The following is a 112,288-nucleotide window of genomic DNA, read 5'->3' on the forward strand; positions in this document are numbered from 1 at the left end:
CGCTGCGCCAGATCGAAGCCGGCGACGGGCTTCGAGGCGTCGGCGAGCGCCGCGACCTCTTCGAACCTATGACCCGAGCCCTTGAACAGCAGCTCCGATTTGGCCGTGTCGAACATCGCCGAGAAGAAGGGCGTCTTGATGTCGCGCAGCGCCGGATCGGCCAGGAACATCGCCGGTTGCGACGCGACGAGCATCCGCCGCGGCCAAGGAATCTCGATTTGCTTGGGCGGGGTCAAGGCGATGATCCCGAGCGCGCCCTTCTCCGCCAGATATCTGGTCCGCTCGGACCGCGCATTCGACTTGAGCGCGCCGGAGATGGTGGAGGGGCCGCCGGCGATGACGACGACGATCTTGCCCTTCACGTCGAGCCCGGCGAAATCGTCATGCTTGGCCTCGGGGATGCGCAAGCCATAACCCGCAAACACCAGAGGCGCGTCGATCGCCTCGCGTGCGGCGCCACCGCCCCCCGACACGATCATTGCATCGGGCACGCCGATCGGCACCGATCCGTCCGGTCCTTCCAGCGACGCCTTGGTCTCCGCGCCGAGGATCCTCTGCTCGGTGAAGGCGACGGGCTGGAGGAAGCCGTTGACGCCGGCGGGCTCGAGCCCCAGCGCCTTGAGCTTGCCGATCACATAATCGGCGGCGCGCAGATGATCGGGCGATCCGGTGATCCGGCCCTTCATGTCATCGGCGGCGAGCACCTGGACATGCGCCCACCATTGCTCGCCCCGCGTCGCGGACACGCCCGCGGTGGCAGCAAGCAAGGAAGCGGCAAGAGCGAGGGTGCGGCGCATGGGGTCTCCGGAAGATCGAGCGGCGCGAGGATGGCCGAGGGGGGCGGCCAAGGGAAGGCCCCCTTGCCGAGGAACATGCTTTTCCGCGTGACGATCGATCGGCGGACATGCCACGCTTGCCGGAGACGACCGCATTCCCGCCGGAGCAGCCTGTTCATGCCCGATTTCGACCTGAAGCGCCTGAAGGGGAAGAATCTGTTCGTCGGCACGCCGATGTACGACGGGACCTGCACCTCCGCCTTCGCCTTCGCGATCACGCAGCTGACCGCCTTGTGCGCGCAGCTCGACATCGGGCTGCGCTTCTACTTCCTGAGCCACGAGGCGCTCGTCACCAAGGCGCGCAACATCACGGTCGACGAATTCCTGCGCTCGGGCCATGACGCCTTGCTCTTCATCGATGCGGACATCGGCTTCGACGCGCGCGATGCGCTGCACATGCTCGCGCTGCAGATGCAGGATGCGGGCGAGCGGACCTACGACGTCGTCGCCGCGCCCTATCCGCTTAAGCGGCTGGATTGGGCGGTGGTGCGCACCGCCGCCAAGGCGGGCGCGGGCGACGCGGACGCCGCCTTGCTCGCGCGCACGTCGAGCCGGGTCGCGATCCATCCCGCGCACGATACGAGCTTTCCGATCGACCGGCCGGTGGAGGTGACGAAGGCGGGTACGGGCTTCATGATGATCCGGCGTGCCACGTTCGAACGCTATCGCGATGTCTATCCCACGCGCACCTACGGGCCGGGCAGCGTCGCCGCGGCGGGCGAAGGCGCAACCGAGATGCACGCATTTTTCGAGACCGAGATCGACACCAAGCAGGGCCATCTGCGCGACGAGATCAAGGCGTATCTCACGCGCTTTCCCGAGGCGACACCCGCCGAGATGCTGGCCTTCCTCGACAGCGACGAGGAAATGGGCAGCTATAGCGGATCGCACATCTCGGAGGATTATGCCTTCTGCCGCGAGGTGCGCGCGGCGGGAATGAAGGTGTGGCTCTGCCCGTGGATGGTCCTCACCCACACCGGCACGCATACCTTCACGAGCCGGCTCGCCGATCTCGGGGCGATCGGGGTGCTGTAGCAGACCGTTTTAATTTTCGCCGTTCGCACTGAGCTTGTCGAAGCCTGTCCTGAGCGCCTGCCTTGGCAGGCAGTCGAAGGGTGCTGTCCTTCTTTCGACGGCGGCAAAAAGGACGGTGCTTCGACAGGCTCAGCACGAACGGGTTGGGGAATGCCCCGGCCGAGCGCTCAATAGAGCGTCGTCAGCACCACGCCGATCGCGACCGCTGCGCCCGCGAGGATCTGCGTGGCCGAGAGCCGCTCGCGGAACAGCCGATGGCCGGCAAGCGCCGCGACCGGCGCCTCGATCACGCCGAGCGCGCGCACCGGGCCGGCGGGCGACAGAGCCAGCGCGACGAACCAGCCCGCCGATGCGCAGGCGCCGCAGAAGCCCGCGCCGAGCGACCGCCGCCAGCTCATGGCGACCGCCCGCAGCGCCCTGCGATCCCAGATCGCGAGGATCAGCGACAAGCCCACGGCCTGCATCGCTTGGACGATCGCGACACTGGCGAGCGCCGAGACCATCGGATGATGCGGCTCGAGCGCGAGCGTCGCCTGGCGGAAGGCGTTCAGTGAGAAGCCGAACAGCAGGCCCGACAGGATGCCGAAGGCCGCGCCCGAAATCGGCTGCGGGCCCGTCGCGCGGCGCGACGGCCAGGTCAGCACCGCGAGCCCCGCGGTCGTGATCGCGACGCCGACCCAGGCGATTCCGCTCATCGTGTCGTGATAGACGATCAGCCCGAGCAGGGCGGCAAGCGGCAGCGAGCTCTGCTGGAGCGCGGTGCCGACCGCGAAACCCGCGCGGTGCATCGCGACGAGCAGGGCGGCGGTCGCCAGCACCTGGCTGAGCGCGCCGGCGACGGCCGATACCCAGAAGTGCGCGCCGAACTGGAACGCGACGCCCGAAGACAGCAGGAGCGCGATGCCGACGAACAGGATCGAGAAAGGCAGGCCGAACAGGAAGCGGACGAGGGTAGCGCCCCACGGCCCGGTCTCGCTCATGATTCCGCGCTGGAGCGCATTGCGCCCGACCTGGAAGATGGAGGCCGCGATCGTCGCGGGGATCCAGAGCAATTGGAACATCGATGCGCCCGTCGTCACGTTGATCCGGGCAGCGAGCTCCGACCTTCCGTCGCGAGAGCCATTACCGACCCAGCGGTCGCTTTGCATCGCCAAAAAGCGCGGACGTGCCTCGAAAAAGGAGATGGACAGCGGGCGGCTTAAAATGCCCTTCTCCCGTGATGCCCGAGCCTCGCATCGCCGTGATCACGCCTTATTACCGCGAGCCGCTCGCGATGCTCGAGCGCTGCCACCGGAGCGTGATCGCGCAGGGCCTGCCCGTCGATCATCTCATGGTCGCCGACGGGCACGCGCTCGATGCGATCGACGGCTGGCCGGTCGGCCATGTGAAGCTGCCGCGATCGCATGGCGACAATGGCAATACGCCGCGCGGCCTGGGCGGGCTGCTCGCGGCGAGCGAAGGCCATGACTTCATCGCCTTTCTCGATGCGGACAATTGGTATCATGAGGGGCATCTGCGCTCGCTCGTCGCGCTGTGGGAACAGACGCGCAGCCCGGTCTGCGTTTCGCTGCGCACCTTCCACGATGCGACGGGTGCGCAGCTGCCGATTCGCGAGCCCGACGAGGAGGCGCTCCGCCATGTCGACACGAGCTGCCTGCTGATCCACCGCTCCGGCTTCGAAAGCCTCCCCGTCTGGCTCTCGATGCCCAAGATCCTGTCGCCGATCTGCGACCGCGTGTTCCTCGCCGGCCTGCTCCACCGCAAGCTCGCCATCTCGCTGACGGGCCAGCGCACGCTCGCCTTCCAGACGCAATATCGCCAGCATTTCCTCTCAGCCGGCTGGCCGGTGCCGGAAGGCGCGAAGGATGCAGGCGAACTCACCCCCGCGCTCGATTTTCTGGCGACGGGCGACGGCGTCACCCAGTGCGTGAGCGCGATGGGCTTCTGGCCGCTCAGCTACGTGACGATCTAGCGAAAATCGATGAGCGGCGTGCGCCGGACGGACCGCGCGCCGCGACATAAGACCGAAGTCTCTCTTGCGCGCGGACTCGCACTCGATACGAATGGGGCATGGGTCGGGAGGATCAGTGAGGGGGCTGTTGCTGGCAGCGGTGGCGGCCGCGACGATCGGCATGCCCGCGCATGGCGACAGCGTTCCCGAACGGACCCGGCTCGATCCCCCATCGCTTGCGCGCAACGTGCCGACGCTGGCGATGCTGCGTTCGAAGCTCGATGCCGAGGCGCGCAGCGGATCGGCGCGCGTCGGCCTCGCCGCGATCGACATCACGACCGGCGACATGGTCTCCGTTAATGGCGATCAGCATTTCCCGATGGCGAGCACGGTGAAGGTCGCGATCGCCGCTGCCTTCCTCCACGGCGTCCAGCAGGGGCGGCTGTCGCTCGGCGCCAGTTACGGGCTATCACCGGCACAGGCGCGCCTCGCCCGCGGCCTCGGCGACATGCGGCTCCACGGCCGCTCGCTTTCGGGCGCGGAGCTGCTCGATCTGATGCTCATCCGCAGCGACAATGCCGCCGCCGACACGCTTCTCGCCGCGATCGGCGGCACGCGCGCCTTGGGCGGCTGGCTGGAGAATGCGGGGATCAGCGGCCAGCGCGTCGATCGCTCGATCGCCGAGCTGCTGCGCGATCATGAGTCGAAGAAGCAGATCCGCGTCGGCAAGGGACGGCGGCGTCACTGGATCACCGTCTCGGTGCCGCGCGCCGCGCCGGTCGGCGACACGCGCGACAGCTCGACGCCCGAGGCGATGGTCGCGCTTCTCGCCAAGCTGCGCAACGGCGAGCTGCTCGATCGCGAGCGCACCGCTTATCTGTTCGGGGTGATGGCGCGCTGCCGGACGGGTCCGTACCGGATCCGGGGCCTGCTACCCGCGGGCACGCCCGTCGCGCACAAGACCGGGACGATGAACGGCATCACCGACGATGTCGGCGTCATCGGCCTGCCCAACGGCCACGAACTGGCGGTGGCGATCTTCGAGACGGGCGGTGGCGGCGCGCGCGCTCACGATCGCAAGATCGCGCAGCTCTCGCGCATCCTCTACGATCATTTCGGGGCGACGAGCTGACGCGCCCGGATCGTCAACCAGCCATGCTTTCGAACACGCCGTCACGGCGGACCAGCGCGTGGAAAAGCGCCGCGCCGATATGGCCGAGGATCAGTAGGAAGAAGGCGTAGGCGAGCAGCCCGTGCGCCGCCCGCAGCAGGCCATAGACGACGATGTCGTGCGGCAGGATCGGAAACAGCACGAAGCCCTTCCAGATCGTGACCGGATAGCCGCCCGCCGACTGCATCGCCCAGCCGATCAGCGGCATCGCGATCATCAGCGCGTAGAGCAGATAGTGTGAGCCCTTGGCGGCGGCGACCTGCAGCGGCGGGAGATCCGCCGGCAGCGGCGGCGGGCGGTGCATCAGGCGAACCGCCAGCCGGATCAGCGCGAGGATCAGGATGCCAAGGCCGATCGGCCGGTGCCAGGCGAGCAGCTCCGGATAGCGCGCGGTCGTCGTCGAGAGCATCCCCGCGCCGATCAGCAGCATCGCCAGGATGAGCGCCGCCATCAGCCAGTGGAGGATACGGGCGGGGAGAGCGAAACGGGGCGTCACAGTGTCTTCCCCTGCTGATAATCGAGCGTGATCGCGTCGGGCTTGGGCCCTTCGAGTGCGCGGCGCCGGAATGAAGCGGCATAGGCCGCGGAACGCGCGGGCAACAACGGATCGTCCGACGCGGCCACGCCCTTCGGCAGGATCAGCGGATCGTAATTGTAATCGCGGCAATTGCCGGCCGCCTCGGTCGTCGCGGCATCGAGGACGAGCGTGCCCGCGTCGATTTGCCTGTGCGGCCCCGTCCAGCGGATCGTGGCATTGTCGGTCCGGTCGCCCGGATTGGCCACGACGAGGATCATGCGCCAGCGGATCGGCCCCTGCTTCACCCGCGCGAGCAGTTCATCGAACAGGAAATCCTTGGGCCGCTTGTCCAGCGTCGCCTTGTCGAGCTCGGTAAACGGTGCCTCCGGCTCGAACTGCCAGCGGACCGCGCGGCTCGTGCCCGCCGCATCGAGGAAGCGGAAGGCGTTGATGCTATAATAGGGGCCGTTGGCGAAGCTCGACGGCAGCGGCGCGGTCTTCATGTAAGCGAGGAACGCGGCGGTCTCCGGGTGGCTCGCGACAAACGGTCCGATCTTCGCCGGATCGGGCTTGCCGGTCTTGGGATCGGGAATGCTCGCCTGCTGGAGCGCAACGAAATCGGCGGGGTTGGAGACGACGAAGATCGGCGTGTGATCGATCGCCATCCGCCATTCCTCACCCTGCGGCAGCGCGAAGCGCAGGCCGAGCGCGTGGAAGACCGGGCGGCCGTCCGCCGAGATCGGATCGCCGCCGCCCGTCGAGGCGCGGCCGATGACCGGATAGGAGCCGCGCTGGAACAGCGCCGCGCGCGACAGCACGGCTCCGGCGCCGTTCGCATCGAAATGTCCCGAGACGCACAGCCCCTTTGCATGCGCGCGCCGAAAGCCCGGATAGACCTTGCCATTGGCCGCCTGCAGCACATCGGCGACGGCCGCGCCGCTGATCCGCCCGCGACCGATCCAGCCGCCTACCCAAGCGAAGATCAGCGCCAGCGCCGCGAGCAAGGCAGCGATGAGCGCAAGGCGCGGCAAGATCCTGATCGGTACGGCCACTGCTCAATCTCCCGATCGGTTCGCGGCCGTCATAGCATGACAAGGTGACGGCGCGAGCCTCATCGCGCATCAACGAAAAGGGCGCCCGCATTGCTGCGGGCGCCCTCCTTTTTCCGGCTGATCCCAAGGGATCAGTAGGAATAGTACATGTCGAACTCGACCGGGCTCGGCGCCATTTCCCAACGGTACACGTCGGGCCACAGCAGCTCCATATAGGCCTCGATCTGGTCCTCGGTGAACACGCCGCCCTTGGTCAGGAAGGCGTGGTCGGCCTTGAGGCTGTCGAGCGCTTCGCGCAGCGAGCCCGCTACGGTCGGGATCTCGGCCAGTTCTTCCGGCGGCAGATCATAGAGGTTCTTGTCCATCGCCTCGCCGGGGTGGATCTTGTTCTCGATGCCGTCGAGACCGGCCATCAGCAACGCCGCATAGCAGAGATACGGATTGGCCATCGCGTCCGGGAAGCGGAACTCGACGCGCTTCGCCTTGGCGCCCGCACCATAAGGGATGCGGCACGAGGCCGAGCGGTTGCGGGCCGAATAAGCGAGCAGCACGGGCGCCTCATAGCCCGGCACCAGCCGCTTGTAGCTGTTGGTGGTCGGGTTGGTGAAGGCGTTGAGCGCCTTGGCGTGCTTGATGACGCCGCCGATGAAGTACAGGCACATGTCGCTGAGGCCCGCATAGCCGTTGCCGGCGAACAGCGGATTGCCCTTGTCCCAGATCGAGATGTGGGTGTGCATGCCCGAGCCGTTATCCTTGGCGATCGGCTTCGGCATGAAGGTCACCGTCTTGCCATAGGCATTGGCGACGTTCCACACGACATACTTGTAGATCTGCATGCGATCGGCGGTCTGGACGAGCGTGCCGAAGGTCAGGCCCAGCTCGTGCTGCGCGGCCGCGACTTCGTGGTGGTGCTTGTCGCAGGGCAGGCCCATTTCCAGCATCGTCGAGACCATCTCGCCGCGGATGTCCGTGGCGGGATCGACCGGCGCGACCGGGAAATAGCCGCCCTTGGCGCGCGGACGGTGTCCCAGATTGCCGCCTTCATATTCGCGGCCGGTGTTGGTCGGCAGCTCGATATCGTCGATCTTGTAGAAGGACTGGCTGTAGGTGTTATCGAACTGGACGTTGTCGAACATGAAGAATTCGGCTTCCGGCCCGACATAGACGGTGTCGCCCACGCCGAGCGTGGAGACATAGGCCTCGGCGCGCTTGGCGGTGGAGCGCGGATCGCGGCTGTACAGCTCGCCCGACGAAGGCTCGACGATGTCGCAGACCAGGATCAGCATCGGCGTGGCCGAAAACGGATCGACCCAGACAGCGTCCAGATCGGGCTTGAGGATCATGTCGCTCTCGTTGATGGCCTTCCAGCCCTCGATCGACGAGCCGTCGAACATGAAGCCGTCTTCGAGCTCGCCGTCGCCGACGACGCCGGCGACCATCGTCAGATGCTGCCACTTGCCCTTGGGATCGGTGAAGCGAAGATCGACCCACTCGATCTCCTTGTCCTTGATCATCTTGAGAACGTCGGACGCCTTGTTCGCCATGAGATAGCCCTTCCCGCTTTGGAATTCCGGTAAACCTGTCGCGGCCCGTTGGCCGCTTGTGCCTTCGCGCGATCGTATCAGATCGCGTCGGCATCCCTCTCCCCGGTTCTGATCCGCACGACCGTATCGATCGTGCTGACGAAGATCTTGCCGTCGCCGATGCGGCCCGTCTGCGCCGCATTCTGGATCGCCTCGACGACGCGATCGGCGAGGCTGTCCTCGACGACGATCTCGAGCTTCACCTTGGGGAGGAAATCGACGACATATTCGGCGCCCCGATAGAGCTCGGTATGGCCCTTCTGGCGGCCGAACCCCTTGGCTTCGAGGACGGTGATCCCCGAGACGCCCACGTCGTGCAGCGCTTCCTTGACCTCATCCAGCTTGAACGGCTTGATGATCGCTTCGACTTTCTTCACCCGTCCCTCCCCGGACGCGAGCATGCGCCGTCGGACGCAGCAAGAGCTTCAATAAGCGTGCCATTCGCGGACTGGCAAGCCGGGCGCGGCGGAAAGCGGCACATGCTCCGGGCGATGCTTACAGATCGTGCAATCCGGCGCAATATTGCCCACTTTTGCAGCAACATTCGCGGCCGTTTCCGCGCGGCTGTCAACCCGATGAACCGAACTGCGGACGACTCCGGCGCGGAGTCGAGCCGCACATACGATCTCAGGCGGCGGCCAGATCCAGCGCCGGCTCGGTCGTCTCGATCCAGCCGCCGCCGAGCACGCGATCGCCATCGTAAAACACGGCCGCCTGCCCAGGCGCGACGCCATATTCGGGCGCTGCGAAGCGGACTGAGGTGCCGTCGAAGGTCGCGGGCACGGGCTTGGCGAGCGAGCGGACCTTGGCGGTGATAAGCCGCAGGGGATCGGCCTCGCCGCCCAGCCAGTTGAGATCGGACACGGACGCCGCGGCGACGGCGAGTGCGCGACGCGGGCCGACGACGAGCCGCTTCGTCTCGGGCTCGATCCGGATCACGTAGAGCGGCTCGCTCTGCCCGCCAATCTCGATCCCGCGGCGCTGGCCGACGGTGAAGCGCGTGATGCCGGGATGACGCCCGAGCAGGCGTCCGGCGAGATCGACGATATCGCCCGGTGCGTCGGCTTCGGGACGCAGTTTGGCGACGAGCCCGGCATAATCGCCGTCGGGCACGAAGCAGATGTCCTGGCTGTCGGGCTTCAGCGCGACGCCCAAGCCCAGTTCGGCGGCGATCGCGCGGACCTCGGCCTTCTCGATGCCGCCGAGCGGGAAGCGCAAGAAATCGAGCTGGGCGGGCGTGGTCGCGAATAGGAAATAGCTCTGGTCGCGCGCGGGATCGATCGCGCGGTGCAACTCCGGCCCATCGCGCCCTTCGATGCGGCGGACATAATGGCCGGTGGCGAGGCAATCGGCGCCGAGCTCGCGCGCAAGTCCCAGCAGATCGGTGAACTTCACGCCCTGATTGCAGCGCACGCAGGGGATCGGCGTGCGCCCGGCCAGATAATCGTCGGCGAAGCGATCGATGACGCTTTCCCGAAAGCTTGTCTCGCGATCGATCACATAATGGGCGATGCCGAGCCGGTCGGCGACCGCACGCGCATCGGCGATGTCGCGGCCGGCGCAGCAGCTGCCCGCGCGGCCGACCGCGGCACCATGATCGTAGAGCTGCAGCGTCACGCCGATCGTCTCCGCGCCCGAGCGCGCCGCGAGCGCGGCCACAACCGAGCTGTCGACCCCGCCCGACATGGCAACGACGATCCGCGGGCGCCCCGCCTTTGCACCGAGCTGGAAATCGATCTGCATGATGGCCCGGCCCTTAGCGCAAGCGGCGAACGCAGGCCAGCAAGCCTAAAGGGACGCGCCGCGCCGCCGTAAAATGGGATGGACGGAAGGCGGGCATGATGAAGATTTCACTTGGGATGAAAGGCGCGACCGAAATCGCGCCCGATTACTCTATGCTCAGGGCCGCCCTCGTCGCCGCACAGGCATCGACTCCGACCGCGCGTGCCAATGGCCCGCGTCCGGTCCTGCCCGATCAGCACGCCGCGCTGCATGCGCTTTTCGCCAGCGATTCCGAGCTCGAGGCATCCGCCGAGGCGCTCGGCCATCGCTTCAATACCGACGCCCCCAAGCCGGAGGATGGCGCGTGATCAAACATGACCGTCTTCTTAACCGTGGCATTTCAAGCTTCGTTGAATCGCCGCCCCTAAACCCCGTTCCCAGGAAACGTCACCTGATCGGCGCGCTGTCGATCGGCAAGGTACAGGGACCGAAATGATAGAGAATCAGAAAATCCGGCCGGCGCAGGTCGTCGGGCCGCTGGGTGAAAAACTGACCCTCGACTCCCTCCCTCCGCCCGGCACGACCCGATGGGTCGTCCGCCGCAAGGCAGAGGTCGTCGCCGCCGTCGACGGCGGCATGCTCACCTTCGAGGAGGTGTGCGCACGCTACGATCTGACGATGGAGGAGTTCGCCAGCTGGAAGCGCGCGGTGGAGCGTTCGGGCATGCCCGGGCTGCGCGTCACGCGCATCCAGCATTACAAGTCGCTCTACGAACGGCAGCAGCGCTTCTGACGATGCGCGCGATTCGTAACACGGATCGCGCAAATCACGGTTTGCCAAGTCCCGGCGCGGAACCGTTTCGCCCCCAGTGCGTCTAACCTTCCAGCACCGCCCGCCACGACGGAGAGGCGCGGTGGCGGATGGAGGATTACATGGGACTTATTCTTTGGCTGATCATTGGCGGCGTCGTCGGCTGGCTCGCAAGCATTGTGATGCGCACCGACGCGCAGCAGGGCATTCTTCTTAATGTCGTCGTCGGCATTGTCGGCGCCTTCATCGGCGGTCTGATCTTCACCGGCGGCACGATCAACAATGCCGGCCTCAACCTCTACACCTTCCTGACCTCGCTGGTCGGCGCCATCATCCTGCTGGCGATCGTCAACCTGGTCCGTCGCGGCACGGTTCGCTAAGCGAACCCAAGCCCGAAGAAACGAGCCCGCTCCGGCCAAGCCGGGGCGGGCTTTTTCGTGCGCGCTAGCCCTGCGGCATCGGCCCGGCGACGAGCAGGGGATCGATCCGCGCGCCATACCAGGTCAGCCCCCAGTGGAGGTGCGGCCCCGTCGCCCGCCCGGTCTTGCCGACGAGCCCGATCACCTGCCCCTTGCGCACATGATCGCCCGTCTTCACGTCGATCCGCGACAGATGCATGATCGCGCTGATCAGCCCGAAGCCATGATCGATCATCACGAGATTGCCCTCCAGGCTGAACGGCGCTGCGGTCGCAAGGCCGACGACGCCGTCGGCCGGTGCCAATGCCGGCGTGCCGATCGGGCGGGCGATATCGATCCCGCCATGATAGGCGCCCGGGACCCCGCCCTTGTAGATACGCTGCGAGCCGAACAGCGTGCTGATCCGCCCGCTGGTCGGCCACATCATCGGCTGGCGCCATCCGTCGCTGTCCGCATTCAGCGTCTTGGCGGCGTTGATCTGGACGAGCTCGGCCGCGCGGATCTTCTGGTAGGCGGGGCTCGGGCTGGTCCCCATTGCCAGCGTCGACAGGTTTGAAATGTCCCATGCGCGCTTGCTAATGCTGAGCGGCGCCTGGAGCAGCCGCCCATCCTGCAGCCGCGCCTCGAGCAGCGCGCTCGGCCCGGCGTCGCGATTGATGCCGAGGATGAACCTGCCGTCAGGCGCGACGCGGACGGGCTTGCCGTCGAGCAGGAGCAATGCGGTGCCGGTCGGTGCGGTGCCGCGCAGCAGCGTGCCTTGCGTCATCTCGCCGGTCAGGCCGAACTGCGAGCCAGGGACGATGCGCGGCGGCGGCGGGGCGATCGGCTGGCCAGCCGATGGCGGAGGCGTGCCCGGCCCCGAGACGGTCGGCCGCCCCTCGCAACTGGCCAGCAGAAGGATCGTGGCGAGCGCGACGGCGCGCCTCAAGCGGCGTGCTCCGCGCGGGTCGAAAGCTCGCAGGTCGCATAAGGCTCCTGGCGGAGCACGCTCCAATAGCGCAGCTCCTCCAGCGAGACGCGCGCGCCCGATTGCGCGCAGACGACATGATCGCCCGCCGCCAGCACGCGGAAATTGTTGGCCATATAGTGCAAGCGGGCCGGCCGGCCCTGCGCCATCAGCATCGTCATGCACCTTCTTGTATGTTCCGCAGAGAGATAGGGCGGCTGTGGCCCGATCGGCAAGCACCCGGCGGCATTTGAACGCGGCGAAGACTCGCTTCGCCCCGGCCGAGCCGAACCACAGCGTCATCCTGAACTCGTTTCAGGATCCATGAACCGAGCTTTCCACCGGAGCTCCGGTTGAGATTGCGGGCCATGGATCCTGAGACAAGTTCAGAATGACGGGTTGGATGGGATCACAGCAAAGTAGGCTGCTCCGGCGGCTTGCGTGGCGCACGCGGCTTCGGCGCAGCGCCCTCCACCTGCACGTCGACGCGATCCTGGCCCGCGAAAACGAGCGTCACCGCGCCCGCAGCGCGCGCGGCGGTGCCCGTCGTCACGACCCCGCCCTTGCGATCCTCGACCCAGGCGTAGCCGCGCGAGAGGACCCGCTCGGGATTGAGCTGTTCGATCAGCCGCCACGTCTGCGCCAAGCGGCGGCGATCGGTCTCGATCCGCGCCGCGACGAGCGCGGGGCGCAGGCGCAGGCCGCTAAGTTTCTCGCGCGCCCGCACCAGCCGCGCCTCCAGCAAGGCGGGACGCAGCGCGCCCGCGGCATCGGCGAGTTCGCGCCGCGCCTCGGACACACGGCCGGACAGAGCGCGCGGCAGCCGCTCGCCGGTATCGTCGAGCCGCTGGCGCTGGGGAGCGAGCAGCCGCTCGGGCACGGGCAGGCGGCGCGCGACCACGGCAAGCCGCTCGGCGCCATGCTCTCGATAGCGCCGCGCGCAGCGGCCCGTGCGCAGCCAGAGTTGCTGGACGCTGTCCAGAAGGTCCGCCCGCACCGGCACCGCCATCTCGGCGGCGGCTGTCGGCGTCGGCGCGCGGACGTCGGCGGCGAAATCGCAGAGCGTCACGTCCGTCTCATGGCCAACCGCCGAGATGGTCGGGATCGGCGAATCGGCGACCGCGCGGACGACGATCTCCTCGTTGAACGCCCACAGATCCTCGATCGAGCCCCCGCCGCGCGCGACTATGATGAGGTCGGGCGGCTCGGGCAGAGCCGCGAAACCGCGCACGGCGGCGGCGACCTGCGCCGCAGCCCCCTCGCCTTGCACCGCGACCGGCCAGACGATCACATGGCTCGGGCAGCGATCCTCGAGCCGGTGAAGGATATCGCGGATCACCGCGCCGGTGGGCGAGGTGACGACGCCGATCTTGCGCGGCAAGAAGGGCAGCGCCCGCTTGCGTGCCTGATCGAACAGCCCCTCGGCGGCGAGCGCGCGGCGGCGCTGGTCGAGCAGCGCCATCAGCGCGCCCTGCCCCGCCAGCTCCATCCGCTCGATCACGATCTGGTAGCGCGATCGGCCAGGGAAGGTCGTGAGCCGGCCGGTGGCGATGACCTCGGCGCCGTCCTCGGGGCGGAAGGCGAGCGGCGTGCCCTTCCAGACGACCGCATCGAGGCAGGCGCGATCGTCCTTCAGGGTCAGATAGCAATGCCCGGAGCCGACGCGCTTGAAGCCCGATATCTCGCCGCGCACGCGGACATGGCCGAACGCATCCTCCACCGATCGCTTGAGCGCGCCCGACAGCTCCGAGACCGAGAGCGCGGGTGAATTGTCGCCCGGCGCTTCCTCGGCTAGCAGCCGGCCGTTCGCATCGGGGATCGTCGCCATGAAAGTCCTGCTCATCGGTTCGGGCGGCCGCGAACATGCGCTCGCCTGGAAGCTCGCGCAATCGCCGCGCCTGACCACGCTCTACGCCGCGCCGGGCAATCCGGGTATCGCCCAGCACGCCGAGATCGTCGATCTCGACCCTGCCCATATAGAGGCGATCGTCGCCTTTGCGCGCGACGAGAATGTCGGGCTGGTCGTGGTCGGGCCCGAACAGCCTTTGGTGGCGGGCCTCGCCGATCGGCTGCGCGCGGATGGCGTGCTCGTCTTCGGACCCGACAAGGCGGCGGCGCAGCTGGAAGGATCGAAGGGCTTCACCAAGGATCTGTGCGCGCGCGCCGGCATCCCGACCGCCGCTTATGCCCGCTACATCGATCTCGCCGAGGCACAGGCCGGCCTAGCGCGCTTCGGCCTGCCGGTCGTGATCAAGGCGGATGGGCTGGCTGCGGGGAAGGGCGTGGTCATCGCCGAGACGGACGCCGAGGCGCAGGCCACACTCGGCGACATGTTCGACGGCGCCTTCGGCGGCGCGGGCGCGGAAGTCGTGATCGAGGAATTTCTGAGCGGCGAGGAAGCGAGCTTTTTCGCGCTGACCGACGGCACCACCGCCGTTCCCTTCGGATCGGCGCAGGATCACAAGCGCGTCGGCGACGGCGATACCGGCCCCAATACGGGCGGCATGGGCGCCTACAGCCCCGCCCCGGTCCTCACCCCCGAGTTGCAGGCGCAGGCGATGCGCGAGATCATCCTCCCTACCGTGCGCGCGATGGCCGAGGCGGGAACGCCCTATTCGGGCGTGCTCTATGCCGGGCTGATGCTGACCGCCGACGGCCCCAAGCTGATCGAATATAATGCGCGCTTCGGCGATCCCGAGACGCAGGTGCTGATGCCGCGCTTCGAGGGCGATCTGATCGACCTGATGCTTGCGGTGGCCGAAGGGCGATTGCAGGAAATCCCCGTCCCCGAACTGTCCCCGCGCGTCGCGCTGACGGTGGTGATGGCCGCACGCGGCTATCCGGGTACGCCGGAGGCGGGCGGCAGCATCGCCGGAATCGAAGCGGCCGAGGCGGCGGGCGCGATCGTGTTCCAGGCGGGGACCAAGCGGATGAATGACGGGCTGGTCGCCAGCGGCGGACGCGTGCTGGCGGTGACCGGCACCGGTGAATCGGTCGCGGAGGCGCAAGCCGCGGCCTATGCCGCGATCGAGCACATCGCCTTTCCGAGCGGCTTCTGCCGCAGCGATATCGGCTGGCGCGAAGTGGCGCGCGAGGCCGCGGGGTCTGAAGCGATCTTGCGCGATCCGATGAACGGAGGCTAGGGGCAGCCCACCGCCTGCGGCCGCAATCAGAACAGGGATAATATGAGCCAGACGACGATCATCATCATCGCCGTGATCGCGGTGATCGCGCTTCTGGTTCTCGTCCTCCTGCGCAGCCGCAAACAGCATGTGACGTTCGACCGCAACGCCGCGCCGACGGTCGCCCCGCTCGCCAAGGTGGCTCCGCAGCCTGCCGCCCCGAAGCCCGCCCCTATCGAGGAGGGCCATGGCGTCGGCTCCGAGATCAGCGCCGCTGTCGAGGATGTCGTCGATCAGTTCATCGGCATCGACGCCCACCCCTCGGGCCAGCCGGTCCCGACCGGCGACGCGCTGACGACGCTGAAGGGCCTCGGCCCGAAGGCCGAGAGCCTGCTCCACACTTTGGGCGTGACGACGTTCGAGCAGATCGCCGCGTGGGACCAGGGCGACGTCGAGGCGATCGACGCGCAGATGGGTGCCTTCAAGGGCCGCATCGTCCGCGACAAATGGGTCGCGCAAGCACGCCTGCTCGCCAACGGCGATACCGCCGCGTTCGAGGAACAGTTCGGCAAACTGGGCTGATTGGCCGCCTCGTTCCTCCCTATGCGAAGCATGGGGAGGGGGACCGTGCCTGTCCGGAGCGTCGCCGAAGGGCGCAGCATGGTGGAGGGGTAGATCCCGAACGCTCCCCGCCGCTTTGCGGCGGCCCCTCTACCGCCTTCGGCGATCCCCCTCCCCATCTGCAATGGGGAGCAACGGTACTCCGCAACGGGGCGTCCGACACACTTTCTGAGCATGAAAAAGGCGGCCCGTCGCCGGACCGCCCTTCTGCGTTCTGCTACGAAACCAGCCCCAATTTTACTCGGGCAGGCCGTAATTCTTGGGCTTGCCGAAATCGACCGCGCCGCCCTGTGCGCCCATGCCGCCCTGGTGGCTGGCGTCGGCATCGTCGACGGCGCTTGCCATCGCCCGGCGGCGGCGGACTTCGGCGCGCTGCTCTTCGGTCAGCGTCGCATCGTCGATACCGTTTTCGGCGGGACCACCGGCGGCAGCACCAGCTTCGGAAGCGCGGTTCGCGAGAGTATCGTCGGCCATCGTCATTCTCCTTCGCCTCAAATAACGAAGCGCCGATGCCGCCGTTCCGCATGCCGGAACGAGAAAAGGGCGGCCCGTCGCCGGACCGCCCTTCCCTTTTGTCTTGCGACAAGATCGTGGGCGCAGGCGCGCCCGCGAAGCTTACTTGAGTTCGACGGTCGCGCCGGCGTCTTCGAGCTGCTTCTTGACCTTCTCGGCCTCGTCCTTGCTGACGCCTTCCTTGACGGCCTTCGGAGCGCTCTCGACGAGCGTCTTGGCTTCCGTCAGGCCGAGGCCGGTCAGGGCGCGGACTTCCTTGATGACGTTGATCTTCTTGCCACCGTCGCCGGTGAGGATCACGTCGAACTCGGTCTTCTCTTCAGCAGCCGGAGCAGCCGGGCCGCCAGCGGCGGGCGCAGCAGCGACGGCAGCGGCGGCGGAAACGCCCCACTTCTCTTCGAGCAGCTTCGAGAGCTCGGCCGCCTCGAGGACGGTCAGCGCGGACAGGTCTTCAACGATCTTTGCGAGGTCTGCCATGATATTCACTCCGGTTGATTGCCCGGGCGCCGGCGCTCGCCGGATCCCAGGTCAGGTCAGGTTTATGCTTCTTCCTTGGCCGCATAGGCCGCGAACACGCGCGCGAGCTGGCCCGCAGGTGCCTGGACGATCTGGACGACCTTGGTCGCGGGTGCCTGAATGAGGCCCACGATCTTGGCGCGCAGCTGATCAAGGCTGGGCAGTTCGGCAAGCGCCTTCACGCCTGCGACGTCGAGCACGGTATCGCCCATCGCGCCGCCCACGATTTCCAACTTGTCGTTGGTCCTCGCGAAATCGACGACGACCTTGGCGGCCGCGACCGGGTCCACCGACGTCGACAAAGCCGTCGGCCCCGTCAGCAGATCGCTGAGCGAGGTGTAGGGCGTGCCTTCGGCGGCAATGCGGGCAAGGCGGTTCTTGGTCACCTTGTAGCTGGCGCCCGCTGCCCGCATCTTGACGCGGAGTTGGGTGGACTGGGCCACCGTCATTCCGAGATTGCGCGTGACGACCACTACGGACGTCTCGCTCAAGACCTGGTTCAGCGATGCAACCTGCTCGGACTTTTGAGCACGATCCATTGCCATTCTCCATTCATTCGGCACGACATGCGCCGAACGTGATCGAACCGCCCCCGCCGAAGCCGGGACGGCATATGTCCGAAGGGGAATGGATGCCTGACCCGAGCGGGCAGAACCCGTCAGGCAGACCGGAGCAGCATCGCACGCGCCACCGGCAAAATCTCTTCCCCGTCTAGGCAGGACATTAAGAGGGGCATATTCCCCTCACCTGCTGTCTCGGACGGATGGCCGGCTGCCCCCAGAGAGGCGGCCGAACGCGAGCGCGCAATGGCGGCGCCGGCCTGTAAAGTCAAGCGGGGCGCGCGCCTGTGGCGGATATGTCACAAATCCGTAACTTGAGATCGGGCGAGCAACCATCGCCGCCACCGCCCCGTTTGGCGTGTCCCTGTTCGATCGGATCGGACAGACATGATGACCTAATTGAAGTTCAGGAGTTTCCGTAAATGAAGAAGTTCGTCCTCGCCGCTTTGTGCGCCGTCTCCCTTCCGGCGATCGCGCAGGCGCAGGAAACCGCACCGGATGGCAGCAAGGCCTTCGGGATCGAGCCCTATGTCGGCGTGCTCGGCGGCTATCACAGCTTCGATCGCGACAGCGAGTTCGGCTCCGCGCCGGGCCGCGTGAAGATGAACGGCGCGCTGATCAGCGGCATCGCCGGCGTCAACGTCCCGCTCGGCGCCTTCTTCGTCGGCGCCGAAGGCAACGCGACCAAGGGCTTCTCGGATATCGATTGGGAATATGGCGCCAAGGGCCGCGCAGGGTTCCGCGCAGGGCAGAGCGGCCTGCTCTACGTCTCGGCAGGCTACCAGTGGGTCAACGGCCGTCATGGCTTCAGCGACCAGAAGGATTGGGTGTATGGCGGCGGCATCGAAGTCGGCCCGAAGGACATCGGCCTCGGCGGGATCAGCCTGCCAGCGGGCGCGCGACTGCGCCTGCAGATCGATACCTATGATTTCGACAGCATCCGTCCGATGGCCGGCGTCGTCTTTCACTTCTAAGCCGAACTCGATCGCGCCTGCGCGACGGGAACAAGAAGGAGGGCCGGGGCAACCCGGTCCTCCTTTCTGCTTTCTGCGTCAGCGGCGGCGCATCATCAGCGCGTAGCTGAGCAAGGCGACGCCGAGCCCGACAAACCAGGCATAAGCATAAAGCCCGGTCCAGAACCCGCCGATCCCGCCGGCCACGCTGGGAAAGGCGGTCGCGACGAACCCCGGCAGATTGGGCGCAACGCCCAAAGCGAAGGCGATGAGCGCCGCAGGGTTCCAGCCACCTCGGTAACGATAAGCGCCGTCCTCGCGATAGAGCGCATCGACCTCGATCACGCCGCGGCGGACGATCCAGTAATCGGCGATTAGGATGCCCGCGATCGGCCCGAGCAGCGCGCCGTAACCCGTCAGCCAAACGAAGATGAAGCCGCCCGTCGTCGCGAGCAATTTCCACGGCATCATCAGGATGCCGGTCACGCTGCTGATCAGCGCGCCGGTACGATACGAGATGCGCGACGGCGCCAGCGACGAGAAATCATAGGCCGAGCAGACGAGGTTGGCGGCGATGTTGCAGCTGATCGTGTCGATGCTGATCACGATCAGCCCGAGCAGCACGAACGGGCCCGAGAGCGTTCCGGCAAGCTTCACCGGATCCCAGATCGCCTGCCCGTAGATGACGACGGTGGCCGAGGTGGTGATGACGCTGGCGAGCGCGATCAGCCCCATCGTCGGCGGCAGGCCCATCGCCTGTCCGATCATCTGATCGCGCTGGCTGCGCGCGAACCGCGTGAAATCGGGGATGTTCAGCGCCAGCGTCCCCCAGAAGCCGACCATTGCCGTCAACGTGGGCCAGAACGCCGTCCAGAATTGCCCTGCCTTGAACCCGCCCGGCGCGAAGGCGGAGGGCGACGCGAAGATCGGGCCGAGCCCGCCCGCGCGATCCACCGCCCACCAGACCAGTGCCGCGCACACCGCGATCTTGATCGGCGCGGTCCAGGTCTCCAGCCGGCGGATCGTCGTCAGCCCCTTGGCCACGAACAAAAGCTGGATCAGCCAAAAGACGAGGAAGCCTGCGAGCTGGCCGATGCCAATTCCTAGCCCGGGCAGGGGCGCGCCTGCGAGATCGCGGCGGAGCAGGATGCCGAGCAGGGTCAGCAGAGCCTCGCCGCCGATCCACGTCTGGATGCCATACCAGCCGCACGCAACCAGCGCGCGCGCGACCGCAGGCACGCGCGCGCCCCGCGTGCCGAACGAAGCGCGGACGAGCACGGCGAACGGAACGCCATAACGTGCCCCGGCATGCCCGATCAGCGTCAGCGGGACGAGCAGGATCAAATTGCCGAGCAGGACGGTGAGCGCAGCCTGCTTGGCCGACATGCCCTGTTCGATCAGACCCGAGGCCAGCATCCAGCTCGGCACCGCGACGACCATGCCGACCCAGAGCGCGGCGAAGTGACACCAGATCCAGGTCCGCTGTGCGGACGTGGTCGGCGCGAGATCGGGGTTCCACAGGCTGGGAGCAGGCTCCGCGCCTGCGTTCGGCGGGCTCAGAATTCCACCTCGAGTTCCTGCATCTCGACCGGCTCGGCCTTAGCGGCAGTGATCCATTCCTGCATCGGCGCCCAGGCCATGATCGTATCGCGATAGGCGGCCGCCGGCTCGCCGAGCGCGACGTCATATGTCGTGAATCGCGTTGCGACGGGGGCGAACATGGCGTCCGCGATCGTCGGCGTGGCGCCAAACAGGAACGGGCCGCCATAGCGCGCCAGGCAATCGCCCCAGATCTCCTCGATCCGATCGATATCGGGTCGCGCGCCGGCGAAGACCTTGAAGCTCTTGAACTGCGAATGGAGGTTCATCGGCAGCGCAGAGCGCAGATTGAAGAAGCCCGAATGGATCTCGCCGGTGATCGAGCGGCAATGCGCGCGGGCCTTCGGATCGGCGGGATACATGCCCGCCTCCGGAAACACCTCGTTGAGATAGCCGGCGATCGCGAGCGTGTCCCACACCTCGACCCCGTCATGCGTGAGCCGCGGCACGCGCACCGAAGGCGACAGCAGCAGCAGCTCAGCGCGCGAATCGGCATCGACAGGAACGACCTGTTCGGTCACCTCAAGCCCGGCGAGCTTGCACAACAGCCAGCCGCGCAGCGACCAGGACGAATAATTCTTGCTCGAAATCGTCAGCGTCGCGCTCATGGCCCACCCTCTTCCGTGCCGCCACGGTGTTCGTAATTGTGGCGCACTGCAGCAAAAATGCCTAGACCCATGCCCACGGTTTGGGGAACGTCCGCATCGATGCTGTACAAGACCTACCAGACCTTCACCGATTGCATGAAGCCCGTAAGGTTCGGCGCGCGGCTGAGCCTGCTGAACGAGGCGGCGACTAACACCTTGCCCGCGGGTCGCAGCGCGATGGCGATGGCGCACATGATCGCCGAGACCAAACTCACGCACCGCCGCCCGCCGTTCCACATCGACACGGTCGCTTCGGGCAACCGGCTGCTCGGAGTGCACGAGGAAGTCGTGCTGTCACTCCCGTTCGGCAATCTGCTGCGCTTCGTGCGCGAGGATTCACGCCCCAAGCCCAAGATGCTGATCATCGCCCCGCTCTCGGGCCATTTCGCGACCTTGCTGCGCGATACCGCCGCGACCCTGCTGTGCGATCACGATGTCTATATCACCGACTGGAAGAATGCGCGCGACGTGCCGCTGTCAGCTGGCCCGTTCGGCTTCGACGAGTATGTCGATTATGTGATCCGCTTCCTTGAGGAGATCGGCCCTGGCGCGAACCTGATCGCTGTGTGCCAGCCCTGCGTGCAGGCGCTCGTCGCGGTCGCGGTGATGGCCGAGCAGGATCATCCCTGCCAGCCGCGCTCGATGACGCTGATGGGCGGCCCGGTCGACACGCGCATCGCGCCGACCGCGGTCAACCGCCTCGCGACCTCGAAGCCGCTATCGTGGTTCAGCAAGCAGCTGATCAGCCGTGTGCCGCTCCGCTACAAAGGGCGCGGCCGCAAGGTCTATCCGGGCTTCATGCAGCTCGGCGCCTTCCTGTCGATGAACATGGGCCGCCACATGGCGCAACATCGCAAGCTCTATCAGCAGCTCGCCGATGGCGAGGACGGCACGGTCATCCGCCATTTCTACGACGAATATTTCGCGGTGCTGGACCTGACCGCCGAATTCTATCTGGAAACGGTCGATCGCGTGTTCCAGCGCGCGCTGCTGGCCAAGGGCGAGCTCGACTATCGCGGTACGCGCGTCCAGCCGGGCAGGATCCGCAAGACCGCCCTGCTGACGGTCGAAGGCGAGCGCGACGATATCTGCGCGGTCGGACAGACCGCGGCGGCCCACGATCTCTGCTCGTCGCTGCGCGCGCATCTGAAGCGGCATCATCTCCAGCCAGGCGTCGGCCATTACGGCCTGTTCTCGGGCCGCAAATGGGAGACGCAGGTCTATCCACAGGTGAAGAGCCTGGTGCTCGCGGTCAACTGAACCGGCCAGCGCGACTGATATCGGCTCACGCGCGGTCCGCGGCCTCGCCGAGCCCGGCCTCGATCATCGCGCCATAGACGATCGCCGCCGCGAACCGGTTCTGCTTGTCGGCGCCTTCCTCGAAATATTCCCCGCCAGCCGCCGCCATCTCGGCGGTCGGCTCGCGCAGGGCGGCGAGGACGGTCCGCGCCACAGGCACGAACGAATGCCAATCCGGCTCGCTCGCAGGCTGCTCCGCCGACGGCTCGTCCTGTGGCTCGGCCGAACCGCCGGCAAGGCCGCACAGGATGCGCGCGATCCGTTCGATCATCTCGGTCATGCTCAGATCCGTCTGAGCAGGCGGACCGCGACGGCGACGATCACCGCGCCGATCACCGAGGCGAGGATCGCGCCGATCAGCCCCCCGCCGAGCGTGAAGCCGAGGCGCGGAAACAGCCAGCCGGCGACGACCGACCCGAGGATCCCGATCAGCGCATCGAGAACGAAGCCGAAGCCGCCGCCCTGGACGAGCAGACCCGCGAGCCAGCCGATGATCGCCCCGACGACGATCCAGATGATGAAGGCGAGCAAGACGCTGTCGCTCCCCACGATCGTGTGCATTTTGGCGCTCCTGTGTCGTTCTCTGGCAGAAGGCCGGACATGCCAGATCGTTCCGCCGCCGTCGTGCATGCACAGATTGTTTGCTGCGATGCACAAAATACATTTGCATCCGCCTGACGTATGCGTCATCACGATCCTGCCTTTCAGGCATCCTCTCCTAGACTTCAGGGCTGGCCTTCGGGCCGGCCCTTTTTTTTGGCTCGAGACCGGTCTATCAGAGCGCCTGGCCGGCGAGAGGATGCCATCCGGCCTATGCGCGCCCCGCAACAGCCAAAGGCGCTGCGGGGCGCCGGCCTCCGCGCTGGAACGGCTGATCGAATCGCGAGCCGCGACGACGCGTCGGCTCCCCGCGACTTGCCCGAAACAAAAAGGGCCGGGGATCGCTCCCCGGCCCTTCCTGTTTGTCAGGATAGAAAGATCAGATCGCGATTTCCGCGACATCGACCTTGATGCCCGGGCCCATCGAGGAGCTGACGGCGATCTTCTTCAGATACTTGCCCTTGGCGCCCGTTGGCTTGGCCTTGACGACCGCATCGACCAGCGCATCGAAATTGGCGCGCAGATCTTCCGCCGGGAACGACGCCTTGCCGATGCCCGAGTGGATGATGCCAGCCTTCTCGACGCGGTATTCGACCTGGCCGCCCTTGGCGTCCTTGACCGCCTGCGCGACGTTCATCGTGACCGTGCCGAGCTTCGGGTTCGGCATCAGGCCCTTCGGACCCAGCACCTTACCAAGGCGGCCGACGAGGCCCATCATGTCCGGGGTGGCGATGCAGCGATCGAAATCGACCGTGCCGCCCTGGATCGTCTCGAGCAGGTCTTCCGCACCGACGATCTCCGCGCCGGCGGCCGTGGCTTCCTCAGCCTTGGCGCCACGTGCGAACACGGCGACGCGGACGTCCTTGCCCGTGCCCTTCGGCAGATTGACGACGCCGCGGACCATCTGATCGGCGTGGCGCGGATCGACGCCGAGATTGAGCGCAACCTCGATCGTCTCGTCGAACTTGGCGGTGGCGTTGGTGCGCGCGAGGGCGATCGCCTCGTTCACGCCATACAGCTTCTCGCGGTCGATGGTCTCGGCCAGTGCCTTGGCCTTCTTGGTCAGGTTCTTCGGCTTCAGCATCGATCAGCCCTCCACAACTTCGAGGCCCATCGCGCGGGCGGAGCCTTCGATGATCTTCGTCGCCGCATCGATATCGTTGGCGTTGAGATCCTTCATCTTCGCAGTCGCGATCTCGGACAGCTGCGAACGCTTGATCGTGCCCGCGGAGACCTTGCCCGGCTCCTTCGAGCCCGACTTGAGGCCGGCGGCCTGCTTGATCAGATACGTCGCCGGCGGCGTCTTCGTCTCGAACGAGAAAGAGCGATCGGCATAGACGGTGATCACGGTCGGCAGCGGCGTGCCGACGGCCTCGCCGGCCGTCTGCGCGTTGAACGCCTTGCAGAATTCCATGATGTTGACGCCGCGCTGACCGAGCGCGGGGCCGATCGGCGGGGACGGATTGGCCTTGCCGGCCGGCACCTGCAGCTTGATGTAACCGGTAATCTTCTTCGCCATGTTTACCTCCTATGGCTTAGCGGTGCTAACGGCGGACCGAAGCCTGCCTCCCGCAACGATGCTCCGGGGACGACCCGAAGTTGAGGAAGTTGAGGGATGCGGACACCCTCAACCAAACTTATTTGACGCGTTCGACCTGCTCGAATTCGAGCTCGACCGGAGTCGCGCGGCCGAAGATCGAGACCGAGACCTTGACGCGGCTGCGATCGAAATCGAGCTCCTCGACGAGGCCGTTGAAGGTCGCGAACGGGCCGTCCAGCACCTTGACCGAATCGCCGATGTCGAAATCGACCTTGATCTTCGTCTTGGCGGGGGCCGCGGCGGCCTCCTCCTTGGTGTTCAGGATGCGCGCGGCCTCGGCGTCCGAGATCGGCTGCGGCTTGCCCGAGGAACCGAGGAAGCCCGTGACCTTCGGCGTGTTCTTGACGAGGTGATAGACGTCGTCGTTCATCGCGAGCTTCGCGAGGACATAGCCCGGGAAGAATTTGCGATCCGACGTCACCTTCTTGCCGCGACGAACCTCGGTGACCTTCTCGGTCGGGACTTCGACGGCTTCGACGAGCGTCTCGAGACCGAGCCGGGTCGCGTCGGTGAGGATCTGATCCTTCACCTTGTTTTCGAAGCCCGAATAAGCGTGGATGATATACCAGCGCGACATTGTTCTATGCGAGCCCTTAACCCTGGACGAGCGACAGCAGGAACTTCACGATCCGGCTGAAACCCCAATCGACAGCGAAGAAGAAGACACCGAGCGTGAGCGTCAGCACGACGACCATGACAGCGGTCATCACCGTTTCGCGGCGGCTCGGCCAATAGACCTTGGCGGTCTCGGCCTTCACCTGGCTGATGAATTCGGTGGGACTGACCTTCGCCACGGCGTGCTTCTTCCTTGTTTTCCGAAAATGAACATGGGACCGCCGCCCGGTCCTCATCGGAGCCGGCGCGATCCATCCACGCTTTCGGATTGGGCGGGCAGATACCCCTAAGCGCGGTTCGACGCAAGCGGGTGGCCTACCGTCCCGGACTCCGCCTCCTGTCATGCTGAACTTGTTTCAGCATCCAGGAACCGACATCGCCGTCGCGCGCGCGTCGCGGACAGGTCATGGATCCTGAAACAAGTTCAGGATGACGGCATCTGCCGATCGCCATGAAGAATGGCAGGAGTGGAGGGACTCGAACCCACGGCCCTCGGTTTTGGAGACCGATGCTCTACCAACTGAGCTACACTCCTCCGCAGAGGCGTGGGCCGCATAGCGGGGGGGGCGATGGGGTGCAAGCCCGCAGACCGCGGCGCTCGTCATCCCGCTCACTCCCCCTCCGTTCGCGTTCTCGACGGGCGCTTCTCGACTTCGCTCGAACTGCGCTCGAACCGAACGGGTTCAGGCGGTGGCGCCCGCAATGGCGTCCAAAGTCGCGATCGCTTCGGCCGGCAGGACGAGATCGGCCGCTGCCAGGTTTTCGCGCAGGTGCGCGGCCGACGAGGTGCCGGGGATGAGCAATATGTTCGGCGCGCGCTGGAGCAGCCAGGCCAGCGCAACCTGCATCGGCGTCGCGCCGAGCCCGGCGGCGACATCGGACAGAGCCGTCGATTGCAGCGGGGTGAAGCCGCCGAGCGGGAAGAAGGGCACGTAGGCGGTGCCCGAGGCGGCGAGCCTGTCGAGCAGTGCCTCGTCCTCGCGATGCGCGAGATTGTAGAGATTCTGCACGCAGACGATCTCGGCGATGCCGCGCCCCTCCTCGACCTGCGCCGGCGTGACGTTGCTGAGGCCGATATGGCGAACGAGGCCCTGCCGCTGCAGTTCGGCGAGCGCGGTCAGCAGCGCCTCGAGCGAGCCCTCGGCCGGCTCGTGGATGCCGAACATGAGGCGCAGGTTGACCACGTCCAGCACGTCGAGGCCGAGATTGCGCAGATTGTCGTGAACCGCGCTCGTCAGCTCGTCGGCCGAGAAAGCCGGGTTCCACGAAGCATCGTCGCCGCGCATCGCGCCGATCTTGGTGACGATGACGAGATCGTCGCGATAGGGATGCAGCGCCTCGCGGATGATCTGGTTGGTGACGTGCGGCCCGTAGAAATCGCTCGTGTCGATATGATCGACGCCGGCCTCGATCGCCGCGCGCAGCACCGCGACCGCGGCGCCGCGATCCTTCGGCGGACCGAACACGCCCGGGCCGGCGAGCTGCATCGCGCCATAGCCGAGGCGCTTCACATTGCGGCCGCCGAGCGTGAAGGTGCCGGCTTTGCTGATGTCCGTCATGGCAAGTCTCCTGAATGTCGACAGCGCATATGGACAGGGCGACCCTGCGCGATAACAGGATCCAATCGGCACGGGCCGTGCGAAAGGGCGAACAATGGCGGCGGATCTGAGCGAACTGGCGGCCTTCGTCGCGGTGGCGCGCGCGGGCGGCTTTCGCGAGGGCGCGCGGGCCACCGGCGGCAGTGCCTCTGGGCTGAGCGAGGCGGTGCGCCGGCTGGAGACGCGACTTGGCGTGCGCCTGCTCAACCGGACGACGCGCAGCGTCGCCCCGACCGAGGCGGGGGCGATGCTGCTGGAGCGGCTCGGCCCCGCGCTCGGCGAGGTCGAATCCGCGCTCGACGTGGTCAACGGCTTTCGCGATCGGCCGATGGGCACGCTCCGGCTCAACGTGCCGGTGAGCGTTTCGCGCCTCGTCCTCTCGCGCATCGTCCCGCCCTTCCTCGCGGCCTTTGCCGATATCCGCCTGGAGGTGACCGCCGAGGACGGTTTCGTCGACATCCTCGCGGCCGGCTGCGACGCGGGCATCCGCTATGACGAGCGGCTGGAGCAGGACATGATCGCGATCCCGATCGGCCCGCGCAGGCAGCGCTTCGCCACCGCCGCCGCGCCCGCTTACCTCGATCGACGCGGGCGCCCCAAACATCCGCGCGATCTGCTCGGCCACGCCTGCCTGGCCGGTCGCCATTCAAGCGGAGGCATGACGATCTGGGAGTATGAGCGCGCCAGCGAGATCGTAAAGATCGATCCGACCGGGCCGCTCGTCGTCCGCATCGGCGCGGCGGTGGATCTCGCGGTCGAGGCGGCGCTGGCGGGCACGGGCGTGATCATGCTGTTCGAGGATTGGCTGCGGCCCTATCTCGACCGCGGCGACCTGGAGCCGGTGCTGGAGGACTGGTGGCAGGGCTTTTCGGGGCCATTCCTTTATTATCCGGGCCGCCGCCATCTGCCCGCCCCACTGCGCGCCTTCGTCGATTTCGTCCGCGCACAGGGGACGTGGGACTGATGGACGCGCCACCCGCCCCGCCCGCACGGCCCGAGCCGTACGAATGCTGCGGGCGCGGCTGCTGCCCGTGCATCTTTGATTATTATAACGACGCGCTCGCGCGCTGGCGGGTGGCGATGCGCGCGCGGGCTGGAGCCGCCCGCCATTCCGGATGCCACGCCGTGGCGGAACTGCTGACGGCCCCCTGCGAAGCCTATGCCTGCGCGATCAGCACCTCGGCGATCTGGACCGCGTTGAGCGCCGCGCCCTTGCGCAGATTGTCGCCGACGACAAACAAGGCCAGCCCGTGCGGCACGGTCGGATCGGGGCGGACGCGGCCGACGAAGACCGGATCCTGCCCCGTCGCCGCGAGCGGATTGGGCACTTCGGTGACGACGACGCCGGGCGCCGCCGCCAGCAAGGCGAGCGCGGCATTGACCGAGACCGCGCGATCGAACTCGGCATTGATCGACAGCGAATGGCCGGTGAAGACGGGGACGCGCACGCACGTGCCCGAGACGGGGAGCTCGGGCAGTTCCAGGATCTTGCGTGTCTCGTCGCGCAGCTTCAATTCCTCTTCGGTATAGCCGTCCTCGCCGAGGACATAATTGAGCGGCACGACATTATAGGCCGCGGGCACCGCCCACTTGCGCACCGGCCCGAGATCGACCGCGCCGCCGTCCGCGGCGAGATCGGCACAGGCCCCGACGCCCGCAACGATCTGGTCGCGCAATATCTCTACGCCTTCGAGTCCGCCGCCCGACACCGCCTGATAGGTGCTGACGACGAGCCGCTTGAGCCCGGCCGCCTGATGGAGCGGCTTCAGCACGGGCATCGCCGCCATCGTCGTGCAGTTCGGATTGGCGACGATGCCCTTGGGGATCGAGCGGAGCGCATGCGGGTTTACTTCCGCCACGACGAGCGGCACGTCCGGATCGCTGCGCCAGGCCGAGCTGTTGTCGATCACGATCGCGCCCGCCGCCGCCACCTTCGGCGCGAGCGCCTTCGACGTCGCGCCCCCCGCCGAAAAGAAGACGATGTCGAGGCCCGAGAAATCGGCGGTCGCGGCATCCTCGACCACGACGTCCTGCCCGGCGACGGGGACGACCTTGCCCGCCGAGCGCGCGGAGGCGAACAGGCGCAGCGCGGCGTAAGGCAGGCCGCGCTCGACGAGCAGCTTGATCATCATCGTGCCGACGAGGCCGGTCGCGCCGACGACGCCCACGTTGGGGCGGCCATTCTGGAAGTTGGTCATCGAAATGCGTCTCCTGTTTTGCGGAGGCGCGGGGATCTGATCTGGCCTGTGGCCGCCCCGCGCTCGGCGGGGCTCTGTCCGGGATCGCTTAGCCGTGAAGCCCAAGCGCAGCCCGAACCGCCCCGCACATGCGGGTCGGCTTCGTGCTAATCGCTTTGATCAGGACCGTGGACATCGCCGGCGCGGTTAGCGGGCCGGCGCGGATTCGTAAAGACCCGCAGGATCGTGGCGCGGCGTGCGCGGCTGCGCTATGTTACGGGCATGGCCGCGCTCGATCCCGACCTGCTGCTGCGTGCTTACTCGGTCGGCGTCTTTCCGATGTCGAACAGCCGCGAGGCCGACGACGTCTTTTGGGTCGAGCCGAAGAAGCGCGGCGTGCTGCCGCTCGACGGTTTCCATCTGTCGCGCAGCCTCGCCAAGACGCTTCGCTCGGGACGCTTCACGACCACCGCTGACCGCGCGTTCGGAGACGTTGTGCGGCTGTGCGCGGAGCCGACGCCGCTCCGCCCCGACACCTGGATCAATCCGCAGATCGAGTCCGCTTATGGCGAGCTCCACCGGCGCGGCTATGCGCATTCGATCGAAACCTGGGAGGGCGATCCGGCCAATGGCCGGCTCGTCGGCGGTCTTTATGGCGTGCGGCTCGGCGCGGCCTTTTTCGGCGAGAGCATGTTCAGCCGGGCGACCGACGCCTCGAAGGTCGCGCTCGCGCATCTCGTCGCGCGATTGAGGGTCGGCGGCTTCCTGCTGCTCGACTGCCAGTTCCAGACCGATCATCTCGCCTCGCTGGGTGCGATCGAGATCGGGCGCGGCGATTATGTCGCGCTGTTGGACACTGCGCTTGGCCTGGGCTCGGCCGTCTCGGCATCGGGCTTCGTCGCGGCCGGATCGGCCGACTTCCTCGCACTCGACCGCGGCGCGCCAGACGTCGACCCGGCGACGACGGTGTTCGGCCCGGTCTCGGCATGCCGCATCGTGCAGCTCTTGGGCCAGACGTCCCAATAGGAATTTTCGACGACGTTGAGCGACGGGCTCTCCTTGTAGAGCCAACCCGAGAAGATCCGCCGCCATTGGCCGTCCGCGCCGTGCAGATCGGCCTGGAGGAAGGCGCCGGTCAGCTGTTCGGGCTCCCAATCGGCGGTCTGGTCGCAGGCGCGCAGCCGTACGATCAGCGGGCCGATGCGCTTCACCTCGCCGGGGCGCATCGTCAGATCGCGCGACACGCCGTCGCGCTTGTTGAGCACGCCGATCACGGCGACGCGCTCGGCCATCGGCGTGTCGGTCTTCGAGAGTGGGGGCGCCGCCGGCCTGGAAGCAGCCTTCGCGGCAGGGGCGCTCTCGTTGGCAAGCGCGGCATCGGGCACGAGCGGCGCGGTCTCATTCTCGTTCGCAGGCGACTGGATCGCGACCGCCGCGCCGAGCCCGAGGGCGCCGACGAGGATCGCCGCCAGCGCGAGCGCGCCGGGCCGGCGCCACCTCACGGCTTCGGGCTCGCGGCCCCCTGCTCGCTCCCCGCGGGCGCGCTGGGTTTGTTGATGAACTGGCCGATCAGCGCCATCAGATCCATCGCGCCCTGCGTATCGGTGATCGTGTCGCCATTCTTGAGCGCGGTCTCCGAGCCGCCCGGCGTCAGCGCGACGAAGGTGCTGCCGAGCAGGCCTTCGGAGGTGACCGAGGCGCTGCTGTCCGCGGGCAGCTTGATCGCCGGATCCAGCGCGAGCGTGACCGCGACCTGGAAGCTCTGCGGATCCAGCTTCTGCGCGGCGACGCTGCCGATCTTGAGCCCCGCGACGCGAACATCGGTGCCGACATTCACGCCCGCGGCGTTCGGGAACAGCGCGGTGACCTTGTAGCCATCGGTATGCTGACCGCCGCCCGTATGATTCCAGGCGAAGAGGACGAAGAAGACGGCGAGGATGACGACGAACAGGCCGACGATCGCTTCACCCGCATTTTCGCGGAACAGGCCCTTCATGGGTTGCCCGGGCTCCACGCTTCATAGTCGCCGGTGGCAGCCGCCCGATTGCCGCCGCGCTCCAGCGCGCCGGCCGGGCGATAGGCGCCGAGCGTGCCGGTCATATTGGGCAGCGATTCCTTTTCCCAGACGCGCGCCGGCGGCAGCGCCTCGGGAACGAGATCGGTCGTGTGATGAAGCCAGCCATGCCATTCGGGCGGCACGCGGCTCGCATCGTTCGCGCCCTCGTAGATGACCCAGCGGCGGCTTTTGCCGTCGGTGATCTTCTTGGTTTCGAAATAGGCGTTGCCGAGCGCATCGGTGCCGACCGAGCGACCATTGCGGCGGCTGTACAGAAGGGTGCCGATCGTGGCGCCCTCCCACCAGGTGAAGATCTTCATCAGCGCGGACATGGGCGCCGCGTTAGCCGCTTACCGGGCGCGAGCGCAACCGGGCGCGACACGGTTCGGCGCGGCGATGCGCGATTATTGCCAGCGGACGAGATCGCCCGCGGCTATTCCCTGCTTGCGGGCCGCCCCGCCGTTCAGTTCCAGCACCGCCGCGACCGGCTCGGCACATTCGATGAGGTCGAGCGAGAGCGGCTGCGCATTCTCCGCGATCCGGATGATTCGCCCGTCGGGCCCGATGAAGACGAGGTCCAGCGGCAGCCAGGTATTCTTCATCCAGAAGCTGACAGCTCGCGGCGGGCTCATCGGGAAGATCATGCCGTGATCGGCCGGCATCGTCTTGCGGAACATCAGCCCGATTTCCTGCTGCTCCGACGTTCGCGCGACCTCGACCTGGAAACGCAGGGCCTTGCCGTGGCTGGTGATGACCAGCGGCACGGCCTTCAGCGACTGGGCGACATTCGTCGACTGGGCGGAAAGGGATGCGGCCGGTGCTGCCACCAGCAGGAGCGCAGCGGCCGCCGCGCGGAAGGGCAGGATCACGCGGCTTCGACCGCGACGGCGAGCGGACCCTTGCGCCCTTCGGCGATGCGCGCACGCAGCGGCGCATCGGGCTCGAGTTCGGCGAGGCCCGCGCGGCGGACCGTTTCCATATGGACGAAGATGTCCTGCGTCGTGCCGGGGCGGAGGACGAAGCCATAGCCCTTGATCTGATTGAACCATTTGACGACGACGGGCTCGAACGGGCCGGCGATCGCGAGCAGCGCAATCGGATCGACGCGATCGGCATTCTTCTTGGCGATCAGATCGGCATCGGGACCGATCGCGGTCGACAGATCGATCTTGAGGATCCGCCGCGCCTGCAGCCCGCGCTGGCGTTCGACCGCCTCGCAGACGATGCGCGCGCCTTCGGGCAACGTCCGGCGATCATGTTCGCGCAGGACGGAGAAATGGATCAGGATATCGCCTTCGCCGTCGTCGCCGATCATGAAGCCGAAACCGCGCGTTCCATCGAACCATTTGACGGAACCGCTGACGCAAACCGCCGCCGGCTCCGGCGCCGTAAAGGTCGGCCGAGCCTCGTCCAGTTCCTCTCCTGTCGCGAGTACGCGCCCCGCCTCGTCGTCGCTCATTGGAATTTCAAGCATTCCTTAGTCGGCCAGAAGATGGCCTACAAAGTGTTAGCTTAGCACTCGGCCCGAAAAAGGAAAGTCTCTCGCCTAAAAAGCCCGAAAACGGCGATCAGGGCCACTCGACTGGAAGCTCGTCGGGCGCGCTGGAGACGATGCGCCGGGCCAGCGCCGGATCGTGACCGGCACGCACCAGCGTCGCGATGGCGCGCTCGCGACCGGGGCGATCGGGCGGAACGGAAGCGAAAGGCCCTAGGCGCCGGCGTCGCGCCAGCGCCAGTGCCGCCTCCAGCGCGCCTTCCCGCGCGGTCGCGAGCGCCTCATCGCCGTCTTCCGCCTCGATTCCCGCCGCGCGAAACGCGAGGCCGATCCGGCGCGCACCATAGCCCCGCCGCTCCAGCGCCGCGCCGCGCTGCACGGCGAATGCGCGATCATCGACATAGCCGAGCGTCGAAATCCGCTCGACGAGCCCCTCGATATCGGCCGCGACGGGCCCCTGCCACTCGGCTTCGCGGAGCTTGCGAAGCAGATAATCCCGCAGTTTTGCGCGCGTGGTCGCATATTTGCCGACATAGCGGAGCGCGAGTGATTCCAGCCGCCCCGCGTCCATCGTGCGGGGGCCACGCCCCTCTTTGTGTGTCGCCGACTGTCTCACCCGCCACGTTTGTGCCACAAGGCGGTCGAAATTAGAACGCGCCGCCGCTTATAGGTTAAAGTTTGGTGATACCGGGCTCCATGGCCCGGCGCGATTTTGGAGCTGCCACAAAAGTGAGTTCGGGCGAGACCTTAATGCGAGCCGACGGGGTACAAGACGCCGCGATTCTCCGCAGCACCCCCAGCGATGATGGCCCTCCGCGTCGCTATGCCGATTTCCCGACATTGGGCGCCGCGCTCGATTATGCGGCCGAAGGCGCGCGCGGACTGAACTTTCACGATCCGCGCGGCACTCTGGTGCGCGCTTATCCCTTTGCCGAGCTGCGCGCCGACGCGATCGCGAGCGCGTACGGATTGATCGCGGCGGGCATCAAGCCCGGCGATCGCATTGCCCTGCTCGCCGAGACGGGCACCGAGTTCGCAGCCGCCTTCTTCGGCGCCATCTACGCCGGTGCCTGGCCGGTGCCGCTGCCGTTGCCCACCTCGTTCGGCGGGCGTGAAGCCTATATCGATCAGCTCGCCGTCCAGCTGGCGAGCTCCGATCCGGTGCTGCTGCTCTATCCGGGCGAGCTCGAGACGATGGCCGAGGCCGCCGCCGCAGCGAAGGCGGTGCCTGCGCGCTCCTACGCGGCGCAGGCCGCCCTCCCCGCACCCGCGATCGCCTTGCCCGAGGCCTCGGGCGACGACATCGCCTATCTTCAATATTCGAGCGGATCGACGCGCTTCCCGCATGGCGTCGCGATCACGCACACTGCGCTCATGTCCAACCTCGCCGCGCATTCGATCGGCATGGAAGTGCGCGACGGCGATCGCTGCGTCTCGTGGCTGCCCTGGTATCACGACATGGGGCTCGTCGGCTGCCTGCTCTCGCCCGTCGCCAACCAGGTCTCGGCCGATTATCTGAAGACCGAGGATTTCGCGCGCCGCCCGCTCGCCTGGCTCGATCTGATCAGCCGCAATCCAGGCACGACGCTCTCTTATTCGCCGACCTTCGGCTACGACATCTGCGCGCGGCGCATGTCGAGCCAGATGAAGGGATCGGGCCGCTTCGATCTGTCGCGCTGGCGGCTCGCGGGCAACGGCGCCGACATGATCCGGCCCGACGTGATGCAGGCGTTCGTCGATGCCTTCGTCGAGGCCGGCTTCGACGCCAAGGCCTTCACCCCTTCCTACGGACTCGCCGAGGCGACGCTTGCCGTCTCGATCATGCCGCCGGGCGAGGGCATCGTGATCGAACTGGTCGAGGAGACCGAGTTGTCGGGCAGCGACGAGGGGCTCGATCGCCCGCGCCGCTACCGATCCATCGTCAATTGCGGCAAGCCCGCGCGCGAAATGGAGATCCAGATCCGCGACGAGGATGGCGGCACCCTGCCCGAGCGCGCGATCGGCAAGGTCTGGTGCCGCGGCCCATCGGTGATGGTCGGCTATTTCCGCGATCAGGAGGCGACCGATGCCTGTCTCGTCGATGGTTGGCTCGACACGGGCGACATGGGCTATCTGAGCGACGGCTACATCTACATTGTCGGCCGCGCCAAGGACATGATCATCATCAACGGCAAGAATCACTGGCCGCAGGATATCGAGTGGGCGGTCGAGCAATTGCCCGGCTTCAAGGCGGGCGACATCGCCGCGTTCGCGATCACGACCCCGGGCGGCGAGGAAACCCCCGCCGTGCTGGTACAGTGCCGGACGAGCGATCCCGAGGAACGCTCGCGCCTGCGCGACGAGATCCGCGAGCGCGTCCGCGCGATCACCGGGATGAATTGCGTCGTCGAGCTCGTGCCCCCGAAAACGCTACCGCGCACCTCTTCGGGCAAGCTCAGCCGCGCGAAAGCGCGCAACCTGTATCTGTCGGGCGAGATCCAGCCTTACGATCTGGCGGCCTGACCGCCGCCCCGCAGGCCGGGATCATAGGCCAGCAGCCAGGTTTCCGCCGCGCTGTGCGAGCAGAAGAAGACAACCCGATCCGCCGGCGCCACGTCGCGCCCGCGCGCTTTAAAGAGGTTGTTGCGGACGACGATCGCAACGCGATCGCCGGGCTCGTATAGCCGCTCGGCATGGGCGTTGATCCGCGCCTGAACTGGCGGGAGCTGCAGTTCGGCCGCGACCGCATCGATCAGGACGCGGATCGGCCGCCGCGCAGCGCGCTGGGCGGCAACGAGCGTCCCGAGCTTCGCGTAATAAGCCTCCACCTCGGCAATCGACCAGTGGCCGATGCCGGTCGCGCGGAGGATGCCAAGATCATCGATGTCGACGTCGAGCATCATACCGCCCTGTCCGGCCCGCGCCGGCGCGATCGTGACTGTCTCATCTGCTCCAACGGCCCTCGGGTTCGTCAATCTGCTTACCATCATCGCATGCTGCCGCCGAGCGGGGAGATAGAAACAAGCCGTTTCCGATCCGATAATGCGGCTATTGTGTCGCGCGACACGCTATTGCTTGCGCGTTATTCGCAGTAATCCGGGATCGCACGAAGCCAAGGCGAACGGGCCTGGCGTAGACGCGGCGCGCGACATCCTAGCATCCGATGATGTGCGCGGATCGACCGCCCGTCGCGGGACGCGCGTTTGACAGCGGCTCGGAGCTCCCCATACGTGACGGCGACTTTCGATCGGGAATGGGGAAGCACAGATGAAACGGCACGTCCTGGCAGCAATCGGCACGCTCGCGGTCGCCGGCCCCGCGCTTGCCCAAGCCCCCGCCCCGGCGGCCACACCCGGCCAGACCGCGTTCCGCACACTCTACAAGGAGTTCGTCGAGACCGACACGTCGGTCTCGACCGGCAGCTGCACCGCGCTCGCAGGCAAGATCGCCGGGCATCTGAAGGCAGCGGGCTTCGCCGATGCGCAGATCACCCTCTTCACCGATCCGCAATTTCCGCTCGACGGCGGGCTCGTCGCGGTGCTGCCGGGCAGCGACCCGAAGGCCAAGCCGATGCTGCTGCTCGGCCATCTCGACGTGGTCAATGCCAAGCGCGAGGATTGGACGCGCGATCCATACGCCTTCATCGAGGAAAATGGCTATTTCTATGGCCGCGGCACCTCCGACATGAAGGTGATCGACGCGATCTGGGTCGATACGCTGATGCGTTTCAGGACGGAGGGCTACAAGCCGAAGCGCTCGATCAAGCTCGCGTTGACCTGTGGCGAGGAATCGGGCGCGCGGCTGAACGGCGCCGAGTGGCTCTCCAAGAACAAGGCCGATCTGATCGCCGCCGAGTTCGCGATCAACGAGGGCGGCGGCGGCGACACGGACGGCAAGGGCAAGCTCGTCACCCAATCGATGCAGGTCGGCGAGAAATCGAACCGGAGCTACGAACTGACCGCCACCAATCCGGGCGGGCACAGCTCGATCCCGATCGACGACAATGCGATCTACGAATTGTCCGACGCGCTGGAGAAGGTCCGCGCGCTGAAATTCCCGATCCGCTTCAACGCGACGACCAAGGCCTTCTTCGCAAAAGCGGGCGCGGCGCGCGGCGACGATCTCGGCAAGGCGATGATCCGGCTCTCGGCCGATCCGTCCGACAAGGCGGCCGAGGCGACGGTCATTGCCGATCGCACCTTCAATTCGATGCTGCGCACGACCTGCGTCGCGACGATGCTCACCGGCGGCCATGCGGTGAACGCGCTGCCGCAGCGCGCGACCGCGACGATCAACTGCCGGATCGCGCCCGGCGAGGATGGCGACACGACCAAGGCGGCGCTGGAGAAGGCGATCGCCGATCCGAAGATCGCGGTGACGATGGTCGGCCGTCTCCGCCCCGTCGCGGTCACCCCGCCTTTGACCCCGCAGATCATGGGCCCGGCCGAAAAGCTCGTCGCGCGCTATTTCCCGGGCGTGCCGCTGATTCCGACCATGTCGACCGGCGCGACCGACGCGACCTATCTGGCCCCCGTCGGCATCCCGACCTACGGTGTGCCCGGCCCGTGGGGCGACCCCGACGGCAACGGCGCGCACGGCCTGAACGAGCGCCACGCGGTCAAGTCCGCTTATGTCGCGCGCGACTTCCTCTATGATCTGGTCAAGGCCTACGCCGACGGGCGGTAGGCGCCGACAAGCGGTTCGTCCGCGCCTCCCCGACGGAGCGTAGCTGAACCGCCGCGCGGCTCAGGCCATGCCAGGAGCATGACCGTCCTGCTGCGCGAGGTGGTGCGCCCACGCGGGCGCTCCGCCGAGGCTGACCGACCCGCAAACGGCAATCACAGCCCTATCGGGACGTGGGCCGAAGGAGCGACGTGGCAGGAACGGTCCGACCGCCTGATGTCCACTCACCTCGCCGCCCTTCGCGATGCGTCAAGGCGTGCCGGCAAACCCGAGGCTTGGATCTACAGGGCCCCCGGGGCCCCGACAGCGGCGCAGCCGCAGCGCACGGCCGTCCTTAACGCCTGCCTGATCGAGGACGAAGCACGTCCCATTAGACCAAAGTCGAAGCGTTTCGAGATTTCGCCGATTGACCATGTCCGATTATGGCAATAATCGGCCACTTCTTCGCAAGAAGATAGACTATAGATCCGTCGAGTTCTGGCACCTAAGGCAATGTTTTGCATCTATCGGACGATCTATCGTGGTGAATAGATGATAGAAATGGATCTGCAGCGGAACCAAAGATGGATATGGCGCGCTCTATAGTGTCGCTTGCTGACGGGTTCTTGCTACAGATTTAGTGTCGCCATTAAGCTGGCCATCGAGGATATGCGACATGCAGCAGACACAGGCCAGTGCCGAGCCCTGCCCGGTCGAAAGCGCCCCGTCCGCCGCCGGCCGGCACTTTCAGGGCAAGGTGCTGCTCGTCGACGACCAGGAGGTCGTCCGCAAAGTCACGGCCGAGATGTTGAGCGACATCGGCCTTGATGTCGTGGAGGCATCGTCCGCCGAGGCGGCCCTGCTTCTGATGGAAGATGGTATCCGTCCGGACCTGGTCGTCACCGACCACTATATGCCGGGCATGTCCGGCGCGGATCTCGTTCGGACACTCCGATCAAGAAGCAGTGTTCTGCCGGTTCTGATCATGTCCGGCTGTCCGGATGCGGACTTCGGACTGCCCGGAATTCCTACCCTAACGAAGCCGTTCCGCAGTGCGGAACTGACGTCGAGGGTCTGCGCGCTGATGCCTCCAGTTTCGCCATCGTCCGGGATCTGTTGAGACAGCGGGCTTCTGCCCTGCTTGGCCCGGCCTTCGCGATCAAAACTCGCCCGGCGATTCGATAAACGCAGCCGCCTGGCTAAGCTAGGGTCGCCGCCGCCTCACGGCTTCAGCGTCCGCCCCAGAAATTCCACCGACGCCTCGTCCGCACGCAGCCAGCTATCGTAGCGGAGGAAGCCGTGGATCTCGTTCGGCAGGATCAGGGTCTCGAACGGCGTGCCCTGCGCGCGCAGGCGGCGGGCGAGATCGACGGTCTGATCGAAGCGGACGTTGCGATCGTCGTCTCCGGCGATCAGCAGCACGGGTGAGGTCCAGCCCTTGAGCGCGCTTTCGGGCGAGCTTTCGAACGCCGACTTCATCGCCGCATCATAATCGCCCTGCTCGTAGCGCTCGGGCCGCGTGATCAGGCCGGGATAGAGCGACCAATCGTGGACGCCGTGGAAATCGACACCCGCCTTGAAGATCGCGCTGTCGTGCGCGAGCGCGTGCGCGGTCAGCAGCCCGCCATAGCTGCCGCCCCAGATGCCGATCCGCGCCGGATCGACCGACGACTGCGCGGCGAGGAAGCGCGCGCCGGCCTGCACGTCCTGATATTCCGAATTGCCGGCGATGCCGCCCTTCGCCGGATGCTGGAAGGCGCGGCCATAGCCGATGCCGAGCCGGTAATTGACCGACAGCACGACATAGCCGTGCGCGGCATAATATTGGTTCATCGCATAAGCGTGCGCGTAATAGTCCATATAAGACGGTCCGAGCAGCATCTGCCGCGGCGGGCCGCCATGGACGAAGATCAGCCCCGGCTTGCGCGCCGCCTGCCCCTTCGCGACGAAGAGCTGGCCGTGGATCAAAGTGCCGTCGGCGGCGGTGAACGAGACAGGCAGGGGCACGACCATGCCCGGAGGTGCATAAGCCGGTCCCGGCTCGCCCAGCGGCTTGGGCGTGCCGCCCCCGGCGAGCATCACGCGCATCGGCCCGGTCGGCGACGCGCCGACATAAGCGACCTTGCCGCCGCCAAGCGCCGCGCCTGTGAATTCGACGCCCTCGCCCTTCGTCAGCGCCACCGGCGCGCCGCCGTCGAGGCCAACGCGATACAAATGTCGCCGGTCGATATCGCCGGGCGTGGCGCCCGTATTGGCGTCGTAGATGAGCGCCGTCCGGTCGGGCGCCAGCGCGACATGCTCGACCATGTAGGCGCCGGGGGTGAGCAGCCTGGGCGTGCCTCCCGCGCCGGCCGACAGCGCATAGAGATGCGGCCATCCGTCCATCTCCGCGCGGAAGACGATCCGGTCGCCCGCCGCCCAGCGCACGAACATTCCGTCCGGCACCTGCGGATAGGAGCCCTCGATTGTCCTGGGGCTTGCCCAGAGCTGCCGCGCGCGGCCGTCGGCGACGCTTGCGACCCAGATCGAGAAGGGATTGGGCGTCTCGGTCAGCGGCGAGGCGAGCAGGTCCGCTTCGCCCTCGCGCCGGACGAAGGCGATGCGTGTGCCGTCGGGCGACCAGGCGAAATCGCCGTCATAAGCGGTTGCCGGGGCCAGCCAGCGGATCGGCACGTCCGGCCCTGCATAGATGCCGATGAAACTGTGATCGCCGCGGTGCGAGACGAAGGCGAGCTTCGATCCGTCGGGCGACCAGGCGAGATCGCCGATCTTGCCGCGATCGTAGAACAGCTTCTCCGGCTTGGCGCCGGGCGTCAGAGTGACCGTCCACGCCTGATGATCCTTGACGAAAGCGAGCCGACCCGTCGCGGACAGAGCCGGCTCGGCACCTTCGGCGACCTGGACCGGGGCCGAGCCCTCGACCGAGACCCAGATCTCCTGCGTCGGCTGCGCGACGGCAGAGGCCGGATTGGGCGGGGGCAGATTGGCGGCCCAGTCATTATGCTCGCCGCCGCCGCGCACCCACGCGAGGATGCGGCCGTCGGGCGAGAAAGCGAGCTCGGCCAGTTCCATGCCGTCGTCGAGGCCTGAGCCGGCCAGCCGCGTCGCCGTGAGATCCGCGCCTCTGGCCTGCCAGACCGAGCGCTTGCCTTCGCGCATTTCGATCCAGGCGAGCGCGCCGCCCCGCTCGGGAGCGACCAAATCGGTCAGGAAGGGATAGGCCAGGAAGGCCTTGAGATCGGGCGCAGGCGCGGCGCGCCCGGCCGTGAGCGCGAGACCGAGGCATCCGATCATCGCCAGCCGCAGTGTCGCCCGCATCACGCGCTCCCGATCAAGTGTCGGGGCAGCCTATGGGCGGCGCGCGACGCTGACAATCGCGCGCTCTACGGCAGGTGGAAATTCACGCGCAGGCCGAGCATGTCGAGCCCGGGATTCTGCTTGCCGAAGATCTGGGCATGGCTGAGGTGGGTCAGGCTCGCCTCGACCGAGATGCGCGGCAGAACCTGCCAGCCGATCGCGAATTCGGGTTCGAACAGGACGCGGCTGCCGAGATCGGTGCGATCGTTGCCGCGAATGCGGCGGCTCGGGCCGTCATGGACGGCGATGCCGACGCCGGGGCGGACATAGATCAGGCCGCCGAACTTCCAGGCTAGGCCCGCCGCGGCGAAGCTGGTGTTGCCGGCGGTGTTGACCGAGGCCAGCACATAAGGCGCGGGGCCGCCGAGCGGACCGAGCCCGAACAAGGCATTGCCGCGATAGCCCGCTTCGAGATCGGTGCCGCCCTCGTGCAGCTTCTTGGCGAAGATGTTGACGTCATGCTGGTAGACGCCGCCGAACAGATCGGCCGCCTGCGCCGGCGCGGTCGCCCCGAAAAGCGCGATCATCAGCGCAGTTCCGCGTCTCTTCATCCATCATCCCCCTTTAGATTCAATTGCATGTAGAGGATGTCGAGCCAGCGGTCGAACTTGTAGCCGACGCGACGCAGGACGCCGGCATGTTCGAAACCGAACGCTTCGTGCAGCGCGATCGAGGGCGTGTTGGCGGCATCGCCGATCACCGCAATCATCTCGCGAAAGCCGCTGTCGCGCGCATGATCGATCAGCGCCGTGAGCAGGGCGCGGCCGGCCCCCGTGCCGACATGATCCTCGTGCACGTAGATCGAATCCTCGCAGGTGAAGCGATAGGCATGGCGCGTGTGGAAGCGCGAATAATACGCATAGCCGATCACCGCCCCGTCGCGCTCGGCGACGAACCAGGGCCAGCCGCGCGACGTGACGGTGGAGAAGCGTAGCCGCATCTCCTCGGCATCGGGGGGATCGACCTCGAAACTGGCGGTCCCGCGCAGGACGTGCCCGCCATAGATGGCGGCCAGCGCATCGGCATCGGCTGCCCGGGCCAGACGGACGATCACGGTTTGTGACACAGTTTTCGCTCCTTTTGGCGGCTTTTCCGCCATTTCGTCATCATAGTGTCACGCCACCTTATCCTGCTCTTAAGGCCGGGCCGATAGCCAGACCGCGATGTCGATCGACCTTCTTCCCCGAACCGAGCCTTCCGTCGAGGAGATCGACCTGTCGTCCCTCTGCGAGCCGGGGGGCGCCGATCTCAAGGTCGCGACGGATGCGCCGCTCAGCGCGGCGATCGAACGGTTCCGCGCTCGCCCCCAGTTGCGGCTGGTCGCAATCGTCGACGCCGCCGACCGCCCGATCGGTGCGATCCTGGAGCAGGACATCCGCGCGATCCTCTACAATCCGTTCGGCCACTCTTTGCTGATGAACCCAGGCTTTGCGCGAACAGCGGGGAGCCGGCGGCGCGATTGTCCGACGGCGGAGGCCGGAACGTCGCTGGGCGACCTGCTCGATCTCTATGCGCGCAGCGGCGGCGGCGAGGGCATGATCCTGACCGAGCAGGGACGCTTTCGCGGTCTGCTCGCCAATCATACGCTGTTGCGACTGGCAGGCGAGCGGGAGGCACGCCTGTCGGCGGCGGACGCGGCCCGTTGGCAACGCGAGGCACGCGCGAGCGCCCGCTTCCTCGGTGACGTCGATCTGATTGCCGACGACCTTTACGATGCCGCCGCCGCGATCGACGCCGCGGCCGATGCGACCGGCGCGCGGGTCGCGACCTTCCAACGGCAGTCCGCGACCGTAACCTCCGCCTGCCAGCGAACGGTCGACGACATGGCGGGGCTGGCGGACCATGGCGCGCGCCTGGCGACGACGATCCAGCAGCTGCGCGATGCCGCCGCCACCGCGCGGACCCGCGCAGGCGAGGCGATCGCCTTGACCGAAGCGGGCAGCCGGCGCGGCGAGGCGCTGGCGGTGGCCGCGCAATCGATCGACGAGAATCTGGCGCGGATCCGATCGATCGCCGTCCAGGCGCATCTGCTTTCGGTGAACGCGGCGATCGAGGCGGCGCGACTGGGCGAGCGCGGCAGCGGCTTCAGCGTCGTCGCGCGCGAGCTGCGCCAGTTCGCCGGGCGGACGCGCGATGCGGTCGGCACGATCGGCGACCAGATGAGCCAGATCCGCGAGATTGCCGGCGACATCGCGACGAGCCAGGCGGCGGTGGAGCAGATTGCGCGCCTCATCGACGGCGTCTCCTTTTCGGTGGAGCAGGCGGTGGCGGCGGAGGCGGACTCGGCGCGCCTGCTCGCCGACAATGTCGATCGCGCGCAGCAGGCAAGCGTCGCGGTGCAGACCGGCGCCGCCGAAACCGAGCGGCTCGTTTCGACCGCGGCCGGCCAGACCGAAGGGCTGCGTGCGCGCGCCGACGATCTGGGACAGGATGCGCGGCGTCTGCGCGAGCGAGTCGACGCTTTCCTGGCGGAGCTCGGCGCGGTCCGCTGAACGGCGGCGATGGAACTTATCTCATCCGGCGCAAACGGGGCTTTCCAAACGCCGCCGAGCGACTATATGCGAGCAATCCAACATCCCTGGCGACGTTCCTCATCCCTGGTGGTGAGTCGCGCGCCGCCCGTCCCGCCCCGGGACACGGCCCAGTTAGCGGTGGGCTGCGACGAATGGGGGCGATACGGGATCAGACGCTGCCAGTGTGGTTCCGACGGTCCGGACCCGCACTTTTTTGCGTGGCGTCCTGCCACGTTCGGCCGCGAACCCGCAGCGAGGCGGGCGATATTTGGTCCTACGCGAGGATATTGAATGGCGACCCAGGCAGTTACGGCCCGCACCCACACGTTGATGAGTGCCGCCAAGAAGCGCATTCGCAAGGTCTTCGGTAACATCCACGAAGTGGTGGAAATGCCGAACCTGATCGAGGTGCAGCGCGAAAGCTACGAGCAGTTCCTGCGCTCCGATGCCTCGATCGGCTACGTCTCCGGCCTCGAGAAGACGCTCCGCTCGGTGTTCCCGATCCGCGATTTCGCCGGCACCGCCGAGCTGGATTTCGTGACGTACGAGCTGGAACAGCCCAAGTACGACATCGAAGAGTGCCGCCAGCGTGGCATCACCTTCGCGGCGCCGATGCGCGTGACGCTCCGCCTGATCGTGTTCGAGGTGGATCCGGACACGGAGACCCGCTCGGTCCTCGATATCAAGGAGCAGGACGTCTACATGGGCGACATGCCCCTGATGACGGGCAACGGCACCTTCGTGATCAACGGCACCGAGCGCGTGATCGTCAGCCAGATGCACCGTTCGCCGGGCGTCCTGTTCGATCATGACCGCGGCAAGACGCACGCATCGGGCAAGTATCTCTTCGCCGCGCGCGTGATCCCGTATCGCGGCTCGTGGCTCGATTTTGAGTTCGACGCCAAGGACATCGTCAACGTCCGCATCGATCGCAAGCGCAAGCTGCCGGTCACGACATTGCTGTATGCGCTCGGCCTCAACGGCGAGCAGATCCTCAACGAATTCTACAAGACGCAGACCTATGTCCGTGGCGACGGCGGCTGGAAGGTGCCCTTCCTCGTCGAGAATTGGCGCGGCCAGAAGCCGAACTTCGACGTCGTCAACGGCGACACCGGCGAAGTCGTGTTCCCCGCCGGCACGAAGATCTCCCCGCGCGCGGCCAACAAGGCCGGCAAGGACGGGCTCAACAGCCTGCTGATCCCGACCGAGGAAATCTACGGCCGCTATTCGGCGTACGACCTGATCGATGAGGCCACCGGCCGCATCTATATCGAGGCCGGCGACGAAGTGACGCCCGAGAATCTCGAGAAGCTCGACGCGGCCGGCTTCGAGCATGTCGATCTCCTCGACATCGATCACATCTCGACGGGCGCCTGGATGCGCAACACGCTCGCGGCCGACAAGGTCGAGGAGCGCGATCATGCGCTTTCCGAAATCTATCGCGTCATGCGCCCCGGCGAGCCGCCGACGAAGGAGACCGCCGAGTCCCTGTTCGCCGGCCTGTTCTTCGATCCCGAGCGCTACGATCTCTCGGCCGTCGGCCGCGTGAAGCTCAACATGCGCCTCGACCTCGACGTCGAGGACACGGTGACGACGCTGCGTACCGAGGATATTCTCGAGGTCGTCAAGACGCTCGTGAACCTGAAGGATGGCAAGGGCGAGATCGACGACATCGACAATCTCGGCAATCGCCGCGTGCGTTCGGTCGGCGAGCTGCTCGAGAACCAGTATCGCGTCGGCCTGCTCCGCATGGAGCGCGCCGTGAAGGAGCGGATGAGCTCGGTCGACGTGTCGACGGTGATGCCGAACGACCTGATCAACGCGAAGCCGGCGGTGGCCGCGGTCCGCGAATTCTTCGGCTCCTCGCAGCTGTCGCAGTTCATGGATCAGACCAACCCGCTCTCCGAAGTGACGCACAAGCGTCGCGTCTCGGCGCTCGGGCCGGGCGGCCTCACGCGCGAGCGTGCGGGCTTCGAAGTCCGCGACGTTCACCCGACGCATTATGGCCGCATCTGCCCGATCGAGACGCCGGAAGGCCCGAACATCGGTCTGATCAACAGCCTCGCGTCGTTCAGCCGCGTCAACAAGTATGGCTTCATCGAGACGCCGTACCGCAAGGTCATCGACCACAAGGTCACCGACGAGGTCGTGTACCTCTCGGCGATGGAAGAGGCCAAGCACACGATCGCGCAGGCCAATGCCGATATCGCCGCCGACCACACGTTCACCGAGGATCTGATCTCGGCACGTGAGGCGGGCGAGTTCCTGATGGCGCCGCGCGATCACATCACGCTGATGGACGTGTCGCCGAAGCAGCTCGTCTCGGTCGCGGCCTCGCTCATCCCGTTCCTCGAGAACGATGACGCGAACCGCGCGCTGATGGGCTCGAACATGCAGCGTCAGGCCGTCCCGCTTGTCCGCGCCGAGGCTCCGTTCGTGGGCACCGGCATGGAAGAGACTGTCGCGCGGGACTCGGGCGCTGCGATCGCCGCCAAGCGTCCGGGTATCGTCGATCAGGTCGATGCCGGCCGTATCGTCATCCGCGCATCGGGCGATGTCGATGCCGGCAAGTCGGGCGTCGATATCTACACGCTGATGAAGTTCCAGCGCTCTAACCAGTCGACCTGCATCAACCAGCGTCCGCTGGTGAAGGTGGGCGACGTGGTGAAGGAAGGCGACATCCTCGCCGACGGTCCTTCCACCGAGTTCGGCGAGCTGGCGCTGGGTCGCAACACCCTCGTCGCGTTCATGCCGTGGAATGGCTACAATTACGAGGATTCGATCCTCATCTCCGAGCGGATCGTGAAGGACGACGTGTTCACGTCGATCCACATCGACGAGTTCGAGGTGATGGCCCGCGATACCAAGCTCGGGCCGGAGGACATCACCCGCGACATCCCGAACGTCGGCGAAGAAGCGCTGCACAACCTCGACGAGGCGGGCATCGTGTATATCGGCGCCGAAGTGGAGCCGGGCGACATCCTGGCGGGCAAGATCACGCCGAAGGGCGAGAGCCCGATGACGCCGGAGGAGAAGCTCCTCCGCGCCATCTTCGGCGAGAAGGCCTCCGACGTGCGCGACACGTCGCTGCGTCTGCCGCCGGGCGTGTCCGGCACGGTCGTCGACGTTCGCGTCTTCAACCGCCACGGCATCGACAAGGACGAGCGTGCGCTCGCCATCGAGCGCGAAGAAATCGATCGTCTCACCAAGGATCGCGAGGACGAACGCGCCATCCTCAACCGCGCCAGCTGGTCGCGGCTGAAGGAGATGCTCGTCGGCCAGACGATCGCTTCGGGCCCGAAGGGCACGAAGAAGGGCGCCGTCATTGACGACGCGCTGCTGGAAGAGGTCGAGCGTCGCGAATGGTGGAAGTTCGCCGTTGCCGACGATGCGCGCCAGAGCGATCTGGAAGCGGTCAAGACGCAATATGACGATGCCGTCGCCGCGATCGTCCGCAAGTTCGACGATCGCGTCGAGAAGCTGCAGCGCGGCGACGAGCTGCCGCCGGGCGTGCTCAAGATGGTCAAGGTCTTCGTCGCGGTGAAGCGCAAGCTGCAGCCGGGCGACAAGATGGCCGGCCGTCACGGCAACAAGGGCGTCATCTCGCGCATTCTGCCGGTCGAGGACATGCCGTTCCTCGCCGACGGCACGCACGTCGACATCGTTCTCAACCCGCTGGGCGTGCCGTCGCGCATGAACGTCGGCCAGATCTTCGAGACGCATCTGGGCTGGGCCGCACGCGGCCTGGGCCAGAAGGTCACGGCGGCTCTGGAAGATTGGCGCGATGCCAATCCGAACCCGCAGCCGGGTCCGGCGCCGCAGGCGGTCGTGGACAGCCTCAAGTATGTCTATGGCGAGCAGTATCACGCCGAGATCGACACGCTGAGCCAGGATCAGGTCATCGAGATGGCCGGCCTGCTCAAGAACGGCGTGCCGATGGCGACGCCGGTCTTCGACGGCGCGCGCGAGGCGGATGTCTCCGACATGCTGACGCTCGCCGGGCTCGACACGTCGGGCCAGAGCGATCTGTATGACGGGCGGACGGGCGACAAGTTCGATCGTCAGGTGACCGTGGGCTACATCTACATGCTGAAGCTCCACCATCTCGTGGACGACAAGATCCACGCGCGTTCGATCGGGCCGTACAGCCTCGTCACCCAGCAGCCGCTGGGCGGCAAGGCCCAGTTCGGCGGGCAGCGCTTCGGCGAGATGGAGGTGTGGGCGCTCCAGGCGTACGGCGCCGCCTACACGCTGCAGGAAATGCTCACGGTGAAGTCTGATGACGTCGTCGGCCGCACCAAGGTCTATGAGGCGATCGTCAAGGGTGACGACACGTTCGAGGCCGGCATTCCCGAGAGCTTCAACGTGCTCGTCAAGGAAATGCGCTCGCTCGGCCTGAACGTCGACCTGAACTCGGTCGAGGACAAGGACGACGACGGCGTCGCGCTGGCTGCAGAGTAAATACTGACCCTCCCCTCCCTGCGCCGGGTTTCCATCAAGTAGTACTTTGATGGGGTCCGAGAAGGGAGGGGATCGAGGGGTGGGTGCCTCCAGGCGACGCGCAACGCCTGAAGAAGCCCACCCACCCCCGGCCCCTCCCTTGCAGGGAGGGGAGTTGGATGAGGGATTGAAACATGAACGAACTGACCAATTTCGCGAACCCGGTCGCCAAGCCCGAGACGTTCGACCAGATCAAGATCGGCATCGCCTCCCCGGACCGGATCCGTTCGTGGTCCTTCGGTGAGATCAAGAAGCCCGAGACCATCAACTATCGCACGTTCAAGCCCGAGCGTGACGGCCTGTTCTGCGCGCGCATCTTCGGTCCGATCAAGGATTACGAGTGCCTGTGCGGCAAGTACAAGCGCATGAAGTACAAGGGCATCGTCTGCGAGAAGTGCGGCGTCGAGGTCACCGTCTCGAAGGTCCGCCGCGAGCGCATGGGCCATATCGAGCTCGCCGCCCCGGTCGCGCACATCTGGTTCCTGAAGTCGCTGCCGTCGCGCATCGGCCTGCTGCTCGACATGCAGCTCAAGCAGCTCGAGCGCGTGCTGTATTTCGAGGCCTATATCGTCACCGAGCCCGGCCTGACGCCGCTCGAGAAGTTCCAGACTCTCACCGAGGACGAACTGCTCGACGCGCAGGATGAATATGGCGAGGACGCCTTCTCCGCCTCGATCGGCGCCGAAGCCGTCAAGACCATGCTCATGGATCTCGATCTCGAAGGCGAGAAGGAGGTCCTGCTCAAGGAGCTGGCCGAGACCAAGTCCGAGCTGAAGCCCAAGAAGATCATCAAGCGGCTGAAGGTTGTCGAGAGCTTCATCGATTCGGGCAATCGCCCGGAGTGGATGATCCTCGACGTCGTGCCGGTCATCCCGCCCGAGCTGCGTCCGCTGGTGCCGCTGGACGGCGGCCGCTTCGCGACCTCGGATCTGAACGATCTGTATCGCCGCGTGATCAACCGCAACAACCGCCTCAAGCGCCTGATGGAGCTCCGCGCGCCGGACATCATCGTGCGCAACGAGAAGCGCATGCTGCAGGAAGCCGTCGACGCGCTGTTCGACAATGGCCGCCGCGGTCGCACGATCACCGGCGCCAACAAGCGTCCGCTCAAGTCGCTGTCCGACATGCTCAAGGGCAAGCAGGGCCGCTTCCGCCAGAACCTACTCGGCAAGCGCGTCGACTATTCGGGTCGTTCGGTCATCGTGACCGGTCCGGAGCTCAAGCTGCACCAGTGCGGCCTGCCGAAGAAGATGGCGCTCGAGCTGTTCAAGCCGTTCATCTACGCGCGCCTCGACGCCAAGGGCCTCAGCATGACGCTGAAGCAGGCGAAGAAGTGGGTCGAGAAGGAGCGCAAGGAAGTCTGGGACATCCTGGATGAGGTCATCCGCGAGCATCCCGTCCTCCTGAACCGCGCGCCGACGCTTCACCGCCTGGGCATCCAGGCGTTCGAGCCCGTCCTGATCGAGGGCAAGGCGATCCAGCTGCACCCGCTCGTCTGCTCGGCGTTCAACGCCGACTTCGACGGCGATCAGATGGCCGTCCACGTTCCGCTGAGCCTCGAGGCCCAGCTGGAAGCGCGCGTGCTGATGATGTCGACCAACAACATCCTGTCGCCTGCCAACGGCAAGCCGATCATCGTGCCGTCGCAGGACATGGTGCTCGGTCTCTATTATCTGTCGATGATGAAGGAAGGCGAGCCCGGCGAGGGCATGCTGATTTCCGACATGAGCGAGGTCCATCAGGCGATCAACGCCAAGGCCGTGACGCTTCACACGAAGATCACGACCCGCGTCCCGCAGACGGACGAGGACGGCAAGCAGTATATGAAGCGCGTCGAGACGACGCCGGGCCGTATGCTGCTCGCCGAGACGCTGCCGAAGAGCCACAAGGTGCCCTTCGAGACCGTCAATCGCCTGCTGACCAAGAAGGAGATCGGCGACGTCATCGACATCGTCTATCGCCACACCGGCCAGAAGGAGACGGTGCTGTTCGCGGACGGCATCATGACGCTGGGCTTCCGCCACGCTTTCCAGGCCGGCATCTCGTTCGGCAAGGACGACATGGTGATCCCGGCGGCGAAGATCCCGCTCGTCGACGAGACCAAGCTGCTCGTGAAGGATTACGAGCAGCAGTATCAGGACGGCCTGATCACGCAGCAGGAAAAGTACAACAAGGTGATCGATGCCTGGTCGCGTTGCGGCGACCGCGTGGCGGGCGAGATGATGAAGGAGATCCAGGCGGTCAAGAAGCTGCCGAACGGTCGCGAAGCCGACATCAACTCGATCTACATGATGGCGCACTCCGGTGCCCGTGGCAGCCAGGCGCAGATCAAGCAGCTCGCCGGCATGCGCGGACTGATGGCCAAGCCTTCGGGCGAGATCATCGAGACGCCGATCATCTCGAACTTCAAGGAAGGCTTGACCGTCCTTGAGTACTTCAACTCGACCCACGGCGCCCGCAAGGGTCTCGCGGATACGGCGTTGAAGACGGCGAACTCGGGGTATCTCACCCGTCGTCTGGTCGACGTGTCGCAGGATTGCGTCATCGTCGAGATCGATTGCGGCACCGAGCGTGCCCTGGAGATGCGCGCCATCGTCCAGGGTGGCGCGACGATCGCATCGCTCGGCGAGCGCATCCTCGGCCGTACGACTGCCGAGGATATCCTCGACAGCAAGACCGGCGAAGTCGTCGCCCCCGAGGGCACGTTGCTCGACGAGGCGCTGATCCTGAAGATCGAGGCGGTCTCCCCGCAGGCGGTCAAGATCCGTTCGCCGCTGGTCTGCGAGAGCAAGGGCGGCGTGTGCGCGGCCTGCTACGGGCGCGATCTCGCCCGCGGCACGCCCGTGAACATCGGCGAAGCGGTCGGCGTCATCGCGGCGCAGTCGATCGGCGAGCCGGGCACCCAGCTGACGATGCGGACCTTCCACATCGGCGGCGCGGCGCAGCTGAACGAGCAATCGAACCTCGAGGCGGTGGCCGACGGCAAGCTGGAGCTTCGCGGTCTGCCGACGATCACCAACTCGCGCGGCCAGCGGATCAGCATGGCGCGTAACGGCGAGATCGGCATCGTCGACATGGATGGCCGCGAGCGGGCGACGCATCGCCTGCCTTACGGCGCGCAGATCATGTTCGAGGACGGCCATATCGTCACCAAGGGCGATCGCATCGCACAGTGGGATCCGGCCTACATGCCGGTCATCACCGAGAAGAAGGGCACGGTCCGCTATCAGGATCTCATCGAGAACCGCACGGTTCGCGAGGAATCCGACGAGACGACCGGCCTGACCCAGCGCGTCGTGATCGAGGATAGCGGCCGCGCCAAGAAGGACGATCTGCGGCCTCGCCTTACCCTGCTCGACGAGAATTCGGGCGAGGCGGGCATCAGCCGCCTGATCGTCGGCGCCGTCATTGCGGTGGACGACGGCCAGTCGGTCGAGGCCGGCGAAGTGCTGGCACGTGTTCCTCGCGAAGCCGCGAAGACGCGTGACATCACCGGCGGTCTGCCGCGCGTCGCCGAGCTCTTCGAGGCGCGCAAGCCGAAGGAGAATGCGATCATCGCCAAGATTTCCGGCCGGGTCGAATTCGGCAAGGATTACAAGGCGAAGCGCAAGATCCTGATCCGTCCGGAGGATGGCTCGGAGCCGATCGAGTATCTGATCCCGAAATCGAAGACGATCGACGCGCAGGAAGGCGACTACGTGAAGCGTGGCGACAACCTGATCGGCGGTTCGCCCGATCCGCACGATATTCTCGAGGTGCTCGGGATCGAGCCGCTCGCCGAATATCTCGTGTCGGAAATCCAGGAAGTCTATCGACTGCAGGGCGTGAAGATCAACGACAAGCACATCGAAACGATCGTTCGTCAGATGCTGCAGAAGGTCGAGATCACCGCGGCCGGCGACACGACCCTGCTCCCCGGCGAGCAGGTCGATCGCGAGGAGATGGACGAGATCAACGCCAAGGCAGCCCTCACCGGCGGCCTCCCGGCGGAGGGCAAGCCCATCCTGCTCGGCATCACCAAGGCTTCGCTGCAGACGCGCAGCTTCATCTCGGCCGCGTCCTTCCAGGAAACGACCCGAGTGCTGACCGAGGCTTCGGTGCAGGGCAAGATCGATACGCTGACCGGCCTCAAGGAGAATGTCATCGTCGGCCGCCTGATCCCGGCGGGTACCGGCGCCGGCATGAACCGTCTGCGCGTCACCGCCTCGTCGCGCGATGCGGCGCTGCGGGCGCAGCAGAAGAGCTGGCAGGCCTCGCTCATCGCGCCGAAGACCGCGGCCGAAGAGCATGCCGCCGAGCTCAAGCAGCCGGTGCAGGCCGATACGGGCAGCGATCCGCTGGCCGAGGTGGTAGCGGAGACGCACGGCACCGATGCCGATGCGGGCGATTATCTGAACAGCTGATCCCGCTCTTCAGCCGATAGAAAGCGCCGTCGTTCCGAAAGGAGCGGCGGCGTTTTCGTTTGTGTCCCGCCTGCCGCGATCCGGCCGCAATGAAGCGACAGACTGTGCCGATGAAACGCCTCCTGCCCGCTCTCGCCCTCCTCGCCCTCCTCGCCCTCACCGGCTGCGTCCGCACCGTCGGCTCGATCGTCACCGCGCCCGTCCGGGTCGCCGGCTGGGGTGTCGACAAGGCGACGACGAGCCAGAGCGAGGCGGATCGCAATTACGGCCGCAAGATGCGCAAGGAAGAGGAAAAGCGCGGCCGCGAGGAGCGCAAGCGCCAGAAGGAAGCCGAGAAGCAGCGCCGCGATTCGGAGCACTGAGCGCGCGCCGCAACGTTTTCGTGCCTATTCGCCGGGCGCGCTTTCATCGCTCGCTAACGCTTTTCGCGATGAACCGCGGATAAACGCGCGACTCCCCCGCTTCGCCGCACTGCAGCTTACAGCGCGGAAAAGTTCCCCTACCGGAAAATTCACCAGCGGGATCGGGGGATCTAGCATCTTGTTCAAGTCCATACGCGCGGCCGCAGCCGCATTGGTTCTCATTGCAAGCGTCGCGGCCCCCACGGCCGCCAACGCCCAGACCTATTGGCAGTGCGCCCCGTTCGCCCGCGTCTTCTCGGGCATCCAGCTGTTCGGCGCGGCCGCGAGCTGGTGGCACCAGGCGATCGGCAAATATGCCTCGGGCGGCGCGCCCAAGGCGGGTTCGGTCCTCGTGTTCAAGGCGATCGGCGCGATGCGCTCGGGCCATGTCGCGACCGTCACCAAGATCGTCTCGGATCGCATCATCAAGGTGACGCACGCCAATTGGGGTGGTGCGAAGGGCCGCGTCGAGAATGACGTGACCGTCGTCGATGCCTCGCCCAATGGCGACTGGAGCCAGGTGAAGGTCTGGTATTCCCCGATCCACGATATCGGCCAGCGCGCTTATCCGACCTACGGCTTCATCTATGGCGGCGCGAAGGCGGTTGCCGCCGAAGCGGTTGCCGCCGGCCACGCGATCGAGGCGCGGACCGCAAATACGGGCGCTTAAGCCCAGGCATTCTGATCCGTTGGTGCTGAGCTTGTCGAAGGCTCTCCTGAGCGACTGCCGCAGGCAGGCAGTCGAAGGGCACCGTCCTTCCTTTGTGGGCGGATGAAGAAAAGAACGGTCCTTCGACAAGCTCAGGACAAACGGGAGCCTGCAACCCGCGTTGCGCGGACTGCGGCCCTTCGTTAGGGCCGCCCGATGGAAGTCACAGACCTTCGCGTCGCCCTGTTCTCGGGAAATTACAATTATGTTCGGGACGGCGCTAACCAGGCGCTGAACCGCCTCGTCGGCTATCTGATGCGGCAGGGCGCCAAGGTGCGCATCTACAGCCCCAAGGTCGCGCGCCCGGCCTTCGCCTCGACCGGCCGTGTCGTCAACGTGCCCTCGCTCCCTCTGCCCGGCCGCGGCGAATATCGCGCGCCGCTCGGCATTCCCGGCAAGGTCCGCCGCGACCTGCGCGAATTCGGTGCGAACATCTTCCACGTCTCGAGCCCCGAAATCCTCGGCCACCGCGCGGTCACGCTCGCGCGCAACTGGGGCAAGCCGGTCGTGGCTTCGGTCCACACCCGCTTCGAGACTTATCCGCGCTATTACGGCTTCGCTTTCCTCGAGCCCGCGGTCGAGGCCTATCTGCGCCGCTTCTATCGCCGCTGCGACGCGATCTTCGCGCCTTCGGAATCGATGGCGCAGGTGCTGCGCGAACAGCGGATGAGCTACGATGTCGGCATCTGGACGCGCGGCGTCGACAACGAGCTGTTCACGCCTGCGCGCCGCGACATGGAATGGCGCCGCAGCATCGGCCTGGCCGATGACGAGCCCGCAATCGCCTTCGTCGGCCGGCTGGTGATGGAGAAGGGTCTCGACGTCTTCGCCGAGACGATCGACCTGATGGCGCAACGCGGCACGCAGGGGCGCATCGTCGTCGTCGGCGAGGGGCCGGCGCGCGAATGGTTCGAGAAGCGCCTGCCGGGCAATGCGATCTTCACCGGCTTCCAGCGGCGCGAGGACCTCGGCCGAGCGATCGCCTCGTGCGACATGCTGTTCAACCCCTCGGTCACCGAGACGTTCGGCAACGTCACGCTGGAGGCGATGGCGAGCGGCCTGCCGGTGGTCGCGGCGAACGCGACGGGCAGCGAGAGCCTCGTCGAGGACGGCGTGACCGGACGGTTGATCCGCCCCGGTGCCAACGAGGCGTTCGCGCAGGCGCTGCGCCTCTATTGCGAAGACAAGGGCGCGCGCGATGCCGCGGGCCGCGCCGGGCTTGCGGCCAGCGAGCGCTTCGCCTGGGACCGCGTCAATCAGGAGCTGGTCGACGGCTATCTGCGCGTCATCCGCCTGCGCGAAGCCGGCGGACTGCCGCGCAGCAAGGCGCGCTGACCGGCCGCTCGCCGGTCCGCTGTTCATTGCAAGCGGTTGTTGCGGCCCGGGTCGCGCCACGCGATAGTGCCGCATGATCCTTGTCGTGGAAGGCATCAGCGCCAGCGGGAAGAGCAGCTGGTGCGCGGAGCACGCGCCCGACCATATGATCGCCGAAAACGGACGTCTGCACGCCGTACCGGACCGAGCCAGCGACCCGGCCGGTGCGGCGCGCTTTTGGGCCGAGCGCAACGCGGATCGCTGGCAGGCGGCGTTGGCGATGGAAGGCGGGCAATCCTATGCGGTGTGCGACACCGATCCGCTGAAGCTTCATTACATCTGGAGCCTGTGGCAGATTGGCGAAGCGGCCGAACGCGACTGGTGGCTCGGTCTGGCGGCGACCCGCCAGACCGTCGCAGAGGGCCGGATCGGCTTCGCCGATGGCTATCTCGTCGGCACGATCGAGCCCGAGGCCGCCCGGAACCGCGCTCTCGCCGATCCGACCCGGCGCCGGCGAAACTTCGAACTGCATGTACGTCTCCAGCCCGCCTTGCTGGCTTGGTATGCCGCGCTCGACGCGATACTGCCCGGTCGCGTCCGGATCGACTTCCCATCCGAAATGCCAAGCATAGCGGACCAAGGCGGCCGATATGACCTGGCCGCGTTCGATGCGATGATCGAGGCACTGCCGAAACCGCCGATCCGCCCGTCTAGATAGCGAACAGCCGACCGGGCAGACAGGTTCGCGCTTTCGCGGACAGGGCGATGTGGCGTAAGGAATCGCGGATGCCCGCCAAGGCCGCCCCTTCCCGTCCGTTCGCGCGCCGCAAAGCGAGCCTGTTTCCGCCCGTGATCGGCTGCGACGAGGTCGGGCGCGGCGCGCTGTGCGGGCCGGTCGTCGTCTGTGCGGTGTGGTTCGAGCCGGAGGCCTTGCCCAAGGGGCTGCTCGCGCGGCTCGACGACAGCAAGAAGATCGAGCGCGACGAGCGCGAGGCGCTGTATCCGCTGATCGCGCGGGTCTCGCGCCTCTCGTTCGCGGCGCGGTCGGCGCGCTATATCGACGTCTACAATATCCGGAACGCGACCTTGCAGGCGATGACGCAGGCGGTGGGCCGGCTCGCGCTCGACGCGCCGGTGCGGATCGACGGGATCGACGTGCCGCGCGGAATACACGGCGATGCGCTCGCGGTGATCAAGGGCGACGCCAAGGTACCGCAGATCGCGGCGGCCTCGATCATGGCCAAGGTGCTGCGCGACCGGCTGATGGCGCGGCTCGCGCAGCGCCACGTCCATTATCGGTGGGAGCAGAATAGCGGCTACGGGACGAAGGCGCATCGCGACGCGATCATGACGCACGGCCATACGCCGCATCATCGCCGCTCGTTCGGCGATCTCTTCTCGATATTGTCAGGAGGGGCTGAGTGCCTCGTCGCGGAGGCCGCGCCAGATGCGCAGGGCCTGCACCGTCTCGAACGCGTCGTGGACGCGGACGAGCTGAACGCCCTGGGCGGCGCCAAGTAACGCGACCGCGACCGAGCCGCCGAGCCGCGCCTCGGCGGGCGCCTCGTTCGACAAGGCGCCGATGAAGCGCTTGCGGCTCGCGCCGAGCACGATAGCGCAGCCGAGGCCGTGGAACAGCGACAGGCCGTTCAAGATGGCGAGGTTGTGGCGGACCGTCTTGCCGAAGCCGATCCCGGGATCGACGAGGATGCGCGCGCGATCGACGCCGGCGGCGACCGCCGCCTCGATCCGCTCCTCGAGCCAGTCATAGACCTCGATCAGCACGTCGCCGTAGCGCGGATCGGCCCGCATCGTCTGCGGATCGCCCTGATGGTGCATCAGCACGACCGGGGCGCCGCGCGCCGCGACCAAGGCGGCGGCCTCGCCATCATACGTCAGCGCCGAGACGTCGTTGACGAGGCCGGCGCCGGCATCGAGCGCGGCGGCCATCACCGCCGCCTTGCGCGTATCGATCGACACCGCCGCGCCCGCGCCGGCGAGCAGGTGGATGACGGGCGCGACGCGCGCGATCTCGTCCTGCTCCCAGACGGTGGCCGCACCCGGGCGGGTCGATTCGCCGCCGACATCGAGCAGCGCCGCGCCGGCCTCCAGCATCCGCATTCCCGCCGTCACGGCGGCGGCGGGATCCGCGTGGAGGCCGCCATCGGAGAAACTGTCGGGCGTGAGGTTGAGGATCGCCATCACCTGCGGCTGATCGAGGCGGATCGTGCGCGCACCCATCTGGAGCGGCGGACGCGGCGCGGTCAGGCGGGCGAGGGAGGAGCGGCCCTGCGTCGCCAGATCGCCTGGCAGCGAGGCGAGAAAATCGTCCAGCGCCTCGATCGGCACGAGCGTCTGGGCGATGCGTCGCCCCGCCTCCACCTCGATGATCTCGATCGCCGCGAAGAAGCACAGCCCGCCGGCGAGCCGCAGCACCTTGCCGTCATGCCCGAACGGCGCATCGACGAAGCTCGTCGGCCGCAGATAGAGACGGGACTGCGCCACCGCGCCGATCAGTGCAGCTTGGCGATCGGAAGCCCGTCTAGCTTGGCGCGGTCCTTCACCGATTCCTCGCTGCGAGTGAGCGCCTTGGCGATGGCCTTCAGGGGCATGCCCTTCTTGGCGAGCGTGTGGAGTTTCTGGATCTCGTCGGGCTTCCAGGGCTGACGATGTCGTTCGAAGCGTTCGGCCATCGGGGGCTCCTACAGGCTGGCGCGGTCGGCGTCATGCCTCTCCGGCAATGCCGCTCTTATTGGCCGCCGCGCGGCGTGCTGAGCTTGGGCAATTCCGCGCGCACGAGCACGCCGTCGCCATTGCGATCGAGGATCTTGAAGCGCGCGGCGGCGGCGACCTCGAACTCGAGCTTGGTGACGCCGCGATCCATGTTCGCATCGGCGGCGATGACGGGCTCGGGCGTGATGATCCAGCTGTAGCGGCCCGCGCCGAGCCGCGTCGGATAAGGCGGGTCGGTGAGCTTGCCGTCCGAATCGACCTTGATCTTCGAGACGTCGCCATAGGTGGAGGTGACCATCACTTCGGGAGCGATGTCGGTCTCGTAATGGAGCAGCTCCTCGGGGCCGATGACGCCATCATGATCGGTGTCGATCGTCGCGAAGAAGCGCGCCGCATCCGCCTGGAATTCGGCTTTCGTGACGCGGCGATCATTGTCCTTGTCGGCCTGCACGAACCAATGTTCGGCGCCAGACAGCTTGTCCTCCGAGCGGAACGGCTCGCCCATCGGGCTCAGGAAGACGGTCGGGCCGTCGATCGGATCGACCGGCTTCGACTGGCCGCTGACCGTGATCTCGGGCGTCCCCTCGCCCGGCGGCGCGGCGGCGGGCGGGGTCGCGGCGGGCGCGGGTGGCTGTTGAGCCACCGCGGGTGCGCAGCAGAAGGTCAAGACAAGCGAGGCGGCAAGCGCGGGGAGACGGGCCATGCGGGCTCCATAACGACGGATCGGGCGACGCACCGCTTTTATTGTCGCGCCGCCCGGACATTGCGACGAATGGGGCGACGAACCGAGCGACGACCGGGCGACGAATCCTCAGAGCGCGGCAGCAGCGGCGAGGTGACGCTGGCGCAGCGCATCGATCGGCAGCAACTTGCCCGCTTCCTCGACATGCCAGAAGGTCCAGCCGTTGCACGACGGCGCCCCCTGCAGGGTCGCGCCCAATTTGTGGATCGAGCCCGCCGTGCCGTCGGCGCAGACGAGGCCGCCATCGGCCATCACCTCGGCATGCCAGCGGCCTTTGGCGTCGCGCAGCCGGCAGCCGGGCGCGATCAATCCGGATTCGACGAGCAGGCCGAAGGCGACGCGCTTCTCGCCCTTTCGTTCGGGCACGACGAGCATCGCGCTTTCGTCGAGCGGCAGCGTCGCGTCGATCCGCGCGCGGGCGGCATCGACATAGGTCGTCTCGCGATCGATCCCGATCCAGCGGCGGCGCAGGCGCCGCGCGACCGCGCCGGTCGTGCCCGTGCCGAAGAAGGGATCGAGGACGATGTCGCCGGGGCGGCTGGCGGCGAGCAGGACGCGATAGAGCAGAGCCTCGGGCTTCTGCGTCGGATGCGTCTTGTGCCCGTCCTCGTCCTTCAGCCGCTCGGCGCCCGAGCAGATCGGCAGCTCCCAGTCGGAGCGCATCTGGACGTCGTCGTTGAGAGTCTTCATCGCGCGGTAATTGAACGTGTAGCGCGCCTTGGGGCCCTTCGACGCCCAGATCATCGTCTCATGCGCGTTGGTGAAGCGCGTACCCTTGAAATTGGGCATCGGGTTCGACTTGCGCCAGACGATGTCGTTGAGGATCCAGAAATCGGCATCCTGGAGCGCAGTGCCGACGCGGAAGATGTTGTGATAGCTGCCGATCACCCAGATCGAGCCATCATCCTTCAGGATGCGGCGCGCCTCTTTCAGCCAGCGATGCGTGAAGCGATCATAAGCGGCGAGGCTGTCGAACTTGTCCCACGCATCGTCGACCGCGTCGACCTGGCTGCCGTCGGGGCGGAACAAATCGCCGCCGAGCTGAAGATTATAGGGCGGATCGGCGAAGATCATGTCGATGCACTTGTCGGGCAGCTTCGCCATTTCGGCGATGCAATCCCCGATCAGGATCGTGTCGAGCGGCAGCAGCGCCAGCTGCGGACGCGCGAGACCTGCTTCCCTGATCGGACGTATCGCCCCCACGTTTTCGCCTTTTCCCGCCCGTTCCGGCGCGCAAATGAATCCAGCGGGACTCTCCGGTCAAGAGTCCGCGTGCGAAAGGCACCGGTCTGCCCGGCTCCTCCGCCCGGACGATCGCAAAGTTATCCACAGGATGTGGCGATCGTTGGCAGGGACGGACTCAAATTGTGGTGGTGTTGCCGAAAAGACTCGCTGTGCGCAGGATCGCCGCGCCGCGCGAGCCCTTGAGATGAAGGGTCCGCACGGCTAAACCGGCGCGGCAACAGGACGGGGACAGCATATGGCCGATGGCGCACCAATGGATCAGAAGGCGCATGAAGCGACCTATTCGCGCTTCATCGGGCTTGCCAAGACGGGCACCGTGATCTGCGCGCTCATCGCCGCGCTGGTCGTCTTCCTGATCTCCCGCTGATTTCGTGACGATAAAGATCGCCGTCCTCAAAGAGACGGCGACCGGAGAGGCGCGCGTCGGCGCGACACCTGAAACGGTCAAAAAGTTCGTCGGCCTGGGGGCCGATGTCGCGGTCGAGAGCGGCGCGGGTCTGGGCGCTTCCGTCGCCGATGCCGATTATGCGGCGGCGGGCGCCACGATCGGCGATCGCGCGGCAGTGCTGGCGGGCGCGGAGATCGTGCTCGGCATCCAGGGTCCGGACCCCGCTGCGCTGACGGGCGCCAAGCCCGGTGCGTGGATCGTGGCCGGGCTCAACCCGTTCGGGGATCGCGCGCGGATCGAGGCTTATGCCGCCGCGGGCTATGAGGCGCTGGCGATGGAATTCATGCCGCGCATCACGCGCGCGCAATCGATGGACATCCTCTCCTCGCAATCCAATCTCGCCGGCTACAAATCGGTGCTGATGGCGGCCGCCGAATATGGCCGCGCCTTTCCGATGATGATGACCGCGGCGGGCACCGTCTCGGCCGCGCGCGCCTTCGTCATGGGCGTCGGCGTCGCCGGGCTGCAGGCGATCGCGACAGCGCGGCGGCTTGGCGCGCAGGTTTCCGCGACCGACGTGCGATCCGCCACGAAGGAGCAGATCCAGTCGCTCGGCGCGAAGCCGATCTTCGTGGAGAATGTGCAGGGCATCGAGGGCGAAGGCGCGGGCGGCTATGCGACCGAGATGAGCCCCGAATATCAGGCGGCGCAGGCGGAGCTGATCTCGGCGCACATCGCCAAGCAGGACATCGTCATCACCACCGCTCTGATCCCGGGTCGGCCCGCGCCGCGCCTGATCTCGGACGCGCAGATCGCCTCGATGCGTGCGGGTTCGGTGATCGTCGATCTCGCGGCCGAGAGCGGCGGCAATGTCGAGGGTGCGGTCTCGGGCGAGACGGTGGTGAAGCATGGCGTGAAGATCATCGGCGCCAAGAATGTCGCGGGCACGATGGCGGCGGATTCGTCGGCGCTCTTTTCGCGCAACCTGTTCAACTTCCTGTCGGCTTTCTGGGACAAGGAGGCGGGCAAGCCGGTGCTGGACGAGGAGATCGGCGACGCGATCCGGCTGACCAGGGACGGCAAGATCGTGAACCCGAGATTGCTTTCATGATCCTCCGCACGGGGAAGGGCACTGCCTTTCATCCTCCCCTGACCCTCCACCATGTTTCGCATGGTCCCCCTCCCCATGCTTCGCATGGAGAGGAACTTAGCGTCGGAGCCGCCTGATGGACTTCATCTCGATCCTGTCGATCTTCGTGATGGCCTGTTTCGTCGGCTATTATGTCGTCTGGTCGGTAACGCCGGCCTTGCACACGCCGCTAATGGCGGTGACCAACGCGATCTCGTCGGTGATCATCGTCGGCGCGTTGGTGGCAAGCGCGGCGGGGGCGCTGGGTGGTTCGGCGACGTCGAAGTGGCTCGGGCTGGTCGCGGTGGCGCTGGCCAGCGTGAACATCTTCGGCGGCTTCGCGGTCACCGCGCGGATGCTGGCAATGTACAAGAAGAAGGACCGGCCGGCGGCCAAGTGAGCCGGCACGGGAGGATGCCGGGACGCCACGCGCGCAAGCGAGCGGACCGGCCAGGGGGAATTGAGCAATGCATGAAGCCGTAGCCGTCAATCCGTGGGCGATGCTGCCCTATCTGGTCTCGGGCATCTGCTTCATCCTCGCGCTGCGCGGACTCTCCAGCCCCGCCTCCAGCCGCAACGGCAACCGCTTCGGCATGGCCGGCATGGCGCTGGCGATCGTCACGACATTGATCACGCATGCGCCGGGCAGCAGCCAGCGCGTCTGCCCGATCGCGGCGGATTGCTGGACGGTCTTCACGGTCGACTGGATCAGCGCGATCGAGATTGCCGGCGCGATCATCATCGGCGGCGGCATCGGCATCGTCACGGCCCGGCGGATCGCGATGACGGCGATGCCGCAACTCGTCGCCGCCTTCCACAGCCTCGTCGGCCTCGCCGCGGTGCTCGTCGCGATCGCGGCCTATCTCAACCCGCAGGCGTTCGGCATCCTCCAGCCCGACGGGCGCGACATCTTCCAGAGCAGCCGGATCGAGATGGGACTGGGCATCGCGATCGGCGCGATCACCTTCTCGGGCTCGGTCATCGCCTTTCTGAAGCTCAACGGCACGATGGGCGGCAAGCCCATCATGCTGCCCGGCCGCCACATCATCAATCTGGCGACGATCGCAGCGATCCTGATCCTCGTCGGCCTGTTCCATCTCGATACGCCGGGCCTGTTCTGGGCCATCGCGATCCTGTCCTTCGCGATCGGCTTCCTGCTGATCATCCCGATCGGCGGCGCGGACATGCCCGTCGTCGTCTCGATGCTGAACAGCTATTCGGGCTGGGCGGCGGCGGCGATGGGCTTCACGCTCCACAATAGCGCGATGATCATCACCGGCGCGCTCGTCGGATCGTCGGGCGCGATCCTCAGCTACATCATGTGCCGGGCGATGAACCGCAGCTTCATCAGCGTGATCGCGGGCGGCTTCGGCGGCGACAGCGGCGGGGCGGCCGGCGGCGAGGCGAAGGAACAGCGCCCGTGGAAGCGCGGGTCCGCCGAGGATGCGGCGTTCCTGATGAGCCAGGCCGAGCAGGTCATCATCGTCCCCGGCTACGGCATGGCCGTCGCGCAGGCGCAGCATGCGCTGCGCGAGATGGGCGACGTGCTGAAGGCGCAGGGCGTGACCGTCAAATACGCGATCCACCCCGTCGCGGGGCGCATGCCGGGGCACATGAACGTGCTGCTCGCCGAGGCCAATGTGCCCTATGACGAGGTGTTCGAACTGGAGGACATCAATTCGGAATTCGCGCAGACCGACGTCGCCTTCATCATCGGCGCCAACGATGTCGTGAACCCCGCCGCCAAGACCGACAAGAGCTCGCCCATTTACGGCATGCCCGTGTTCGACGTGAACAAGGCCAAGACCGTGCTGTTCATAAAGCGATCGATGGGCGGCGTCGGCTATGCGGGCGTCGACAACGACGTCTTCTACCAGGACAATACGATGATGCTGCTCGCCGACGCCAAGAAGATGGTCGAGGAGATCGTGAAAGCGATGGCGCACTAGCCGTCGCGCACTCACGTTCCACCGCAGACGCATCGACAGGATCGCGCCTGCGCTCCTAAGCGTTGACCCATTGCAAACGACATTCGACGGAGAGCCGCGCAGTGGCCGACAGCAAAGCCGATAAAGACAAGACGCCCGAGGCGGCCAAAACGCCCGCCACGCCGAACGTCGGCATGTGGATCGGCGCCGGCGTGGGCGCGGGGATCGGATCGGCCGCGCTTGCCGCCGCCCTTCTCTATGCGACGCGCAACCGCAAGAAGAAGAGCCAAGCGAAGGACTGACGCTCAGGCGTCGGTCACGAGCAACCGATCGATCTCGCGTTCGACGAGCGCGCTGAAGCTCGCGGCCGTGGCGGTCACATCGATGCCGGGCGCTGCCAATTGGCGCTGCGGCAGCCCGACGATCAGCACCATGATGACGTCGACGAGCCGCGCTCGCGCCGTTTCGCACGACCTCGCGGGCGCAATGGCGGCGATCGCGCGCGCGAGATTCGCGCTGATCCGCTCGTCGGCCCGCTGCAACAGGCAGGCGATCCGCGCATTGCGCGCCGACTCGACGAGGATCTGCGAGAGCAGCCGCCCTTGCGCCGGATCGCAATCGCGGCGGATGAAATCGCCGAGCCAGTGTCGCACGGCCGCGGGATCGCGACTCGCGATCGCCTCGTCGAGCGCCGGCTCGTCGAGGAACTCCATCAGATCGGCGCGGACGATATCGGCGACGATCGCCTCCTTGCCGTCGAAGTCGCGATAGATCTGGCCGACCTTGATCCGGGCCGCATCCGAAATCTGCGCCATCCGCGTATTCTGAAAACCCTGGGCGGCGAAAAGCACGCGCGCAGCATCGGAAACCTGCTTCCGACGCGCGCCGATTCTCGGCGATTTCGCGGCGCAACAAGCCGGCTCGGAACTTTCCACGATGCCAATCGTCCTGACGAAGCTTGACCGCAGTGCAACATTTAGGTTAGCCACGGCTGGTGTGAATTCTTATTCACATACCCCTTTGCGGATCAACCGGAAAATTTCATGCAGCTTCGAAGCGCCAGCCTCCTCCTGCTTCTCGCGCTTGGAGCGTGCGGCAAGAAGGAGACGCCACCGCCGCCTCCACCGCCGGAGGTGGGCGTCATCACGCTTACGACGGGCAGCGCGACGCTGACGTCCGATCTGCCCGGCCGGATCGCTGCGTTCGAAACCTCCGAAGTCCGCCCGCAGGTGAGCGGCCTCATCGAATCGCGCCTGTTCAAGGAGGGCCAGGAAGTCCGCCAGGGGCAGCCGCTCTACCAGATCGATGCCGCGCCCTATCGCGCGCAGGTCGCCAACGCCCGCGCCGCGCTCGCGCGCGCGCAGGCCGCGATCGCCTCCAGCCAGGCCTTGTCGCGCCGTTACGGCCAGCTCGTCGCGATCAACGCGATCGCCAAGCAGGATTATGAGAACGCGCAGACGACCGCCGCGCAGGCGCGGGCCGATGTCGGCGCTCAGCGCGCCGCGCTGCAGACCGCCGAGATCGATCTGCGCCGCACGCACATCAACGCGCCGATCTCGGGCCGGATCGGGCGGGCGACGTTCACGCCCGGCGCGCTCGTCACCTCGGGCCAGGCCGACGCGTTGACCACGATCCAGCGGATCGACACGGTCTATGTCGATCTCACCCAATCCTCGGCCGACCTGCTCAAGATGCGCCAGCAGATCCTGCAGGGAACCGTCGCCGGCGGCGGCGCGACCGCGCGCGTGCGCCTGAAGCTGGAGGATGGCAGCGCCTATCCGATCGAGGGGACGCTGCAATTCGCCGACGTCACCGTCGATCCCACCACCGGATCGCAGACGATCCGCGCCACCTTCCGCAATCCGCAGCGCCTGCTGCTGCCCGGCATGTATGTCCGCGCCGAGATCGTCGACGGCGTGACGCGCAATATCCTGCTCGTGCCGCAGCGCGCCGTTTCGCGCGACGAGAAGGGCAATCCGACCGTGATGGTCGTCGGCGCCGGCAACAAGGTGGAAAGCCGCCAGATCACGACCAGCCGGACGGCCGGCGCGGACTGGATCGTCAGCGACGGGCTGAAGCCCGGCGACAAGGTGATCGTCGAAGGCGGCATGATGCTGCGTCCCGGCGCGCAGGTGACGCCCAAGCCCTATACCGGCAAGCCGGAAGCAGGCGGTGCCGCCGCCCCCGCCCAGCCCGCAGCCTCGAAGTAATCGGCCGCCCCAATGTCACGCTTCTTCATCAATCGGCCGATCTTTGCGATCGTGATCGCGATCGTGCTGATGCTGGTCGGCACGATCGCCATCACCCAGCTGCCGATCTCGCAATATCCGGCGATCGCGCCGCCGCAGATCGCGATCAACGCGACCTATCCGGGCGCCGATGCGCAGACGCTGGAGAACACGACCACGCAGGTCATCGAGCAGCAGCTGAAGGGCATCGACAACCTTCGCTATTTCTCGTCGAACTCGAGCTCGGCCGGCACCGTCACGATCACGCTGACCTTCGAGCAGGGCACCAACGCCGACATCGCGCAGGTCCAGGTCCAGAACAAGCTGCAGGCGGCGACCCCGCTGCTGCCGCAAGAAGTGCAGCAGCAGGGCATCCGCGTCGTCAAGGCGACGCAGAACTTCCTGATCTTCATCGGCCTCTATTCCGATAATCCCAAGCTGCATGATGCGGACGATCTGAGCGATCTCGTCGTCTCGAAGATCCAGGATCCGGTCAGCCGCATCAGCGGCGTCGGCGACACGCAGGTGTTCGGCAGCCAATATGCGATGCGCATCTGGGTCGACCCCCTGAAGCTGCAGACCTACAGCCTGACGATGACCGACGTCTCCGCGGCGGTGACCGCGCAGAACGCACAGGTCTCGGCCGGACAGCTCGGACAGGCGCCCGCGCCCGCCTCGCAGATGCTGAACGCGACCGTGACCGTCTCGTCGCGCCTGCAGACGGCCGAGGAGTTCGGCGCGGTTCGGCTCAAGACCAATCCCGACGGCTCGGTCGTGCGGATCCGCGACGTGGCGCGCGTCCATATCGGCGCGGAGACGTTCGGCTTCGAAGGCAAGTGGAACGGGTTGCCCGCCTCGGGCATCGCGATCAAGCCGGCCGCCGGCGCCAACGCCCTCAATACGGTCGAGCTCGTCAAGACGCGCGTCAACGAGATCGCCAAGCAATTCCCGTCCGACGTCCACGTCATCTACCCGTACGACACGACGCCGTTCGTGCGGCTGTCGATCAAGCAGGTCGTGGAGACGTTGGTCGAGGCGGTCGTGCTCGTGTTCCTCGTCATGTTCCTGTTCCTGCAGAACTGGCGCGCGACGCTCATTCCGACGATCGCGGTGCCTGTCGTGCTGCTCGGCACCTTCGCGATCCTCGAGGTCGCCGGCTATTCGATCAACGTCCTGACCCTGTTCGGCATGGTGCTGGCGATCGGCCTGCTCGTCGACGATGCGATCGTCGTCGTCGAGAATGTCGAGCGGCTGATCGTGACCGAGCATCTGAGCCCGCGCGACGCGGCGATCAAATCGATGGACGAGATCACCGGCGCGCTCGTGGGCATCGCGCTCGTCCTGTCGGCCGTGTTCCTGCCGATGGCTTTCTTCGGTGGATCGACCGGCGTCATCTATCGCCAGTTCTCAATCACGATCGTCTCGGCGATGGCGCTGTCGGTGATGGTCGCCTTGATCCTGACGCCCGCGCTCGCGTCGCTGATCCTGAAACCGCACGATCCGGACAAGAAGGAGAGCAAGGGTCTGCTCGCCCGCTTCTTCAACGGCTTCAATTATTATTTCGATCGCGGCCAGCAGAAGTACGAAAACGGCGTCCGCTCGACCGCGTCGCGCTGGGCCCGTTCGCTGATCGCTTATACGCTGATCGTCATCGGCATGGCATTCCTGTTCACCCGCCTGCCGACGGGCTTCCTGCCCGACGAGGATCAGGGCGTCGCGATCGCGCTCGCCCAGCTTCCCGCCGGCGCGACCAAGGCGCGCACCGATGCGGCGCTCGCCCATGCGCGCGACCATTTCCTGAAGACCGAATCCGCCGCCATCCAGGGCGTCTATACGATCAGCGGCTTCTCCTTCTCGGGCCAGGGCCAGAATGCGGGCATCATCTTCATCCCGCTCAAGAATTGGGAAGAGCGCAAGGGCGCGCAGAACCGCGCGCAGGCGATCGTCGGCCGCGCGATGGGCACGTTCTCGCAATGGCATGACGGGCTGATCTTCGCGCTGATCCCGCCTGCCGTGCAGGAATTGGGCAACGCGACCGGCTTCGATCTCCAGCTCGTCGACGAGGCCGGCATCGGCCATGAGAAGCTGCTCGCGGCGCGCAACCAGCTGCTGGGCATGGCGTCGCAGGATCCCCGCGTCGCCGGTGTTCGTCCCAACGATCTGGAGGATGCGCCGCAGCTCAAGATCGATGTCGATCAGGACAAGGCGGCCGCGCTCGGCCTCTCGATCGCCGACGTGAACAGCACGATCTCGACCGCGTGGGGCGGCAGCTACATCAACGACTTCATCGATCGCGGCCGCGTGAAGCGCGTCTACGTCCAGGCCGACGCGCCCTATCGCATGAAGCCCGAGGATCTCGCCAACTTCTACGTGCGCGGCACGAATGGCCAGATGGCGCCCTATTCGGCCTTCTCGACGGTCAGCTGGTCGAACGCGCCGGTCGCGCTGACCCGTTATAACGGCCAGCCCTCGATGGAATTGCTCGGCACCCCCGCCCCCGGCGGCAGTTCGGGCGTGGCGCTGAAGGCGATGGAAGAGATGCAGGCCAAGCTGCCTGCGGGAACCGGCCTCGAATGGACCGGCCTGTCCTATGAAGAACAGCTCTCCGGCGGCCAGGCGCCCTCGCTCTACGCCCTGTCCCTCGTGGTCGTGTTCCTCTGCCTCGCGGCGCTCTACGAGAGCTGGTCGGTGCCGATCGCGGTGATGCTGGTCGTGCCGCTCGGCGTGGTCGGCGCGCTGTTCGCGGCGTGGATCACGGGGCTCAACAACGACATCTATCTGCAGGTCGGCCTGATCACGACGATCGGCGTCTCGGCGAAGAACGCGATCCTGATCATCGAATTCGCCGAGGAACGGGTGCGCGAAGGCATGAATGCGTTCGATGCGGCGGTGGCGGCGGCCAAGCTTCGTCTGCGGCCGATCCTGATGACCAGTCTCGCCTTCATCTTCGGCGTGTTCCCGCTCGCGATCGCCACGGGCGCGGGCGCGGGCGGGCAGAACGCCATCGGCCGCGCGGTCGTCGGCGGCATGCTCTCGGCGACGGTCCTCGCCATCTTCTTCGTGCCGATGTTCTTCGTCGTCGTCAGCCGCCTGTTCGGCCACGGCCAAGGGAAGACCAAGCCCGATCAGGGGCACCAGCCCGCGGAGCAGGAGGCATGATGATGCGCACCCGCTCGCTCGCTTTCCTGCCGCTGATCGCGCTCGCCGGCTGCGACATGGCGCCCAAGCATGTGCGCCCGGCCGGCGACGTGCCGACGACGCTGCCGCAGGGCGGCGTCTACAGGCCGGCGTCCCCTGCCGCGGCCGACCCGACCACCATCGCCTGGCGCGATTTCTTCACCGACGACAGCCTGCGCCAGGTGATCGCGCTCGGCCTGGAGAATAATCGCGACCTGCGCATCGCCGCGGGCAACGTGCTCCAGGCGCGCGCGCAATATCGCGTGCAGCGCGCCGATCTGCTGCCGACGTTGAACGGCACCGCATCCGCGACCTTCACGAACAGCCCGCTCGGCCTTTCGGGCACGGGGACGGGAACCGGTACGGGCACGGGAACCGGGACCGGCACGGGGACGGGCGTGAGCACCGGTGCTGCCGGGGGTGCGACCACCAGCACGGATACGATCAAGATCTACCAGGCCAATATCGGGCTGTCCGCGTTCGAGATCGATCTGTTCGGCCGCGTCCGCAATCTGACGAAGGCGGCGCTCGAGCAATATCTCGCGACCGAGGAAGGTCAGCGCTCGACCCGGATCACGCTGATCGGCGAGATCGCGACGGCCTATGTGACGCTCGCGGCCGATCAGGAACGGCTGGCCGTCGCGCACGAGACGCTGAAGAGCTTCGAGGAGTCGCTGCGACTGACCCGCGCGCAATTCCGGATCGGCATCGCCTCCGAACTGGAAGCGCGGCAGTCCGAGACCAATTACGAAGGCGCCAAGAACGACGCCGCCGCGCTCGACGCGCAGATCGCGCAGGACCAGAATGCGCTGAACCTGCTCGTCGGCACGACGGTGCCCGCCGAATTGCTGCCCCGCGAGCTCGGCGACAAGGCGCTGACGATCAGGGATCTGCCGGCGGGGCTGAGTTCGGAAGTGCTCCAGCGCCGGCCCGACGTGCTACAGGCCGAGCACCAGCTGATGGCGCAGAATGCCAATATCGGCGCGGCGCGCGCCGCCTTCTTCCCGCAGATCTCGTTGACCGCGACGTTCGGCACGATCAGCACGGCACTGTCCGGCCTGTTCGCGAGCGGATCGGACGCGTGGACGGTCGCGCCATCGGCGGTGCTGCCGATCTTCGACTTCGGCCGCAACCAGAACAATCTGCGCTACGCCAAGGCCAGCCGCGACGTCGCGGTCGCCACCTATGAGCGGACGTTGCAGACCGCATTCCGCGAAGTCGCGGACGCTTTGGCGCAGCGCAGCACGATCGATGCGCAGATCGGCGCGCGCGAACGGCGGGCCAATGCGGCGGCCGTCGCCGCTCGACTCGCCGATGCGCGCTATCGCGCCGGGGTTGATTCCTTCCTGACCTCGCTGGACGCGCAGCGCACGTCCTATGCCGCAAATCTGGATCTCACTCAGACGCGACTGACCCGCGCGACTAATTTGGTGACGCTCTACCGGACGCTCGGCGGTGGATTGAACTAACTGCTTGCAGAAGGGCGCGACTCGGATACCTTCTCCGTGAATGGAGAGGCACATGTCGATAACCTTCGATTCTGCTACCGAAAGTCCGCAAGACACCGCCGACAAGAGTGTCGTTATCCTGCAAAGCCTCATCTGTCTTCTTCGCGAGCGCAACATATTGTCGCGCGCCGACATCGAAGAACTTTGCGAGAAGGTGCAGGCCCGCGCGGAGCGGCGGGAAGCGGCCGATCCGCTGCCCTGTTGCGACAAGGAAGCCAGCCAGGCCGCGACGATCGTCTCCAGCCTGTCCGACTATCTGGGCCGGCGCTACGGCGGAAAGCATCGCCACCGTTCCCTGTAAGGCCAAGTGAGGCCCGGCCCGCGGCTCTCCTATTCGACCCACTGCGCGCGCGTATAGCCTTGCGCCCATAGCAACGCCGACAGATCACCGACTTCGATGCGCGCTCCTGCGGCGGCCGCGGTCTTGGGTTTGGCACGAAAAGCGACGCCGAGACCCGCCGCCTGAATCATCGGAATATCGTTGGCGCCATCTCCGACCGCCAGCACCTCGGCGGTATTGATCCCCAACGCTTCCGCCTCGGCCAGCAGCGTCCGGCGCTTGGTCTCCGCCCCCACGATCGGCCGCGCGACCCGCCCGGCGAGCTTTCCGTCGGCAATCTCCAGCACGTTGGAGAGCGCGCGATCGAAGCCGATCTCCGCCGCGACGCGATCCGCGAACACGGTGAAGCCGCCCGAGACGAGCACGCACCGCGCCCCGTTGGCGCGCATCGTTCGGATCAGGGGAATGGCGCCCGGCATCAGCCGCACGCGCTCCTCGTAACAGCGATCGATCATCTCGGCGCCCAGCCCCGCCAACAGGGCGACGCGCGCGTCGAGCGCCGCCTCGAAATCCAGCTCGCCGCGCATCGCCCGTTCGGTGACCTCGGCGATCTCGGCCTTGATCCCCGCATAATCGGCGAGCTCGTCGATGCACTCGATCGTGATCATCGTCGAATCCATGTCGGCGACGAGCAGTTTCTTGGCACGACCGGCGGCGGGCTGGACGACCACGTCGGCGCCCCCAATCAGGCCTTCGAGCACGGCGCGCGCGGCGCCGGCATCGATGCGCGCGACGGGCAGATCGACCGCGAAGCCCTCGTCCAGCCAGCGCGGCTCGCCGGCGACGCCGCCCGCGCCGCCGATCGCCAGCGCTGCCTTGTCCAGATCCTGGAGGCCCAGCCTGCCTTCCGGTGCTATCAACGTCGCGATGAGCAAGCCCGACCCTTCCGATCTTCCGCGGGTGGCGCTCATCGCAGGACCGACGGCGAGCGGCAAGTCGGCGATCGCGCTCGATTTGGCCGAGGCGGAGCAAGGCACGATCATCAATGCCGATGCGAGCCAGGTCTATCGCGACCTGCGCATCCTGACGGCGCGGCCGAGCGAAGAGGACGAAGCCCGCGCGCCGCACCTGCTGTACGGTTATCGCGACGGGGCTCATGCCTGCTCGGCAGCGGACTGGGCGGCGGACGCGCGCGCGGCGATCGATGCGGTGCTGGCCGAAGGCCGCCTGCCGATCCTCGTCGGCGGCACCGGCCTCTATCTGCGCACGCTACTCGACGGGATCGCGCCGATCCCCGCGGTCGATCCCGCGATCCGCGATGCGGTGCGCGCGATGGATGCCGCCACCGCCCATTTTTGCCTGTCGCGCGAGGATCCGGCGGCCGCGGCACGGCTCGGCCCGGCCGATACCGCGCGCAACCAGCGCGCGCTGGAGGTGATCCGCAGCACCGGTCGATCGATCCTGTCGTGGCGGGCCGAACGCGAGGGCGGGATCGGCGCCACCATTCGCGCGGAGGTCCGGATCGTCGATCCGCCCACGGCCGATCTGTATGCTCGCTGCGATGCACGGGTCGAATCGATGGTCCTCGGCGGCGCGCTGGACGAGGTCGCGGGCTTGATGGCGCGGCGCCTGCCCGCCGACCTGCCCGTCATGCGCGCGATCGGCGTTGCACCCTTTGTCGCTTATCTGGGGGGGCTGCAGATGCTCGACGAGGCGAAAGCCGCGGTTGCGCAGGCGACGCGGCAATATGCCAAACGCCAGCGAACCTGGTTTCGAAATCAACGACTTGTTAACCAAGCATTCGACGTCGCCGCGTCGTGACGATCCGTTAACGGATTCGGGGTAAGCCGAAACGGCGCTAAAAAGCCGATTGCAAACAGGTGTAACGGGCTCGCCGCGATCGTTGCGGACCCGAAGCAACCGGCGTAGCTAACGCATCGTAAATAGCCACGGCAGGATTGCCGACCGGAGACATCGACCATGCGTGCCCGTTTCGCTCTCGCTGCCCTCGCCTGCTCGGCCGGACTGACGATCGCCATGCCGGCGTCTGCCGCCACCTTCACGTCCGCCCAATATGCGCAGGCCGTGGCCGGCGCGCAGAAGATGCAGGAGCTGAACCTCGTCGTCTTCGGCAACGCCGCCTCGACCTCGGAGATCGAAGGCAAGGCGTTCGTCGGCGGCAACCTGTCGCTCGGCGGCAATGTCGGCGCGGGTGCCGATGCCAATCATCAAGGCTACAAGGTGAATGCGGACGTGGCGACGCTGACCGTCGGCGGCACGGCCAGCGGCGGCATCCACGTCAAGAACGGGATCGGCGTCCCGACCGTGACCGCCAATGTCGGCGTCAATTCCAGCGACACCTATTTCGACGGAACCACGGGCACGCTGAATGCGGGCGGCACGATCAGCGGGCTCAACAATACCGGCACGGGCAATGCCAATGTCGCGGGCCTCAAGACCTCGATCGACAATCAGACGTCGACGCTGATGAGCAACATGTCGACGCTGTCGCAGATCCTGGCGAGCTATACCGCGAACACCACGTTCAATGCGTCCGACCAGAACAATCTGAACTTCTCGACCGCATCGAGCGCGAGCCTGCTCGTCGCCAGCATCGACGGTTCGAAGCTGGCCAGCGGCACCCTGTTCCTGCCGACGCTCGCCGCCGGCCAGATCCTCGTCGTCAACGTCAGCGGCAACGGGCTGACGATGGGCGCCAATCCGGGCGGCGCGGGCAATGCCGACAACCAGAATGTCATCTGGAACTTCACCGGCACCGGCACGATGACCTTCAACAACTGGAACGGATCGATCCTCGCGACCGGCGCGACCGTGAAGAATAACAGTCAGTTGAACGGAACGGTCGTCGCCAGCGTGTTCGACGGCCATGGCGAGGTGCATCTCGGCACATTCTCGGGATCGCTGCAGACGCTGGTACCCGCGGCTTTCTCGGTCTCCGCCGTGCCGGAGACGGCGACGTGGATGATGATGATCCTCGGCTTCGGCGCGGTCGGCGCCGCGCTCCGCGGACAACGCCGCCGCGCGGGACAGCTTCCGACGCGTTGACGCCGTCCAATTTGGCACCTGAACGGCCGCTCTCCCGCCCGGAGAGCGGCCTTTTTATTATGTCCAAAGCGTCCGTTACGCATCAAAATATCTTGATCAAGGCAAGCAGAGTAATTTTATTGCCGGTCAGGGTTTGACAGCGCAACTTTCGCCGCCTAGTGGCACCTCTCCTCCTGCCACACGGATTCGGAAAGCCATGACGAGCGAGCGCAGCGGCGCGGACATATTGATCGAAACGCTGACCGAGCTCGGCGTCGAGGTCGTGTTCGGTTATCCGGGCGGCGCCGTCCTCCCGATCTACGATGCGCTCTTCAAGCAGGACAAGATCCGCCACATCCTCGTCCGCCAGGAAGGCGGCGCGGCGCATGCGGCCGAGGGCTATGCGCGCTCGAGCGGCAAGATCGGCGTCGTGCTCGTCACCTCGGGCCCTGGCGCCACCAATGCCGTCACCGGCATCACCGATGCGCTGATGGATTCGATCCCGATGCTCGTGATCACGGGCCAGGTCGGCACGTCGCTGATCGGATCGGACGCATTCCAGGAATGCGACACGGTCGGCATCACGCGCCACTGCACCAAGCACAATTATCTGGTGAAGGACCCGGCCGAGCTGGAAGGCACGATCCGCGAGGCCTTCCACATCGCAACCTCGGGACGCCCGGGCCCGGTGCTGATCGATCTGCCCAAGGACGTGCAGGTCGCGCAGGCCAGATCGAAGCCGATGCCGGTCCATCCCGGCTATCGTCCGCAGACCGAGCCCGATCCGAAGCTGATCGAGACGGCGGTGGAGATGCTGGCGGCGGCCGAGCGGCCGGTCTTCTATACGGGCGGCGGCATCATCAATTCGGGCCCGGCGGCAAGCGCGGCGCTGCGCGAACTGCAGGCGCTGACCGGCGCGCCCGTCACCTCGACGCTGATGGGCCTCGGCGCTTATCCCGCGTCCGGCGATGCGTGGCTCGGCATGCTCGGCATGCACGGCACGTACGAAGCCAATTGGGCGATGAACCAGGCCGATCTGATCGTGAACCTCGGCGCGCGCTTCGACGATCGCGTGACCGGCCGGCTCGATGCGTTCGCGCCGAACGCGCGCAAGATCCACATCGATATCGATCGCTCGTCGATCAACAAGATCATCCGCGCCGAGCTCGGTATCGTCGCCGACGTTGGCCGCGCGATGGAGGCGATGATCGCGCTGTGGAAGCAGCGCGGCCATAAGGCGCAGGATCTCGACAATTGGTTCGGCCGAATCAACGGCTGGCGCGCGCTCAAGAGCCTCGATTTCCCGAATTCGACGACCGAGATCATGCCGCAGCATGCGATCCGCCGCCTGTGGGAGGCGACCAAGCATCGCGATCCAATCATCACGACCGAGGTCGGCCAACACCAGATGTGGTCGGCGCAGCATTTCCACTTCGAACAGCCCAACAAGTGGCTGACGAGCGGCGGTCTCGGCACGATGGGCTATGGCCTGCCCGCCGCGATCGGCGCGCAGATCGCCAATCCGGATGCGCTGGTCATCGACATTGCCGGCGAAGCCTCGATCCAGATGAACATCCAGGAGCTGGGCACGGCGACGCAGTATAATCTGCCGGTCAAGATCTTCATCCTGAACAACGAATATATGGGGATGGTCCGCCAGTGGCAGGACCTGACCTATGCCGGGCGCTATTCGCATAGCTATTCGGACGCGCTGCCCGATTTCGTCAAGCTGGCCGAGGCCTATGGCTGGAAGGGAATGCGGATCGAGGATCCGGCGGCCTTGGACGGCGGCATCGCCGAGATGCTGGCCTATCCGGGGCCGGTGATGGTCGATTGCCGCGTCGCCAAGCTCGCCAACTGCCTGCCGATGATCCCGAGTGGCGCCGCCCACACCGACATGATCCTCCAGGCCAACGAGGTCTCGGGCGAGATGGACGACGAGGCGAAGGCGCTCGTTTGATCTAAAACAAGAACTAGGTTCCGCTCATCCTGAGGAGCCATTGAGCGAAGTCGAAATGGCGTCTCGAAGGATCCTTCGAGACGGGACTTCGCCAAGCTCAGTCCCTCCTCAGAATGAGCGGTTAGGACATATCAACATCATGCACTTGAAGCCCGAATCCGCCGAGCGCCACACGCTCTCCGTCACCGTCGCCAACGAGCCGGGCATCCTCGCGCGCATCGCCGGGCTGTTCGCCGGGCGCGGCTACAATATCGAGAGCCTGACTGTTGCCGACGTAACCGAGGACGAGGCGATCAGCCGCATCACCGTCGTCACCAAGGCCGCGCCGACGACGATCGAACAGATCATCTCGCAGCTCGATCGGCTGCCCTCGGTGATCCGCGTGCTGGACCTGACCGCGATGGGCCCGCACGTCGAGCGCGAGCTGGCTCTGGTGAAGGTCGCGGGCTCGGGCGATCACCGGATCGAGGCGCTGCGCCTCGCCGAAGTCTATCGCGCGCGCGTCGTCGATGCGACGATCTCGTCCTTCGTGTTCGAGGTGACGGGCGGGACCGAAAAGATCGATAAATTCCTGGAGTTGATGCGGGAGGTCGGCCTCGTCGAGGTCGCCCGGACCGGAATTGCCGCCATCGCGCGGGGCCGGGACGCGATTTAGGTAGGGACATTGCTCATCTCCGTTCGCTTCGAGCGGAGATCGAGCCTGTCGAGATCGCAGTCGAGAAGTCTGGTCCCGCGACGAGGGCCTTCTCGACAGTCGCTTCTCGACAAGCTCGAAGCTGCTCGAAGCGAACGGCTTCTACGAGGAAGACGAAAATGCGCGTTTATTACGATACCGATGCCGATATCGGCCTGATCAAGACCAAGAAGGTCGCGATCGTCGGCTATGGCAGCCAGGGCCATGCCCATGCCCAGAACCTCAAGGATTCGGGCGTACCCGAAGTCGCCATCGCGCTGCGCCCCGGTTCGCCGACCGCCGCCAAGGCCGAGGCCGCCGGCTTCAAGGTGCTGACCAATGCCGAGGCCGCTCAGTGGGCCGACATCGTCATGATCCTTGCGCCCGACGAGCTGCAGGCGGCGATCTATGCGGACGATCTGAAGGACAATCTGAAGCCGGGCAGCGCGCTCGCCTTCGCGCACGGCCTCAACGTGCATTTCGGGCTGATCGAGCCGCGCGCCGACATCGACGTGTTCATGATCGCGCCGAAGGGTCCGGGCCATACGGTGCGCTCCGAATATCAGCGCGGCGGCGGCGTGCCCTGCCTGATCGCGATCGCGCAGGACGCGTCCGGCAATGCGCATGACGTCGCTTTGTCCTACGCCTCGGCGATCGGCGGCGGGCGCTCGGGCGTGATCGAGACGACCTTCAAGGAAGAGTGCGAGACCGATCTGTTCGGCGAGCAGGCCGTGCTCTGCGGCGGCATCACCCACCTGATCCAGGCGGGCTTCGAGACGCTGACCGAGGCCGGCTACGCACCGGAAATGGCCTATTTCGAGTGCCTGCACGAGACCAAGCTGATCGTCGATCTGCTGTATGAGGGCGGCATCGCCAACATGCGCTATTCGATCTCGAACACCGCCGAATATGGCGACATCCACACCGGCCCGCGCATCATCACGAGCGAGACCAAGGCCGAGATGAAGCGCGTGCTGGAAGATATCCAGTCGGGCCGCTTCGTCAGCCGCTTCGTGCTCGACAATCGCGCCGGCCAGCCCGAGCTGAAGGCGGCGCGCAAGCAGGCCGCAGCCCACCCGATCGAGAAGGTCGGCAGCGAGCTGCGCGCGATGATGCCGTGGATCGCCAAGAACAAGCTGGTCGACAAGGCCAAGAACTGAGGCCGTCTCCCCGGGGGCTCAGGCTCCCGGGGATCTGACGACGACGAGAGTCCGGTTCTTCGGACGACGCAGGATCGCGCTCGCCGTTAACCCCCTTTCGCCCTTCTCAGCGCTTAACAGTTTGTTTACAGGCTCCCCTTCGGTCGGATGTATCGGCTGTTGTTGCGAGGCTTGTGATATGCGGATCGTCTTCTCGTCGTTGTTGGCAGCTTGTCTTCTCGGTGGTCTCGCGACGCCGGCCAGCGCGGTTACCACGATCGGCGGCATCACCTTCTCGGACACCGCCTTCGCCGACGCGATCAGCGCGACGCGTCCCGGCATGACTGCGGTCGGCGGCACGCTGAGCCAGGTGCTGACCGACAAGGATCCAGGCACGTTCGCGCGCGGCGAGGCGGGCGACCGGGTCACCTTCTCGTTCCTCGACAATGTCGCGGTGAACGGTGCGGGAAATGACATCGCCTTGTTCGAGCTCGGCGCGCCCGACAGCTTCGACATCACGATCAACGGCACGACCCTGACCTTCGGATCGGTCTTCACCGGCTTCACGGCGGGCGGCTTCAACCTCAACGTCGCGGTCTTTGACCTGAGCGCGTTCGGGCTGATGACGGGCGAGACGATCGACGCGCTGACGATGGGCTTCCCGATGATCGTCGGCACGCGCGCGACGCCCTCGTTGGTCGCCGCGATTCACTCCTCGGCGGTGCCTGAGCCGGCAAGCTGGGCGCTGATGCTGATCGGCTTCGGCGCGATCGGTGCGGCCCTGCGCCGGCGCTGCCCGGCCGTACAGGTACGCTTCGCGGCCTGATCCAGGGTCGGGGAGGCGCGCCTGCCCCCGGGGAGCTGCGACGCTTCGACCCGGTAGCAACGCGTGCTCGGCCTCTCCCGTCGGAGAGGCGATGTCGCTTTCTAGCGGGCGGCGACCAGCGACTTGCGGACGGTGTTGAGCAGGAAGATCAGGCTGAACATATTTCGTATCCCGAATAGTTTCGCTGCGGTGCAGCATGGCCGGCTTCTCGCGGAGCGGCGCCAAACGGTCAAATGCTCACAATCATGCGGCACATGCATAAAGCGCATGCAAAGGTTGAGGCTTCTTAATGTTTCGGCCGTCGCGACAGGGATCAACAGCTTTAGGGATCCCTTGTGCACCGCACAAAGCGGTGTCTGGCCGGCCTAAGCGAATAGGATTCGGCTTCCTACCACGGTGCGGAACACCTGATCGGGCATCTCGGCGATGGCGGGCGCGAGGAAAGCCTCGCCGGTGCAATGGCCGGGCAGGATGTAATCGGGCTTGAGCGCGCGCATCAGCGCCAGCGTGTCCAACGTCTGCGCCTGCGTCTGGGGCGGCACGAGATGGAAGCCGCCGACGATCGCATGGACGCGATCCACGCCGGAGACCGCCTGCGCCGCGCGCACCGTGTTGATGATGCCGCGATGGCTGCACGAGGCGATCACCACCAGCCCCTTGCCCCTCATGTGGAAGGCCGTGCCCAGTTCGTGGACGGCATCGTCGACGAAGACATCCGCGTCGCGGCGATCGGGATCGAGATCGGCGCGGCGGCAGCCATCACCGGGGAGCATCGCGGTCGGCACCTTCGGGCGTTCGGGCGAGACGAACGGTATGCGTCCGGTCGTGCAGGCGACGCCGCCGACGGTGGCGGACGCGGGCGATATGCGAACATCGATGCCCGCCGCGTTCAGGTCACGCCGATCGAGCCGCCCGAAGCTCGGCCCATCGGCTGCGGTGCCACGGATCCGCGCGCAGAAAGCCTCCTCGCCGCCGACATAGAGCGGCGTGCCGCGCTTCACCCGGCCGAGCAGCGCCGGCAGGCCGCCGAAATGATCGTAATGGCCGTGCGAGAGGACCATCGCCTCGATCGTCGCGGGATCGACGCCGAGGATCGCCATGTTGCCGGCCAGCCCCTCGGGCGTGTAGCCGAAATCGATGAGCAGGCGGTGCGCCGGCGCGGTGCCCGCGGTTGCCTCTGCGAGGACCGAATAGCCCCACTCGCCGCGCAAGGTCAGTTGGTAGGAGGACGCCGCGCGCTCGGGCGGCAGGATCCGGAGGCCAGGCCGTTCGACGGTCTGCGCGAAGCTGGAGACATTGCTGTCGGCCAATATCGTCAGCTGCAGACGATCGATCTGCGGGACAGCGGGCGGAGCCCCCGCGACGCGCCAGGGCAAAGCCGCCGCCAGCCCCGCACCGATCATCGTCCGCCGTGTCAGCATCGCCCGCCCCCCTTGTCCGAGCGGCGTCCTCAGCGCCGCAGCCGCTCGATCGCCTGCGCCAGCGCCACGTAGAGCTTGCCCATGTCGGACGAGAGCAGGGTCACGCCCATCGCCGCGCCTTCGCGCACCGCCAGCACGCGGCGGAGCATTGCCTCGAAATCGTGGACGTAGCGATTGACCTGCGCGCGGAATTCGCCGTCGTCATTGTAGCGGGCGATGATCGCCTTCGCGTCTCCGCTCTCGATGAGGCGCACCGCGCGGCGCGTGAAGACGCCGCGGTCGCCCTTCAGATAGGCGCCCCATTCGGCGTCGGTCGGCTCGTTCGAGAAGATTTTGGCGACATCGATCGCGGTCGAGTTGAGCGCCTCGATCAGCAGGCTGACCTGGCGCGCGAAGCCCTGCTCGTCGGTGGCCGAGGCCGCAGCCTGATGCTCGGCGATGCGCGCCTCGACCGCGCGCGTCGTCTCGGTCAGCGTTACGAGCTGGCGGGTCAGGCGCTCGGAGGATGCCGTCGCGGCCTCGGTCGCCTTGGCGGACGCCGCCTCGACCTTGCCGATCTCGGCTTGGCCGACGCCGTCGAGCGCCTTGGCCATCGCCTCGGCGCTCGCGCTCGCCAGTTGCTGCGCCGCCTCGGGGATCGCGCCCGCGAGCGTCTCGCGCGCATGCGTCGCCGCCTGTGCGGCCGTCTCGCGTACGCGCAGCAGCGCATCGACGAGCTTGACCGAGGCGCCTTCGGTGAGCGCGGCGATCTCGCGATCGGTGCGCGCGACGAGGCCCTCGAACGACGCGACCTGATCGCGCATCGCGGCGAGCTTCTCGTCCGCCTGCGCGGCGAGGCGGGCCATGCGCTCGTCGCTGAACACATCGAGCGCGGCGATCTGGTCGCGGACCGACGCGATCTTCTCGTCCGCCCGATGCGCGAATGTCGCGATCCGATCGTCGCCCGCCTCGGCCATCGCCGCGATCCCGTCGCGCAAGCCGGCGACCTTCGCGTCGGCCTGCGTGGCGAACCGCTGGAGCCGCTCGCCGCCGATATCGATCAACGCGCTGCTCTCGGCGAGCTTGCCCTGCAGATCCTCGGCGGTGCGGACGAGATCGTCGGCGCGGGGGCGCGCCGCCTGCAGCATCGTGATCGCGTCATCGGCCTGCGCACGCAGGCGGGCGAGCGTCTCGGGCAGTTCGCGGTCGAGCGTCTCGTTCGCGGACGACGCCTGCTGGCGCAGCGCGATGATATGGCCGAGCGCGGTCTCGGCATTGTCGCCGCTGCGGCCGAGCAGGCTGCCGATCTTCTCGCCATGATCGGCGAGCATCGCCAGCGTCTCGGCGAGATCGGCGACCTGCTCCGCGCCCTTGTCGCCCAATTGCTCGAAGCGTCCCTCGACGCTGCCCAGCGCCTGATCGAGATGACCGAGCAGCCCGCGCGCGGCGGCCTCGTGCTGCGCGATGCGGTGGCTCGTCTCTTCGATGCGCGCGCCCAATTGATCGAGCCGCAGCGCCAACGCGCGCGCCGATTCATCGCCCGAACGGCCGAGCATGTCGCGCGCCTGCGCGACGATCGCCGACAAGGCATTGCCCTGTTCGGAGACGCCGCGCCGCACCTGATCGAGCGCACCGGCGGCATTGGCGAGCGCGCTGTCGGCGGCGTCGCCTAGCTTGCTCGCGGCTTCGAGGATGCGGCGGTCGGCGGCGGCGGCGCTGCCCTCGATCCGTTCCAGCTCGATCGCGAGGCGGCGCGCGGCGGCGACGCTCGACTGATCGGCGGTGCGCGCCTGAAGCTCGATCGCGGTGAGGTTGGCGAGCAGGGCATCGCTGCGCGCCTCGGCATCCTGGCCGATCGCGCGCAGATGATCGCCGAGCGTGCCGGCCTGCGTCGCCAGAGTCGGCAGATCGCTCATCATCACGCCGAGATCGGTGCGCGCTGTGGCGGTCGCGTCGTCGAGCCGGGCAGCGACATCGGCGACGACGGCGGCGTCCCCGCGCAGGGCCTCGCCCGCGCGACCGAGCCGTTCGCTCGTCTCCTCGCCCATCCGGACGAGGTCCGCGCCATGCTTGGCGAGCCCCTGGCGCGCGGTTACGATCCGGCGATCGACGAGCGTCAGCAATTCGGCAAGGCGCAGGGATTCGATGCGCAGCTCGCGCGCCGAGCGGGCGTAGCGCGTCGCCTCGGCACGGCCGGTGCGCAGCATCACGAGCGCGAGCAAGGCGATCAATGTGAGCGGACCCGAGCCGACGCCGATCCAGGCGGCGGCGCGCGACGCGCCGAGACCGCCCGTGGGCAGGGTTGCGGCGACCATCATCACGAGTACCGCGATCCACGCCGCGGCGAGCAGGAGCATCGCGCCGACGAGCACGGCTTCCTTCCAGCGGCGCGGGCGCTCGGGCTCGATCGCGGCCTCGCCCAGCCAATCGCTGTCGCCCAGCGGAAGTGCTGCCTGCACCTCCTCCGTTTCCTCGATCGGCGTCTGCCGCCAGCTCGCCCCGCCTGCCATGCGATCATCCTATCAGCTTCGTGGCCACGGGGAAGCGTTACCGCGACTTTGCGTGTCGCGCGGATCGCCCCTACACACGATCGCGAATGAAGGGGGTACACGCATGACGCTGGCTGCGCTCGTCGCAGCCTTCGATGTCGAGGCAGGCGCCCCGCGCGCCGCGCTGCCGCTTGCCGGCGTGACGCTGGTAGAACATCAGATCCGTCGCCTGGCCTCGGCCGGCGCCGAGCGCCCGATCCTGCTAGTCGAGCAGATGGCACCCGCGCTCGCCGCGCCGCTCGCGCGGCTCCGCGCGGACGGGATCGCGGTGAAGGTCGCGACCAGCATCGCCGCCGCTGCCGATCTGCTCGCCGCCGAACCGCGCGTACTGATCCTGGCGGATGCCTGCCTGCCCGATCGCGCGCTGATCGAGCGGATCGCGATCGCGGGCGTGCCGAGCATCGCGGTCGTCCTCGACCTGCCAGAGCATGCCGCGTTCGAGCGGATCGATGCGGAGCATCGCTGGGCGGGGATCGCCCTGCTCGACGGGCGGCGCATCGCCGAGGTCGCGCAGATGGTGGGCGACTGGGATCCGATTTCGACGATGCTGCGCAGCGCCGTTCAGGAGACCGCGGCGCGGATCGAGGTCGGGCGCGACGTGCCCGTGCTCGCCGGATCGAGCGAGGCGCTGCATGCGGCCGAGGCGCGGCTCGTCGCCGCCTCGCGCGAGGCGGCGCGCGGGTGGAGCGACCGTTTCCTCGAGGCGCCGATCGCGGAGGCGCTGCTGCCGCAATTGTTCGCGCGAAGCATCCAGCCGTCGCTGCCCGCATTGCTGTCCGCCGTGCTCGCGATCGGTGGCGGGCTGGCAGCGACCGGCGGCTACCGCTGGCTTGCGCTGGTGCCCCTGCTGCTCGCCGGACCGCTGGCGCGGATGGGGCAAAGGCTGTCGCTGATCCAGGCGCGACGCGTGCCGGGCGCGTCGTGGCTGGCCACGGCGCGGCTGGCCGGGCGCGGGCTCGCGGGGCTCGGGCTCGGCTGGTGGCTGATGCGCGGCGACGGCCAATGGGGCTGGCTGCTCACGGCCGGGCTGCTGGTGGGGCTGATGGCGGCTCTGTTCGCTGCGCGGGGCATCGTCGCGTGGCTGGGCGATGGTGAGGATCCGGAATGGCTGGCGACGCCCGCCGCTCTGGGCTGGGCGCTGCTGCCGTTCGGGCTAGCCGGACTTTGGGGCTGGGGCCTGGGCGCGATCACCGCCTATGCGGGCGCGAGCTTCGGCTGGACCCTGGTGCGCGCGTTGCGGCTGGCGCGGTAGCGCAGTCACATTTTCGTCGCGATTCGGGCCTTTGCTGGCGCGCGAAGGCATCTCCGATGATCGGTGCGACCGTCTTTCTGATCCTGCAGGCGACCGTCTACGGACCCGCGCTCCCGGTGAAGACCGTGGCACCGGCCGCGCCGACCGAGGCGGCGACTGAATGCCCGCCGTCCGAAACCGGCGAGATCGTCGTCTGCAAGCGCCGGCGGGCGACGCCCAACCAGCGGCTGCAGGATCGGACCGCCGACGCCGAGCCGGATCAGCGCTTGAACCTCAAGCTCAGCGACAAGCTCGGCGTCAAAGGCGGCGGGCCGGTCGGGAGAAACGGTCAGTCCGTGGGGGTCGGCGTCCGGCTGGGTTTCTGAAGGCGCTGCTTCCGCAGTGCCCCTCCACCAGCCTGCGGCTGGTCCCCCTCCCCACCCGCGGTGGGGAGGATGAGTCAGGTCAGACGCGGATGAGCGAGACGTCCACGATCGGCTTCTTGCCGGTCCACTCGGTCGCCTTGCGGCGGACCGCGAGGCGGACGGCTTCGCGCAGCTTGGATTCGTCCTTGCCGCCGGCCGAGAGCGCCTTGCCCGCGGCCTCGCTCGCCTCGGCGATGAAGTCGACGCGATCCTCCTCGATCGGCACGCCCTGGAAGGTGATGGCGGGCTTGCCCTTGAGCCGGCCCGACTGATCGATCGCCGCGGCGACCGCGATCACGCCGTTGACCGAGACCTTGCGGCGCTCGTTCATCGTCGTGCCGTCGGCGGGCAGGATCACGTCGCCGTCGAGGATCAGGCGGCCCGACCGCTCGGTGCCGATCTTCTTCGGGCCATCGGGCGCGAGGCGGATCATGTCGCCGTTCATCTGCACGATCGACTTGGGCACGCCGAGGCTGTCGGCGAAGCGCGCCTGCTCGGCCATGTGGCGCATCTCGCCATGGACAGGGAGCACGATCTCGGGACGGATCCAGCGATACATGAGCTCCAGCTCGGGGCGGCCGGGATGGCCCGAGACGTGGACATGCGCCTGGCGATCGGTGACCATCTCGATGCCCTTGCTGGCGAGCATGTTCTGGATACGGGCGATCTGCATCTCGTTGCCGGGGATCTGCTTCGACGAGAAGATCACCGTATCGCCCTTCGAGAGCTTCAGCTGGTGACTGTCGAAGGCGATCCGAGCGAGCGCGGCGCGCGCCTCGCCCTGGCCGCCGGTGGCGACGATCATCACGTCGCGCGGGGGCAGTCGCATCGCGGTGTCGAAATCGATGATCGGCGGGAAATCCTGCAGGTAGCCGACGCTCTTGGCGACCTTGAGGATCCGATCGAGCGAGCGGCCCGCGACGCACAGCTGGCGGTCCGTATCGATCGCGACCTGGCCGAGCGTCTGCAGCCGCGCTGCATTCGAGGCGAAGGTGGTGACGAGCACGCGGCCCGTCGCCTCACGGACGACCGCATCGAGCCCCTCGCGCACCGCGGCCTCCGAGCCGCTGGCGGCATCGTTGAACACGTTGGTGCTATCGCAGACGAGAGCGAGCACGCCCTCGTCGCCGATCGCGGTCAGCTCCTCGGCGGTGGCGGGGGTGCCGAGCAAGGGCTCCTCGTCCAGCTTCCAGTCGCCGGTGTGGAAGATGTTGCCGTAGGGCGTCTCGATCAGCAGCGCATTGCCCTCGGGGATCGAATGGGCAAGCGGGACGTAAGTGAAGCGGAACGGTCCGAGATCGAAGGCGGAATCGCGGGGCACGACATTGAGCTTCACCTGCTTGGTGATGCCCTCTTCCTCCAGCTTGCCGCGGATGAGGCCCGCGGTGAACGGCGTCGCATAGAGCGGAACGCCCAGATCGGCGGCGAGATAGGGGATCGCACCGATATGATCCTCATGCCCGTGCGTCAGCACGATGCCGATCAGATCCTTGCGATTGCGTTCGATGAAATCGAGATCGGGCAGGATCAGATCGATGCCCGGATAGCCCGGATCGGCGAAGGTCAGGCCGAGATCGACCATCACCCATTTGCCCTGGGTGCCGTAAAGATTGACGTTCATCCCGATCTCCCCCGAGCCGCCAAGCGCGAGGAAGAGCAGTTCGTTGCCGGGTTTCGTCATGGGATTCCGATGGATCGTGCGGGCGCATGCCAGACGCGCCTAAGGGGTGCGGCGATCGCCGCTTGTGTCCCGTGTCCATGTAGAGGCTTCGCCCTCCGTCGCAACCCCGCGCAACACTTGTTTTCCTTCCCTATGCGTCAGCGCACTGCCCTTTTGGAGATCGCGCCATGAAAGAACGGCGCTGCGCTCCGGATCGAGATGGCGTCGCGCCCGGACCGCCAAAATTTGCCGAATCTTGCCATTTCGGGAACCAATTAATTCTAAGCTGGTTTACCATCGTGGCTCGTTGTTGCGCCGGACTAGCACTCCGTAGAATCTCCTTGCCCGGTTGTGTGACCAATAGTTCTGCTTGACGTTTAGGTTAAGCAATCTGCGAAGCGGGAATTCGCTGTTCGCAGGCGCAGCATGACTTGCCCCGCCACAGAAGCGAACACGTGAAATCAGAAGATTTTCACGAATCCCGAAAATCTCTACTTGCGCGGCAAACTATGCCCCGCTAGGCGCATCTCACCTCGGGAGCCGCGGCGCCAAGAGGAAGCGAGAATCGGCATTCCATGAGGACGCCGCCGCTAGGAGAGGATGCCGCTTAGACACGAGGAGTAGCCCGGCTGCGGCCGCGCCGGGCTACTGACCTCCCCCGCTTTCGCTGACAGGCTGCACAAGCTACAGGCGCGCGATGATCGCCAAGCCCGCCCGTCCGCTCCCCAAGAGCTTCCACGTCAAATCGTTCGGCTGCCAGATGAACGCCTATGACGGCGCGCGCATGGGCGAATTGCTGGAATCGCAGGGCATGGTCGCGGCCGAGGCGGACGATGCGGATCTCGTCCTGCTCAACACCTGCCATATCCGCGAGCGCGCGGCCGAGAAGGTCTATTCGGACATCGGCCGGCTCGCCAAGCGCGGCAGGGAGGCCGGGCGCGACAAGCCGATGATCGCGGTCGCCGGCTGCGTCGCGCAGGCCGAGGGCGCCGAAATCTCGCGCCGCGCGCCTGCGGTGGACGTGGTCGTCGGCCCGCAGGCCTATCACCGCCTGCCCGAACTGATCGCGCGCGCGGCGACCGGTGGCGAGGCGCTCGATACCGACATGCCCGCAGTCTCCAAATTCGATGCCTTGCCCAAGCGGCGCCGACAGGGACCGAGCGCGTTCCTGACCGTGCAGGAAGGCTGCGACAAATTCTGCACCTATTGCGTCGTGCCCTATACGCGCGGCGCCGAGATTTCGCGGCCCTGGGGCCAGATCATCGACGAGGCGAAGGCGCTGGTGGATGCCGGCGCGCGCGAGATCACCCTGCTCGGCCAGAACGTCAACGCCTGGGCGCATGACGGGCGGGGTCTGCACGACGTGATCGAGGAGCTGGCGAAGATGCCCGCGCTCGCGCGGATCCGCTACATGACGAGCCATCCCAACGACATGGCCGACGGGCTGATCGCCGCGCATCGCGACATCGAGAAACTGATGCCGTTCCTGCACCTGCCCGTGCAATCGGGCAGCGACCGCATCCTGAAGGCGATGAACCGCAGCCATAATGCGGCAAGCTATCTGCGCCTGATCGATCGCGTCCGCGCGGCGCGGCCCGATATCGGCGTGTCGGGCGATTTCATCGTCGGCTTCCCCGGCGAGAGCGACGCGGATTTCGAAGAGACCCTGTCGCTGGTCCGCGCGATCGGGCACGCCTTCGCCTTCTCGTTCAAATATTCGCCGCGCCCGGGCACGCCGGCCGCTTCGATGGCCGAGCAGGTGCCGGCGGCTTTGATGGACGAGCGGCTCCAGCGACTGCAGGCGCTGATCGCCGAGCAGCAATATGCGTTCAACCGCGCGACGCTGGGCAAGAGCTGCGCCGTGCTGATCGAGCGCGACGGCAAGCTCCCCGGCCAGAAGCTGGGCAAATCGCCCTGGCTGCAATCGGTGCTGCTCGACGGCGGCGCGATCGGCGATCTGGTCGAGGTGGAGATCATACAGGCCGGGCCGAACAGCCTGCAGGGCAGCGCGAAGATACTGGCGGCGGCATAACGCATATCTTCCCCACGGAACGTGGGGAGGGGACCGTCCGCACGACGGTGGAAGGGAAAAATCCTGCCCTCAAGTCCAGACCCCTCCACCATGCTGCGCCCTTCGACGCCGCCTGCGGCGTCGCTCAGGACAGGCATGGCCCCCTCCCCAGCTGCGAGAGGGAGGATGAGTCCTCGCCTTGACTCCGCACGCTCCGAGCTAGAACATAAAGGGAACATGCATGCGCGAGTCGCCTTCCCTTCCGCCCGCTCCGGGCCTGCAATTGTCCGCCTCGCCGCTGACGGCGGAGCCTTGTGTCCGCTTCGCTCTGGGTTCTCCGCCGCTGGATGCGATGCTGGGTGGCGGGCTCCAGCGCGGCCAGCTCCACGAAGTGCATGCAGCCTCGGACGAGGATCTGGCGAGCATGGCCGGCTTCGCCCTGATGCTGGCGCTGCGTGCCGGCGGGCGGACCGGTCATATCGTTTGGCTGGCGGAGGCGAAACGCGGCGATGGCCTGCTGCACGGCCCGGGCGTGGTGGAGCTGGGGGCGGATCCGGCGCGCTTGCTGTTCGTGACGGTGCGCGACGAGAAGAGCTTGCTGAAGGCCGCGGCCGACGTGGTGCGTTCGCCCGCAGCCGGCACGGCAGTGATCGCGCCGGGGCCGCGCCCGCGCCATTTGGATCTCACCGCGACGCGGCGGCTGATGCTGTTCGCCGAGCGATCGGGCGTCACGGTGCTGCTGCTGCGCGGGCTGGGCGAGGAGATGCCCTCGGCGGCGGCGACGCGCTGGCGAGTCGCCGCCGCACCCTCGACGCCGCTGGAAGCGGACGCGCCCGGTGCGCCGGCCTTCGCGGTGGATCTCGTCAAACGGCGCGGCGGCGTGCCTTCGCCCGGCTGGCGGCTGGAATGGGATCGTGACGCCGCCAGCTTCCGGCCCGCGCCGCTATCTAGCACTGTGGCTGCCGATGATGGCGAGCGACGCGTGGCGGTCGCGTAACGTCCCATTCCTCCCCGGCACGGGGAGGGATACCATCCGTAGGATGGTGGAGGGGTATCCCGGCCCGCACGGCAACGCGCCCTCTCAACCGCAACACCCCTCCACCACCGGCTGCGGCGGCAGTCTCCCTCCCCCTGCGGGGAAGGAATTGACGGTCTTCACCGAGAAACAGGCCAATGCCGTCCGCCTGACCGCGCTGAGCCGCGAAGCCTTGGCGGCCGGGCTCACCACGGGCCTCACGCTCGCCGATGCCCGCGCGCGCCTGCCCGGCCTCGTCGCGATCGAACGCGACCATACCGCCGAGGCGCGCCTGCTAGCGCGCGCGGTCGAGGCGTGCCGCGCCTACAGCCCGGTGGTGGCGCCCGCGCCGTCCGACGGCATCGTCCTCGACATTGCCGGCTGCACGCATGCCTATGGCAGCGAGGACGGGCTCGTCGCCGATCTCGCGCGTCGCTTGCGCCGGCAAGGCCTCACGCTGCGCCTCGGCCTCGGCGACACGCCCGAGGCGGCGCGCGCCCGCGCCCGGTTCGGCGCTGGTCCGGAAGCGGACCTGCTCGCGCTCCCGGTCGAGGCGCTGGAGGCCTCGCCCGAAATCACGCTTGCGCTGCGTCGCGCGGGGCTCAAGCGGATCATGGATCTCGCCTGCCGCCCGCGGCGGATGCTGGCCGCGCGCTTCGGCGATCTCGCGCTGCGGCTCGGCCGGCTGCTGGGCGAGGAGGATCGCCGGATCACGCCCGAGCGGCTGATCGATCCCGTCTTCGGCTTGCGCCGCTTCGCCGAGCCGATCGGCCGCGTCGAGGACGGGCTCGCCTGCCTGGCGGACCTGCTGGCCGAGGCCGGCGCGACCCTGCTGGAGCGGCACGAGGGCGGGCGCCGCTTCGTCGCGCGCTTCTTCCGCAGCGACGGCGCGGTCCCCGGGCTGGTCGTGGAGACGGGGCGGCCGGTGCGCGATCCGGGAATCGTCATGCGCCTGTTCCGCGAGCGGCTGGAGGCGCTTGCCGACCCGATCGATCCGGGCTTCGGTTTCGATTGCATCCGCCTCGACGTGCCCGTGACCGAGCCGCTCGCCCCCGCACAGGATGGGCTGGGCGGCGAAGATCGGGCGGCAGCCCCGCTCGCCGAACTCGTCGATCGGCTCGTCGCGCGGCTGGGTGCCGACCGGATCGCGCGCGTCGCGCCGCTCGACAGCCACATTCCCGAATGCGCGGTGGCGATCGTCCCGGCTGCGACCGAACCGCACTGGCCCGCCCCTTTCCCCGACGACCCGCCGCTTCGGCCGTTGCGCCTGCTCGATCCGCCGCAACCGATCGAGGTGACCTATGGCTTGCCCGAAGGCCCGCCGCGCCGCTTCGTCTGGCAGCGGCGCGCGCACGAGGTCGCGCGCTGGGAGGGCCCCGAACGGATCGCCGCCGAATGGTGGCGGCGGCGGATCGGCGCGGAGACGTGGCTGCGCCGCGACGCGGACGACCATCCGCTGCCGCTGCCGCTCTGCGCGAGCGGGCGGACGCGCGATTATTATCGCGTCGAGGACAAGGCCGGGCACCGCTTCTGGCTGTTCCGCCACGGTCTGGCCGGCGGCGAGACGGAGATGCCCGCCTGGTATGTCCACGGGCTGTTCGCGTGATGCGATGGCCGAGACACATCCCGCTCCCCCGCCTTTCGTCGAACTCGTCTCGGCCAGCCACTTCTCCTTCCTCCACGGCGCTAGCCCTGGCGGCGATCTCGTGGGGACTGCCCTCGATCTCGGCTATCCCGGCCTCGGCCTCGCCGACCGCAACACGGTCGCCGGCGTCGTCCGCGCCTGGAAAGCGCTGAAGGACGCGCGGGACGACGCGAAGAAAGCGGGCCTGTCGCTCCAGCCCTTCAGGCTCGCCACCGGCGCGCGGCTCGTCTTTGCCGACGGCACGCCGGACATCGTCGCTTACCCCGAGCATCGGCGCGGCTGGGGGCGGCTTACCCGCCTGCTCTCGACCGGCAATCTCCGCTCGGACAAGGGCGATTGCCTGCTCACAATCGAGGATCTGCTCGCTTATTCGGAGGGGCTGCTGCTGATCGTGCTGCCCGAGAGCAGCCGGCGCGAGGGCGAAGGCGTGGCGCGCAAAGTGCCGACGATCCTGCCGGAAGACAATGATTCACGCGGAGACGCGGAGACGCGGAGAGAAGCAGAGGAAAGGGACGAAGCTTGCTTCGTCCGTTCCGCGCCTCCGCGCCTCCGCGTGAATCCGAATTCCGTTTCCCGCTTTCACGAGAGTGACGATGAAACGCCCAGCAACGTCATCCCTTTCCCCCTGCGCCAGGAGACGGGTCCAGCAAGCCGAAAAGCGCTGTCTCGCACGCTGAAAACGCTCCGCGCCGCCTGCCCCGGCCGCGTCTGGCTCGCTTTGCCCGCCACCGGCTCGGGCACCGACACGCGCCGCCGCGCGCGCCTGCTCGGGATCGCGCGCGCGGCGCAGGTGCCCCCGCTCGCCACCACCGATGCGCTCTACGCGACGCGCGAGAATCGGCCGCTGCAGGACATCCTCACCTGCATCCGCCTCGGCACCACGATCACCGAGGCAGGTCGCCGGCTCGAAGCCAATGCCGAGCGTCACCTCAAATCCGCGGCCGACATGGCCGATCTCTACCGCGACTGTCCGCAGGCGATCGACCAGACGACGCGCCTGCTCGATCGCGTCGGCTTCGATCTCGGCGACCTCAAATATGAATATCCGCACGAGCCGGTGCCCGAAGGCTGGGAGCCGCAGAAGTGGCTCCAGCATCTCGTCGTCGCCGCCGCGCGCAGGCACTGGCCGCAGGGCGTGCCCATCGGGGTGCTCAGGATGCTGGCCGACGAGTTCCGGCTGATCCGCAAGATGGGCTATGCCTATTACTTCCTGACCGTCCACGACATCGTCAGGTTCGCGCGCGAGCAGGATCCGCCGATCCTGTGCCAGGGGCGCGGCTCCGCCGCCAATTCGATGGTCTGCTTCCTGCTCGACGTGACCTCGGTCGATCCCGCCAAGCACCAGTTGCTCTTCTCGCGCTTCATGTCGCCCGACCGCAACGAGCCGCCCGATATCGACGTCGATTTCGAGCACGAACGGCGCGAGGAGGTGATGCAATATATCTACCGCCGCTACGGCCGCGAGCGCGCCGGCATCGTCGCGACCGTCATCCATTATCGCTCGCGATCGGCGGTGCGCGAGGTCGGCAAGGCGCTGGGGCTGACCGACGACGTGACCTCGCGCCTCGTGAGCACCGTGTGGGGCAGCTACTCGACCAAGATGGAGGATAGCCGCTTCCACGAGACCGGCTTCGATCTCGACAATCCGGAGATCGCGCGGCTCAACCATTTCGTCGGGCTGCTGCTGGATGCGCCCTTCCCGCGCCACCTCTCCCAGCATGTCGGCGGCTACGTCCTGTCGCAGGGCCGGCTCGACGAGATCGTGCCCGTCCATCACGCGGCGATGGCGGACCGCACCTTCATCGAATGGGACAAGGACGATATCGATGCGCTGAAGCTGATGAAGGTCGATATCCTCGCGCTCGGCATGCTGACCTGCATCCGCAAGGCCTTTGATCTGATCCGCGATCATGATGGCACGGATTACGACCTGAAATCGGTGCCCGAGGACCAGAGCGACGTTTACGACATGCTCTGCAAGGGCGACAGCATCGGCATCTTCCAGGTCGAGAGCCGCGCGCAGATGAACATGCTGCCCCGGCTGCGTCCGCGCGAACTCTACGATCTCGTCGTCCAGGTCGCGATCGTGCGTCCCGGGCCGATCCAGGGCAATATGGTCCACCCCTATCTGCGCCGGCGTCAGGGGCTCGAGCGGGTCGATTTTCCCTCGCCCGCCCCGCCCCATCCGCGCGACGAGCTCAGGTCCCTGCTCGGCAAGACGCTGGGCGTGCCGCTGTTCCAGGAACAGGCGATGAAGCTCGCGATCGTCGCCGCCGAATTCTCGCCCTCCGAGGCGAACCAGCTGCGCCGCGCGATGGCGACGTTCCGCAATGTCGGCACGATGCCGCTGTTCGAGGAGAAGATGGTCGGCGGCATGACGCGGCGCGGCTATTCCGAGGAATTCGCGCGGCGCTGCTTCGGCCAGATCCAGGGTTTCGGCAGCTACGGCTTCCCCGAAAGTCACGCGCAGAGCTTCGCGATCCTCGTTTACGCCTCGGCCTTTCTCAAGCGCCGCCACCCGGCCGCCTTCTGTGCGGCTCTGCTCAATTCGCAGCCGATGGGCTTCTACGCGCCCGCCCAGATCGTCCGCGATGCGCGCGAGCATGATGTGGAGGTACGCCCGATCGACGTGACCGCGAGCGGGTGGGACAATCGGCTGGAAGTCGGGCCGAACGGCCCCGCGGTGCGGCTGGGCTTTCGCCAGATCGAGGGGTTCAAGGAGGCCTGGGGCAAGGCGATCGAGGCCTCGCTCATCCTCCCCATCGCAGATGGGGAGGGGGACCATGCGAAACATGGTGGAGGGGAAACGTCCACCGCTCGCTATTTCCCCTCCACCGCCTTCGGCGGTCCCCCTCCCCATGCACGGCATGGGGAGGAACTGGAGCGCCTCGCCCGCCTCGTCCCGCCCCGTGCGCTGCGCCTGCTCGCCGATGCGGATGCGTTCCGCGCACTCGATCTCGGCCGGCGCGATGCCTTGTGGGAGGTGCGCCGCACGCCGCAGGATGCGCTGCCGCTGTTCGCCGCCGCCGATGCGCGCGAGCTGGCGGCCGAGGCCGATGCCGCGCTACCCGCCATGCCGCTGTCCGAAGAGGTCGCCGCGGATTATCAGATGACACGGATGTCGCTGAAGGCGCATCCGATGAGCTTCCTGCGCGCGCTGTTCCGGGGCGAGGGCATCCTGAGCGCGGCCGAGCTTTCCGCGCTGCCCGACGGCCGCCCGGCGCGGATGGCGGGGGTCGTCCTCGTCCGCCAGCGCCCGGGCGAGGGCAAGGCGATCTTCGTGACGCTGGAGGACGAGACCGGCGTGACCAACGTGCTGCTGTGGGCGGCCGATTTCGAGAAATATCGCGCGGCGGTGATGGCCTCCCGGCTTATGGAAGTGCGCGGCATCGTCCAGAAGAGCGAGGAAGGCGTCGTCCATCTGATGACCGTCCAGGTCGTCGATCGCACCGCTGAGCTCTCGCGCCTGTCCGCCGATCACCAGACCCGCCAGCCTTTGAGCCGCGCCGACGAATTCGCTCACCCCCAGCATCCGCGTACCAAAGGCCCTCGCGGGGGCCATCCGCGCGACGTGCGCGTGCTGCCCCCGTCGCGCGACTTCCATTGAAAACGCGGTCTAAATTGCCGATATTTCCGTGTCGTGATGAAACATTAACCAAAATCGGCTATGGCGAGGCATGGGTACCAGCGTCGAAATCGAGCGCCTCGCGACGCTTGCCAGTCTCGAAATTCTCGACACGCCGCCCGAGCGCGAATTCGACGAGATCGTGACCCTGGCGCGTCAGCTGCTCGGCGCGGACACCGCGCTGATCTCGCTGATCGACGACCATCGCCAGTGGTTCAAGGCGCGGGATGGCCTCGACGCGCGAGAGACGCCGCGCGAACATGCCTTCTGCGCGCACGCCATCGCCCAGGACGATATTTTCCTGGTGCCCGATGCGACCTGCGACGATCGTTTCGCCGACAATCCGCTCGTCACCGGCGGACCCAATATCCGCTTCTATGCCGGCATGCCGATCAGCGCCAAGCACCCGACCGACGATCAGCGCCTGCCGATCGGAACGCTCTGCATCCTCGGCCCGGAGCCGCGCCGGCTGGGCAAGGCCGAGCAGCGCACGCTGCGCGCCCTCGCCAGGATCACCGAAGCCCTCATCGACGCGCGCACCACCGCGATCGGCGCGACCCGCCTCACGATCGAATATCAGGCGACGCTCGAGCGGCTCGATCGTTCGGATCGCGTGTTCCGCCAGGCCGAACGCATCGCCAATATCGGCAGCTGGCGGCTGAGCCTGATCGACGATTCGGTCATCTGGTCCGACCAGACCTATGCGATTCACGGCCTGTCCTCGTCCGAACACCCTTCGCTCACGGACGCGATGAATTTCTACCCGCCCGAATCCCGGGCCAAGCTGGACGCGGCGATCGCCGACACGATCGCCAGCCACGACTCGTTCGACGTCGAGACCGACTTCGTCACCGCGCGGGACGAGCAGCGCCGCGTGCGTGTCATGGGCGAACTGGAGCTGAAGGAAGGGACACCCGTCGCCCTCGTCGGCGTGTTTCAAGACATCACCGAGCGTCATCTCATGGAGCGAGCGCTGCGCGACATCGCCGAGACGGACGAGCTCACGCGGATCGCCAGCCGCAGCCGTTTCACCGCCTTCATCGATGCCCGCATCGCCGAAGCGCAGGGCACCGGATCGCCGCTCGCCCTGCTGTTGATCGATCTCGATCACTTCAAGGAGGTCAATGATCGCTGCGGCCATGCCGCGGGCGACGATCTGCTCCGGCTGATGGCCAAGCGCCTGCGTGCGCCCTATCTCGAGACCAGCTTCGCCGCTCGGCTGGGCGGCGACGAATTCGTCATGGTCGTGACCTGCCCGCGCGTCCTCGCCGATCTCCCCGCCCTGCTGCGCCGGATGCTCGCCGATCTGCGTCATACGGTCAGCCGCGGCGGCCTGGCGATCCGCGTCTCGGCGACGATCGGCGCGGCGTGGCTGAGCGAAGGCGTCACGACGCGCGGCGAGCTGCTCCAGCACGCCGACGAGGCGCTGTACGCGGCCAAGGAGCGCCAGCGCGGCGCGGCGATGATCGCGGGCCAAGACGAGCTGATCCACCCGCCCCGCCGCAGCCAGCCTCCCCGGACGGGCACGACCGGCTGATCGCCGACGCGCACGATGCTTGCGCGATGCCGCCCCAGCCCATAAGGGGCCAGCACAGTCGGGGAGTGGCGCAGCCTGGTAGCGCATCTGGTTTGGGACCAGAGGGTCGCAGGTTCGAATCCTGTCTCCCCGACCATCATCGTCTTTTCGATTTTTTCGAACCTTCCGGCCGATCTTATCCGGCTGTCTTAGTAAGCGCGCGGCTGGCATTAGCTTTCACGTCCACTAAGGAGCGCGGCGATGGCGAAGGTTCTGGTCCTCTATTATTCCTCTTACGGTCACATCGAAACGATGGCCGGGGCGATCGCCGACGGCGCGCGCTCGGCGGGTGCGACGGTCGATATCAAGCGCGTTCCCGAGACCGTGCCGGAAGACGCCGCAAAGGGCGCGCACTTCAAGCTGGAGCAGTCCGCGCCGATCGCCACCGTCGCCGATCTCGAACATTATGATGCGATCGTCATCGGCGCGCCGACCCGCTTCGGGCGGATGCCGAGCCAGATGGCGGCGTTCCTCGACCAGGCCGGCGGGCTGTGGGCGCGCGGCGCGCTCAACGGCAAGGTCGGCGCCGCCTTCACCTCGACCGCGACCCAGCATGGCGGGCAGGAAGTGACGCTCTTTTCGATCATCACCAACCTGATGCATTTCGGCCTGACGATCGTCGGCCTGCCCTACAGCCATCAGGGCCAGATGACGCTGGACGAGATCGTCGGCGGATCGCCGTACGGCGCGACGACGATCGCGGGCGGCGACGGATCGCGCCAGCCGAGCGCGCTGGATCTGGAAGGCGCGCGCCACCAGGGCCAGAAGGTCGCCGAGGTCGCAACCAAGCTGTTCGGCTGAGCCGCCCCCGCGCGCGGAAGTTGACAAAGTTGACACTACGTCACCCCCCGTACCGGGTCTTCCGGGGGGTGACGGACCCCGCGCCGGCCCGTCCAGACCAGACGTAAGCGCGTGCAAATCCGCGGCGCAGACCGGCAGTGGCGGCGGTGATCGACGGGATGGCGTTCATGGCGTCCGGCTCCGAATCGTGGGCGGACAGACCAAGTCTTACAACAAATCCTACATTGCAAAGCGCGATCGAGCGCCCCGGTTGATCCCGATCGGGCATCCGCCGCGATGCCGCTGCGCCACGCTCCGTCTCGGCCCGGCGCCAATAGCCAAAGGTCGAATTAGGCCCGCTTCGGTACGAACGGTAACCGATCGATAATCACCTAAGCACATCTCGGCCCGAATGAAGGCGCAAGGACTGGAAGCGCGGATGCAGGGCCATATCGAATATCGAAACGACGGTGCGGCGGGCATCGTCCGGATCAAGGGATCCGGTCTCTGGTCGGTCGCGATGATCGAAGAGCATTTCGGCGAACTCAAAGCGATGCTGAGCGCGCTGCGGGAGCAAGGCAAGGCCGTCCGCGTGCTCGTCGATATGAGCGGGGCCGCTGTCCAGCCCCCCGAGGTCGCCGCGGTCATCCGAACCGCGACGCAGGACATTTACGAACCGGGCGACCGGATCGCGATGATCGTCGGCTCGACGCTCGCGAAGATGCAGATGCGCCGCCTCGTCGACAATGACGTGATGAAGCTGTTCGTCTCGGCGCAGGCATCCGAAAACTGGCTTCGCGCCTATGAGCCTGTCGATCGTGCAGAACGGCAGGCGTCGATGGGCGGCCGCCGTTAGGATCGGCGAGGCGCCAACCGCTGCGGCCGATTTCGCGTTCGGCGGAGGCCGCCCGCTTTCGTGGAGCCGCCACTATTACTGAGGGCTCGGGCGCTCCCCACCCCCGCGACGCGCCGTCTCGATAAGGATCGTCGCATAGAGATCGGCCAGGACTTCCTTCTGGCCTTCGCGCGCGAAGATCGCGCCGATCCCGAACAGGAAATCGAAATCCTCCTCGGCCATGTCCGCCCCGTTCGCGGCGAGGAATTCCGCGAGGGTCCGGGCGGTCCCGACCGATCCGATAATGTCGTCGGACAGGTTACGGCCGACCTGATTCATTTTGACGACGAGGCAATCCGACGAAGGATACTCTGACATAGGTCAACTTTCCGCAACGATCCCAGCGCCCTTCCCAGCACCAGGATCGGCCGTCGTGCTTAATTAAACTCTAACGGCGGGGTGGGCCGACCGAGAAGTTTCGCGCTTTTTAGCCGTATCGAGGCTGTGGGCGAAATGGCCGGCGCGCGTTCTGCCGCACCATTTTGACGGCCCGCTTGCCCGCCTCCGCGGTTCCCCATAGACGCCCGACGCGTCCTCCTGCTCGCAGGCAGGAGGCGCGGGCGGAGAGCATGTCGAATGGAAGCGCCGGTCTTCTATGATCCCAGCGGCAAGCGCAGGCGCTGGGCGCTGCGCCTGCTCTGGGCATTCATCGTCATCGTCGCGCTCGCCGCGATCGGCTTCGCGGTCACGATCCTCAACGTTCCCTCGCCCGATCCGCTGAAGCTGGGCATCGAGCGCCAGCAGCCGCGCTCGCTCAACGCGCAGGTCGCGCGTATCCGGCGCAGCGTCGACAAGCGCGTGCGCGGTGTCCAGAACTGGCTGCCCGGCGCGCCGAAGCCGGGTACGGTGCCGCGCGGGCGGCAGACCGTCGTCGGCTTCTACGTGCCGTGGGACGATGCGAGCCGCGCGAGCCTGTCGGCGCATATCGGCGAGATGGACTGGCTCGTACCGGTGCTGGCCAACGTGACCGGCCCCAACCACGATTTCGCCTACAAGCCCGATCTCCGCCTGCGCGCGGTCCTCCAGACCAGCCAGCACCGGCCGATCATCCTGCCGCTCGTGCAGAACGTGTCCGACGAGCAATGGGACGGCGCGGGCATGGCCGCCCTGCTCCACGATCCGGCGCAGCGCGCGCGCTTCCTGGATCGGGTGGCGGCGATGATGCGCGCCGAAAATGCGGGCGGGGTGTGCTTCGACATCGAGGAACTGCCCGAACGCGCGCAGGCCGATTATCGGACCTTGCTCGACGAGGCGAACAAGCGTTTCGGGGCGCTGCTCGTGACCGCCGCCGTGCCGGTGGACGACGACAGCTGGAACCTGAAGGCTTACGCCAAGGTCGCTGACAAGCTCTTCCTGATGGCCTATGACCAGCACGTACCCGGCGGCCCGGCCGGGCCGGTCGCCGCGCAGCCCTGGTTCGTCGAGCGGATCCGACGCAACATCGCGGCGATCGGCCCCGACAAGGCGATCGTCGCGATCGGCAGTTATGCTTATGACTGGCCCGACGGCGGCACCAACGCCGATACGATGACCGACGAGCGCGCCTGGCTGATCGCGCACGACAACAATGTCGTGACGCACTTCGATGCCGCGAGCGGCAACGCGACCTTCGATTATCACGACGATGACGGCACGCTGCGCCACGTGTGGATGCTGGACGCGGCGAGCGGCTGGAACCAGATGCTCGCCACCAAGATGGCGGGCGCGTTCGGCGTGGCGTTGTGGCGGCTTGGCGGCGAGGACCCGGGCATATGGGACGCGTTCGCGGCGCTGCGCCGCGGCAATCGTCCGCCGGGCTTCGGCCAGGTCGTTTCGATCGGCAATACCGACGTGCAGGGCAATGGCGAGGTGCTGCGCATCGCCGCCGTGCCGACGCCCGGCTTCCGAACGGCCACAGCCGACGACAAGGGCCTGATCCGCGACGAACATTACAGCGCCTACCCCACACCTTATGTCGTCGCTCGGACCGGCTACAAATCCAAGCAGATCGCGCTGACCTTCGACGACGGGCCGGATGCGGTGTGGACGCCGCAGATCCTGGACATCCTCGAGGCCAAGAAGGTGCCCGCGACCTTCTTCGTCGTCGGCGAGAATGCGCTCGCCCACCCCTTCCTGCTCGACCGGATCCTCGCCGGCGGCTCCGAGATCGGCAACCACACCTACACGCATCCCAATCTCGCGCTCGTCAGCCAGCGCGGCACGCGGATCGAACTCAACACGACGCAGCGGCTGCTGGAGGCCTATACCGGGCGATCGATGCGGCTGTTCCGCGCGCCCTATTTCGGCGACGCCGAGCCGACCACGGTCGACGAACTGGGGCCCGCCCTGCTCGCGCAGAAGCAGGGCTATGCGATCGTCGGCCTCCACGCCGACAGCGAGGACTGGACCCGCCCCGGCGTGCAGGCGATCATCGACAATACGATCGAGGCGGTCGAGAGCGGCGAGGACGAGGCCAAGAACGGCGATCCCAACAAATCCGCCAACGTCGTGCTGCTCCACGATTCGGGCGGCGACCGCGCGCAGACCGTGGCGGCGCTGCCCGCGATCATCGATGGGCTGCGCGCGCGCGGCTACACGCTCGTCCCCGTCTCGCAGCTCGCCGGGCTCACGCGCGCGCAGGTCAATCCGACGATTTCGGGCAGCGACCTGATCGCGGTGCGCTTCGATGTCGCGATCTTCCTCGTGCTGGCCGGGCTCAACGCGACGCTCAAATTCCTGTTCTTCGTCGCGATCTTCGTCGGCACGTTTCGCGCGATCCTGCTCGCCTTCCTCGCGGTGCGCTCCAATGCGAAGGCCAATCGGCCGGTGCCGCCCGAGATCGATCCCGAGCGCTTCGTCTCCGTGCTGATCCCCGCCTTCAACGAGGCGCGCGTGATCGAGGCATCGGTGCGGCGCGTGCTGGAGAGCGAGCAGATCGGGCTGGAGGTGATCGTCATCGACGACGGATCGACCGACGGCACGAGCGCGATCGTGGAGGCGGCTTTCGCCGGCGATCCGCGGGTGCGGCTGCTGACGCTGGCCAATGGCGGCAAGGCGCGCGCGCTCAATCGCGGCCTGGAGCTGGCGACCGGCGAGATCATCGTCGCGCTGGACGCGGACACGCAGTTCGAGCCGCTGACGATGGCGCGGCTGTCGCGCTGGTTCGCGGATCCGGCGCTCGGCGCGGTCGCGGGCAATGCCAAGGTCGGCAACCGGATCAACATCGTCACGCGCTGGCAGGCGGTGGAATATGTGACCGCGCAAAATCTGGAGCGGCGCGCGCTGTCCCGATTCGACGCGATCACGGTGGTGCCGGGCGCGGTCGGCGCGTGGCGCAGGTCCGCGCTCGACAGCGTCGGCGGATATCCGCACGACACGCTCGCCGAGGATCAGGATCTGACGATCGCCATCCAGCGCCACGGCTGGCACGTCCGCTACGATATCGATGCGGTCGCCTGGACCGAGGCACCCGAAAGCTTCGGCGCGCTCGCCAAGCAGCGTTTCCGCTGGGCGTTCGGCACGCTGCAATGTCTGTGGAAGCATCGCCGCATCCTGGTCGAGCGCAAGCCGGCCGGCCTCGCGCTCGTCGGCATCCCCCAGGCGTGGCTGTTCCAGATCGGCTTCGCCTTGATCTCGCCGCTGATCGATCTCGCGCTCGGTATCTCGATCGTGTCCACCTTCCTGCGCGTGCAGCAACATGGCTGGGCGCAGACGCAATCGGACGTGCTGCGCATGGGCGTCTACTGGATCGGCTTCACCGCGATCGACGCGATCTGCGGCTGGATCGCCTATCGGCTGGAAGGGCGCGAGAAGCGCTTCCCGCTGTTCCTGCTGCTCGCCCAGCGCTTCGTCTATCGCCAGATCATGTATTCGGTGGTGGTGCGCGCGGTGGCGGCGGCGATCCGGGGCCCGTGGGTCGGCTGGGGCAAGCTCGAACGATCGGGCCGGGTGACCTCATCGAGTTGAGGCGACGGAAATCCGCCGCGCGATCATGGTTAAATCGCCGGTAACCGCCAGTTTTTACCCGCCGGTAAGGCTCCGCGCGCCATATGGTCTCGACCACAAGGAGGGTCGAGTAATGGCGCAGCGCAAATACAAGACGGAATGGACCGAGCAGCAGGGCAACGCGCCCGTGGCCGCCGCGCGCGATGGCGCGATGTCCGTCCAGTCGCCCGCGCGCCTGCTCCAGCAGATGCTCGACGAGCGCAACGCGCAGCTGCTCGAGCCGCAGGTCGATCGCTGGTCGCAGCGCCGCGCGGTGGCCTTCATGGCGGCGAGCGCCAGCGCCTTGTGGCTCGCCATCCTGGCGGCGGGCACGCAGATCGCGAAGTTCGTCGCCTGAGGCGCGCCGTCACCCGGCGAAAGCCGGGGTGACGATCATTTCAGACCGACCGACCCCGGATCGACCGTATCGGCGGCGATCCTTTCCATGAGGATGCCTTTCGCCGCGAGCCCCGCGGCGAATGTCTTCGCGTCGCCGACCACGGCGAGGCTCGCGGCGGCGGGATCCAGATGGGCAGCCGCCGCAGCCCTGAGCGCGGCGGGCGTCACCGCCTCGATCCGGCCGGCATAGAGACCCATTTCGGCAAGCGGGACATCTTCCGCGATCAGCCCGGCCGCCGCGCCCGCGAGCCCGTCGGTCGTCTCGATCCCCTCGCCGAAACCGCCGATGAGCGTCGCCTTGCGCGCGGCGAGCTCGGCCTGCGGCACCTCCTCGCGGCCGAGCCGAGTCATCTCGTCGCGCATCAGACCGATCACCTCGGGCACCGACGCATTCTTGGTCTGGGTGCTCGCCGCGAACGGACCCGGCATGCGTCCGGCGGCGAGCCGGCTGCCCGCGCCATAAGCGAGCCCGCGCCGGATGCGGACCTCGAGATTGAGCCGCGACGAATAGCCCCCGCCCAGCACCGCATTGGCGACGAGCAACGGATAATAAGCGCGATCGGTGCGCGTCAGCGTCGGCCGGACCAAAGTCACCGCCGCCTGCGGCACGCCCGGCATGTCGAGAAGAATCGCGCGCGGCTTGGGCAGAGCCGCCGACGCGAGCGATGCGGCGGGCATGGTCGGCGCGGTCCAGTCGCCGAACAGGCTCTGCGCGAGCGCACGCCCGGCAGCGGGCGTCACGTCGCCTGCGAGCACGAGCGTGGCGGAGGCTGGCGACCAGATCGCGCGATAGCCCGCGGTCATGTCGGCGCGGGTGAGCGCGGCGAGCGTCTTCGGCGTTCCCGCCTCGGGCTTGCCGTAAGGCGCCGCGCCGAAGGCGGCGCGCGTCGCGACGAGGCTGGCGAGCGTCGCCGGGCGCTTCATCGCGACCGTGAGATCGTCAAGCGCCTCGCTGCGCGCGCGATCCAGCTCATCGGCGGCGAAGACCGGGTTGCGCGCGGCATCGGCGAGGATCGCCATCGCCGGCTGGAGCCGATCGCTGCGCGCGGTCATCGATACGGTGGCGGCATCGCGCGACGCATCGGCCGAGATCGAGGCGCCGAGCGACTCGATCGCATCGGCGAATTGCGTCGCACTGCGCGTCGGCGTGCCCTTGGTCATCAGATCGGCGACGAGCTCGGCGCGGCCGAGCCTGGCCTCCGGATCCTCGGCCGAGCCGTGCGGCGAGACGAGCAAGGCGGTGACGATCGGCAGATCGTGCCGCTCGAGCACGACGATGCGCAGGCCGTTGGCCAGCTTCTGCTCGCTCGCGACGGGGACCGCGGGCGACACTGCAGCACCCGGCGCAGGGGGTGCTGCGCGCTCGGTGGCGCCGAGCGCGGTGACGATCGGCACGTTTGCGGGCGTCGCGAGCGGCGCGGTCACGACACCGGACGCAAGCGCGATCGGATCGCGGTCCGTCGCCCCTTTGGCCGGAGCGCCGTAACGGATCGCGACCGCGCGATCGTCGGGCAGCAGGCGCCGCGCGACGCGCTGGACGTCGGCCGCGGTCACGGCCTGGATCGCGGCGAGCCGGCGATCGGCCGCATTCGGATCGCCCTCGATGATCACGCCTTCGGCAACGAGCGAGGCGCGCCCCTCGGCGGTCTCGCGCTCGCGCAGCGCCGAGGTGACGACGAGGTTCTTGACCCGATCGAGCTCCGCGGCGCTCACCGGCCGATCGCGCAGCAGGGCGATCTCGCGCCGCAGCCCTGCCTCGACCATATCCGCATTCTTGCCGCCGGCGACGATCGCATAAGCGGTGAAGAGCCCCGGCCCCTTCTTGAAATCGGTCTCGACATCGGCCTCGCTCGCGACGCGATCGCGATAGACGAGCGATTGGTACAGACGCGAGCTTTCGCCGCCCGAGAGCAGCCCGTCGATCATGTTCGCCGCGGCATGATCGGCATCGCTGCTCGGCGGAAGCAGCCAGGACAAGGTGACCGCCGGCAGGGGCGTGTTCGCCGCGGTCACCGTGAAGCGCGCGGGCGCGGTGCGGGCGGGTTCGGCGACGGCGACGCGCGGGATCGGCCGATCGGGCCGCTTGATGACGCCGAGATAGCGATCGACCCACTGGTTCAGCTTGGCCGGATCGAAATTGCCCGAGACGACGAGCACGGCATTGTCGGGCCGATAATAAGTCGCGTGGAAGGCGCGGACATCCTCGACGCTCGCCGAATCGAGATCGGCGATGCTGCCGATGCCGGGCCGCGCATAAGGATGGACGCGATAATTGGCGGTCGGCAGATCGTGGCCGAACAGCTGGCCATAAGGCCGCGCGAGCCCGCTGCGCAGCTCCTCCTCGACGACGAGGCGCTCGGCAGCGAAGGTCGGCTGGTCGATGACGAGCCCGCCGAGCCGCTCGCCCTCGGCCCAGATCAGCCGCTCCAGATGGTTGGCGGGCGCGGTCTCGTGATATTCGGTATAATCGTCGTCGGTGGAGGCATTGTTGGCGCCGCCGACATCCTCGGTCAGCCGATCGAGCATCTCCGACGGCATATTGCGCGTCGCCTTGAACATCAGATGCTCGAAGAGATGCGCGAAGCCGGAGCGGCCGCGCGGATCGTCCTTGGATCCGACATCGTACCAGATCTGCACCGAGACGGTCGTCCCCGTCTTGTCGGGCATCGCATAGACGCGCAGCCCGTTGGGAAGCGTGCGCGCGGTGAAGGCGAGCGGCGGCACCGCGACCGGGGCGGCGGTGACGGGGCTCATCGCCGTGGCGGCGAGGAGGACGGCGGGCAGGAGAAAGAAGCGCATGGGGATTCGTCTAGCAGATCGCGATGAACCGCACCGGGCCAGGATCACCGCAACCCCGGAACCGCGCACGTCCGTCGCGCCCCGTCCGCGATCCGGTAGAGCCGCGCGAAGCCGCCGTCCGCGACAGGCGCGATCCGGCCGCCGAACGTGCGCAGCAGACCTGCGCGATTCGGCAGGTCGGCGTTGAGCACGAGCACGAAATCGAAGCAGGGCCAGTTCATCAGATAGGGATAAAACGTCGCATCGGGCGAGGTCGGCGTGAGCGCACCGAGCCGATCGACCGTCGCGAGCGTGCCCTCGCGCACGGCGATGCGATCATAAGGCGGTCTGACCGAAACCACCTGTTTGCCGGCATAAGCGAAGAGCGTCGGCAAGAAGGCATGGCGCCCGGGCACGGCGAGCAGCGGCAGGTGCAGATAGGTGGGCAGGGGTCCGAGAGCGCGGCCGATCGGCAGGCCGGTATAGGGAACCAGCTGCGGCTGTTGATCCAGCGGCAGGATCCGCGCGCCCTGTGGCACCTGCGCGAGCATGGCAGCGACCGATGCCGCGTCGCTTTGCCGCGCGATCCAGACGCGGCCGATATCCGCCGTCCTGAGCGCGACCGCCGCCAGCGCCAGCGCGGCGCCCCCCGACGTGGCGCGTCGCCCCCAGCCGACGCCGGGCAGCACCGCCGCGATCCAGGTAAGCCACGCCATTTCGGCCAAGCGCAGCATCAACTGCCCCGTATCGAAAGCGATCTGCGGCACGACGAGCGTCCCCCCGGCCAGCAGAGCCGCGGCGATTGCGAGGCCCGCATGGACGCGCAGCGCATCGCTCGCCCGCGCGATCAGGATCGTACCCCAGAGCAGGGCGACCAGAACGGTGCCGATCGACCCACCATAGCCCTGCATCGGTGAGAACAAGGCTTCGATGCGAAACGGCCAGGGCAGCCACGTCGGCGCGGCCGACGCGCCGCCGGGATGTCGCGCGACCAGCCAGAACAGGATCACCACCGCTATTGCGGGGAGCACGGCGCGAATCGCGCGCCCGACCGGGATCAGCAGCGATCTTGCGCGAAACCGATCCGGAAGATCGGGCCCGAGCGCCAACCCGCCTAGCAGGGCCGCATGAAACCCCAAGCCGAAGGGGTGCGTCACCAGTAGCAGGATCGCCCAGCCGATACGGAAGGCGATGCGGCCGGGCGCGCCGGTCAGACGCGCATCGATCGCCGCACCGATCAAGGCAAGCCCGCAGCCGATCTGGAAATTGAGGAAGCCCAGCAGCAGCGGCGCGCCCCAGGCGGGGAGCAAGGCGAAGAGATGCCACCAGCTCCATCGCCTGAACGCAGCGCGCCCCAGCATCGCCGCGCCGATCGCGGGCAGCAGCAGCGCCGCGATCAGCAGCGCCGGCCCGAGCAGCCCGATGGGAACGACGCGGCCGATGGTGATCGCGATCAGATCGATCAGGATGTTGGTGCCGCTCGCGCTCCAGTCGATCGCGTAAATGGCCGGAAACGACGCCTCGCTGGCGCCGCCCGCGAGCAGCCAGAGCCGCGCGAGATGGTTGGGATAATCCAGCACGAGCGGCATCGGCACGGCGAGGATCGGGATCGCGGCAATCGCGCAGGCGGCGGCAAGCGCGCACAGCCAGCCTGTCCCCCGTTCGTCCTCAGCCTGCCGAAGCATCGCCTTCCCCCTGCGACGAGGTTTAAGGACGGGCTGCGCTTCGACAAGCTCCACGCGGCCGGTTTCGCGTCATTTCGCGGGACCGGACCATTGTCTCAAACGAAAAAGGGCGCTCACCGGCCAAGCCGGGAGCGCCCTTCTCGTCGTCTGGCAATCGCTATCAGGCGAAGCGGACGCCGACCTTGCGACGGCGCATCGCCGCGCCGAGCAGGCCGAAGCCGCCGACCATCATCGCCCAGGTGGCGGGCTCGGGCACGGCGGCGAGGGGGCCGACGTTGATCGTCAGCGTGTCGTTCGCCGAGCTTGAGCTGAAGACATACGAGCCTGCCGTAAGATGGAGGCCGGCGATCGTCTGATTGAGGAACGTCGCCGTCCCGGCCAGCTGCGTACCCGAAATATAGTTTACGGGCACGTTGATGCCGTTCAGCCCATAGTTCAACCCGAACGCGTCGCCGGTGGCCGCCGAGGCGGACGTGAAGTTCGCGAACGTGCCAAGCGCCTTGCCGGTCAATCCGGTGAAGATGCTGATCGGCGCGGAAACGCCGACGTTCAGGCTGTAGGACGGGTTGACTCCGGGGCTGCTCTGGAAAGGCTGGCTAGGGCTGTACTGGGTAAGCCCGGCCGTGTTGAACGAACCCGATCCGGTGAAAATGACCGACGTGCCGACCTGGGCGACGTTGATGACGAGGGCCGCCTGCGCCGAGGCCGGCAGAACAACGGCGGCCAGAGCCGCCGCAAAGAAACGCTTCATGCTGATGTCCCCTTCCCGCGCTCCCTGCGCGGATATGCGCCGTTAACCGATCGCTAACCATTGTGTAAATGGATGAAAAGTTGCAGTTTTCTTACGCGCGATGGTGAAACGGCAGGGAAAGGCGTCATTGTCGCCCGAGGATCAGATCAATCCCGCCAGCGGGCTCGAGGGATCGGCGTAGCGGCGGCGCTGCATCCGTCCGGCGCGATAGGCCAAGCGGCCCGCCTCGACCGCGGCCTTCATCGCCGCCGCCATCAGCAGCGGATCCTTCGCCTCGGCGATCGCGGTGTTCATCAGCACGCCATCGCAGCCGAGTTCCATCGCCTCGGCCGCCTCGGATGCGGTGCCGACGCCCGCATCGACGAGCACGGGCACGGTCGCATTTTCCACGATCAGCCGGATGGTCACGGGATTTTGGATGCCGAGACCCGATCCGATCAGCGATCCGAGCGGCATGATCGCGACCGCGCCCGCATTCTCCAGCCGCTTCGCCGCGATCGGATCGTCGGCGCAATAGACCATCGGCAGGAAGCCTTCCTTGGCGAGGATCTCGGTCGCGCGCAGGGTCTCGATCATGTCGGGATAGAGCGTCCTCGCCTCGCCCAGCACCTCCAGCTTGACGAGATCCCAGCCACCCGCCTCGCGCGCCAGCCGCAGCGTGCGGATCGCGCTCTCGGCATCGAAGCAGCCGGCGGTGTTGGGCAGATAGGTGATGCGCTTGGGATCGATATAATCGGTCAGCATCGGCAAGTTCTTGTCGGCGATATTGACCCGCCGCACCGCGACCGTGACGATCTCCGCGCCCGAGGCGGCGACGGCGGCCGCATTCTGCGCGAAATCCTTGTATTTGCCCGTGCCCACGATCAGCCGCGAGCGGAAGGTCTTGCCGGCGACGCTCCACGTGTCCGCATCCACCGCCGGTGCGACATGGTCTCCCCCGCCCACGAAGTGCACGATCTCGAGCTCGTCACCGTCGTCGAGGACGACATCGGCCAGCGTCGAGCGCGGCACGATCTCGAGATTGCGCTCGACCGCGACCTTCGTCGGCTCAAGGCCGAGCTCGTTGGCGAGGCCCGCAATCGTCAGGCCGGCATTGACGCGGCGATGCTCGCCGTTGACGATGATGCTGATCGTACCGTCGCTGTGCATGAGGTGCTGATGTCCCGCTGGAGAGAGCGCGACTTAGGCGCTCCGGCCCTTGCTTTCAAATGGCGCGGAGCCGCTGGCGACGCTCAATGCTGGACGGATGCGGCAAGCTCTGACATTGCGCCCGGCCAAACGAGATGAGGTGGTCTTGATGACCGATATTACGAGGACAGCGATGCAGGTGGATCCCGCGCTTGTCCGCCAGCTCGCCGAGCTGCTCGATGATACGCGCCTAACTGAGATCGAAGTGCAGGACGGCGATCGCCGGATCCGCGTCGTCCGCAACGTCGCGGTGCCTGCGCCTGCCGCGCCGAACCTGGCGCAAGCCGCCCCTGCGGCGTCGGCTGCCGCCGCGCCCGCACCGGTGGCCGCCGCGGCGGTGGCGCCGGCCGAAAATCCCGGCACGGTCCGCTCGCCGATGGTCGGCACCTGCTACATGGCGGCCTCGCCCGAGGCGAAGAACTTCATCGCCGTCGGCCAGCAGGTCGCCGCCGGCGACACGCTGCTGATCGTCGAGGCGATGAAGGTGATGAACCCGATCGTCGCACCCAAGGCGGGCACCGTGACCGCGATCCTGATCGATAACGGCCAGCCGGTCGAATATGATCAGCCGCTCGTCGTCGTCGAGTAACGACGTGGCGAAGATCGAGAAGGTCCTGATCGCCAATCGCGGCGAGATCGCACTGCGCATCCATCGCGCCTGCCATGAGATGGGCATCCGCACGGTCGCGGCGCACTCCACCGCCGATGCGGACGCGATGCACGTGCGGCTCGCCGACGAGGCGGTCTGCATCGGGCCGCCGTCCGCGACCGAGAGCTACCTGAACGTCCCCAACATCATCTCGGCCGCCGAGATCTCCGGCGCGGACGCGATCCACCCGGGCTACGGCTTCCTCTCGGAGAATGCCAAGTTCGCCGAGATCGTCGAGGCGCACGACATCATCTGGATCGGGCCGAAGCCCGAACATATCCGGACGATGGGCGACAAGATCGAAGCCAAGCGCACCGCGGGCGCGCTCGGCCTGCCGCTGGTGCCGGGCTCGGACGGCCCGATCTCCGATCTGGCCGAGGCCAAGGCGATCGCCGCCGCGGCGGGCTATCCCGTGATCATCAAGGCGGCGTCGGGCGGCGGCGGACGCGGCATGAAGGTCTGCACGTCCGAGGACCAGCTCGAGACGCTGATGAACCAGGCCGGGACCGAGGCGAAGGCCGCGTTCGGCGACGCGACCGTCTATCTCGAAAAATATCTCGGCAATCCGCGCCACATCGAATTCCAGGTGTTCGGCGACGGCAAGGGCAATGCGATCCATCTCGGCGAGCGCGACTGCTCGATCCAGCGCCGTCACCAGAAGGTGATCGAGGAGGCCCCCTCCCCGGTCATCAGCCAGGCGCAGCGCGATCATATGGGCGGGATCGTCGCGCGGGCGATGGCGGCGATGCAGTATCGCGGCGCGGGCACGATCGAGTTCCTCTACGAGAATGAGGAATTCTACTTCATCGAGATGAACACCCGCCTGCAGGTGGAGCATCCGGTGACCGAGGCGATCACCGGGCTCGATCTCGTCCGCGAGCAGATCCGTATCGCCGAAGGCCATCCGCTGACGCTGCGCCAGGAAGACGTGATCTTCCGCGGCCATGCGATCGAATGCCGGATCAACGCCGAGGATGCGCGCACCTTCGCGCCCTCGCCCGGCATGGTGACGCAATATCATGCACCGGGCGGCATGAACGTCCGCGTCGATAGCGGGCTCTACGCCGGCTATCGGATCCCGCCTTATTACGACAGCATGATCGCCAAGCTGATCGTCTACGGGACGACGCGCAACGGCGCGCTGCGCCGTCTGCGCCGCGCGCTGGAGGAGTTCGTGATCGACGGCGTCAAGACGACGATCCCGCTGCATCAGGCGCTGGTGGAGGATCCCGAGTTCCTCGCGGGCGATTATTCGATCAAGTGGCTGGAGGAGTGGCTCGCGAGGCAGGAGCCTTGAGAGCGACGATCTGGCACAATCCGCGCTGCTCCAAGTCGCGCGAGGCGCTGGCGATCCTGGAGGCGGCCGGGGCCGACGTGACGATCGTCGAGTATCTGAAGGTGCCCCCCGGCGCCGAGGAGCTGGCGCGACTCTATGCCAAGGCGGGGATGACTGCGCGCGACGGGCTGCGGCTGGCCGAGCCCGAGGCCAAGCCGCTCAGGGATGCCGATGAGGCAAGGATCCTCGCGGCGATGGCGGCGAACCCCATCCTGATCGAACGGCCGCTGATCGAGACGGCCAAGGGCGTCAGGCTCGGCCGACCGCCCGAAAAGGTGCGCGAGATCCTGTAACCCTAACCTCCGCTCATCCTGAGGAGCCGCTGAGCTTGACGAAGCGGCATCTCGAAGGACGCGCGCAACGGTGACGTCCTTCGAGACGCGCCTTCGACTTCGCTCAGTCGCTCCTCAGGATGAGCGGTTCGGGTTGGCGATGCCCGCCCTCAAATATGCGGGCGATCGTCCTGCATCGGCTGGAGCTTGGCGTCCGGGTTCGGATCCAGCGGCGGCTGGTTCTGCAGGCGCGTCGCGGGGCGCACCGGCGGGCGCTCGTCTTCCTCGTCGGCGAGGCCCTTCTTGAAGCTTTTGATGCCCTTGGCGGCATCGCCCATGATGTCCGACAGGCGCCCCTTGCCGAACAGGAGCATGACCACGACCGCAAGGATCAGCCAATGCCAGATGCTCAAACCGCCCATCAGAAATCTCCCTAGAGCCTCTCACCGAGGTCCCGTCGCGGCTTTCTAGTCTCCCTCGTCGGGATTCGCCACCTCAAGCTGCTGCTCCAGCACCAGATCGATCGGATCGAGCAGGCCGGCCGCGCGCAGATCCTCGATCCCCGGCAGATCGCGGCGCGAAGCGAGGCCGAAATGGTCGAGGAAGGCGGGCGTCGTCGCGAAGGTCAGCGGCCGGCCCGGCACCTCGCGCCGCCCGGCCGGCCGGATCCAGCCCGCCTCCATCAGCGCATCGAGCGTGCCCTTCGAAATCTGGACGCCGCGGATCGCCTCGATCTCGGCGCGGCTGACCGGCTCGTGATAGGCGATGATCGCGAGCGTCTCGATGCCGGCGCGCGAAAGCTTGCGCGGCTCGCTCTTCTCGCGGCGCAGGATATGCGCGAGATCGGGCGCGGTCTGGAGGCGCCAGCGGCCGCCGCGCTCGACCAGTTCGATGCCGTGGCCCTCGTAGAGCGCGGCGAGGCGGGCGAGCGCAGGCTTTACATTCTCGATGCCGGTCGCGGCGGCGAGCCCGTGGGGGGTCATCGGCTCCTCGGCGGCGAAGAGCGTGGCTTCCAGCGCGCGGACTTCGATGTCGATCATAACGGGCATTCCTCCCCGGCACGGGGAGGGGGACCGCTCGCGAAGCGAGGGGTGGAGGGGGAGTTCGGCGCAGCGCGGCGCTGATTGAGAGCCCCCTCCACCATCCTGCGGATGGTCCCCCTCCCCGTTCCGGGGAGGAATTTTGGCGTCCCCCTCACGCCCGGCGTACCATCAGCGGCGCGAACGCCGCCTCCTGTCGCAGCGCCAGCCGCCCCTGCTTGGCCAGCTCCAGCGCCGCCACGAAGCTGGAGGCCACCGCCGAGCGGCGATAGGCCTCGTCCTCCGCTGGCGGCAGGAAGCTCGCCAGATCGGCCCAGTCGAGCTTCTGGCCGATCATCCGCGCGACCAGCTCCAGCGCCGCCTCCAGCGTCATCACCGGCCGGCGCGAGACGATGTGCATCGCCGGCACGCTGCGCGCCTTCAGCGCGCCATAGGCCGCGATCAGATCGAACAGGCTCGCCTCCCAGGCGGGTTTCTTGACGACGCGCAGGCCTTCGGGATCGCCGCGCGCGAAGACGTCGCGGCCGAGCCGGTCGCGCGCCATCAGCCGCGCGCCGGCCTCGCGCATCGCATCCAGCCGCTGGAGGCGGAGCTGCAGGCGCAGCGCGAGCTCCTCGGGGCTCGGTTCCACCTCCGGATCGCGCGGCAGCAGCAGCGCCGATTTGAGATAAGCGAGCCACGCGGCCATCACGAGATAATCGGCGGCCAGCTCCAGCTTCAGCGCGCGCGCCTCGGCGATGAAGGCCAGATATTGCTCGACGAGCGCAAGGATCGAGATCTGCTTGAGATCGACCTTCTGGTTACGCGCGAGCGTCAGCAGCAGATCGAGCGGCCCCTCCCACCCGTCGAGATCGAGCGTGAGCGTCTCGTCCTCGTCGCGCTTCAGGGTGAGATCGAACTGGTCGGTCATGAACCGCGCAGATTAGCCGGACATACGGGTGAGTCGAGACATGCTTCCCCTCCCGCCCGCGGGAGGGGATCGAGGGGCGGGCACCCGACGGCGATAGTGCAGGCCCACCCCAGCCCCTCCCGCAAGCGGGAGGGGAGAGGCTAGATCAATGCCAGAAACGCGTCCCGCTTGGCGATCAGTGCCTCGAACGGTTCGACCGTCGCCGCTTCCGCGATCGTCGCCATCGCGCGATCGAGGCGGATGCGCGCCTCGGCGGTGATGCCCGGGACCGCATCGGCGCAGGCGATCATCTCGGCCATGTCGCCCGAGCAATGCAGCGCGACGTCGCAGCCCGCCGCGATCACGCCCGCCGCGCGCTCGCCGAAATCGCCCTTGAGCGCCTTCATGCCGAGATCGTCGGACATGAGCAGGCCATCGAAGCCGATCCGGCCGCGGATGATGTCGCCGATCACCTTCGCTGACAGGCTCGCGCAATCGTCCGCGTCCCAGGCGGTGTAGACGACATGCGCGGTCATCGCCATCGGCGCGCCCTTCAGCCGCACGAAGGGAGCGAGATCGGTTTCCAGCTCTTCGGCGGGGGCATCGACGACGGGCAGTTCCAGATGACTGTCCGCCGTCGCCCGGCCGTGGCCCGGCACATGCTTGACGACGCCGACGACCCCGCCCGCGCGCAGCCCCTCGATCGTCGCCCGCCCCAAAGCCGCGACGCGCAGCGGCTCGGTGCCCAAAGCGCGATCGCCGATGATGTCGTGCGCGCCCGGCTGCCGCACGTCGAGCAAGGGCAGGCAATCGACGTTGACGCCGACCTCGCGGAGCATGAGCCCCAACGCGGTCGCATTGGCGCGCATCGCCTCGATCGCCGACATCGGCGCGACGTCGTAGAGCGCATCGAAGCGCGCGCCGGGCGGGAAGGCGGGCCATTCGGGCGGCTGCATCCGCGCGACGCGGCCGCCCTCCTGATCGATCAGGATCGGCACGTCGTCGCGGCCCGACAGCGTGCGCAACGAGTCGGTCAGCGCGCGCAGCTGGGCACGATCCGTCACGTTGCGGCGGAACAGGATGTAACCGGCGGGCGCCACGTCGGCGAAGAAGGCGCGCTCCTCGTCGGTGAGGATGGGGCCGGAGAGGCCGAGGATCAGGGGGGTCACTTCTGCGTCCTTTTCGAGCCTCGCGACGGCTAAACTCCGTTTGCTTCGAGCGAAGTTCGAGCTTGCCGAGAACGAAGTCGAGAAGGGTTCTCGACGGACGCTTCTCGACAGGCTCGAAGCTGCTCGAACCGAACGGATACGCGCGCTGGCTTCACTAATTAACGATGCTGCAGCTCTCACCCGCCACGCGCAACTGTGCGCACAGGCGCGCGCCGTTGGCGGCGCCCGAAGCGCGCAGCCGGTAGAGCGTCTTGTCGCCGCTCTCGACCGGGCTGATCGCGAGCCCCAGATCACGCAGCCCCGCGAATCGCGACGAGAGCGATTTCCACGCTTCCTTCGCCTTGGCCTCGCTGGAGAAGGCGCCGAGCTGGATCACGCCGCTTCCGCCCGCATTGGACGGCGCCGACGGCGCGGCGGGAACGGGCGCCTTCGGGATCGGCGCGGGCTTCGGCGCAGGGGGCGGCACGGCGGCGACCGGCGGCGTCGCCGGGAGCGCGGGCAGCGG

103 protein-coding genes, 2 tRNA genes and 2 pseudogenes (1 of these 107 running past the window's edge) are annotated in these 112,288 nt (G+C 67.2%); 54 read left to right on the forward strand and 53 right to left on the reverse strand.

Annotated elements, in window-relative coordinates; all coding sequences use genetic code 11:
* Nucleotides 1-797, reverse strand: partial view of a M28 family metallopeptidase gene (locus tag Q4F19_RS18580; RefSeq protein ID WP_303545861.1) — the 5' portion only. 781 nt of this gene lie to the left of the window's left edge; 797 of the gene's 1,578 nt are visible here — the first part of the coding sequence; its start codon is at nucleotides 795-797; its stop codon lies beyond the left edge, outside the window.
* A gap of 156 nt (nucleotides 798-953) precedes the next feature.
* Here Q4F19_RS18580 and Q4F19_RS18585 point away from each other — a divergent pair, with 156 nt between their 5' ends.
* Nucleotides 954-1,871, forward strand: coding sequence for a hypothetical protein (locus Q4F19_RS18585; RefSeq protein ID WP_303545863.1), 918 nt, complete (start codon nucleotides 954-956; stop codon nucleotides 1,869-1,871).
* Nucleotides 1,872-2,038: 167 nt separating this feature from the next.
* Here Q4F19_RS18585 and Q4F19_RS18590 read toward each other — a convergent pair whose 3' ends face one another.
* A complete protein-coding gene (locus Q4F19_RS18590) occupies nucleotides 2,039-2,950 on the reverse strand; it encodes a DMT family transporter (protein WP_303545865.1) in 912 nt (303 codons plus the stop codon).
* Between the two features lie 140 nt (nucleotides 2,951-3,090).
* Here Q4F19_RS18590 and Q4F19_RS18595 point away from each other — a divergent pair, with 140 nt between their 5' ends.
* On the forward strand, nucleotides 3,091-3,843 hold the full coding sequence (locus Q4F19_RS18595; RefSeq protein ID WP_303545867.1) for a glycosyltransferase family 2 protein: 753 nt from the start codon (nucleotides 3,091-3,093) through the stop codon (nucleotides 3,841-3,843).
* Nucleotides 3,844-3,958: 115 nt separating this feature from the next.
* Complete coding sequence (locus tag Q4F19_RS18600) at nucleotides 3,959-4,954, forward strand: serine hydrolase (protein WP_303545869.1); 996 nt, start codon at nucleotides 3,959-3,961, stop codon at nucleotides 4,952-4,954.
* Nucleotides 4,955-4,967: 13 nt separating this feature from the next.
* Here Q4F19_RS18600 and Q4F19_RS18605 read toward each other — a convergent pair whose 3' ends face one another.
* The 5 genes from Q4F19_RS18605 to mnmA all read right to left on the reverse strand — a co-directional run bounded on the left by Q4F19_RS18605 (nucleotide 4,968) and on the right by mnmA (nucleotide 9,888).
* Complete coding sequence (locus Q4F19_RS18605) at nucleotides 4,968-5,489, reverse strand: cytochrome b (RefSeq protein ID WP_303545871.1); 522 nt, start codon at nucleotides 5,487-5,489, stop codon at nucleotides 4,968-4,970.
* Nucleotides 5,486-6,562, reverse strand: coding sequence for a catalase family peroxidase (locus Q4F19_RS18610; RefSeq protein WP_303545873.1), 1,077 nt, complete (start codon nucleotides 6,560-6,562; stop codon nucleotides 5,486-5,488). The genes Q4F19_RS18605 and Q4F19_RS18610 overlap by 4 nt, the downstream gene beginning before the upstream one ends.
* A gap of 131 nt (nucleotides 6,563-6,693) precedes the next feature.
* A complete protein-coding gene (glnA, locus tag Q4F19_RS18615; protein WP_303545875.1) occupies nucleotides 6,694-8,106 on the reverse strand; it encodes a type I glutamate--ammonia ligase in 1,413 nt (470 codons plus the stop codon).
* 77 nt (nucleotides 8,107-8,183) lie between these two features.
* The gene (locus tag Q4F19_RS18620; RefSeq protein ID WP_303545877.1) at nucleotides 8,184-8,522 is read right to left on the reverse strand and encodes a P-II family nitrogen regulator; all 339 of its coding nucleotides are present in this window, start codon (nucleotides 8,520-8,522) and stop codon (nucleotides 8,184-8,186) included.
* A gap of 250 nt (nucleotides 8,523-8,772) precedes the next feature.
* The gene (mnmA, locus tag Q4F19_RS18625) at nucleotides 8,773-9,888 is read right to left on the reverse strand and encodes a tRNA 2-thiouridine(34) synthase MnmA (protein WP_303545879.1); all 1,116 of its coding nucleotides are present in this window, start codon (nucleotides 9,886-9,888) and stop codon (nucleotides 8,773-8,775) included.
* A 98-nt stretch (nucleotides 9,889-9,986) separates the two neighbouring features.
* On the opposite strand from mnmA, the gene Q4F19_RS18630 reads away from it, so the two are divergent.
* The 3 genes from Q4F19_RS18630 (at nucleotide 9,987) to Q4F19_RS18640 (ending at nucleotide 11,057) form a co-directional block, all read left to right on the forward strand.
* Complete coding sequence (locus Q4F19_RS18630) at nucleotides 9,987-10,235, forward strand: hypothetical protein (protein ID WP_303545880.1); 249 nt, start codon at nucleotides 9,987-9,989, stop codon at nucleotides 10,233-10,235.
* Nucleotides 10,236-10,359: 124 nt separating this feature from the next.
* Nucleotides 10,360-10,659 carry a CtrA inhibitor SciP gene (gene sciP, locus Q4F19_RS18635; RefSeq protein WP_303545883.1) on the forward strand — a complete coding sequence of 100 codons (300 nt, stop codon included), beginning with the start codon at nucleotides 10,360-10,362 and terminating at the stop codon, nucleotides 10,657-10,659.
* A 140-nt stretch (nucleotides 10,660-10,799) separates the two neighbouring features.
* A complete protein-coding gene (locus Q4F19_RS18640; protein WP_303545885.1) occupies nucleotides 10,800-11,057 on the forward strand; it encodes a GlsB/YeaQ/YmgE family stress response membrane protein in 258 nt (85 codons plus the stop codon).
* Nucleotides 11,058-11,121: 64 nt separating this feature from the next.
* Here Q4F19_RS18640 and Q4F19_RS18645 read toward each other — a convergent pair whose 3' ends face one another.
* The 3 genes from Q4F19_RS18645 to xseA all read right to left on the reverse strand — a co-directional run bounded on the left by Q4F19_RS18645 (nucleotide 11,122) and on the right by xseA (nucleotide 13,870).
* Nucleotides 11,122-12,024, reverse strand: coding sequence for a M23 family metallopeptidase (locus Q4F19_RS18645; RefSeq protein ID WP_303545887.1), 903 nt, complete (start codon nucleotides 12,022-12,024; stop codon nucleotides 11,122-11,124).
* Nucleotides 12,021-12,218 (reverse strand): DUF2093 domain-containing protein, encoded by a 198-nt coding sequence (locus tag Q4F19_RS18650; RefSeq protein WP_303546083.1) that lies wholly within the window; start codon nucleotides 12,216-12,218, stop codon nucleotides 12,021-12,023. The genes Q4F19_RS18645 and Q4F19_RS18650 overlap by 4 nt, the downstream gene beginning before the upstream one ends.
* Before the next feature lie 233 nt (nucleotides 12,219-12,451).
* Nucleotides 12,452-13,870 carry an exodeoxyribonuclease VII large subunit gene (gene xseA / locus Q4F19_RS18655; RefSeq protein ID WP_303545888.1) on the reverse strand — a complete coding sequence of 473 codons (1,419 nt, stop codon included), beginning with the start codon at nucleotides 13,868-13,870 and terminating at the stop codon, nucleotides 12,452-12,454.
* Between xseA and purD the strand changes: the two genes are divergently transcribed.
* Both purD and Q4F19_RS18665 read left to right on the forward strand, forming a co-directional pair.
* Complete coding sequence (gene purD, locus Q4F19_RS18660; RefSeq protein WP_303545890.1) at nucleotides 13,869-15,185, forward strand: phosphoribosylamine--glycine ligase; 1,317 nt, start codon at nucleotides 13,869-13,871, stop codon at nucleotides 15,183-15,185. The two genes, xseA and purD, sit on opposite strands and share 2 nt — an antisense overlap.
* 42 nt (nucleotides 15,186-15,227) lie before the next feature.
* Nucleotides 15,228-15,746, forward strand: coding sequence for a hypothetical protein (locus Q4F19_RS18665; RefSeq protein ID WP_303545892.1), 519 nt, complete (start codon nucleotides 15,228-15,230; stop codon nucleotides 15,744-15,746).
* A gap of 276 nt (nucleotides 15,747-16,022) precedes the next feature.
* On the opposite strand, the gene Q4F19_RS18670 is transcribed toward Q4F19_RS18665, so the two are convergent.
* The 3 genes from Q4F19_RS18670 to rplJ all read right to left on the reverse strand — a co-directional run bounded on the left by Q4F19_RS18670 (nucleotide 16,023) and on the right by rplJ (nucleotide 17,353).
* Nucleotides 16,023-16,259 (reverse strand): hypothetical protein, encoded by a 237-nt coding sequence (locus Q4F19_RS18670; RefSeq protein ID WP_303545894.1) that lies wholly within the window; start codon nucleotides 16,257-16,259, stop codon nucleotides 16,023-16,025.
* Nucleotides 16,260-16,400: 141 nt separating this feature from the next.
* Entirely contained in the window at nucleotides 16,401-16,775 is a 375-nt protein-coding gene (gene rplL, locus Q4F19_RS18675; protein WP_303545895.1) for a 50S ribosomal protein L7/L12, read from the reverse strand.
* A gap of 62 nt (nucleotides 16,776-16,837) precedes the next feature.
* Nucleotides 16,838-17,353: a 50S ribosomal protein L10 gene (gene rplJ / locus Q4F19_RS18680; protein WP_303545897.1), complete on the reverse strand. Its 516-nt coding sequence runs from the start codon at nucleotides 17,351-17,353 to the stop codon at nucleotides 16,838-16,840.
* Between the two features lie 443 nt (nucleotides 17,354-17,796).
* Here rplJ and Q4F19_RS18685 point away from each other — a divergent pair, with 443 nt between their 5' ends.
* The gene (locus Q4F19_RS18685; protein WP_303545899.1) at nucleotides 17,797-18,348 is read left to right on the forward strand and encodes an outer membrane protein; all 552 of its coding nucleotides are present in this window, start codon (nucleotides 17,797-17,799) and stop codon (nucleotides 18,346-18,348) included.
* Between the two features lie 78 nt (nucleotides 18,349-18,426).
* Here the strand turns inward: Q4F19_RS18685 and Q4F19_RS18690 are convergent, their stop codons facing one another.
* Complete coding sequence (locus Q4F19_RS18690) at nucleotides 18,427-19,890, reverse strand: NCS1 family nucleobase:cation symporter-1 (protein ID WP_341850206.1); 1,464 nt, start codon at nucleotides 19,888-19,890, stop codon at nucleotides 18,427-18,429.
* Nucleotides 19,884-20,534: a glutathione S-transferase family protein gene (locus Q4F19_RS18695; protein WP_303545901.1), complete on the reverse strand. Its 651-nt coding sequence runs from the start codon at nucleotides 20,532-20,534 to the stop codon at nucleotides 19,884-19,886. Before Q4F19_RS18695 ends, Q4F19_RS18690 begins: the two co-directional genes overlap by 7 nt.
* Before the next feature lie 99 nt (nucleotides 20,535-20,633).
* Here Q4F19_RS18695 and Q4F19_RS18700 point away from each other — a divergent pair, with 99 nt between their 5' ends.
* The gene (locus Q4F19_RS18700; RefSeq protein ID WP_303546087.1) at nucleotides 20,634-21,833 is read left to right on the forward strand and encodes a polyhydroxyalkanoate depolymerase; all 1,200 of its coding nucleotides are present in this window, start codon (nucleotides 20,634-20,636) and stop codon (nucleotides 21,831-21,833) included.
* Between the two features lie 25 nt (nucleotides 21,834-21,858).
* Here the strand turns inward: Q4F19_RS18700 and Q4F19_RS18705 are convergent, their stop codons facing one another.
* From Q4F19_RS18705 to Q4F19_RS18740, 8 genes are all read right to left on the reverse strand, one after another.
* Nucleotides 21,859-22,152: a hypothetical protein gene (locus tag Q4F19_RS18705; protein ID WP_303545903.1), complete on the reverse strand. Its 294-nt coding sequence runs from the start codon at nucleotides 22,150-22,152 to the stop codon at nucleotides 21,859-21,861.
* A 2-nt stretch (nucleotides 22,153-22,154) separates the two neighbouring features.
* Nucleotides 22,155-22,433 (reverse strand): GlsB/YeaQ/YmgE family stress response membrane protein, encoded by a 279-nt coding sequence (locus Q4F19_RS18710; RefSeq protein ID WP_303545905.1) that lies wholly within the window; start codon nucleotides 22,431-22,433, stop codon nucleotides 22,155-22,157.
* Nucleotides 22,434-22,851: 418 nt separating this feature from the next.
* On the reverse strand, nucleotides 22,852-23,556 hold the full coding sequence (gene rplA / locus Q4F19_RS18715) for a 50S ribosomal protein L1 (protein ID WP_303545907.1): 705 nt from the start codon (nucleotides 23,554-23,556) through the stop codon (nucleotides 22,852-22,854).
* Nucleotides 23,557-23,559: 3 nt separating this feature from the next.
* Complete coding sequence (rplK, locus tag Q4F19_RS18720) at nucleotides 23,560-23,991, reverse strand: 50S ribosomal protein L11 (protein WP_303545909.1); 432 nt, start codon at nucleotides 23,989-23,991, stop codon at nucleotides 23,560-23,562.
* A 118-nt stretch (nucleotides 23,992-24,109) separates the two neighbouring features.
* Nucleotides 24,110-24,649, reverse strand: a complete 540-nt coding sequence (gene nusG, locus Q4F19_RS18725; RefSeq protein ID WP_303545911.1) for a transcription termination/antitermination protein NusG — start codon at nucleotides 24,647-24,649, stop codon at nucleotides 24,110-24,112.
* Nucleotides 24,650-24,665: 16 nt separating this feature from the next.
* Entirely contained in the window at nucleotides 24,666-24,866 is a 201-nt protein-coding gene (gene secE, locus Q4F19_RS18730) for a preprotein translocase subunit SecE (protein WP_303545913.1), read from the reverse strand.
* Between the two features lie 280 nt (nucleotides 24,867-25,146).
* Nucleotides 25,147-25,222, reverse strand: a tRNA-Trp gene (locus Q4F19_RS18735).
* A 148-nt stretch (nucleotides 25,223-25,370) separates the two neighbouring features.
* On the reverse strand, nucleotides 25,371-26,246 hold the full coding sequence (locus Q4F19_RS18740; RefSeq protein WP_303545915.1) for an aldo/keto reductase family oxidoreductase: 876 nt from the start codon (nucleotides 26,244-26,246) through the stop codon (nucleotides 25,371-25,373).
* A gap of 94 nt (nucleotides 26,247-26,340) precedes the next feature.
* Between Q4F19_RS18740 and Q4F19_RS18745 the strand changes: the two genes are divergently transcribed.
* Nucleotides 26,341-27,249, forward strand: coding sequence for a LysR family transcriptional regulator (locus tag Q4F19_RS18745; RefSeq protein ID WP_303545917.1), 909 nt, complete (start codon nucleotides 26,341-26,343; stop codon nucleotides 27,247-27,249).
* Nucleotides 27,249-27,359 (forward strand): annotated as a pseudogene (locus Q4F19_RS21535) (oxidoreductase-like domain-containing protein); the annotation flags it as partial. The gene Q4F19_RS18745 and the pseudogene Q4F19_RS21535, both read left to right, overlap by 1 nt.
* 83 nt (nucleotides 27,360-27,442) lie before the next feature.
* Here Q4F19_RS21535 and Q4F19_RS18750 read toward each other — a convergent pair.
* Nucleotides 27,443-28,483, reverse strand: coding sequence for an aspartate-semialdehyde dehydrogenase (locus Q4F19_RS18750; protein ID WP_303545919.1), 1,041 nt, complete (start codon nucleotides 28,481-28,483; stop codon nucleotides 27,443-27,445).
* A 261-nt stretch (nucleotides 28,484-28,744) separates the two neighbouring features.
* Between Q4F19_RS18750 and aat the strand changes: the two genes are divergently transcribed.
* Nucleotides 28,745-29,488: a leucyl/phenylalanyl-tRNA--protein transferase gene (gene aat, locus Q4F19_RS18755; protein WP_303545921.1), complete on the forward strand. Its 744-nt coding sequence runs from the start codon at nucleotides 28,745-28,747 to the stop codon at nucleotides 29,486-29,488.
* A 32-nt stretch (nucleotides 29,489-29,520) separates the two neighbouring features.
* Here the strand turns inward: aat and Q4F19_RS18760 are convergent.
* From Q4F19_RS18760 to Q4F19_RS18785, 6 genes and pseudogenes are all read right to left on the reverse strand, one after another.
* A pseudogene (locus Q4F19_RS18760) lies at nucleotides 29,521-29,754 on the reverse strand (DUF2155 domain-containing protein); the annotation flags it as partial.
* Between the two features lie 206 nt (nucleotides 29,755-29,960).
* Nucleotides 29,961-30,458, reverse strand: coding sequence for an outer membrane lipid asymmetry maintenance protein MlaD (mlaD, locus tag Q4F19_RS18765; protein WP_303545922.1), 498 nt, complete (start codon nucleotides 30,456-30,458; stop codon nucleotides 29,961-29,963).
* A complete protein-coding gene (locus Q4F19_RS18770) occupies nucleotides 30,455-30,850 on the reverse strand; it encodes an NADH:ubiquinone oxidoreductase subunit NDUFA12 (RefSeq protein WP_303545924.1) in 396 nt (131 codons plus the stop codon). The genes mlaD and Q4F19_RS18770 overlap by 4 nt, the downstream gene beginning before the upstream one ends.
* Before the next feature lie 72 nt (nucleotides 30,851-30,922).
* Nucleotides 30,923-31,387, reverse strand: a complete 465-nt coding sequence (locus Q4F19_RS18775; RefSeq protein WP_303545925.1) for a DUF192 domain-containing protein — start codon at nucleotides 31,385-31,387, stop codon at nucleotides 30,923-30,925.
* A complete protein-coding gene (locus tag Q4F19_RS18780; RefSeq protein ID WP_431312428.1) occupies nucleotides 31,384-31,977 on the reverse strand; it encodes a cold-shock protein in 594 nt (197 codons plus the stop codon). The genes Q4F19_RS18775 and Q4F19_RS18780 overlap by 4 nt, the downstream gene beginning before the upstream one ends.
* Nucleotides 31,978-32,086: 109 nt before the next feature.
* Nucleotides 32,087-32,629, reverse strand: coding sequence for a regulatory protein RecX (locus Q4F19_RS18785; RefSeq protein ID WP_303545926.1), 543 nt, complete (start codon nucleotides 32,627-32,629; stop codon nucleotides 32,087-32,089).
* A gap of 134 nt (nucleotides 32,630-32,763) precedes the next feature.
* Here Q4F19_RS18785 and Q4F19_RS18790 point away from each other — a divergent pair, with 134 nt between their 5' ends.
* A complete protein-coding gene (locus tag Q4F19_RS18790; protein WP_303546091.1) occupies nucleotides 32,764-34,515 on the forward strand; it encodes a fatty acyl-AMP ligase in 1,752 nt (583 codons plus the stop codon).
* Here Q4F19_RS18790 and Q4F19_RS18795 read toward each other — a convergent pair.
* Nucleotides 34,497-34,892 (reverse strand): hypothetical protein, encoded by a 396-nt coding sequence (locus Q4F19_RS18795; RefSeq protein ID WP_303545928.1) that lies wholly within the window; start codon nucleotides 34,890-34,892, stop codon nucleotides 34,497-34,499. The two genes, Q4F19_RS18790 and Q4F19_RS18795, sit on opposite strands and share 19 nt — an antisense overlap.
* 367 nt (nucleotides 34,893-35,259) lie before the next feature.
* Between Q4F19_RS18795 and Q4F19_RS18800 the strand changes: the two genes are divergently transcribed.
* Together Q4F19_RS18800 and Q4F19_RS18805 are read left to right on the forward strand one after the other, a co-directional pair.
* Nucleotides 35,260-36,678 (forward strand): M20/M25/M40 family metallo-hydrolase, encoded by a 1,419-nt coding sequence (locus Q4F19_RS18800; RefSeq protein ID WP_303545929.1) that lies wholly within the window; start codon nucleotides 35,260-35,262, stop codon nucleotides 36,676-36,678.
* 652 nt (nucleotides 36,679-37,330) lie between these two features.
* Nucleotides 37,331-37,774: a response regulator gene (locus tag Q4F19_RS18805; RefSeq protein ID WP_303545931.1), complete on the forward strand. Its 444-nt coding sequence runs from the start codon at nucleotides 37,331-37,333 to the stop codon at nucleotides 37,772-37,774.
* 101 nt (nucleotides 37,775-37,875) lie between these two features.
* Here Q4F19_RS18805 and Q4F19_RS18810 read toward each other — a convergent pair whose 3' ends face one another.
* From Q4F19_RS18810 to Q4F19_RS18820, 3 genes are all read right to left on the reverse strand, one after another.
* Entirely contained in the window at nucleotides 37,876-39,972 is a 2,097-nt protein-coding gene (locus Q4F19_RS18810) for a S9 family peptidase (RefSeq protein WP_303545933.1), read from the reverse strand.
* Nucleotides 39,973-40,037: 65 nt separating this feature from the next.
* Nucleotides 40,038-40,562 (reverse strand): acyloxyacyl hydrolase, encoded by a 525-nt coding sequence (locus Q4F19_RS18815; protein WP_303545935.1) that lies wholly within the window; start codon nucleotides 40,560-40,562, stop codon nucleotides 40,038-40,040.
* Nucleotides 40,559-41,077 (reverse strand): GNAT family N-acetyltransferase, encoded by a 519-nt coding sequence (locus tag Q4F19_RS18820; RefSeq protein ID WP_303545959.1) that lies wholly within the window; start codon nucleotides 41,075-41,077, stop codon nucleotides 40,559-40,561. Before Q4F19_RS18820 ends, Q4F19_RS18815 begins: the two co-directional genes overlap by 4 nt.
* A 97-nt stretch (nucleotides 41,078-41,174) precedes the next feature.
* Here Q4F19_RS18820 and Q4F19_RS18825 point away from each other — a divergent pair, with 97 nt between their 5' ends.
* The 8 genes from Q4F19_RS18825 to Q4F19_RS18860 all read left to right on the forward strand — a co-directional run bounded on the left by Q4F19_RS18825 (nucleotide 41,175) and on the right by Q4F19_RS18860 (nucleotide 55,372).
* Entirely contained in the window at nucleotides 41,175-42,503 is a 1,329-nt protein-coding gene (locus Q4F19_RS18825; protein ID WP_303545961.1) for a methyl-accepting chemotaxis protein, read from the forward strand.
* A gap of 312 nt (nucleotides 42,504-42,815) precedes the next feature.
* Nucleotides 42,816-46,985, forward strand: coding sequence for a DNA-directed RNA polymerase subunit beta (gene rpoB / locus Q4F19_RS18830; RefSeq protein WP_303545963.1), 4,170 nt, complete (start codon nucleotides 42,816-42,818; stop codon nucleotides 46,983-46,985).
* A gap of 173 nt (nucleotides 46,986-47,158) precedes the next feature.
* Nucleotides 47,159-51,427, forward strand: coding sequence for a DNA-directed RNA polymerase subunit beta' (gene rpoC, locus Q4F19_RS18835; protein WP_303545965.1), 4,269 nt, complete (start codon nucleotides 47,159-47,161; stop codon nucleotides 51,425-51,427).
* A gap of 89 nt (nucleotides 51,428-51,516) precedes the next feature.
* On the forward strand, nucleotides 51,517-51,789 hold the full coding sequence (locus tag Q4F19_RS18840; RefSeq protein ID WP_303545967.1) for a hypothetical protein: 273 nt from the start codon (nucleotides 51,517-51,519) through the stop codon (nucleotides 51,787-51,789).
* 178 nt (nucleotides 51,790-51,967) lie between these two features.
* A complete protein-coding gene (locus Q4F19_RS18845; protein WP_303545969.1) occupies nucleotides 51,968-52,498 on the forward strand; it encodes a CHAP domain-containing protein in 531 nt (176 codons plus the stop codon).
* A gap of 195 nt (nucleotides 52,499-52,693) precedes the next feature.
* The gene (locus tag Q4F19_RS18850) at nucleotides 52,694-53,872 is read left to right on the forward strand and encodes a glycosyltransferase family 4 protein (RefSeq protein WP_303545971.1); all 1,179 of its coding nucleotides are present in this window, start codon (nucleotides 52,694-52,696) and stop codon (nucleotides 53,870-53,872) included.
* 73 nt (nucleotides 53,873-53,945) lie between these two features.
* On the forward strand, nucleotides 53,946-54,569 hold the full coding sequence (locus Q4F19_RS18855; protein WP_303545973.1) for a hypothetical protein: 624 nt from the start codon (nucleotides 53,946-53,948) through the stop codon (nucleotides 54,567-54,569).
* Between the two features lie 68 nt (nucleotides 54,570-54,637).
* Nucleotides 54,638-55,372 (forward strand): ribonuclease HII, encoded by a 735-nt coding sequence (locus tag Q4F19_RS18860; RefSeq protein ID WP_303545975.1) that lies wholly within the window; start codon nucleotides 54,638-54,640, stop codon nucleotides 55,370-55,372.
* Here the strand turns inward: Q4F19_RS18860 and folP are convergent.
* The 4 genes from folP to Q4F19_RS18880 all read right to left on the reverse strand — a co-directional run bounded on the left by folP (nucleotide 55,259) and on the right by Q4F19_RS18880 (nucleotide 58,511).
* On the reverse strand, nucleotides 55,259-56,356 hold the full coding sequence (gene folP / locus Q4F19_RS18865; protein WP_303545976.1) for a dihydropteroate synthase: 1,098 nt from the start codon (nucleotides 56,354-56,356) through the stop codon (nucleotides 55,259-55,261). The genes Q4F19_RS18860 and folP overlap by 114 nt on opposite strands.
* A gap of 8 nt (nucleotides 56,357-56,364) precedes the next feature.
* Nucleotides 56,365-56,544 carry a hypothetical protein gene (locus Q4F19_RS18870; protein WP_303545977.1) on the reverse strand — a complete coding sequence of 60 codons (180 nt, stop codon included), beginning with the start codon at nucleotides 56,542-56,544 and terminating at the stop codon, nucleotides 56,365-56,367.
* A 56-nt stretch (nucleotides 56,545-56,600) separates the two neighbouring features.
* Nucleotides 56,601-57,287 carry an EF-hand domain-containing protein gene (locus Q4F19_RS18875; RefSeq protein ID WP_303545978.1) on the reverse strand — a complete coding sequence of 229 codons (687 nt, stop codon included), beginning with the start codon at nucleotides 57,285-57,287 and terminating at the stop codon, nucleotides 56,601-56,603.
* 108 nt (nucleotides 57,288-57,395) lie between these two features.
* Nucleotides 57,396-58,511: a site-specific DNA-methyltransferase gene (locus Q4F19_RS18880; protein ID WP_431312431.1), complete on the reverse strand. Its 1,116-nt coding sequence runs from the start codon at nucleotides 58,509-58,511 to the stop codon at nucleotides 57,396-57,398.
* 295 nt (nucleotides 58,512-58,806) lie between these two features.
* Here Q4F19_RS18880 and Q4F19_RS18885 point away from each other — a divergent pair, with 295 nt between their 5' ends.
* The 5 genes from Q4F19_RS18885 to Q4F19_RS18905 all read left to right on the forward strand — a co-directional run bounded on the left by Q4F19_RS18885 (nucleotide 58,807) and on the right by Q4F19_RS18905 (nucleotide 62,318).
* The gene (locus Q4F19_RS18885) at nucleotides 58,807-58,938 is read left to right on the forward strand and encodes an aa3-type cytochrome c oxidase subunit IV (protein WP_303545982.1); all 132 of its coding nucleotides are present in this window, start codon (nucleotides 58,807-58,809) and stop codon (nucleotides 58,936-58,938) included.
* A 10-nt stretch (nucleotides 58,939-58,948) separates the two neighbouring features.
* Entirely contained in the window at nucleotides 58,949-60,070 is a 1,122-nt protein-coding gene (locus tag Q4F19_RS18890) for an NAD(P) transhydrogenase subunit alpha (RefSeq protein ID WP_303546093.1), read from the forward strand.
* Nucleotides 60,071-60,185: 115 nt separating this feature from the next.
* Complete coding sequence (locus Q4F19_RS18895) at nucleotides 60,186-60,488, forward strand: NAD(P) transhydrogenase subunit alpha part 2 (protein WP_303541592.1); 303 nt, start codon at nucleotides 60,186-60,188, stop codon at nucleotides 60,486-60,488.
* Between the two features lie 67 nt (nucleotides 60,489-60,555).
* The gene (locus Q4F19_RS18900) at nucleotides 60,556-62,037 is read left to right on the forward strand and encodes an NAD(P)(+) transhydrogenase (Re/Si-specific) subunit beta (protein ID WP_303545984.1); all 1,482 of its coding nucleotides are present in this window, start codon (nucleotides 60,556-60,558) and stop codon (nucleotides 62,035-62,037) included.
* A gap of 101 nt (nucleotides 62,038-62,138) precedes the next feature.
* Nucleotides 62,139-62,318, forward strand: a complete 180-nt coding sequence (locus Q4F19_RS18905; protein WP_303545986.1) for a hypothetical protein — start codon at nucleotides 62,139-62,141, stop codon at nucleotides 62,316-62,318.
* Between the two features lie 3 nt (nucleotides 62,319-62,321).
* On the opposite strand, the gene Q4F19_RS18910 is transcribed toward Q4F19_RS18905, so the two are convergent.
* The gene (locus Q4F19_RS18910) at nucleotides 62,322-62,867 is read right to left on the reverse strand and encodes a TetR/AcrR family transcriptional regulator (RefSeq protein WP_303545988.1); all 546 of its coding nucleotides are present in this window, start codon (nucleotides 62,865-62,867) and stop codon (nucleotides 62,322-62,324) included.
* A gap of 192 nt (nucleotides 62,868-63,059) precedes the next feature.
* Here Q4F19_RS18910 and Q4F19_RS18915 point away from each other — a divergent pair, with 192 nt between their 5' ends.
* The 4 genes from Q4F19_RS18915 to Q4F19_RS18930 are packed head-to-tail and all read left to right on the forward strand — an operon-like array spanning nucleotide 63,060 to nucleotide 69,230.
* The gene (locus tag Q4F19_RS18915; RefSeq protein WP_303545990.1) at nucleotides 63,060-64,226 is read left to right on the forward strand and encodes an efflux RND transporter periplasmic adaptor subunit; all 1,167 of its coding nucleotides are present in this window, start codon (nucleotides 63,060-63,062) and stop codon (nucleotides 64,224-64,226) included.
* 12 nt (nucleotides 64,227-64,238) lie between these two features.
* A complete protein-coding gene (locus Q4F19_RS18920) occupies nucleotides 64,239-67,403 on the forward strand; it encodes an efflux RND transporter permease subunit (protein WP_303545992.1) in 3,165 nt (1,054 codons plus the stop codon).
* Nucleotides 67,400-68,890, forward strand: a complete 1,491-nt coding sequence (locus Q4F19_RS18925) for an efflux transporter outer membrane subunit (protein ID WP_431312429.1) — start codon at nucleotides 67,400-67,402, stop codon at nucleotides 68,888-68,890. The genes Q4F19_RS18920 and Q4F19_RS18925 overlap by 4 nt, the downstream gene beginning before the upstream one ends.
* A gap of 52 nt (nucleotides 68,891-68,942) precedes the next feature.
* A complete protein-coding gene (locus tag Q4F19_RS18930) occupies nucleotides 68,943-69,230 on the forward strand; it encodes a hypothetical protein (protein ID WP_303545994.1) in 288 nt (95 codons plus the stop codon).
* Nucleotides 69,231-69,259: 29 nt separating this feature from the next.
* On the opposite strand, the gene serB is transcribed toward Q4F19_RS18930, so the two are convergent.
* Entirely contained in the window at nucleotides 69,260-70,144 is an 885-nt protein-coding gene (serB, locus tag Q4F19_RS18935; protein ID WP_303545996.1) for a phosphoserine phosphatase SerB, read from the reverse strand.
* Between serB and miaA the strand changes: the two genes are divergently transcribed.
* The 6 genes from miaA (at nucleotide 70,137) to Q4F19_RS18965 (ending at nucleotide 76,852) form a co-directional block, all read left to right on the forward strand.
* Nucleotides 70,137-71,030 carry a tRNA (adenosine(37)-N6)-dimethylallyltransferase MiaA gene (gene miaA / locus Q4F19_RS18940; protein ID WP_303545999.1) on the forward strand — a complete coding sequence of 298 codons (894 nt, stop codon included), beginning with the start codon at nucleotides 70,137-70,139 and terminating at the stop codon, nucleotides 71,028-71,030. The two genes, serB and miaA, sit on opposite strands and share 8 nt — an antisense overlap.
* A 159-nt stretch (nucleotides 71,031-71,189) precedes the next feature.
* Nucleotides 71,190-72,275 (forward strand): collagen-binding domain-containing protein, encoded by a 1,086-nt coding sequence (locus tag Q4F19_RS18945; protein ID WP_303546001.1) that lies wholly within the window; start codon nucleotides 71,190-71,192, stop codon nucleotides 72,273-72,275.
* 196 nt (nucleotides 72,276-72,471) lie between these two features.
* The gene (gene ilvB, locus Q4F19_RS18950; protein WP_303546003.1) at nucleotides 72,472-74,214 is read left to right on the forward strand and encodes a biosynthetic-type acetolactate synthase large subunit; all 1,743 of its coding nucleotides are present in this window, start codon (nucleotides 72,472-72,474) and stop codon (nucleotides 74,212-74,214) included.
* Between the two features lie 139 nt (nucleotides 74,215-74,353).
* Nucleotides 74,354-74,869 (forward strand): acetolactate synthase small subunit, encoded by a 516-nt coding sequence (gene ilvN / locus Q4F19_RS18955; protein WP_303546005.1) that lies wholly within the window; start codon nucleotides 74,354-74,356, stop codon nucleotides 74,867-74,869.
* Nucleotides 74,870-74,922: 53 nt separating this feature from the next.
* Nucleotides 74,923-76,047 (forward strand): ketol-acid reductoisomerase, encoded by a 1,125-nt coding sequence (ilvC, locus tag Q4F19_RS18960; RefSeq protein ID WP_303546097.1) that lies wholly within the window; start codon nucleotides 74,923-74,925, stop codon nucleotides 76,045-76,047.
* Between the two features lie 178 nt (nucleotides 76,048-76,225).
* Entirely contained in the window at nucleotides 76,226-76,852 is a 627-nt protein-coding gene (locus Q4F19_RS18965; RefSeq protein ID WP_303546007.1) for a PEPxxWA-CTERM sorting domain-containing protein, read from the forward strand.
* 365 nt (nucleotides 76,853-77,217) lie between these two features.
* Here the strand turns inward: Q4F19_RS18965 and Q4F19_RS18970 are convergent, their stop codons facing one another.
* The gene (locus Q4F19_RS18970) at nucleotides 77,218-78,273 is read right to left on the reverse strand and encodes an MBL fold metallo-hydrolase (protein WP_303546009.1); all 1,056 of its coding nucleotides are present in this window, start codon (nucleotides 78,271-78,273) and stop codon (nucleotides 77,218-77,220) included.
* 29 nt (nucleotides 78,274-78,302) lie between these two features.
* The gene (locus Q4F19_RS18975) at nucleotides 78,303-80,762 is read right to left on the reverse strand and encodes a coiled-coil domain-containing protein (RefSeq protein ID WP_303546011.1); all 2,460 of its coding nucleotides are present in this window, start codon (nucleotides 80,760-80,762) and stop codon (nucleotides 78,303-78,305) included.
* Nucleotides 80,763-80,865: 103 nt separating this feature from the next.
* On the opposite strand from Q4F19_RS18975, the gene Q4F19_RS18980 reads away from it, so the two are divergent.
* Together Q4F19_RS18980 and Q4F19_RS18985 are read left to right on the forward strand one after the other, a co-directional pair.
* Nucleotides 80,866-82,053 (forward strand): hypothetical protein, encoded by a 1,188-nt coding sequence (locus Q4F19_RS18980; RefSeq protein ID WP_303546013.1) that lies wholly within the window; start codon nucleotides 80,866-80,868, stop codon nucleotides 82,051-82,053.
* Nucleotides 82,054-82,109: 56 nt separating this feature from the next.
* Nucleotides 82,110-82,418: a hypothetical protein gene (locus Q4F19_RS18985; RefSeq protein ID WP_303546015.1), complete on the forward strand. Its 309-nt coding sequence runs from the start codon at nucleotides 82,110-82,112 to the stop codon at nucleotides 82,416-82,418.
* Between the two features lie 79 nt (nucleotides 82,419-82,497).
* Here the strand turns inward: Q4F19_RS18985 and Q4F19_RS18990 are convergent, their stop codons facing one another.
* Nucleotides 82,498-84,138, reverse strand: a complete 1,641-nt coding sequence (locus tag Q4F19_RS18990) for a ribonuclease J (RefSeq protein WP_303546019.1) — start codon at nucleotides 84,136-84,138, stop codon at nucleotides 82,498-82,500.
* Nucleotides 84,139-84,814: 676 nt separating this feature from the next.
* On the opposite strand from Q4F19_RS18990, the gene miaB reads away from it, so the two are divergent.
* From miaB to Q4F19_RS19030, 8 genes are all read left to right on the forward strand, one after another.
* Nucleotides 84,815-86,149, forward strand: a complete 1,335-nt coding sequence (gene miaB, locus Q4F19_RS18995; RefSeq protein ID WP_303546021.1) for a tRNA (N6-isopentenyl adenosine(37)-C2)-methylthiotransferase MiaB — start codon at nucleotides 84,815-84,817, stop codon at nucleotides 86,147-86,149.
* A 220-nt stretch (nucleotides 86,150-86,369) separates the two neighbouring features.
* Nucleotides 86,370-87,125 carry an ImuA family protein gene (locus Q4F19_RS19000; RefSeq protein WP_303546023.1) on the forward strand — a complete coding sequence of 252 codons (756 nt, stop codon included), beginning with the start codon at nucleotides 86,370-86,372 and terminating at the stop codon, nucleotides 87,123-87,125.
* 148 nt (nucleotides 87,126-87,273) lie between these two features.
* Nucleotides 87,274-88,749 (forward strand): Y-family DNA polymerase, encoded by a 1,476-nt coding sequence (locus Q4F19_RS19005; RefSeq protein WP_303546024.1) that lies wholly within the window; start codon nucleotides 87,274-87,276, stop codon nucleotides 88,747-88,749.
* A gap of 4 nt (nucleotides 88,750-88,753) precedes the next feature.
* The gene (locus tag Q4F19_RS19010) at nucleotides 88,754-92,395 is read left to right on the forward strand and encodes an error-prone DNA polymerase (RefSeq protein ID WP_303546027.1); all 3,642 of its coding nucleotides are present in this window, start codon (nucleotides 88,754-88,756) and stop codon (nucleotides 92,393-92,395) included.
* A 70-nt stretch (nucleotides 92,396-92,465) separates the two neighbouring features.
* Nucleotides 92,466-93,950 (forward strand): diguanylate cyclase domain-containing protein, encoded by a 1,485-nt coding sequence (locus Q4F19_RS19015; RefSeq protein ID WP_303546029.1) that lies wholly within the window; start codon nucleotides 92,466-92,468, stop codon nucleotides 93,948-93,950.
* Nucleotides 93,951-94,009: 59 nt separating this feature from the next.
* A tRNA-Pro gene (locus tag Q4F19_RS19020) sits at nucleotides 94,010-94,086 on the forward strand.
* A 104-nt stretch (nucleotides 94,087-94,190) separates the two neighbouring features.
* Nucleotides 94,191-94,790 (forward strand): NAD(P)H:quinone oxidoreductase, encoded by a 600-nt coding sequence (wrbA, locus tag Q4F19_RS19025; protein WP_303546031.1) that lies wholly within the window; start codon nucleotides 94,191-94,193, stop codon nucleotides 94,788-94,790.
* Nucleotides 94,791-95,181: 391 nt separating this feature from the next.
* Nucleotides 95,182-95,625: a hypothetical protein gene (locus Q4F19_RS19030; protein ID WP_303546033.1), complete on the forward strand. Its 444-nt coding sequence runs from the start codon at nucleotides 95,182-95,184 to the stop codon at nucleotides 95,623-95,625.
* A gap of 75 nt (nucleotides 95,626-95,700) precedes the next feature.
* On the opposite strand, the gene Q4F19_RS19035 is transcribed toward Q4F19_RS19030, so the two are convergent.
* On the reverse strand, nucleotides 95,701-95,982 hold the full coding sequence (locus Q4F19_RS19035; RefSeq protein ID WP_303546035.1) for a hypothetical protein: 282 nt from the start codon (nucleotides 95,980-95,982) through the stop codon (nucleotides 95,701-95,703).
* Nucleotides 95,983-96,240: 258 nt separating this feature from the next.
* Between Q4F19_RS19035 and Q4F19_RS19040 the strand changes: the two genes are divergently transcribed.
* Both Q4F19_RS19040 and Q4F19_RS19045 read left to right on the forward strand, forming a co-directional pair.
* A complete protein-coding gene (locus Q4F19_RS19040) occupies nucleotides 96,241-99,609 on the forward strand; it encodes a glycosyltransferase (protein ID WP_303546037.1) in 3,369 nt (1,122 codons plus the stop codon).
* A gap of 112 nt (nucleotides 99,610-99,721) precedes the next feature.
* Nucleotides 99,722-99,985 (forward strand): hypothetical protein, encoded by a 264-nt coding sequence (locus Q4F19_RS19045; RefSeq protein ID WP_303546039.1) that lies wholly within the window; start codon nucleotides 99,722-99,724, stop codon nucleotides 99,983-99,985.
* Nucleotides 99,986-100,020: 35 nt separating this feature from the next.
* On the opposite strand, the gene Q4F19_RS19050 is transcribed toward Q4F19_RS19045, so the two are convergent.
* From Q4F19_RS19050 to thiS, 4 genes are all read right to left on the reverse strand, one after another.
* Nucleotides 100,021-102,825 carry a M16 family metallopeptidase gene (locus Q4F19_RS19050; protein ID WP_303546041.1) on the reverse strand — a complete coding sequence of 935 codons (2,805 nt, stop codon included), beginning with the start codon at nucleotides 102,823-102,825 and terminating at the stop codon, nucleotides 100,021-100,023.
* Nucleotides 102,826-102,869: 44 nt separating this feature from the next.
* On the reverse strand, nucleotides 102,870-104,489 hold the full coding sequence (locus Q4F19_RS19055) for a hypothetical protein (protein ID WP_303546043.1): 1,620 nt from the start codon (nucleotides 104,487-104,489) through the stop codon (nucleotides 102,870-102,872).
* A 160-nt stretch (nucleotides 104,490-104,649) separates the two neighbouring features.
* Nucleotides 104,650-105,240, reverse strand: coding sequence for a PEPxxWA-CTERM sorting domain-containing protein (locus Q4F19_RS19060; RefSeq protein WP_303546045.1), 591 nt, complete (start codon nucleotides 105,238-105,240; stop codon nucleotides 104,650-104,652).
* 141 nt (nucleotides 105,241-105,381) lie between these two features.
* The gene (gene thiS, locus Q4F19_RS19065; protein WP_303546047.1) at nucleotides 105,382-106,389 is read right to left on the reverse strand and encodes a sulfur carrier protein ThiS; all 1,008 of its coding nucleotides are present in this window, start codon (nucleotides 106,387-106,389) and stop codon (nucleotides 105,382-105,384) included.
* 148 nt (nucleotides 106,390-106,537) lie between these two features.
* On the opposite strand from thiS, the gene accB reads away from it, so the two are divergent.
* The 3 genes from accB to Q4F19_RS19080 are packed head-to-tail and all read left to right on the forward strand — an operon-like array spanning nucleotide 106,538 to nucleotide 108,706.
* Nucleotides 106,538-107,017, forward strand: coding sequence for an acetyl-CoA carboxylase biotin carboxyl carrier protein (gene accB, locus Q4F19_RS19070; RefSeq protein ID WP_303546049.1), 480 nt, complete (start codon nucleotides 106,538-106,540; stop codon nucleotides 107,015-107,017).
* 4 nt (nucleotides 107,018-107,021) lie between these two features.
* On the forward strand, nucleotides 107,022-108,374 hold the full coding sequence (accC, locus tag Q4F19_RS19075; protein WP_303546051.1) for an acetyl-CoA carboxylase biotin carboxylase subunit: 1,353 nt from the start codon (nucleotides 107,022-107,024) through the stop codon (nucleotides 108,372-108,374).
* Nucleotides 108,371-108,706: an arsenate reductase family protein gene (locus Q4F19_RS19080; RefSeq protein WP_303546053.1), complete on the forward strand. Its 336-nt coding sequence runs from the start codon at nucleotides 108,371-108,373 to the stop codon at nucleotides 108,704-108,706. Before accC ends, Q4F19_RS19080 begins: the two co-directional genes overlap by 4 nt.
* A gap of 149 nt (nucleotides 108,707-108,855) precedes the next feature.
* On the opposite strand, the gene Q4F19_RS19085 is transcribed toward Q4F19_RS19080, so the two are convergent.
* The 5 genes from Q4F19_RS19085 to Q4F19_RS19105 form a co-directional block, all read right to left on the reverse strand.
* Nucleotides 108,856-109,107, reverse strand: a complete 252-nt coding sequence (locus tag Q4F19_RS19085) for a twin-arginine translocase TatA/TatE family subunit (protein WP_303546055.1) — start codon at nucleotides 109,105-109,107, stop codon at nucleotides 108,856-108,858.
* Nucleotides 109,108-109,152: 45 nt separating this feature from the next.
* Entirely contained in the window at nucleotides 109,153-109,725 is a 573-nt protein-coding gene (gene scpB, locus Q4F19_RS19090) for an SMC-Scp complex subunit ScpB (protein ID WP_303546057.1), read from the reverse strand.
* A 154-nt stretch (nucleotides 109,726-109,879) separates the two neighbouring features.
* Nucleotides 109,880-110,635, reverse strand: coding sequence for a segregation and condensation protein A (locus Q4F19_RS19095; protein WP_303546059.1), 756 nt, complete (start codon nucleotides 110,633-110,635; stop codon nucleotides 109,880-109,882).
* Between the two features lie 140 nt (nucleotides 110,636-110,775).
* Nucleotides 110,776-111,783 (reverse strand): beta-N-acetylhexosaminidase, encoded by a 1,008-nt coding sequence (gene nagZ / locus Q4F19_RS19100; RefSeq protein ID WP_303546061.1) that lies wholly within the window; start codon nucleotides 111,781-111,783, stop codon nucleotides 110,776-110,778.
* 154 nt (nucleotides 111,784-111,937) lie between these two features.
* Nucleotides 111,938-112,288 (reverse strand): SPOR domain-containing protein (locus Q4F19_RS19105; protein ID WP_303546063.1); only part of this gene is annotated, 351 nt, incomplete at its 5' end.

Origin of the sequence: Sphingomonas natans, from assembly GCF_030546695.1 — a bacterium.
Classification (GTDB): Bacteria; Pseudomonadota; Alphaproteobacteria; order Sphingomonadales; family Sphingomonadaceae; genus Sphingomonas_I; species Sphingomonas_I natans.

Coding starts and splice junctions, on each gene's coding strand:
- Q4F19_RS19015 (WP_303546029.1), top strand. CDS start 92,466: ATGGGTACCAGCGTCGAAATCGAGCGCCTCGCGACGCTTGCCAGTCTC.
- Q4F19_RS18860 (WP_303545975.1), top strand. CDS start 54,638: ATGCCCGCCAAGGCCGCCCCTTCCCGTCCGTTCGCGCGCCGCAAAGCG.
- aat (WP_303545921.1), top strand. CDS start 28,745: ATGGCCGCGCTCGATCCCGACCTGCTGCTGCGTGCTTACTCGGTCGGC.
- Q4F19_RS18900 (WP_303545984.1), top strand. CDS start 60,556: ATGCATGAAGCCGTAGCCGTCAATCCGTGGGCGATGCTGCCCTATCTG.
- rpoC (WP_303545965.1), top strand. CDS start 47,159: ATGAACGAACTGACCAATTTCGCGAACCCGGTCGCCAAGCCCGAGACG.
- Q4F19_RS18985 (WP_303546015.1), top strand. CDS start 82,110: ATGATCGGTGCGACCGTCTTTCTGATCCTGCAGGCGACCGTCTACGGA.
- xseA (WP_303545888.1), bottom strand. CDS start 13,870: ATGGCGACGATCCCCGATGCGAACGGCCGGCTGCTAGCCGAGGAAGCG.
- Q4F19_RS18700 (WP_303546087.1), top strand. CDS start 20,634: ATGCTGTACAAGACCTACCAGACCTTCACCGATTGCATGAAGCCCGTA.
- nusG (WP_303545911.1), bottom strand. CDS start 24,649: ATGTCGCGCTGGTATATCATCCACGCTTATTCGGGCTTCGAAAACAAG.
- miaB (WP_303546021.1), top strand. CDS start 84,815: ATGATCGCCAAGCCCGCCCGTCCGCTCCCCAAGAGCTTCCACGTCAAA.
- Q4F19_RS19045 (WP_303546039.1), top strand. CDS start 99,722: ATGGCGCAGCGCAAATACAAGACGGAATGGACCGAGCAGCAGGGCAAC.
- Q4F19_RS19085 (WP_303546055.1), bottom strand. CDS start 109,107: ATGGGCGGTTTGAGCATCTGGCATTGGCTGATCCTTGCGGTCGTGGTC.
- Q4F19_RS18640 (WP_303545885.1), top strand. CDS start 10,800: ATGGGACTTATTCTTTGGCTGATCATTGGCGGCGTCGTCGGCTGGCTC.
- Q4F19_RS19060 (WP_303546045.1), bottom strand. CDS start 105,240: ATGAAGCGTTTCTTTGCGGCGGCTCTGGCCGCCGTTGTTCTGCCGGCC.
- Q4F19_RS18925 (WP_431312429.1), top strand. CDS start 67,400: ATGATGATGCGCACCCGCTCGCTCGCTTTCCTGCCGCTGATCGCGCTC.
- Q4F19_RS18810 (WP_303545933.1), bottom strand. CDS start 39,972: ATGCGGGCGACACTGCGGCTGGCGATGATCGGATGCCTCGGTCTCGCG.
- Q4F19_RS18815 (WP_303545935.1), bottom strand. CDS start 40,562: ATGAAGAGACGCGGAACTGCGCTGATGATCGCGCTTTTCGGGGCGACC.
- Q4F19_RS18630 (WP_303545880.1), top strand. CDS start 9,987: ATGAAGATTTCACTTGGGATGAAAGGCGCGACCGAAATCGCGCCCGAT.
- rplK (WP_303545909.1), bottom strand. CDS start 23,991: ATGGCGAAGAAGATTACCGGTTACATCAAGCTGCAGGTGCCGGCCGGC.
- Q4F19_RS19035 (WP_303546035.1), bottom strand. CDS start 95,982: ATGTCAGAGTATCCTTCGTCGGATTGCCTCGTCGTCAAAATGAATCAG.
- Q4F19_RS18965 (WP_303546007.1), top strand. CDS start 76,226: ATGCGGATCGTCTTCTCGTCGTTGTTGGCAGCTTGTCTTCTCGGTGGT.
- Q4F19_RS18825 (WP_303545961.1), top strand. CDS start 41,175: ATGTCGATCGACCTTCTTCCCCGAACCGAGCCTTCCGTCGAGGAGATC.
- Q4F19_RS18895 (WP_303541592.1), top strand. CDS start 60,186: ATGGACTTCATCTCGATCCTGTCGATCTTCGTGATGGCCTGTTTCGTC.
- Q4F19_RS18975 (WP_303546011.1), bottom strand. CDS start 80,762: ATGGCAGGCGGGGCGAGCTGGCGGCAGACGCCGATCGAGGAAACGGAG.
- Q4F19_RS18795 (WP_303545928.1), bottom strand. CDS start 34,892: ATGCTCGACGTCGACATCGATGATCTTGGCATCCTCCGCGCGACCGGC.
- Q4F19_RS19055 (WP_303546043.1), bottom strand. CDS start 104,489: ATGCTTCGGCAGGCTGAGGACGAACGGGGGACAGGCTGGCTGTGCGCG.
- rplJ (WP_303545897.1), bottom strand. CDS start 17,353: ATGGATCGTGCTCAAAAGTCCGAGCAGGTTGCATCGCTGAACCAGGTC.
- Q4F19_RS18855 (WP_303545973.1), top strand. CDS start 53,946: ATGATCCTTGTCGTGGAAGGCATCAGCGCCAGCGGGAAGAGCAGCTGG.
- Q4F19_RS18595 (WP_303545867.1), top strand. CDS start 3,091: ATGCCCGAGCCTCGCATCGCCGTGATCACGCCTTATTACCGCGAGCCG.
- Q4F19_RS18745 (WP_303545917.1), top strand. CDS start 26,341: ATGGCGGCGGATCTGAGCGAACTGGCGGCCTTCGTCGCGGTGGCGCGC.
- Q4F19_RS19000 (WP_303546023.1), top strand. CDS start 86,370: ATGCGCGAGTCGCCTTCCCTTCCGCCCGCTCCGGGCCTGCAATTGTCC.
- sciP (WP_303545883.1), top strand. CDS start 10,360: ATGATAGAGAATCAGAAAATCCGGCCGGCGCAGGTCGTCGGGCCGCTG.
- Q4F19_RS18665 (WP_303545892.1), top strand. CDS start 15,228: ATGAGCCAGACGACGATCATCATCATCGCCGTGATCGCGGTGATCGCG.
- scpB (WP_303546057.1), bottom strand. CDS start 109,725: ATGATCGACATCGAAGTCCGCGCGCTGGAAGCCACGCTCTTCGCCGCC.
- ilvB (WP_303546003.1), top strand. CDS start 72,472: ATGACGAGCGAGCGCAGCGGCGCGGACATATTGATCGAAACGCTGACC.
- ilvN (WP_303546005.1), top strand. CDS start 74,354: ATGCACTTGAAGCCCGAATCCGCCGAGCGCCACACGCTCTCCGTCACC.
- Q4F19_RS18685 (WP_303545899.1), top strand. CDS start 17,797: ATGAAGAAGTTCGTCCTCGCCGCTTTGTGCGCCGTCTCCCTTCCGGCG.
- Q4F19_RS18870 (WP_303545977.1), bottom strand. CDS start 56,544: ATGGCCGAACGCTTCGAACGACATCGTCAGCCCTGGAAGCCCGACGAG.
- Q4F19_RS19040 (WP_303546037.1), top strand. CDS start 96,241: ATGGAAGCGCCGGTCTTCTATGATCCCAGCGGCAAGCGCAGGCGCTGG.
- rplL (WP_303545895.1), bottom strand. CDS start 16,775: ATGGCAGACCTCGCAAAGATCGTTGAAGACCTGTCCGCGCTGACCGTC.
- Q4F19_RS18915 (WP_303545990.1), top strand. CDS start 63,060: ATGCAGCTTCGAAGCGCCAGCCTCCTCCTGCTTCTCGCGCTTGGAGCG.
- Q4F19_RS18770 (WP_303545924.1), bottom strand. CDS start 30,850: ATGTCCGCGCTGATGAAGATCTTCACCTGGTGGGAGGGCGCCACGATC.
- glnA (WP_303545875.1), bottom strand. CDS start 8,106: ATGGCGAACAAGGCGTCCGACGTTCTCAAGATGATCAAGGACAAGGAG.
- Q4F19_RS18650 (WP_303546083.1), bottom strand. CDS start 12,218: ATGCTGATGGCGCAGGGCCGGCCGGCCCGCTTGCACTATATGGCCAAC.
- thiS (WP_303546047.1), bottom strand. CDS start 106,389: ATGCACAGCGACGGTACGATCAGCATCATCGTCAACGGCGAGCATCGC.
- Q4F19_RS18585 (WP_303545863.1), top strand. CDS start 954: ATGCCCGATTTCGACCTGAAGCGCCTGAAGGGGAAGAATCTGTTCGTC.
- Q4F19_RS18750 (WP_303545919.1), bottom strand. CDS start 28,483: ATGACCAACTTCCAGAATGGCCGCCCCAACGTGGGCGTCGTCGGCGCG.
- Q4F19_RS19030 (WP_303546033.1), top strand. CDS start 95,182: ATGAAGGCGCAAGGACTGGAAGCGCGGATGCAGGGCCATATCGAATAT.
- Q4F19_RS19095 (WP_303546059.1), bottom strand. CDS start 110,635: ATGACCGACCAGTTCGATCTCACCCTGAAGCGCGACGAGGACGAGACG.
- miaA (WP_303545999.1), top strand. CDS start 70,137: ATGAGCAAGCCCGACCCTTCCGATCTTCCGCGGGTGGCGCTCATCGCA.
- Q4F19_RS18670 (WP_303545894.1), bottom strand. CDS start 16,259: ATGGCCGACGATACTCTCGCGAACCGCGCTTCCGAAGCTGGTGCTGCC.
- Q4F19_RS18850 (WP_303545971.1), top strand. CDS start 52,694: ATGGAAGTCACAGACCTTCGCGTCGCCCTGTTCTCGGGAAATTACAAT.
- Q4F19_RS19010 (WP_303546027.1), top strand. CDS start 88,754: ATGGCCGAGACACATCCCGCTCCCCCGCCTTTCGTCGAACTCGTCTCG.
- Q4F19_RS19050 (WP_303546041.1), bottom strand. CDS start 102,825: ATGCGCTTCTTTCTCCTGCCCGCCGTCCTCCTCGCCGCCACGGCGATG.
- Q4F19_RS18920 (WP_303545992.1), top strand. CDS start 64,239: ATGTCACGCTTCTTCATCAATCGGCCGATCTTTGCGATCGTGATCGCG.
- Q4F19_RS18705 (WP_303545903.1), bottom strand. CDS start 22,152: ATGACCGAGATGATCGAACGGATCGCGCGCATCCTGTGCGGCCTTGCC.
- accB (WP_303546049.1), top strand. CDS start 106,538: ATGACCGATATTACGAGGACAGCGATGCAGGTGGATCCCGCGCTTGTC.
- Q4F19_RS18780 (WP_431312428.1), bottom strand. CDS start 31,977: ATGAGCGACGACGAGGCGGGGCGCGTACTCGCGACAGGAGAGGAACTG.
- Q4F19_RS18930 (WP_303545994.1), top strand. CDS start 68,943: ATGTCGATAACCTTCGATTCTGCTACCGAAAGTCCGCAAGACACCGCC.
- Q4F19_RS18790 (WP_303546091.1), top strand. CDS start 32,764: ATGCGAGCCGACGGGGTACAAGACGCCGCGATTCTCCGCAGCACCCCC.
- Q4F19_RS18885 (WP_303545982.1), top strand. CDS start 58,807: ATGGCCGATGGCGCACCAATGGATCAGAAGGCGCATGAAGCGACCTAT.
- Q4F19_RS18990 (WP_303546019.1), bottom strand. CDS start 84,138: ATGACGAAACCCGGCAACGAACTGCTCTTCCTCGCGCTTGGCGGCTCG.
- rplA (WP_303545907.1), bottom strand. CDS start 23,556: ATGCTGAAGCCGAAGAACCTGACCAAGAAGGCCAAGGCACTGGCCGAG.
- Q4F19_RS18980 (WP_303546013.1), top strand. CDS start 80,866: ATGACGCTGGCTGCGCTCGTCGCAGCCTTCGATGTCGAGGCAGGCGCC.
- Q4F19_RS18970 (WP_303546009.1), bottom strand. CDS start 78,273: ATGCTGACACGGCGGACGATGATCGGTGCGGGGCTGGCGGCGGCTTTG.
- Q4F19_RS18800 (WP_303545929.1), top strand. CDS start 35,260: ATGAAACGGCACGTCCTGGCAGCAATCGGCACGCTCGCGGTCGCCGGC.
- Q4F19_RS18805 (WP_303545931.1), top strand. CDS start 37,331: ATGCAGCAGACACAGGCCAGTGCCGAGCCCTGCCCGGTCGAAAGCGCC.
- Q4F19_RS18945 (WP_303546001.1), top strand. CDS start 71,190: ATGCGTGCCCGTTTCGCTCTCGCTGCCCTCGCCTGCTCGGCCGGACTG.
- mnmA (WP_303545879.1), bottom strand. CDS start 9,888: ATGCAGATCGATTTCCAGCTCGGTGCAAAGGCGGGGCGCCCGCGGATC.
- Q4F19_RS18695 (WP_303545901.1), bottom strand. CDS start 20,534: ATGAGCGCGACGCTGACGATTTCGAGCAAGAATTATTCGTCCTGGTCG.
- wrbA (WP_303546031.1), top strand. CDS start 94,191: ATGGCGAAGGTTCTGGTCCTCTATTATTCCTCTTACGGTCACATCGAA.
- mlaD (WP_303545922.1), bottom strand. CDS start 30,458: ATGAAGGGCCTGTTCCGCGAAAATGCGGGTGAAGCGATCGTCGGCCTG.
- Q4F19_RS18710 (WP_303545905.1), bottom strand. CDS start 22,433: ATGCACACGATCGTGGGGAGCGACAGCGTCTTGCTCGCCTTCATCATC.
- Q4F19_RS18740 (WP_303545915.1), bottom strand. CDS start 26,246: ATGACGGACATCAGCAAAGCCGGCACCTTCACGCTCGGCGGCCGCAAT.
- rpoB (WP_303545963.1), top strand. CDS start 42,816: ATGGCGACCCAGGCAGTTACGGCCCGCACCCACACGTTGATGAGTGCC.
- Q4F19_RS18840 (WP_303545967.1), top strand. CDS start 51,517: ATGAAGCGACAGACTGTGCCGATGAAACGCCTCCTGCCCGCTCTCGCC.
- Q4F19_RS18875 (WP_303545978.1), bottom strand. CDS start 57,287: ATGGCCCGTCTCCCCGCGCTTGCCGCCTCGCTTGTCTTGACCTTCTGC.
- purD (WP_303545890.1), top strand. CDS start 13,869: ATGAAAGTCCTGCTCATCGGTTCGGGCGGCCGCGAACATGCGCTCGCC.